Origin of the sequence: Sulfurospirillum diekertiae, assembly GCF_011769985.2 — a bacterium.
GTDB classification, from domain to species: domain Bacteria; phylum Campylobacterota; class Campylobacteria; order Campylobacterales; family Sulfurospirillaceae; genus Sulfurospirillum; species Sulfurospirillum diekertiae.
The window spans coordinates 1,380,878-1,496,220 of sequence record NZ_CP039734.2; the positions used below are offsets into that span (position 1 = coordinate 1,380,878).

Consider the following 115,343-nt stretch of genomic DNA (forward strand, 5'->3'; position numbering starts at 1 on the left):
CAATCAAATGGTCGGAGTGACAGGACTCGAACCTGCGACCTCTACCACCCCAAGGTAGCGCGCTAGCCAGGCTGCGCTACACCCCGACACATTTAAGAATTTTGATTTTAACCAAGATAACCAAAAAGTTTTATTATAATAATAGATCTATACAAAACGGATATACAACCGTTTTTATAAAAAATCAACAATGGCACTTCATGAAAGAAATTCTTTTAACGACCTTTAATGCGCGCTATACACATACATCTATTGCTCAACGCTATCTTTTTGCTAACCTTGAAGAGCTTCAAGAAAAAGCGAAAATTTTAGAGTTTGTCATCAACTCACAAGTCGCCGATGCCGCAGAAGAAATCCTTAGTTATAACCCAAAAATTGTAGGCATTGGTGCGTATATTTGGAACGCTTTGGAAGTACAAGAGCTTATAAGTATCCTCAAAAAAGTAGCACCTCATATTTTCATCGTTTTAGGAGGTCCTGAAGCGAGCCATTTCCCCCATCGTGTTGATTTTAGTGGGGCAGATTACATTATTCAAGGAGAGGGTGACATCGCTTTTTATGAGCTGTGTCAAACGCTTCTTGAGGGTCATAAACCAAATGAGCACGTCATCAAAGCGCCGATGGTTCATTTGAATGCCATAAAACTGCCATATGACTACTACACAGATCACGACATCAAAAACCGTTACTGCTACGTTGAGGCAAGTCGTGGATGCCCGTTTACCTGTGAATTTTGTCTTTCATCTGCTGATAAAAAAGTGCGAGATATCGAAATAGAACGTTTCATTGGCGAACTTGAAAAGCTCTGGCAACGGGGCGTGCGAAATTTTAAATTTATTGACCGTACATTTAATCTTAGCATTGAAAATGCAACAAAGCTTTTGGACTTTTTTCTTGCTAAAACAGAAGCGTATTTTGTCCATTTTGAAGTAATACCTGACCATTTTCCAAGCTCTCTTCGAGAAAAAATAGCACAGTTTCCTCCTGCAGCGTTGCAACTCGAAGTGGGTATTCAAACGCTTGATCCTGAAATCTCTAAAAATATTCATAGACGCCTCAACATTGCTAAAATCGAAGACAACCTTGCCTTTTTACAACAGCAAACGCATGCGCATTTGCATGTGGACCTCATTATCGGTTTACCAGGAGAAAGTTTAGAAGGTTTTGGTCGCAATTTAGACAAGCTTTATTCACTGACACAGTGTGAGATTCAAATCGGCATCCTCAAAAAACTCTCAGGTACAACTATTTCGCGTCACGACGAGATCTACGGTATGAAGTATTGCGATAAGCCACCCTATGATATTTTGCAAAACAACCTTATCCCTTTTAAAGAGATGCAAAAGATGAAGCGTTTTGCTCGCTTTTGGGATATGGTCTATAACAGTGGTAATTTTAAGAAGAGTGCAATACACTTATGGCATGATGGCAAAGTGTATGATGGCTTTTATGCTTTTAGTGAATGGCTTTATACGCAAACAAAGTCTACATGGCAGATTTCATTGGATCGTCTAGCGGAGCTTATTTTTCGCTACCTTTGTGAAGAGCTAGGACATGAACGTGAGTTTATTAAAGGAATGTTGATAGAAGACATTATGACCATACGTGGACGTAAAATGCCTTCTTTTTTACGCGAAAATTACGTTCAAGAGGAAGTGCATAAAGAGGGTACTTCAAAACTTAATAAACGCCAGTTAAAACATGCCACAGTATAATGGCAATTTTTTTAAGGAGAAATAATGAAAATTGATAAGAGTTGGTGGACGGATATTATAAGTGTCAGTTTGATTGGAGTTTCATTTTTGATACCAGCGCCTTATGCGCATTGGTCACTCTTAACAGGACTTTTTGCCTTTTCAGGCGCAGTAACCAATCAAATAGCGATTCATATGTTATTTGAAAAAGTACCTTTTTTATATGGAAGTGGCGTTATACAGTTGCAATTTGAAGCCTTTAAAGCTTCGATCAAAAATTTGATGATGGATCAGTTTTTTACTAAAGAACAGTTGGATGCTTTTTTTGCAAAAGAGGAAAAAACGCTTGATTTAAGCCCAGTGATTGCAGAAGTGGACTTTTCTCCTGCCTTTGATGCACTGACTAAAACGGTGATGGAGTCCTCATTTGGCGGCATGTTGGGTATGTTTGGAGGTGCTGGCGCATTAGAAGGACTTCGAGCGCCTTTTAGTGAGAAACTCAAAGATTCTATCATTGAAATTAGCGAAAGTAATGTATTTCAACAAAAAATAGCACAAACTATACAAAATTCATCACTTACAGATGATATGCTCATTACCATTGAGCAGATGATTGATGCAAGGCTCAATGAATTGACTCCGCAGATGGTGAAAGAGATCGTTCAAAATTTCATCAAAGACCATCTAGGTTGGTTAGTGGTTTGGGGTGGATTTTTTGGTGCGTTGATTGGTCTGCTTTCAACATTGGTTATTTAAGTATTGCTATGCAGATTTACAAAGTTTAAAATACATATAATTATATATAAAATAATACAAATAAAGGGGTCTTATGGAGTGTTCTTATTTTGGGAAATGCGGTAGTTGTACACTTTATACGTTGGACTATAACGCGCAGTGTGCGCATAAACAAGCACATATGCGTATGTTATTTGAACCTTTACATGTAAAAGCATTTGACTTCTTTGATTCTCCTTCTGAACACTACCGTGGGCGCTCTGAATTTCGTATCTGGAAAGAGGGTAATACTCTTCGCTATGCCATGGGAACTATGGATAAAAAAAGCACTGTTTGCATTGATGCGTGTCCGAAAGTGGAAACAAAAATTTATACTTTGATGCCTGAACTCTTGAAAAAAATTGAAAACTCCGCGATGCTTCGTGAAAGACTTTTCGCTATAGAGTTTCTTGCTTCCTCTAAACATCTTTTGGTGACGCTCATCTACCATAAACCTTTACAAGATGAGTGGGACGAGGAAGCCAAAATGCTGGAAAATATGTTTGGAATTTTTATCATTGGGCGCAGTCGTGGTATTAAACGTGTGCTGAGTCAAGATTTTGTGGAAGATCATCTTGAAATCGCAGGAAGAAGCTATTGTTATCACATCATTGAAGGTGGTTTTTCTCAACCTAATCGTTTGATGAATCAAAAAATGATTGGCTGGGTATTAGGTCATCTTGAAAACTGTGAGGATTTGTTGGAACTCTATTGTGGTTATGGTAACTTCACGATTCCAATGGCTCAAAAATTTCGTAAAGTTTTAGCAACCGAGATTTCTAAAACGTCCATCAAATCTGCACTCATAAACTGTGAACTCAACGATGTTCATAACATTGCTTTCTTACGCATGAGTGCAGAAGAGCTGACATCTGCACTGAAAAAAGAGCGCGAATACAACCGCTTAGCGGGTATCAACCTTGAAGACTACAGCTTTAGTCATGTCTTTGTTGATCCACCCCGTTCTGGTATGGATGAAGCCAGCCTAGCGTTTATCTCTCAATTTGAGAACATCATTTACATTTCGTGCAATCCAGAAACGCTTAAGCGTGATTTGGAAGTTTTAACGTCTCAGTACGCCATTCTCCATTTTGCCCTGTTCGATCAATTTCCAAACACTGAGCATTTGGAGTCTGGCGTCATTTTAAAACGACTTTAGCCTTTTACATGTAAAAGGTTAAATCTTAAAGAGCGCAAGTTTAGAAGCAAGTGTATTAGAAAGATTCAGAAGCTCATCTGATGAAGTGTTAAGGTTTTCAACATCACTACTGTTTTGTAAAGATGATTCATAAATCTGACCAATATTTTTAATGATCGTTGCTGTATTTTGAGAAAGACGTTGAGAAACGTCCGAAGCAATTTGTGAAGCATCAGACGCCTCTTTGATGATCGTTTCCGTGTCGCTAATCTTAAGCTCAACCTCTTCAGAATTAATCGCCATTTGCTCAATAAACTTATAATTCTCACTCATCTGACCACTGGCATCCATAATGTTTTGCACAATCACATTAATCGTTGCATTAATTTCCGTCAGACTTCGTTGCGTACGTTCTGCCAGATTTCTAACTTCATCGGCAACAACGGCAAATCCACGACCATGTTCACCTGCTCGTGCCGCTTCAATAGCAGCATTAAGGGCTAGAAGATTGGTCTGATCGGCAATGTCAGCGATCACAGTGAGTACACTTTTAACTTGATTGGCATCCTGACTGAGTTGTTGAAGCCGATCTGACGTGTGCGATTCAACTTCAGAAGCTTGCTGAATATTGGCGACTAAATTTTTAATCTCTTGTGTTGTTGTATAGAGTGTTTGAGACGCATTAAAGATATTTTCACTAGTTTGCGTTGCGTTGAGTGTATTTTGTTCCAAGGTTATTTTCATAGCATCACCCAAATCTTTCGTCTGTTTGACAAAATCACGCTCTGCCACCATTCGTTTATCCACTTCATGCGAAATGGCTGAAAATTGATTTGCCATAGTTGCACTTTCTGTAGACGTTTTTGTTGAAGCAACAATGGTACTATGAATCTTTTCAATAAAGTGATTGATATTTTCAGATAAATCTGCTATCTCATCTTTAGAATTAATTTGAATACGTTTGGTAAGATCGCCACTTCCTTTGGCAAGATCAAGTGTAATGATGGAGAGTGCATCAATAGAATTGGTCATACTGACAACCATAACACGGGTAAAAATGAAGAAAAACACCATTCCACCAACAGATCCAGCAATTAAAATCAATCGCTCTGTCCCTGTAATTAAAAATGAGACTAATATAATATTTGCCATAAAACCACATAAGGTTCCAATTGCTAAAAACCAGCCCTTCGTTTTAATCTTAATCTGATTCAAAAACATTAACTCTCCTTCTAAATATAAACCAATTGATTATAACAAATTCATACAATTAAAGCCATGGATAATCGCGCCAAAAGATTGTGTGTGCTATACTCACGACTTAAATTTTTTTAAAGGAGCAATAATGGAATGCGACATTTCAAATATTAGCATGCCTGGTGATGCAGGCATTAAAGACATTTTTTCGATGTGTAAGAGTATTGCCATTATTGGTTTATCTCCAGATCCAACCAAAGATAGCCATAAAGTAGCACGCTACTTACAAGAACGTGGGTTTAAAATTTATCCGATCTATCCTAAAGAAGAGATGATTTTAGGTGAAAAAGTTTACCGAACTCTTTTAGATATTCCTGAGAGTGTGGATATGGTAGACATGTTCCGCAAGCCTGAAATTGCGGATGGTTTGATCGAAGAAGTTTTAAAAAAAGGTGATGTAAAAGTCTTTTGGTTACAACTGGGCATCGTCAACAATCAAGCGTGTACAAAAGCACATGAAAATGGCTTGATTGCAGTACAAAATCGATGTACCAAAGTAGAATATGAAAGGTTAATGAAATAAAATGATAGCTCTTAGTGAAATAGTCAAAGCAAAACGACAACTTAACAATGTTATTACCCAAACGCCGTGTTCTTTAGCGCCTCATTTAAGTGAGGAAGTAGGAGCGCAAGTCTATCTTAAAAAAGAGAATCTCCAAATTACAGGGGCTTATAAACTCAGAGGTGCTTACAATAAAATAGCCTCTTTAACCAAAGAAGAGCGCAAAAAAGGTGTTATTGCGGCAAGTGCAGGCAATCATGCGCAAGGTGTTGCCTACTCTGCGCGTAGCTTTGGCATTAAAGCAACCATTGTTATGCCTGAAGCGACTCCTCTTTTAAAAGTCACGGGAACTAAAGATTTGGGTGCAGAAGTGATACTCAGTGGTGATAATTACGATGAAGCGTACGCATATGCGCTAACATATGCCAATGAGCATAGCTTAACGTTTATTCATCCTTTTGAAGATGACAAAGTCATAGCAGGTCAAGGCACTGTTGCATTAGAAATGATGGATGAAGTGAATGACCTTGACATTATTGTTATTCCAATAGGCGGAGGAGGACTCATCAGCGGCATGGCTTCGGCTATCAAGCAAATTGATCCTAAAATCAAAGTCATTGGCGTCAATGCTTCGGGCGCTCCTGCGATGTTTGAGTCCTACTGTGCTAAAAAAGCGATTAATTCTAAAAGTGTACGTACCATTGCTGATGGTATCGCAGTACGGGATGTGAGTGAATCCAATTTAGCCCATATTTTAGAGTGTGTGGATGAAGTAGTCACGGTGGATGACGAAGAGATAGCTGCAGCCATTTTATTCTTGCTTGAACGCCAAAAATTAGTCGTTGAAGGCGGAGGTGCTGCGAGTGTCGCCGCCATTATGCATCAAAAATTCGCCTACACGAAAGATATGAAAATAGGCGCGGTTTTAAGTGGTGGAAATATTGATGTACAGATGCTTTCAATCATCATTGAAAAAGGTCTCATCAAATCACACCGCAAAATGAAATTGGTGATTACGCTGATTGATAAACCGGGCTCACTGATGCGCCTGACAGACCTATTTAAAAATGCCAATGCCAATATTATCCAGATTGATTATGACCGATTCTCAACAACACTGTCGTATGGTGATGCACAAATAACCATTATGCTAGAAACTAAAGGACTTGAGCATCAAAAGATGATTCGTACGCTTTTAGAAGAGGCTGGGTATCTCTTTAAGGAAGAGGTTTAAAAGAAGAGAGTGAGGCTATAAAACCTCACTCTTTAGTTCAGTTGTTCGTACGCTTTTAAAAGTCTTTCTCTGAGTTGATCAGAAAGAGCTTCTCCTTCTACACAATACTCTTTGAGAAAATCATCTAAATGACTTAAAAGATCAAAAAGGTCAGCTTCGATCTCTTTTGAGCTCTTTTTCTTGGCCATCATGGTTTCAAAAAAGACCAATTTACGAATAAAATTAGAGAGCAATTCAAGTGCTTCTTCTTCTTTTTTTCCCTCTATCAGTTTAAAGGGACGTTCAATGGGTGATTTGGAACTATCAAGGCTCTGTTTAATTTCACGCACATGTTCTTGAATAATAGCTGAAAATTTTGCATAACGATCATAGGCACTCTCATCCGCAAAAGAATCAAATTTATTGGTTAACTTGCCTATCTGTTTTATCAAAATAAACGCCACCATCGCAACAACCATCACAACAGGAATTAATTGCTCCATCATTTCTTATCCTTACATGTAAAACAAAATCAATGTGATAAGATTTGCTCCAAAAAGAGTTTAAGACGATCGGACTCAGGATTTTGGAAAAACTCTTCAGGTGTGTTCTCTTCAACGATTTGACCGGCATCCATAAAAATGATTCTATCAGCCACTTTTTTTGCAAAGCCCATTTCATGAGTAACACACACCATTGTTTTATCTTCACGTGCTAATTCTATCATAACATCCAAAACTTCAGCAACCATTTCAGGGTCAAGGGCAGAAGTTGGCTCATCAAAGAGCATTATCTTAGGGTTTTTACACAAACTACGTGCTATTGCCACACGTTGTTGTTGTCCTCCTGAGAGTTGATTGGGGAATTTATGGGCTTGGTTAGCAATGCCAACACGCTCTAGGTATTTCATTGCCATGGCTTCTGCTTCTTTACGTGGCATTTTTCTAACCCAAAGAGGTGCTAATGTCAGGTTGTCTAAAATCGTTAAATGAGGGAAGAGGTTGAAGTGTTGAAATACCATAGCCACTTCTTCACGAATCGCTTTGATCTTTTTAACATCGTTAACAAGCTCAATGCCATCAACCAAAATACTACCTTCTTGGAATTGTTCAAGGTAATTAATACAACGAATGAGGGTTGATTTACCTGACCCTGAAGGTCCACAGACAACGATGATTTCACCTTTATTGATGGTAAGGTTAATATCTTTTAAAACGTGAAAATCCCCGTACCATTTGTTTAAGTTTTTAATTTCTATGATTTCTTTTCTATCTTTCATCTTCTATCCTATCTCAAATTGGTATTAAATCGTTTTTCAAGCTTTTGGCTAAAGTTAGACATTGAGTAACAAAAGAACCAAAAGATAAAGGTAACAAACACATAGCCTTCAGTCTCATAACCCAACCAATACGAATCAGCAGCACTTAAACGTACCATGGCGAGGAGATCAAAGAGTCCAATAATAAGTACCAACGTTGTATCTTGGAAAAGAGCAATGGAAACGCCTACAAGGTTAGGAATAGCTACTTTGAGGGCTTGAGGCAATATGACTAAAAACATTTTTTGCCAATAAGAAAGGCCTATCGCATCAGCAGCTTCATACTGTCCTTTCGGAATAGATTGAAGTCCACCGCGGATATTTTCAGCGATATAAGCTGATTCAAACAATGCGATACCAATGAGCGCACGTAGAAGTTTGTCAAAAGAGATACCTTCAGGAAAAAAGAGTGGCAAAATAATCGATGACATAAAGAGAATTGTGATCAGTGGCACACCACGAATAAACTCAATGTAAGTCACACTGATACTTTTTATAATCGGCAAATGAGATGCTCGACCTAGAGCCAAAATAACACCAATGGGGAATGCTGCGACAATACCTACCGCGGCAACCACAATGGTCAGCATTAGTCCACCCCATTTATCGGTTGGGACAACTTGCATGCCAAAAAAGCCACCGTGGACCAAGAAAAAACCGATGATAAAATAGACATGTGCCAACACAATTTTTGCTACTGAGTTTTTAAGGTACTTAAAAGATGCAAGCAAGACGAAAAAAAGTATATAAATACTATTGACTCTCCATCTAAGTTCTGAAGGGTAGAAGCCATACATAAACATATCGATCTTCATGCGTATAAAGACCCAACATGCACCGCCACTGACACAATCTTCACGTGTCGTCCCAGCAAAGTTTGCATTGACGTACGCCCATTTAATAAAAGGAGGAATGATCCAAAAAAGAATCATCACACCTAAAAGCGTCAAGGCGACATTCATTGGTGAAGAGAAAAGGTTTTCTCGAATCCAAAAGGTAGCTCCTTTGGTATTGATAGGAGCTTTACGTTCTTGTTTTTTTTCATAAATTGCCATATTAACGCTCCTGAATCTTCATTTTGTGGTTAAACCAGTTGAGTATTGCTGAGACAATTAAACTGATGATGAGATAAACGAGCATGGTCATCGAAATGATCTCAATCGCTTGCCCCACCTGATTCAGAGATGTGCCTGCAAAAACAGTCACAATTTCAGGATAACCAACGGCTGTTGCCAAAGAGGAGTTCTTAATAAGGTTAAGATACTGATTGATAATTGGAGGAATTGCAATACGGATCGCTTGGGGAAGAATAACCAATTTTAAAGATTGGTATGGACTAAAACCCATCGAAGCTGCTGCTTCTTTTTGACCATGTCCTACGGCCTCAATACCTGAACGAACTGCCTCAGCAATAAATGTTGCCGTATAGATCGTTAATGCAAATGTGAGTGCCAAAAACTCAGGTGAGAGTGTTTTGCCACCTTTGAAGTTAAAGCCTACGAGTTCTGGAAAATTAAAATTAAGATGAGTTCCACCAATAAAATATGCAAGGATAGGGAAAACAATAAACATTCCTATTGCAAAAGGGTAGACCATAAAATCTTGCCCTGTTAGAACTTTACGTTTATTTGCCCATGCGTTAAGTGCAAAAGAGGCACAAAGTGCCAGAAAAAGACTTGCAAGCATGACAAAAAAGGTAGTATTGTACTCAGGTTGGGGGAAATAGAGACCTCTGTTATTAATAAAAATTGTATCAAAAAAGTTGAAACTCTGTTTAGGATTTGGCATAGAGCGAAGAACAACGTTATACCAAAAGAGTATTTGAAGAAGAAGAGGTATATTTCTAAAAAAATCGACATACGATTTTGCAAGTTTTGCAATCAACCAGTTGCGCGATAGTCTCAATATGCCTATAATGAGTCCTACAATGGTTGCACAAAGGATACCAACAAAAGCTATGATAAGTGTATTTAAAAGTCCTACAACAAAAACACGTCCATGGGTACTCTCTTCTGAGTACGCAATAGGAGATTGATCGATACCAAATCCAGCTGTGCCATTCAAAAAGCCAAAGCCTGTTTGAATGCCTCTTTGTTCTATATTGGCGACAGTGTTGGTGCCAATATACCACAAAAAAGCAACCAAGCCAATAACGGTTAATAATTGGAAAAGAATTCCTCGAATCTTTTGATTTCTCAAAAGTGCTAGCATACGTGTCCTTTATACGTTAAGATTAAGGGCAGAATGATCTGCCCTCAGTGTTTTACTGTTTTTTAATCTACTATCTAAAAGGAGGAGCGTATTGTAAGCCGCCTTGATTCCAAAGAGCGTTATAACCTCTTTTAATTTTCAGTGGAGAGCCTTCGCCTACAGTACTTTCAAATGACTCACCGTAGTTACCGACTTGCTTGACGATGTTATAAGCAAAATCTTTTTTAAGACCTAAATTCTCACCCATTTGACCTTCAACACCTAAAAGACGTTTAATGTCTGGATTGTCAGATTTAAGCATTGCATCAACATTTTTGCTCGTTACGCCAGATTCTTCTGCAGTAACCATCGCATAAAATGACCATCTCACGATATCAAACCATTTACCATCACCTTTACGAACAACAGGTCCTAAAGGCTCTTTAGAGATAACTTCAGGAAGTACGATTGAATCTTCAGGTTTTAAAAGTTTGATTCTCAAGCCGTAAAGTTGTGATTGATCAGAAGTTAAAACGTCACATCTACCACTTTCATACGCTTTAACAACTTGATCATTAGTGTCATAAGATACGATTTTATATTTTAATTTATGACTTCTAAAGTAGTCAGCAACATTTAGCTCTGTTGTGGTTCCTGTTTGAAGGCAGATAGAAGCGCCATCAAGCTCTTTAGCACTTTTGACACCCAATTTTTTAGTGACCATAAAGCCTTGACCATCATAGTAGTTAACACCAGCAAAGTTTAAACCCAAAGAAGTATCTCTGGTTTCTGTCCATGTTGTGTTACGTGAAAGCATATCGATCTCGCCTGATTGAAGAGCTGTCAAACGCTCTTTAGCATTAAGAGCAATGTATTTAACTTTTTTAGCATCGCCAAAAACGGCAGCTGCAACAGCACGACAAACGTCAACATCAATACCTTTATAGATACCATCACTTCCTACTTCAGAAAAGCCTGGTAATCCACCATCAACACCACACTTAACAAAACCTTGTTTTTGTACTTCGCCGAGAGTATCCGCACTAAGTGTTGTTGTGCCAAAGCCCAACACAGTAATTGTTGCTAAAGAGATTTTAGCGAGTTTAGATCGTAACATCATTATCTTCCTTTCAAAGTTGATGCAAGAATTCTAACACTAAATTTTATTTTTTGGCGAAAAAACTGCCTATTTATTAATCAGTTACAGGAGGTGAGTAGAATCTACATTCTTTAAAGAAATATTTTATTTTTGCATATTTTATAAGATAAAACCACCTTATACCCTCATAGATTTATGCGTGTTATCTAAACCATTCAATTCTCTTTAAAGCCAATCACATTATAATAAGTAAAAATTCAATTAAGGGTCTTTTATGAGTTCTTGGACACGCGCATCATGGAGAGAAAAACCAATTAAGCAACAACCAACGTATACCAACCAAGAGTTGTAAAAATATTGAACAAGAACTCTGAGCAAATATCCTCCCCTTGTTTTTGCAGGTGAGGTTAGACAGCTCAAAGCCTCATTAGCTGATGTTGTCGCTGGAAAAGCTTTTTTACTTCAAGGTGGAGATTGTGCAGAAAGTTTTAGCGAATTTAACGCAGTTAATATTCGTGATATGTTTAAAGTCATGCTTCAAATGGCGGTTGTTTTAACCTTTGCTGGTGGCTGTCCCATCGTTAAAGTAGGGCGATTAGCGGGTCAATTTGCCAAGCCTAGATCATCTGATTATGAAGAGATGAATGGTGTAAAGCTTCCAAGTTACCGTGGTGACATCATCAATGACATTGAATTTACCGAAGATGCAAGAATCCCAAATCCAAAAAGAATGCTCAAAGCCTACAACCAATCAGCGGCAACGATGAACCTTTTACGTGCCTTTTCACGCGGTGGTTTGGCGGATCTTCACCAAGTCCATAAATGGACGTTAGGCTTTGTATCAGCCAGTCCTTTGGGCAAACGTTACCAACATCTTTGTGATCGCATTTCTGAGACATTAGCCTTTATGGAAGCGTGCGGTATCACCTCTGCTAATACACCAAATATCAACGAAACAGTCGTTTATACTTCCCATGAAGCATTGCTTCTCAACTACGAAGAAGCATTGACACGTCAAGATAGCTTGACGGGTGATTGGTATGATTGTTCAGCTCATATGCTTTGGATAGGCGATCGCACCCGTGATGTCAATGATGCGCATGTAGAATTTCTCACAGGGGTTAAAAACCCTATTGGCATCAAAGCAGGTCCTAGTATGACCGCTGAGGGCTTAATGAAGCTTATCCATAAACTAAACCCTGAAAATGAGCCAGGACGTCTTAATATCATCGTTCGTATGGGTGCAGACAAGATTGAAAAAGAGTTCCCAAAATTAGTTCAAGCAGTAAAAGTAGCAGGAGCACATGTGCTTTGGAGCATCGATCCAATGCACGGTAATACCATCAAAGCATCCAATAATTACAAAACGCGCTCGTTCGATGAAGTGTTGCGCGAAGTTAAAGGCTTCTTTAAAGTCCACGAAGAAGAGGGTACTTTCCCTGGTGGCGTTCACTTAGAAATGACAGGACAAGATGTGACCGAGTGTATCGGTGGAGCCCAAGATATCACCGAAGAGAACCTTGCATGCCGCTATCAAACACAGTGCGACCCACGCCTCAACGCCAACCAAGCCTTAGAGCTTGCATTTCTGATCGCAGACTCCCTTAAAGACGCTCGTCAACGATTTTTAGCACAATAAAACTGCTTTACATGTAAAGGTGAAAATCTTTACATGTAAAATAAAATATCTCACTTTAATTTTATTTTTTGCGATAAGGGAAAAACATGATTTATGAAATGAGAACCTATACTGTGAAAGTTGGAAAACAGCACGCATATATGAAACATTTTGAAGAAGTGGGTCTACCAATTATCAGTAAATATGCAAAACTTGTAGGATATTGGTACAGTGACATTGGAGAGCTCAATCAGGTTGTTCATATTTGGGAATATCCAGATCTCAATACGAGAGAAGAGAGAAGGAGGGCACTTTATCATGATAAAGAATGGCTTGAAAATTTTGTTCCTCTTGGGTTACCTATGCTTGAAAAACAAGAGTCAAAAATAATGTATGCCTCAAATTTTTCACCTATTCAATAGCCCTATTCTTGACTGAGTTTTGAGCTCAGTCATCTTTTTGTTATCTTCCACTCAGCCAATCACTCTTCGAAAACGGATACTGTTTTTTAAACTCTACTTCATCAAAATCAAAACGGTAATTTTCCATATACGTTTTTACTAACTGGTACGCATCGTTGATTGCTTGAAATTTTGCGGTATCGCCATTTGGGGCGTCTGGATGAAATTCTTTGGAGAGGGAAAGGTAAAGTTTGTGAAGGGTCTTTTTATCGGTTTTGGAGACAACGCCCAAGGTTGTGAGTGCTTTTTCAAAATCACTGTACTCTAAACCTTGGAACATCGCTTCTCCTTTTAAAGCTTCTTAGCGCTTCGTTTGCGCTCTTTTTTCTTGTGAAGCCAAATGTAAATAGCAGCAAAGATAACGATGAAAATAATCAAAGCAATCGATATAGTGTGTAAATGCTCATTGAGGAGCGCTTCATTTTGACCGAAAAAATAGCCTAAAAATGTCAAAATACTAACCCAAATACCCGCTCCAAAGCCTGTGTAAAAACAAAAAAGTCCTAAATGCATACGTGCCAATCCCGCAGGAAGCGAGATGTAGTGGCGAATCACAGGAATCAGCCTTGCGGTAAACGTTGAAAATGAACCGTGCGTTTTAAAGAATACTTCCACTTTTTCCAATGTTTCTGGCTTGATAAAAACGTAATGTCCATACTTCAAAATCAACTTTCGACCTAACTTGACTGCCAAATAATAGTTCAAAAGTGCACCTGAAATACTTCCGAGCGTGCCAAGGGCAATAACAATGGCTAAATTCATCTCACCTTTAGCACACAAATACCCAGCGGGTATCATCACTACTTCACTAGGGAGTGGGAAAATACTACTTTCAATCAACATCATGATAAAAATACCAAGGTATCCTAAAACTCCAACGGTTTGAACAATCCAATCAATAATAGCGTGCATAAAACTCCTATTTTTTTTCTTTTAACTCAATCATACGATCACTGCACCACGATGCCAAATCTTTATCGTGCGTGATAAGCAAAATGCCTATTCGATCTAAAAACTGCATCAACAGTTGCATGACATGTAATCCTGTAATGTTATCGAGTGCTGAAGTGGGCTCATCGGCTAAAATGAGGGAAGGCTTCATCAACAGTGCTCTTAAAATAGAGCATCTTTGCAGCTGCCCACCGCTGAGTTGATGCGGTTTTTGAGCCAATACCTCCGTGTCAAGATCAAGTGCATCGCATAACTGATGCAAATCGTGTAAAGGAGCAACATCACTGATCTGATTGACAATGGTATAGGTCGGATGAAACGATGTGTAAGGGTCTTGAAAAATCTGCGAAAGTTTCATCACATGAATCGTGCCACTGTTGGCTTTCAGATTTCCTGCAATGAGTTCAAAAAGTGTACTTTTCCCACTGCCACTTGCCCCCAAAATGGCAACGACTTCTCCAACCTTTACATGTAAAGAAAAATTGTCATATAAAAGCTTGGAATTTGGGTAGGCAAAGCTTAGATTTTCAATGCGTAAAACCTCTTGGCTCATGCGCGAATTTGCCCTTTACCATAAACTTTGAATTTGTAAGTGGTCAGGTCATTAATGCCCATAGGTCCACGTGCATGAAGTTTGTTGGTACTGATGCCCACTTCTGCGCCAAAACCAAACTCACCACCATCTGTAAAACGGGTGGAAGCATTGGCATAAACCGTTGCCGCGTCAACTTCATTTAAAAAGCGTTCAACGGTAGTATAATTTTCACTCAAAATGGCTTCAGAATGCGAAGAGCCAAACTCCGCAATATGGGCTATTGCTTCATCTACGCTTTCAACGATCTTGATATTGAGAGCATTACAAAGGTGTTCGGTATGGTAATCTTCCTCACTGGCAAGCTTTACATGTAAAAGATTTTGAGTCTTATCACATCCTTTTATCTCCGCTCCAGTCAGGTCAAGCGCCTCTTTCATACGGGGTAAAAAACTTTCCGCCACAGATTCATGAACTAAAAGTGTTTCCAGTGAATTACACGCACTTGGGCGTTGGCATTTGGCGTTTAAAACAATTTCGATGGCTTGGTCTAAATTCGCTTCTTTATCCACATAGGTATGACAGACACCTTTGTCATGTTTTACCACAGGAACGGTTGCATTTTCACTCACAAAACGAATCAACGCCTCACCACCGCGAGGGATGATAAGATCAACATATTTGTCCATTTTGATCAGCTTAGCAACGCCTTCACGACTGGAATCGGGCAAAAGCGAAATAATCTCTATAGGGAGGTTGAATTTTTCGAGCACTTCTTGTAAAATGGAAGCAATAACTGCATTGCTGTAAAATGCCTCTTTACCACCTTTTAGCACACATGCATTGCCACTTTTAAAGCAAAGGGCGGCGGTATCGCTGGTCACATTGGGACGACTTTCATAAATGATACCTACCACACCAATAGGAATGCTGACTTTTTCAATTCTGAGTCCACTAGGAACAACCCAACCTTCTAAAATACGCCCTACAGGCTCTTTGAGCGCTGCAATTTCGCGAATGGCATTTGCCATATCTGCTATGCGTTGCGTGTTGAGTAAGAGTCGATCAACAAGTGCTGAACTTAAATTGTTTTTCTTGGCTTCTTCTAAATCTTTTTTATTTTCGGTTATGATAAGCGCACTGTGTCTCTCTAAAGCCTCTGCCATATGTGCTAAAACATCCATTTTTGTTTTAGGATCAAGGGTGGCGATAATTCGACTGGCAGATTTGGCATGTTCTAGAAAAGTTTGCACGTTGATAGTTCCTTACAATGGCATTTGATGGGATTTTACACTTTTTATATTTAATGTGTCATAAGTAAGTTCGGGATATAATAGTTAGCATCAGTAGATAATCATACAAGGACACAAGAATGCAACAAATTTACGATTTAGTCATTATTGGTGGTGGACCTGGCGGTATTGGTGCAGCGGTTGAAGCAAAGGTGCTTGGACTGAAACATATTATGATGATTGAAAAGGGTGATAACCATTCACAAACGATCCGCAAATTTTACAAAGATAATAAACGTGTTGATAAAAACTACAAAGGTCAGGAGATCGAACTTAAAGGCTCTATTGATTTCCGTGATGGCACCAAAGAGAGCACACTGAACTACTTTGACTCACTTTTAGATACGGGCGAGATTGACTCAGCATTTAACAGCGAAGTTGAGAGCATCATCAAAGAAAATAACGAATTTCGTATCGTAACAACCAAAGCGGGATACAGAGCCAAAAATGTTATCGTCGCTATTGGCACGATGGGAAAACCCAATAAACCCGATTACACACTACCTCTCTCACTCAAAGAACGCATCAATTTCAACTTAGACAAATGTTCACAAAATGAAAAACTATTGATTGTGGGTGGTGGAAACTCTGCCATAGAGTATGCGATAGAGCTTTCCAAAACCAATAACGTTACTGTTAATTATCGTCGTGACACCTTTAGTAGGCTCAACGACATCAATCTTAAGATGATTCAAGAGTTCAATGGACAAGAGAAACTTCGTCTTCGCCTTGGTATGGATATTGTATCGGTAGAAAATGAAAATGGTCTTGTCAAAGTTAACTTTACCGATGGCTATTATACGATTTACGATCGTGTAGTGTATGCAATTGGCGGAACAACACCGGTTGATTTTCTACGAAAATGTGGGATTTCACTTGATAGCGAAGGAAAACCCGAGTTTGATGAAAATTATGAAACCAAAACCAAAGGGCTTTATTTAGCAGGTGACATCGCGGTTAAAAGTGGTGGAAGTATCGCTATTGCGCTTAACCATGCGTATTCTATTGTGTCACATATTTTAAATTCAAAATAATTAAGGCTTTTGATTAATGGCAAAAATTGCTCTCTCTTCTTCGCAGATTTTAAATATAGCACTTGGTGCAATTATCGTAGTTGGAAGTTTAGCTTCTGTAAAATATGGTAATTTTGGTGGAGTCTCTTTTGACGAGCTCGGTGAAAAATACATCAGTAAAAGCGATGTTAAATTTAGTGATCTACCGCAAGATATGCAAAAGCATTATATAGACAAAGACGCGACGATTGAGCAGGGCAAAGATGGCAATCTCTATGAAGATGTATACTTTGACGAACAAGGTAAACCCATTCCTGATTCTGAGTTAACACCTCAGGACTTTAAGCGTATGGTCAATAAATTGCAAAAAACACTCCTCTTTATTCAGCACGATAACCTTTTAATGGCCAATGAAAAAAATGAGCTTTCTAAAAAGCTCGAAGAGCAAGACAACGAACTTGAAGAGCAACGCAATCAATTAACCAATAAAAATACCGAACGCCTTAATGAAGCAGAGCAGCAACACTATCGCAACATCAGTGATTTGACGATGAAAATCAATGAGTTGCAAAAGGAAAATGTTGTCATCGCTCAAAAAGCAAACATTGAAGCCAATACCTTAAGAGGTCAAATAGAAGAACTTAAAGCTAAGGCTGTCGATGATGAAGATAAAAAACGTATTGCCATTCAAAAAGCACGCGAAGAAGAGCAAGCAAAACTAACGGATTACAAAGAAAAAATCAAATTTTTGAACGACCAGATTGCGCTTTTAAACGAGCAAATCAATACAAACAACGAAACAGCTAAAAATGCTTTTACACGTAAGCAAGATGAGATCAACAAACTTAAAGAAGAGATCGTACAAGCGGCAAAAGAGAAAAATGAACTCTTAAATAAACAAACACAATCCTTGCTCCTTTCAGACCAAAAGCATAAAGAAGAGATCGGTAAATACAACGCTACCATAGAACAACTCAAAGCGGATACTGAAAAATTGATTGCTAAAAATCGCCAAGATATGGCGCTTCAAGATGACGATCATCTCAAGAAAATGGCACTTGAAGAGGAAAAAATCAAAGGCCTGAATAATGAGATTGCCAGTTCTAAAAAACATATTGATGCACTCATCCTTGAAAACGAGAAGGATTTTAATAAATTTAAAACCTATCTTGAAGATGAGAAAAAACTCAATAAAGAGCTCTCCGCAGCCAATAAAAAACTTGAAGAAAATGCACAAAACAGTGAAAAAAATCTTAACGCATCCATTTTGAAACTTAATGAGGAAATTGCCAAAAGAGAGTCTAAGATCAAAGAGTTAGGCGATAAAATAGTAACAATGAACACAGAAAAGCTTAACGTTGAAGAAGAGGTCAAAAAACGAGTCGATGAAAACGACAAGATTCACAATAAAAACTATAAAGTATTTAATGAAAAAATTGCCAGTTTCGATAATGTTAAAAAAGAGTTAATGGCAAAATTTGACAAACAGTTAAGTGATTACAAAGCAACCGTACAAGAAAACAGTGATCGTATGCAATTTCATACCGATGAACTCACCGCGTCCCATAATGATTTAAAACTCAAATACGACGAAAAAGAGAAAGAGCTACAGGCTCTTAAAAACACAACTCATTGCCTATAAAACAGAGACACAAAAAGGCAAAGAGAGCGATGACGGAAAGATCAAAGAACTTCGCACGGCTTTAGATGAACTCAAAGCAAGTAGCAAGGCTCAAGAAAACGACTACATCGCTAAAATACAGTTACTTCAAACAGATATTAAAGAAAAAGAGACAGCGATTGTTTCCAACCGAAAAGATGAAGTTCTTAAAACTTCTGCTTTAGAAAAAGAGATTAAAAGTAAAGCACAGGAACTCCAAAAAATTCAGACAGAGAATGCACGCAATGAAGGAATGGTTCAAACATTTACATGTAAAGCTCAAAGATGCTGAAGATAACGCAACGAAGGCAACCAACAAAAAAGTCGAAGAGCTTAAAGCGCAACTTGCAACGATTGAAAAAAATCGTGTGAGTGAAGATTCAAAAATGGTTGGACTTAAAGACGAACTTCGCCGTAAAGAGATTGAGTATTTAGATGCGCTCAAAGAGAAAGATAAAGAGATTAAAGCTAAAGAAGCAACAATTCTTGCAACCAAAGAGGGAATGAAAAAAATCGAAGGCCTCAAAGCCTCAACAGATGAAAATCTAACGAAATTTAAAGAAGAGTCTAAACAAAAAGAGCTTCAACATTTAGAAGCCACCAAAGCACTTCAAAACGAGATCAAAGCTAAAGAGTCACAATTAGCAGCTTCCTCTAAAGAAGAAACCCTTAAAAGCATTGCTTTGGACAAAGAACTCAAAGCCAAAGAGGCACAACTCTTAGCCTCTAAAGATGAGATGAAAAAACTAGAAGCGCAAAGAGTTGCAACAGAAGACAAACTCGCAAAACTCAAAGAAGAGTCAAAACAACAACAGCTTCAAAACTTAGAAGCAACCAAAGCATTGCAAGCAGATCTCAAAGCCAAAGAGAGCCAAATTGCCTCATTCAATAAAGAAGAGACACTTAAAAGTATTGCTTTAGAAAAAGAGCTCAAAGCCAAAGAAGCCACGATTGTTGCCAATAAAGAAAACTACAAAAAAACAGAAACACTTAAAGCTTCACTGGAAGAGAATATAACGAAACTCAAGGAAGAGTTCAAGCAAAAAGAGCTTCAATATTTAGAGGCAGCGAAAGCACTCCAAGCCGATATCAAAGCCAAAGAGACACAATTAGGAGCTAGTAAAAAAGATGAAACCCTTAAAATCATCGCACTCGAAAAAGAGCTCAAACAAAAAGAGGGTGTTTTAGCGCAACAACAAGATGACTTTACAAAACGTATTGCCTCTAATGAGCAGACGATCAAAACGCTCAATGAAAAGATTAAATTGTTAGAAACAGCAACGCCGAAGACAGCGGTAGCTACAAAAACTTCTGCACCTACCTCTTCCAAGGGACATAAACCTATTATGGTTGACAAAGTAACTTGTACCGATATGGGAACAGGTGTCAATGCTATCTCAGAAACGTGTAAAAAAGAGGTGCAGACGTTCCTTGCCAAGTATGACAGTTCCTATTTCTTTGAAGTTGCGCCGATTGTTGATAATGGTGGTTTCGCCTCACTCAAACTGATTAAAAATAAAAAAGTGGGTGTTGAAGACACTGAAATTGATCGTATTAGTGGACTTGCCAACATTGGACTTGGAAAAGCCAGAGCAAAAGCGGGTGGAGAGCTTGTTGAAACTTATGTTGGGGAAGGGGCAAAAATTAGCTATGCACTGTCTAACATAGAGCAAGACAAAGCACGAGGCTTCCAGATAAGGGTGTATCAATAACGATGACCTTATTTCAGCCAGAACAGGGGTATCGCTACAACAGTGATACCCTTTTGCTTTATGATTTTATCGCCTCGTTCACACCAAAAGGTGAATTACTGGATGTTGGTTGCGGTTGCGGTATTTTGGGGCTTTTACTCAAACGAGATTTTCCAGCTTTACATGTAAATCTTTTAGACATTCAAGCTCAAAATTGTGAAATTTCCAAAGCCAATGCACACGCGAATAACATAGAGATCGCCAGCTTTACATGTAAAGATTTTTTAGAGGCGAAATTCGAGCATAAATTTGATATGATTGTATCTAATCCACCTTTTTACCATAAAGGCGGTGTTAAAAGTGAAAACGATGCACTCTGTCTTAGTCGTCACAGTAGTGCGCTTCCATTTACTGCATTTGCCACTAAAGTTACCAAAAGCCTTTCCAATCGTGGTTATTTTTTCTTCTGCTATGATGCCAAACAACTGGATAGTTTGATGGCAACACTGCTTGCCAATGGATTGAATGTGGAAGATATTTGTTTTGTACACCCAAAAGAAGAGAAAGAAGCTTCTTTGGTACTAATTCGTGCACGTAAAAACTCAAAAACATTGTGTAAAATTCATCCACCACTTTTTATCTATAGTGGTGAAACATTTAGTCCTCATGTACAAACTATTTTTGATCGATCTCAAACAAAGAGTGTACCATGGAAAGCATGATGAAACATGAAGGCTATCCATACGCTTTTGATCCCAAAGCGTGTCAAAGTTGCTCTGGTAAATGCTGTATTGGAGAAAGTGGATACATTTGGGTTACGCAAGAGGAGATACGTGCTATTGCTTTGAAACTTTCTTTATCAAAAGAGGAATTTATCAATAACTATTTACTAAAAATTCGCTATCGTTTCACGATTAAAGAAATCGCATACGAAGGCGGCTATGGTTGCGTCTTTTTTGATATGGAAAAAAAGATGTGTCGTATCTATGACGTACGTCCACAACAGTGTCGTACATTCCCATTTTGGGAATATTTTAAAGAAAATATTGACGAGGTAGTCACAGAATGTCCCGGTATTATTCGTTTATAATCGTCCTTTTTTTATTGGCTGGTTGCGCCACCAAAGAGGTTGTTGTTACCAAAGAGACAACAAAAAAAGTTTTTGAAGAAGAAGACAACCTTATTTTACAAGCATTAGATTATCAACAAAATGGCGATTATGTCAATGCACGCAAAATTTATCATACACTTTATGAACAGAGCCAAAAGAAAGTTTATCTTACGGAAGATGCAGGTCTTGCCTTTGTCTTAGGTGATCCTGATGCACGTGATCTTATTATGCAAGGGATTCAAAAATATCCTGAGGAAAAAAACTTTAACCGTCTGCTTGTAGGACAGCTTGTTAAAGAGAAACGCTATGAAGAAGCTGAAAAAGAGATTCTTAAACTCATTGAGTACGATAAAACAGTACAACATCTCAGTATCGCTGGCAATCTTTATTTGCAAATGAAAGAGTATGACTTAGCCCTTAAATATTTTGAAAGTGCCTACAAACAAGAGCAGTCAGAAGATCTTTTACTCAATATTGTTGAACTTCTGTACCGTTTTTTGGGGCGTAAAGATGACGCAGTCGCTTATTTGGAAACGTATGCAAATGTAGAAGGCTGCGGAGAACATACATGTTTTAAACTGATTGAGATTTATGGACGTGATCGCAATGTTCAAGGACTTATTGCTACGTATAAAAAACTGTATAAAGAACAACCAACAGATGAGATCGCCAAAAAAATCGTTGAATTAATGCTGTACACGAAAGATATCAAAGGGGCAACGCACTTCTTGGAAAAAACAGGTTTAAACCAAGACATGTTGATTCAAATTTATGCAACACAGAAAAAATTTACAGAAGCCTACGCTCTTGCTGAAAAGCTTTACGAAGAGAGCAAGAACCTTGATTATCTCGGTAAAATGGCTATTTATGAATATGAGCTCAATAAGACAAAACTGACACCTGAAATATTGCAATCCATATCCAAAAAATTTGAAGAAGTCACAGGATTGCTCAAAGATTCCGTGTATATGAATTACTATGGTTATCTATTAATTGACCATGATATTGATGTACCAAAAGGGATTCGTTTAGTACAAGATGCCCTTGCATTAGAGCCAAACTCACCTTATTATTTGGATTCTCTTGCTTGGGGGCTCTTTAAGCAAGGTAAATGCGAAGAAGCGTATGCCATCATGAAATACTTTGGTGACAATGTCATCGAAGAAGAGGTGAATGCCCATATTGAAGCCATTAAAAAATGTTTGAAAGAGAAAAAGCCACAATGATTTTAGATGAAATCATCAAACGAACCCGTGAAGATTTAGAAAAAAAGAAAAAAGAGTATACGATGGATTGGTTAGGCAGAAGTCTTGCCTTTAACCCTTTTATGCCTCGTGATGTAAAGCCTTATCTGAAATCTACGCCAGAAAATCCTTACCGCATTATTGCGGAAGTCAAAAAAGCAAGTCCAAGCAAAGGTATTATCAAAGCTGATTTCGATCCTCTTACCATTGCTAAGGCGTATGAACTCGGTGGGGCTGATGCTATCTCCGTTTTGACAGAACCTCACTATTTTCAAGGTAATTTAGAGTATTTAACCCAGATTCGACGTTATGTACCAACGCCTCTTTTACGCAAAGACTTTATTGTTGATGAATACCAAATATTAGAAGCCCTTGTTTACGGTGCTGACTTTATATTATTGATTGCAAAAGCACTGACAAAAGCTGAATTAAAGCATCTTTTAGAGTACGCATTACGACTTGGACTTGAAGTTTTAGTCGAAATCCATGATAAAGAAGATCTTATAAAAGCCATCTTTGCAGGAGCCAATATTATTGGTATCAATCACCGTAACCTTGAGACTTTCGAGATGGATATGAGTTTAACCGAAAAACTCATGCCACTGATTCCACAAGGTAAAATCATTGTTGCGGAGAGTGGATTAAACGACAAAGAGATCATTAAACATTTAAGTAAGATGGGTGCAGATGCCTTTTTGATTGGCGAATATTTTATGCGTGAGCTTGACATTCAAGCCTCTCTTGAAGCGATTAAAAAGGTCGATTGATGAACTATCTGTATGCTCCATGGCGTGATACTTATTTTAGTGATAAGCCCGAAGGATGTGTCTTTTGCAATATTAGTGCACATTCCGAAAAAGATGAAGAGTATCATGTACTCTATCGCGATAAACTCTGTTTCATTGTTATGAATCGTTACCCTTACTCACCAGGGCACTTTATGGTTATTCCCCATCAGCATACAGACGCCATTGAAGAGCTTGAGCCAGAAGTATGGTTACACATCTCTTTGATCGTGCAGCGTTGTGTACAGATGCTTAAACAGGGTCTTGGAGCACACGGTGTCAACTTAGGTATGAATCTTGGTAAAAGCGGTGGAGCAGGTATTGCTGAGCATATACATTACCATGTTATACCACGTTGGATGGGTGATACTAATTTTATAACGACAATTGCAGACACAAGAGTTTATGGAACTGATTTTGAAAAAATTTACCAACATCTTAAAGGGCTTATTCCTGAGTATATTGCATGTTAAATGATGTCGAGATTGATGCCTTTATTACCCAAAAATCCTCTTTTGATCTTTTGATTGATGCACGTAGTCCCAAAGAATTTAATGAATCACACATTCCAAATGCTCAAAATTTCTATGCGTTAAATGATGCTGAGCATCAAGAAGTGGGTACCATCTATAAACAAGTTTCTCGTAATGATGCAAAAATACTAGGAGCTCGTTATATTTGCCAAAATGTTGCACTCCACCTTCAAGAGATTTCCAAACATTACAAAATTGGTGCAAGAATTGGTATCTATTGTGCAAGAGGAGGGCTAAGATCTAGCTCTATTGCCATTATTCTCTCTCATATTGGCTACCAAGTGTATAGACTAACGGGCGGCTATAAAAACTACCGCCTGCACGTACTCACCTATCTTGAAACGATTCCGCACCACCATTTTATTTTACTTGGGGGCAATACAGGTTGCGGGAAAAGTGAGCTTTTACAAATTCTACAACCGTCCATTGATCTTGAAATGCTTGCCAATCATTTAGGTTCGAGCTTTGGTAGTATTAAAGGAGCTCAACCAAGTCAAAAAGCCTTTGAAAATATTTTATGCGAAATTTTATGTAAAATTAGTCCAAATACCTATATATTCATTGAAGCAGAGAGTAAGCGTATGGGAAAATGTACCATCCCCGCCCTGTTACATGAACGTATGCAACAAGGTTTTCGTGTCGAAATTACTGCCCCTCTTGAACAACGCGTTGAACGAATTCTCAAAGATTATGTGAGCATCACAACCGATTTTTTTAATCAAGCCATGCAAATGATTTCACCTTATATTAAGAAGAGTGTGAAAGAAGCCGCCCAAATAGCATATGAGAGCAATCATCTCGCAGAGGTAGCAAAGATACTTTTAGTAGAGTATTATGATGTAGTCTATAAAAAACCTCGTAAGGTTGATCTGGTCATAGATAATGCCGATCAAAGCCAGAGTATTCAAGCACTTCAAGCTTTACATGTAAAGCTTAGTAACGTCTAGAAATGATGCATATGATAGTGTGAGTGCTGAAAGTCTTTGTGTTTATGGGCATGAAGATGCAGTAAATTTCCCTCAATCAGTATCTTTTTATCTTTCATTAGCGCTTCAATTTCGCCATTATAAATCAATTGATGTTTATCGTTTAAAACGAGTGCTCTATCACCAAGTTCATAGGCTAAAGAGATATTATGGGTTGAAATAAGGGTTGTGATATTCATTTCTGAGAGCATATCAACAAACCATCCTGTTGTTTTTGGATCCATATTGGCAGTGGGTTCATCTAAAAGTAAAAACTGTGGCTCAAGAACCAAAATAGCGCATAACATAACTTTTTGCTTTTCACCACCACTCAGTTTAAGAGGAGAGCTTTGAAGATGGTGCGTTAAATGAAATTTTTCAGCTATCGCATGGACACGTTCGTCGACATTTTCCACATCAAACTCTCTAAGCCCAAAAGCAATCTCATCATACACTGTTGGATTAAACATCATTGTTTCTGGATTTTGGAATAAAATCCCTATCTCTTTACGAAAGGTTTTACCAACGCTTTTTTTTGTTATCAATTGATCTTTATAAAAATAGTTTCCCTTGCCAAAATAAAGTCCTGCAAGAATGCGAAGCAGCGTGCTTTTGCCACTTCCATTATTTCCTAGTAAAACAACTTTTTCACCCGCTTTAACTTCAAATGAGAGTTTATCTAAAACACATTGTGTTTCATACTGATACGCTAAATTGTCAACTTTTATCAAAAAATCCCCTTGCTTTAAGCGCCAAACTTTTTTCTTCACTATCATACAATGCCTTGGTAAAAAAATAACCAAAGACAGAGGTAATAAACTCTTTTTGAGCACGTTCACTCATTTTTTTAATCAATCTACTTTTAAGGGCTAACATGAAATTTTCATAACTCTTCTGGTAGCTGTAAATTTGTGAAAGTGAAATGCTCAAGAGAAAACTCAATGTTTTTGAAAAGGAGAGGGCAAGTGCGATATTGACATAATGGGAAAAAAGCATTGTCGTCAGGGTTAAGTCAAAAACACGTAAGTTAAACAGTAGTAAATAGTCCAACCAAGGTTTTTGCTGAACAAGGGCAATTATCAAATATCCAAGGGTAATGGCTATGTTAAAAAAAACAATCGCTTTAAAAGATTTTTTGAGCATTTTAAGCCACTGAGAACGAGCCAATAGTAACAAGATAAAAGCAAAAAAGAGTAATAGATAAGAAGAATGGCTAGCTAGAATAACAGCTAGCCCTAAAAGATAGAGTCCAAAAAGAGTTCTATCGCGCAAATTTTTTCCCGAGAAAATAGAAAATTCCAAAAATCAAAGCAACTCCCAACATCCCTGAAAGATAGTAAGCGATGACATCGTTTAACCCATCTATCGTATAATCAGGTGCTAGTGCTCTTAAGTGAAAAGCATTTTCAATCCCTCTGGGGATAAAACCTAAAACCTCTTGATAGTATTCATTGTCCCACTCAGCCCACGCAGGATTTTCACTCAATAATCCAAGAGGTATCAGTATAAATAAGATAAGTATGGGATAAAGTATCTTTTTCATGCATTCGCTCCTTTATAAATACGGTTTTTGACAATGTACCGATAGGCAATCGCTGTAAAGATACCTTCCACCACACCAAAAAAGAGTACATGAGAACCCACAACGGCAGGAAAGGTCAAAGCAAAATCAAAAGGAAAATAGAGGGGCTGACCATCGGCGCTTGCGATTAAGGGTTGGACACCAAGGAAAAGCGACAGAATAATTGATGCACAAACAATACCAACCCAACCACTTAAGAAAGAAGCAAAGGCTTTCTGTTTAAAAATATTAAAAATATAATAAGAAGAGAAAGAGGCAGCAAAAGCCATTACAAGGGCATTTGCCCCAAATGTTGTAATACCTCCATCACCAAAGACGAGTGCTTGAATCAATAAAACAAGACTGATACAGACAGATGCAACCCATGGACCGAATAAAATCGCAATGAGTGACGCACCTACAGCATGTCCACTGGTTCCGCCCGGAATAGGGATGTTAAACATCATAATAATAAAACTGAGTGCACTCAAAGAGGCTATGAGGGGAAGTGTTGTTTCATTCAGTTCTTCTTTGAGTTTTTTAAATGCGATAACCCACAGTGGAAATGCAGCAGCATACGTTGCGATACATGTGATAGGAGAGAGATAGCCATCTGGAATATGCATAATACGTGACCTCCAAAGATGTAATATTAAGATAATAATTAGGCAATATTTAAATATTACTTAATTAAATCTAGTATTATTATTACATCTTTAGTCTTAGTATTACTTGAATTAAAATGTCAATAATGTTTTTCCAGTGGCAAGTTTAACGGCCTCTTTGACGGCATTAATATAACTAAGCGTAGAAGGATTTTCATTTTTATAAGCGATGTCAAAAGCCGTTCCATGGTCTACAGATGTGCGAACAATACCTGCATTAAGGCTTACATTAATACTCTCATCAAAGTAAAGTGCTTTAAGAGGAATCAACCCTTGATCGTGGTACATACAGACAAAATAACGAAATTTTGCACGATTGACTTTTGAAAATGCCATATCAGGGACGAAAGGTCCTACAAAGACTTCACGTTCCAAAAAGTTATTTGCTTTTTCAATCGCTCGCTTAATCTCTTCATCTTCATCGCCAATCACACCGTGATCACCTGCATGAGGGTTAAGTCCTAAAACGGCGATACGATCTTCGCCAATCTCTTCATACACTTTCAGCAAAAAAGGTTTGATTTTTTTTGCTTTAATTTCATGCGGAACATCGCGCAGTGGAATGTGATGAGTGTAAAGTATGGTAAACATCTCTTCGCAACCTAACATCATAATGGCTTCACACCCCAAAAGATCGCTCAGTGCATCGGTGTGTCCCTTATACTCAAGACCTGCTAAGGCCCATGACTCTTTGTTAATAGGAAGCGTGACGATACCGCTAACTTCATTGCTTTTAGCCAGTGCAACAGCGGTAATAAACGAATCGTATGAGCTTTCACCCGCTTCAGCGCTACAAACACCCGCTTCAATCTCAAAAACCTTGCCACAATCACGTATTTCAAAGTCACTAGGGACATCTAAATCTAAAAGTGCCGCGCCCCAACCAAGCATATTTTCGTTGATACAATAAATTGGATCGCAGAGCTTTTGCACCTCTTGATGTGCGCGCAGAGCAATCTCTAAACCAATACCATTTAAATCTCCAATGCTAATCGCTATTTTTTTCATCGTATTAATCCTAACAACTCTTTAACGGCAGTCTCAAACCCTACAAAAATGGAACGTGCGATAATACTCTGCCCAATATTAAGCTCGCAAATCTCTTTGATATCTAAAATACGCTTAACATTTTGGTAGTTTAGTCCATGCCCTGCAGCTACCTTAAGCCCTAATTGCTGTGCTTGTTTTGCAGATTTTTCAAGCTCATGGGTTGCTTCAAGGAGCTTTACATGTAAAGATTCACGATCCAGTTCAAGCTCTTTGATACTGTGTCTTGAACGTGATAGATTAGAGTAGAGCATCGCATAAATATTGGCATACAATCCCGTATGTAACTCAATCCACTCAGCGTTGATCTCTTTTGAAGCTTCGATCATAGCACTATTGGGATCAATAAATAACGAAAGTTCAATATGCTCTTTTTTAAGTCTTTTTGCGATCTCTGTAATGATCTCTTTGTTTTTAACAACATCCAGTCCACCTTCTGTTGTCACTTCTTCACGCTTTTCTGGAACAAGCGTAGCTCGATGCGGATGTAATTGAAGCACTTTGTCAATAATTTCGGCATTAATAGAACACTCTAAATTGATAGGAAGTTGAGACGTTTCAATAATTTTTTTAGCATCATCGTCATTAATATGACGTCTATCTTCTCGCAAATGGATGGTAATCTGATCAGCTCCAGCACGTTTAACCAAAGAAACTGCATCAAGTGGATCAGGATCGTTAATCTTTCGTGCCTCTCTAAGCACTGCAATATGATCGATATTTACGCCTAGAAGCATTATGACATCCTTCGTTTTTAGGAATTATTATAGCCAAAATATGATTTCGAAAAAGTTTCATCATTATCTAGGTATATGGATACGTCTATTTTCCAATATCCCATATTCAAAATCTTCATGACAAGCAAAACAATTTGAAGCATTTTTTACATGTAAAGATTGATAGACTTTTTTATCAATATTTTTGTGTGCTTCTCGCCAATAGGGAACTTTACTCATGGAAATAGGACGCATCTCGCCCAGTGATTCTAAGGTTTTAAAAGCAAGTTTATGAGACGAGCTCTCTGCACTATGGCTTAAAAGATACGCTTTAATATTCATTTGCTCGCTTTGAGTAATGTTATTTTCTCTAATCTGTTCACCAAAGTGGTTTTCAAGACCATCCATAAGACGAATCCATGAGTCATGTGGTAACATAAATGGTGGATAGATCTTATGACATTTACTGCATTTTTCATAAAAAGTGCTATTTTCAGCTTTAAAATCTCGCCGCTCAAATAAGCTCTTTGTTAAAAAAGTATCCTGAGGTCGCGCAACAAAAAAGAGCGTCATCATAGATAAAATAATTGCTGAATAGGCAAAAAGATGTCGTACTATCGAAACAGCTGCATCTTGACCTTCCGCTTTTTTATACCCTGTAATCATTGCAAAAAGCATATGTGTCTTATGGTAAAACTGTTCAATTAAAACACCTACAATATGAATCATTGCCCAAGTAAAAAGGAGATAAGAAAGTATTTCATGAAACAATAGCAATGCCGAAGAAAAGCGAAAATAATGCGCATTTAAACGTGAAAAAAGACCGCTTGCTTCTTGTGTCCCTTGCAGTAAAAGTCCACTCAAAACAATCCAACTCCCCAAACCTAAAACAATCAGTGTAAACCAACTTGATGCGGCATTATGTCCTGCATGAATTTTTCGCCATCTGTTTTGCACTTTTTCAATAAAATAGCTTTGAAGCTCACTGTATTTTAATTTGAACGTTTTAAACGTTGCATAATTAGGACCAAAAAATCCCCAAATAATTCTAAAAAGCAACATGATTCCAAAAATAAAACCAAAAGCAAGATGCCATTCAAACAGAGTGCGATCGAAAGATGTCACAAAAGCAAGGAGAAAAGAAGTAGCAATAATCCAATGAATAATACGTGTACACAACGGCCAAACAAAAACTTCATCAGATCTTTTATTCATAAGTAACTTTCAGATGTTTTTGGTGTGTTGTACACCAAAAACATCATATTCAAATTTTATTTAGCAACATAGAACGCATTGTGAAGGTAGTTTGCCATCATTTTAATATCGTAGTCGTAGCCTTTTTCAGCCAGCTTCTTCATATTATGTTCCATAATATCATGCTCACTTGCTGTGGACTGTCCAAGACCACCATTTTTAATATCAAAAAGTGACATTTCAAGTTCTTGAATACTTTGCTTGGTCAGCGCAGGTGCTTTCTTCTCAGCGATACCTTCGCCTTTTGGACCATGACAATGTACGCAAGTCTCAGCATAAACTTGTGCTGGAGTATATTTATAAGTAGCAACATCCGATTTTGGTTTATCACCACACCCGCTTAAAACAACTAAGGCAACTGCTGCTAGAGAAAGTGCTAAATTCATTTTTTTCATAAGTTTTTCCTTTTTATGTATCATCAACAAAATTAGGCTCTGCCAGAGAGCATGCCATAAACTGTCATAGGTTTAAGTGCATAGACTTTAAGCAACCACCAAATCCAGCGCTCTTGTGTTGGATCAAGAGGGAAAGAAGGTGTAGGTTTTGCTGTCCAATTAAACTCAGCAAGCATAACCGTTCCAATACTCGTAATCAAAGGACAAACCGTATAACCATCGTAGGCAGCAGGAAGTTTTTCTTGTTTTTCCATAACAGCAATGAGGTTCTCTGCAACAACAGGATATTGTTTACGCGCACTACCACCTGTTTTTCCCATAGGAACAGCAGCAATATCACCAAGGGCAAAAACGTTTTTATAGGTTACATGTTGAAGGGTTTCTTTCACAACAGGAACCCAGCCTTTGCTTGAACCAATAGGCGATTTACCAACAATATCTGATGCTTTTTGTGGAGGAGTAATATGAATAAAATCGTAGTTTTTATCAACTTTTTTACTCATAGAAACCATGGTATATTCTTTAAGGTCTTCGTCATACTCACCTTTTTCAAGCCATTTTTTCTCAAATGTCGCTACTTTTTTCTCTGTATCAATCGCTACTAAATTGGTTTTAAATTCCCATTTAAAGTCTCTTGCTTTAAATTGCTCTAAAATAGCAGCGCTATATTCAGGCACACCAAACATTTTATCACCTGATGGGCAGAAGGTTAATTCTACTTTATCGCGAACACCTGCTTTTTTGAGTAAATCATGTGTGATGTACATAATTTTCTTAGGAGCTCCACCACATTTAATAGCAGTATCAGGATCGGTAAAAATTGCTTGGAGTTTTTCGGATCCCTTATGCGCTTTTGCTTTAGCAATCAGTTCTTCAATACCTTTTTGTGTATCAACAGCACCATCCGCAAAATAGATAGAGTAAACACCATCTTTTCCTACTTTATTACGAACAACGTCATTATTGGCACCAGAAGAAGTAATTTCGCCTTCTAGCCCTTTTATAGCACCAAAATTAAGCATTAATCCTGTTGCGACAACAAGATAATCGTAGCTAATTTCCGTACCATCGGCTGTTTTTACTTTATTATTTTGTGGATCAAACGTTACGACAGAGTCTTTGATCCATTTCACACCTTTAGGAATAAAATTTTCAGTTTCATAGGTAATGTCACTTTTTTTCCACACACCAGCAGCGATCAGTGTTTGCCCAGGCTGATACGAAACTGATTTTGGGTTTGGCTCAATAATTGTAATATCAGGATTAGAGAGTCTATGTGTCAATTTTGCAGCCGTTGCGACACCTGCAAGGCCACCACCCACAATGACTATCTTACCAGTAGCATTGGAATTAGAAGCATGTGCTTCTGTTGCCGTTGCAGCGCCCGCTAAGACACTCGCAGCAATTGGCGATGCTGCTAAAAGTTTCATCGCATTACGGCGAGACATCCCACCTTCATGCTTCTCAATCTCAATGAGTATTTCCTCAATGATTTTGTCTGATTTCATAGTTTGCCCATCCTTTTTGTTTGTATGTTCTCCCCATTCTACTTCCAACATTCTGAGGCTTCCCTTGGTTAAAAAAATTATACCTCATTATTTTAGTTATTTATAATATTCTAAAATTGTCGTTATAATGTTATATTATGCAACCTATTATTAAGTTTTGTTTACATAAAATCATCTATTTATTATTATTGCGAAGGTCTTTATTGAAAAAAGAATTTTTTATATTTATCCTGATTTTTATTGTCTTGTCATTGGGAATGCATATGAATCAATGGCTGACACACCCTATAGAGCATCTAATGCATCTGAGTACACAAAAGATGCCATATCATCCACTTTTGTATACGACGATTGTTTATCTCTTTTTAGGTCTTGTACGCCTTATTATCAGCGCTTTTATGAAGCTCTTTCGAAAAAAATAGGCTGAAGATGATTGGCTGTGATTTAGGTTCCAATACCTTGCGAATTGTACAAATGGATTGTCAAACAAAAGAGCGTATTCATGTTTATGAAAAAATTGTGCGCACAGGTAAAGATTTACATGTAACGGGATTGATTTGTGAATCTTCCAAACAAAATATCTTGAATGCCCTATATGAAGCCTCTCATATCTTTGATTTTAAAAATGAACGCTGTTTCTGTGTAACCACTGAAGCGATGCGCATTGCTTCGAATGCTGGGGAAATTTTAAAAGAAATCGAAACAATTTTTGGCCTTACTTTTCAGATTATAACAGGTGAAAAAGAAGCATATCTCACATCACTTGCTGTTGAAAATGCCCTCAAGCGCGAAGGGTTTAAACATCAAACCTATGCCTTATTTGACCTTGGTGGAGGTTCAACAGAATTTACCTTTTGCAAAGATGGTACAAAACAGTCACAAAGCTTTCCTTTTGGAATTATCAATGTAGCGGAGAGATATTCACTTGATCGTGAATTACATGTAACGCGTATCGTTAATTCCATTGATGATTTTATGACTCAACACGATCCAATTTCTTCCAATTTTTTACAATTAGTAACAACAGCAGGAACACCAACAACGGTTGCCGCATTTTTAAAAGGCTTGGATTATGCTCATTATGATGCGACTATTGTGAATGGAACCGTTTTACATGTAAAGGATTTTGATGAAGCATATGAGCGTTTATCTTTGATGAATGAAGAAGATGCAGAGCGTTATACAGGCACGAATCGTAGGGATTTAGTCATTGTTGGTATCTTAATTGTCAAAGCAATTATGAAAAAACTTGGCTTTGAAAGTTGCATCGTAATTGATGATGGACTCAGAGAAGGTGTCGCACTTGAGCAGTGTTACAATTTGAACAAATCATAACATATGCCCCAAAAATGAGCCTTCTTTAATCTTTATTTGCTATAATAACCCACTTTTTTTACAAGAAGTATCATCAAAAATATGAAAGGAGAGGTCATGGAGTTAAGCGGTTCCCAAATGGTCATAGAAGCACTACGTAAGGAGAATGTCAGCGTCGTCTTTGGCTATCCTGGTGGTGCTATCATGAATGTTTATGATGAAGTTTACAAACAAAACTATTTTAAACATATTTTAACACGACACGAACAAGCAGCTTTACATGCAGCAGATGGTTATGCACGCGCAACGGGTGATGTAGGCGTTGCCTTTGTTACCAGTGGTCCTGGTTTTACCAATGCTGTCACAGGTCTTGCAACAGCCTATATGGATTCTATCCCTATGGTTGTGATTAGCGGTCAAGTTCCTATTAGTATGATTGGAACCGATGCGTTTCAAGAGATTGATGCGGTAGGTATTAGTCGTCCTTGTGTCAAACATAACTACTTAGTTAAAGATGTCAAAGATTTGCCACGTATTTTAAAAGAGGCATTTTACATTGCACGAAGTGGTCGTCCTGGTCCTGTTCATGTCGATATTCCCAAAGATGTCACAGCACAAATTGGCCATTTCGCCTATCCAAGTGAAATTAAAATGCAAACCTATAAGCCAACCTACAAAGGCAATCCAAGACAGATTAAAAAAGCGATTGAAGCTATTGCTTTAGCAAAACGTCCTGTTCTTTATATTGGCGGTGGTGCGATTAACTCAAATGCAAGTGATGAAGTACGTGAATTTGCAAAAATCTGCGGCATTCCTGCGGTTGAGACGTTGATGGCGCGCGGCGTTATGGGCGATGAAAACCCATTACTACTTGGAATGCTTGGAATGCACGGCTGCTATAGCGCCAATATGGCCATGAGCGAAGCAGACCTCATGATTGCTTTTGGACCACGTTTTGATGACAGGGTTACAGGAAAACTGAGCGAATTTGCAAAACATGCTAAAATCATTCATGTTGATATCGATCCAAGTAGTATTGGAAAAATTGTTCCAATTGATTATCCCATCGTAGGTGATCTTAAAAATGTTGTAGAGGCGATGATTCCTTTAGCCAAAGAACAAATTGATGAAAACAAATATAAACCTTGGCGTGATTTGTTAAAGCGTTATGGTGAAATCCATCCATTGAAATATGAAGATTCAAATGAGATTCTTAAACCACAATGGGCGATAGAGCGCGTTGGTGAGATACTTGGTGATAAAGCCATTATCTGTACGGATGTTGGGCAGCACCAAATGTGGGCAGCACAGTTTTATCCTTTCTCTTATCCTCGTCAATGGATTACGAGTGGTGGACTCGGAACGATGGGTTATGGTCTTCCAGCAGCCATTGGTGCCAAAGTGGCGGTGCCTTCAAAAACTGTTATCAATTTTACGGGTGATGGTTCTATTTTGATGAATATTCAAGAGTTGATGACTGCCGTTGAAAATAAAGTAGCTGTGGTTAATATCATCTTAAATAATCAGTTCTTGGGAATGGTTCGTCAATGGCAAACATTCTTTTACAATAAACGCTACTCTTCAACCGATCTTTCAGTACAGCCTGACTTTGTCAAACTGGTTGAGAGCTTTGGAGGACGCGGTTTTAGAGTTAAAACCAAAGATGAGTTTGATAAAGCCCTTAAAGAGGCTGTTGAAAGTAACACTGTCTGTATGATTGACGTTCAAGTTGATCGCTTTGAGAACGTTTTACCAATGGTTCCAGCAGGTGGAACGCTTTACAATATGATGCTTGAGTATAAGGAGTAAGCGATGGAACATATCAGAAGAGTTTTATCGGTTATCGTTTTAAATGAAGACGGTGTTTTGTCACGTATATCAGGTCTTTTTGCAGGACGTGGTTACAATATTGACTCACTTACAGTTGCGCCAATACCTAAAACAAATCTATCACGGTTGACGATTGTGACCTCAGGCAGTGCTCCTGTTTTGGAGCAAATTGTAAAGCAATTGCATAAATTGATACCTACGTACAAAGTCATAGAATCAGGTCAGTTTGTTGAAAAAGAGATGGCGCTGGTCAAGATTCCTCTCAATGAAGACTTTAATGGGCTTGATGCCATGCTTAAAGCGTATAATGGAACGATTGCGAGTAGTGGTGAGGATTTTATCGTTGTCATGGTTGCAGATGATTATGATCGTATCGATAATTTTTTAAAAGCGGTTAAAAAATACAACCCAACAGACATCGTAAGAAGCGGCTCTGTCGCAATGGATATTTAATGAAACTTAGCCTTCTTGCTCAAGCAATTTCGCTTGAATTTTCAGGTATAGATAAGGAAGTTACCTCTTTTGCAACACTCAAGGAGGCAACTTCCTCTCAAATTACTTTCTTTGACAATCCAAAACTTTTAACTGACTTGCAAAATACAAAAGCAGGCGTTGTGATTCTTTCCTCAGCGTATCAAGCATATCTACCCAAAACATCTCAAGCGCTTATCAGTGACAATCCCCATTTAAGTATGGCGTATGCAAGTATATATTTTGCTAAAAAAGCCTTTGATACCTCTTCACCTGCCCATATTTCAGAAAAATGTTTCATTAGTCCAAATGTGGTTATTGGTAGCAATAGTGTGGTTGAGGAAGACACAGAGATTATGCCGAACGTCACCATTGGTGCCAATGTTAAAATTGGTAAAAACGTTAAAATTTTCCCTAATGTTGTTGTGTATGATGATTCAATCATCCAAGATAACTGTATTATTCAAGCAGGGGCGATTATAGGAAGCGATGGTTTTGGCTATGCTCATACAAAAATGGGTGAGCATATTAAAATCTATCATAGTGGCAATGTTATCCTTGAAGAAGATGTTGAAGTGGGATCAAATACAACAATTGATCGTGCTGTTTTTGGATCAACGATTATTCAAAAAGGAACAAAAATAGATAATCTGGTTCAGATTGGACATAATTGTGAAATAGGGCAAGCCTGTATTTTAGTGGCTCAAACAGGTATTTCAGGCTCGACAAAATTGGGACGTAATGTCATTATGGGTGGACAAAGTGCCACAGCTGGACATTTGGAGATTGGTGATTTTGCAACCATCGCAGCACGTGGTGGTGTTTCAAAGTCGATTGAAGGCGGTAAAATTTACGGCGGTTTTCCACTCACATTACAAAATGAGTGGTTGAAAACGCAAGCAAAACTCGCAAAATTTTTTAAAAAGAATTAAAAGGATTACGTCATGGGCGGAAAAAACACGATACTTACTAAATTTCCCTTAGCAGGAACAAAAAATGGAATGATTTCAGTCTCACATTTGGAAGAGCCATATGGAAATGGATCATTCCCTGTTGTAAGTATTGGTATTGCACTGAAAAAAAGTGGGGAAGAACCTGATTGGAAAGCACATATTCCTTATGAGAATCTTGATGAACTTATTAGTGCTCTTCAAGATGCAAAAGCACGTTTTGGAACAGAGACAAAATAATATTTAAGAGTTTTACATGTAAAGCTTTTACATGTAAAACTCATTCTCTCCTAAAGTGTATCAATATACTCTTCGATAGCCACAGCAACGCGTTTTGAAAAGGCAACTGCTTCAACAACCGTTCTAGCTCCTGTGACCACATCACCTGAAGCAAAAACGCCTTCCATAGTAGTCCGCCCACACTCATCCGTCACAACCAAACCTTTACCATCGACTTCAATCTGTTTCGCAGTTTGAACAATGTTATCTTTAGGATTTTGACTAATAGCCACTAAAATAGAATCTGCTTCAAGTAAACCTTCTTCGCCACTTGCATCCGTGCTACTGTAAATAACACCTTTTTCACTAATTTCAATAGGCTGTTTGTAAAGCTCAAACTTAACACCATCAATTTTGGCACATTCAACTTCATGGTGCGATGCGGGAATATCTTCCATACCTTTACGGTACATAATGATCACTTCACGAGCACCGTGTCTGACCGCCGTTCTAGCAACATCCATAGCAACATTTCCCGCACCTAAAACCACAACGGTTTCTCCTAAACGATATACCGAAGGATTTTTGAGATAGTCAATAGCAAAATGGACATGACCTAAACTTTCACCTTTAATACCAAGTTTTTTAGGAGACCAAACCCCTGTACCAATAAAAACAGCTTTAAATTCATCTCTAAAAAGATCACCAATGGTAATGTTTTTACCCACCGTTATATTAGGGCGAATTGTAACATCCAATTGGCGTAATTTCGTTTCAATCGTGTCTAAGATATCTTTATTGAGCCTAAAATCAGGAATACCGTAGCGTAATACTCCACCAATTTTATCGTGAGCATCGTACATTGTAATTTCATAGCCTTTAGCACCTAAAATAACGGCTAAAGAGATTCCCGCAGGACCACTTCCAATAATCGCCACTTTTTTACCATTTTTTACAGGTTTTTCAAACTGAAGATCGTTTATGTAAAGATCAGAAATATAATTTTCAATACTTCCAACACTGACTGCCGTTCCTTTTTTATTGAGAATACAGTGACCTTCACAATGTTTTTCATGTGGACAAACCATAGAACAGATAACAGAAAGAGGATTATTGTCAAAAAGCATTTTTCCTGCTTTTTTAATTTCTCCTGCTAAAAAAAGACGAATCATTTCTGGAATGGGTGTGCCAACAGGACATCCCGTACGACACGATGGTTTTTTACAGCCCAAGCATGTTTTCGCAAGTGTGATGACATATTTATTCATGTCTAACCTTTATAAGAGTGTGTATGTAAAAATAATGTCGGAATTGTACCAAAACCATATTAATATTGAAGAATATTTTTGAAAGAAGAGGGCACTTTTTAAAAAGTGCCCTTCAATAAGAGTTATTTGTAGTTTTCAACAAACGCTTTAATACGTCCTATACCATCTTGAATCGTGGTATCGTCGGTTGCAAAAGAGAGTCTAAAATAACCATCTGATCCAAAACCAAGACCTGGAACCACGGCAACACCTTTTTCTTCTAAGAGTTTTGCACAAAACTTCATTGAATCATTTTCAACAGCTTTGGTATTGACATAAAGGTAAAAAGCACCTTCTGGTTTCATGACTGAAATACCTTTAATATTGTTCAGTAAATCATATGCCATATTTCTACGCCTCTCAAAAGCTGCACGCATATTTTCAATATCATCATCTACAAGGCCATTAAGCGCTGGAATGGCTGCTTTTTGCGTAATAGAATTGATATTAGAGGTACTTTGACCTTGAAGATCAACAATCGCATCTACAATCTCTTTAATAGGGCAGGCTAAATAGCCAAATCGCCATCCTGTCATCGAGACAGATTTACTCAAACCGTTGACAGTAATAGTTCGGTTGAACATATCTTCACTAATCGATGCAACAGAGGTGAATTTCAAATGATCAAATAAAATTTTCTCATACATCTCATCCGAAACCACTAAAACATTGGTTCCCTTAAGAACTTCAGCTAAACCTTCAAGTTCGACTTTTGAATAAACAGCTCCCGTTGGATTGGATGGCGTATTGAACAAAAGCACTTTTGTTTTAGGTGTAATGGCAGATTTCAGTTGTGCTGGTGTTATTTTAAAGCCAGTTGCTTCATCTGTCTCTATAAACACAGGTGTACCACCAGAGTATTTCACAATTTCAGGATAGGTTACCCAATAAGGTGAAGGAATAATCACTTCATCACCCTCATTAAGAATCGCCTGAAAAATGTTAAACAATGAGTGTTTTGCACCAACGTTGACTACAATTTGAGAAGGCTTGTAATCGAGGTTATTTTCACGCTTAAGTTTGCCAGCAATTGCTTTAAGCACTTCGGGCGTACCTGCTACTGCAGTATATTTTGAAAAACCATTTTGAATGGCTTCAATCGCGGCATCTTTGACACGTTGTGGTATGTCAAAATCTGGTTCACCAGCCGAAAAGCTAAGAATATCTCTTCCTTGAGCTTTAAGATCTCTTGCTAAAGCCGTAATAGCCAAAGTTAAAGAGGGTGATAAGACTTGGATTCTTTTTGATAGCATGAAACATTCCTCTATAAAAATATCGTGCAGATTATAGCGAAAATTCAACCGTTTTCTGAAGTTTTCTTTTAATTTTTTAAATAAATTTATCCTAACCAAGGAGCTTCACGGTAAACGATTTTAAAGAGAGGATTTTTCAAGGTATTTTCAAGAATGTAAGCAAATTCTAAAATACCACGGTACCCCACATAATTTTTTTCTTTTGCCTTCTCTATATTGAGAAAGGGGATTTTTGTTTGAACTGCGGCATAGACATTATCACTGTTTGTAATCAAAAGATCAATCTTCTCTTCTTCAATAATATCCATTTGCTCATTTTCTGGCTCATACATAAACATTCCTTTGCCAAGTAGAAGACGAATCGCTTGTTCTTTATCATCCTCTGTTATATTTTCAATAGACGTTGCGACCACATGCATATCTAGCTCTCGTAAAAGAGGAATATACGCCCACGATAGCGTTCCTTGAAGATTAATAAGAACTTTTTTTGCATACAAGCTATCTTTGAAAAGCTCTAATTGCTCTGCCAATTTTTTTTCTTCAAAAGCAATGACCTTTTGTGTATTGCGACTCAATTTTCCATCATTAAAAACTTCAGCAATCGTACGTAAAGCATCGGATGTGGCATATTTTCCAAAAAAAGAAACCTGAACCCAAGGAATGTCCCATATTTCTTCCATTTTTCGTGCCATGGTTGCGAGTGGTTTGGCAGAAATTACAATATTGAGTTTGGCTTTATGTGCGGACAAGATAGGTTCAATAGAATTGCCCCTGCCAAAGGTAGCAAGAACCCGTAAACCTATACTCTCAATCAAATCACAATAAATTTTCATCTCTTCAGAACTGGCATCACAGCTGATTAAATTTACATCATACGCTGTTTCTTTTGCAAGCTCTTTAAGCCCTATAAGATGTTCGCAAAGTGTCATACTTGCAATGCGCGCCCCAAAATTACTCGCACCCAAAAAACCAGCGGCTAAGATGGGGACAATAAGAATACCATGTTCTTGCTGCTTCTGTTGTGCAATGGCATCTACATCTTCACCAATGAGCGAAGTAACACACGTTATATAGATAAAAACAACTTTGGGTTGGCAAAGAGTGACAATGTGATCCAGTTGTAGCTTCAGTTTTGAAGCGCCACCAAAGATAATATCATTGAGGTCTAGGTTACTGCAAAAATAGTTTGAATGTTGTGGTTGGGAAGATTTTTCAATGGATGTGGTTGTAAAGCACGTCGAAGATGAATAGATCAGATGCGCACAATCTTCATATGAACTTAAAAACTTAAAGGCTCCCTCTAAAGCACAATCACTAATCGATGATCCAGGATGAAGTCTTTCACAAATATTTTTTTTCTCTTTATCGCCGCTATGCGAACATGAAGACTCATTATAAAGCTCCTTAATTGAAAAAAAACGTGACATCAGATTTCCTTTAATCGTTCATTACTCCAGATATTCTTGCATGCAAATTTCATATTTTTGAATTTTATAGCCTATTTGGCGATTGGTTATGCCCAATTTCTTGGCTGCTTTTATTTTAATGCCTCTTGATTCTCGTAACACTCTTATAATGGCTTGTCGCTCCAAATCTTCCAAATCTGCCTTAGTTTCAACTTCTTTAGTAGGAATTTTTGTCTTTGCTGGAAGTACGGAAAAAATTACTTGAGCGTTTACATGTAAAGAGGGAGCAAGAAGAACAATACGTTCCATACTGTTTTCCAACTCTCTAATATTACCAGGCCATGTGTACTCTTTGAGCATCATTTGGGCATCAGGCAACAAGGTACGCTCTTTGCCATGACGTCTGCAAAAACGCTCCAAAAAATAGCATGCAAGCAAGATGATATCATCACCTCGATCACGCAAAGGAGGGGAGTGAATGGGAATGACATTGAGCCTGTAGAAAAGGTCTTCTCTAAAGCTTCCTTGGCGTACCATCTCTTTAATATCACGATTTGTGGCCGCCACAATGCGCACGTCAACTTTAATCGTCTTTGTTCCACCAAGTCTTTCAAACTCTTGCTCTTGCAGGACTCTCAGCAGTTTTGCTTGGAGACTTAGACTTAGATCGCCAACCTCATCCAAAAAAAGTGTTCCTTCATGTGCCAGTTCAAAACGACCTTTACGCATCTCTTTGGCATCCGTAAAGGCGCCTCGTTCATGCCCAAAAAGTTCTGTCTCCAAAAGATTTTCAGGAATGGCAGCACAATTGAGTTTGATATAAGGCTTCTCTTTACGATGACTGTAATTATGAATGGCTTTTGCGATAAGCTCTTTGCCCGTTCCCGTCTCACCGCTGATAAAAATCGTTGAATTGGTACACGCTACTTTGCCAATAATCTCTAAAACATCTTGAATTACAGGACTGTAACCTATGATTTCGTTCTGCTTTAATATCTCCTCTTTGTAGTAGAGTTTTTCTTCTTTAAGACGCTTTTTTTCATCATTGATTGTTTGGTAGATTTGTTGTGATTGCGCCATGAGCGAAGCGGTAATGGTTAAGATTGTCACCATCTCTTCAATATTGCAAAGCGACTTTTGAGTTAAACTCACACCTAAAACACCAAAAAGTTTATTTTGAGAAAGGGCTGGTATGGCAAGATAAGAAATCTCACTCTTTTTTAAACTGCAGCTTTTATTGAGAAAGAGAATATTTTGATGGATATTTTCAATCACAACAGGCTCTAAAAATTGTGCACATAATCCCGTTGCACCTTCGCCCACTTTATAGGTAGCTAAGACTTCTTGCCGTTTACTTAGCCCTGCCGAACTTAACACTTCAAGTTCATTACTTTCATCATTAAGCGCATAATAAATACTTTTATCCATATAAAAATGCCTCTTAAGAAGGCTGAGCGTCTTTTCAAATGCTATTTCTATGCCAAGTTCACTCCCTTTTAAAGCGAGTGCAATTTCATATAAAACTCTGAGCTCTTGATAGCGTGGGCAATCTTGGATAGGGCTGATGCAAATCGTATCCACTGTGTATCTCCTCAGATGGGATGAATGTCACCTAAACGTAGTATAGTTATTTATACTACGTTATTTTACTGCTATGTTCTAGTCTCATTCATTCAAAAATGCCTCTTTATTAAACAATTCACTCTCTTGCGCTATATTTTCTTTAGCGGTCAATGTTGTTGGTTCAATTTTAAAAACAGAAACAGCTTTTCCATCATGTGTGGAACGATACTTTTCGATCAAACTTCCTGATAATTGATGTTTGTAGTAATTGGGTGTGTATTTGTCAAGTAATTTTTGAAGAACTAAGGCTGATTCTTCAGCGTCCATTACTTTTTCTGCCTTACCAAAAATGACAACACTACGGTATGCTGTATCTGCATGACACGGAACGGGGTCAACTACGGTACCGTATTCATGAAAAAGAGTAAAACAAACAGAAGGCCTTTGAAGTAATAGACTCTCTTTTTTTCCACTTCCCATACCATGAAAATAGATAGCCCCTTTATGCCAAACATAATTGACAGGTATGGCATAAGGAAAATTCTCTTCATCAACCATCGCCACAATGCCTACGCGTGTCTCTTGCAAAAAGGATTCAATCATCGCTTCATCGGTACAGATTCTCTTGTTATAACGAATTGTGTGCATATTTTTTCCTCATTCATAATGAAGGGATTTTAGCTTTACATGTAAAGAAAAAATCCCTCTTTTTTTCTACCAAACGTTGAGTAACCACTCTTTGTTACGTTTATATTCCATATCACGAAAAAGCGTGTTGGCGATCTCTTCGGCAAGCCAAATCGCCCCTGCATACCCCACAACAGGATGACGGTAAAGACCCGCACGATCAAAGGTAGGAAAGCCCACACGTACCATGGGGACATTATTGTCAATGGAGGTAAATCTCCCTTTGGAGTGCCCCATAATGAGATCTAGCTGTAAGCCTTTGTTTTTGATACGATCTTCAAGTTCCCAAAGATCCGCATTGGTAATAATCTCCATATCAAAGTCCACTTTGGATTGAAGATTTTTAATGCGCGCATCTTTTTTGTACCCTGAGTTGTCATCGCCCAAAAGGAGCAACACAGGTTTCATCTCCATATCGATACAAAATTCCGCCAAACCAATGACAAGATCAGCATTGCCGTAAATCGCCACACGTTTATCGGCTAAGAACATATGCGCAAGATCGGTAATGGCATCTATGGCAATACCCCGCTCTTTGACCAACGCCTCAGGGATGGGCTTGCCCGTCATCTCTTTGAGGCGTTGCAAAAAGGTATCGGTATTGCGAATCCCAATAGGCGTAGGTCCGATGATCGCAGGTACTTGGAAATTTTTCTCCAAGTATTTTGCCGCTTTGCCCCCTTCATAACGATTGAGTGCAATCGTGCCAATCGCATCGGCAGTGCCTATCATATCTTCCACCGTCGTATCACCATGAGAGACTTCGCATTGCCCGCTTGGCATTAAAGGAGAGTCAAAACTCTCGATCTCAAACAGAACCGTCGCATCAATCCCCATCATTTTCAAAAGATGTTTAAGGGCTGTTACATCGCCCGGATTCACCCAGCCCGTGATCAGATTGATCTTGCCATTGGGTGTATCCGTTTTCTTTGCAAACGCTTTGAGCATCGACTCAACGGCAACATCATACCCACTGACCATACTGCCTTTAAAGCTGGGCGTATGCACGGGAACGAGATGTACTTCACGCCCTTCGTATTTGTCTTTTAAAAGTCCGTTATTGAGCTTAGTGATGACACCTTCAATATCATCGCCTATGATCTCTGTCGAACAGGTTGTAATAATCGGGATGACTTTAATATCAGGGTAACGCATCAAAAGGACATCGACGGCGGTTTCAACCCTTCCCGTTGCTCCAAAAACGGCACTGTCTTCATGCAACGAAGAAGAGGCGATGTCAAAGTTATCTTTAAAATGTTGCGCAAACAGCATCCGCACAAACATAACGCACCCTTGTCCACCATGAACGATGGCAATACAATCTTTGATGCCAATACTGACGTATTGTGCGCCACACGGCTGACATGTAAAGATCGGGTTAATAATACCCGTACGCTCTTTTGCTCTGAGTTCACATGACATGGTTTATCCTTTGTTAGTATCGAGCAACTGTCAGCTCTTTGTTGAGCGAACCGCTAATCGTGACGTAGTCAATACGTTCTTTAAGCTTTTCTATCAGCACCTTGATACTCTCTTTATCCATTTCCGCAAACCACGCAAAGCGCGCTCTAAAGGCTTCGGCTAAGGAGAGGGCATCGACCCAGTAGCAACGATCTTCGGGCGTCTCTTTTGCCACTTCTTCATCACACAGAAGTTGCTTTGCTTTGCTTAAAACCCCTTCGTTTTGTCTCTCTCTATCCCAAGACCTAGAGTGAAACTGCCAAAGGCAATGTTTCATAATATAATCTTCCATCTGAGCAATCCGAACGCTTTGTGTCGACTGCATTTGCATATTCACTTTTTCATCGCTCATTGTTTTCTCCTTTAAACTGCTGCTGACTCGTGATTACGAGACAATTCAGGATCGTATACTTTGCCTCTTAGTCGTGTCACACAATCAAAATCGCCCGTATACGGTCTTTCGCCCTCAACATTGGCCTCTTCTGGAGTCAGTTTGACATCAGAGATCATTTTACGGGTCATAAAACCTTTATCGATGGCAATCGGATCTTTACTAATATCAATCCCTGAGAGTTGATGAATCGGAGAGAACGCTGCATTGTAAATATCGCGTGCAAAACGTACCCAACCCTCATACCCTTTGTAGGGTCCATTATGATAGGCATGCGCATTGAGGTATTGAACACGGCGTTTTTTTGCCACTTCTCCTGGGCGCATACCCGTAAAGATGACATCAGGTTTGAGTGTTTCCATCGCTTCGATACCCTCTAATTCATTGGGATCATCAATCGCGAGCGTGCCGGGTTGGGCTCGTGCCACACCTTTTTCCATATCGCCTTGGTGACCAAATTTGGTATACAACGAGACGACTTCAACGCCCATCTCTTCATGAATGACGTTTGCCCAGTGCCAGAGTTTTGATCCTCCTGGCCACAAACAGACTTTCACACCCGTTAGACGTTTTTTGTACCAGTCAAGTTCAGGTTTCCATCTGGCAGTCTCTTCATCAATGATCGCTTGTGCGCGATCTTCCAGTCCAAAAAAGCGTGCCACTTTCATCAATGAATCGGAAAGTGGTTCAAATCCAAATCCATCGATGTCAAGTCGTGGAATGCCATACTTCACACGAAGTTCATTACAGATGTATTCAGCCGAGCGTGCACATTCAAGGACATTGAGATGTGCTCCGTGCATGCTACGTAAATCATCGTATGATCCATTGCCTGTAAAACTTGAAAGCACTTGAATACCCATACGTTTGAAGTAATCGCACATCACTTCACAATCGCCTTGAATGTTATAATCCCCAACATAGTTGATGACATAGTCACTCGTAATTTTGGGTTCAACCGTTCCAACTTTTTCATTGATCCACGCGATGTTGATTTTATGATGGCCTCCTGATTGACTAGGACCAGCAAAGCCTGGAGAGTTACAAACAAAGATATCTTTATCAGGCATTTCTTTAAGAACGTCTCTGGTGATCGCTTCCATATCATCCCCAATCAATGCCGATGCGCAGGTTTGATACACGGTCATTCGGTTGATTTCAGGATGCGCTTTAAAGGCTTCAATGATGTTCTTTTTAAGCAAATCGCCGCCGCCAAACACCACATGGGACTCTTTCATGTCGGTCGCATAGGTGTATTTGAGTTGAAAATTGTCATTGTCACTGATGTAACGTTTGGTATGCCATGTGTCATACGTACATCCAACAGGGCCATGACTCATATGAATCGCATCTTTCATTGGAGTTCCAATAACATGTTTGGCTCCACAATACGCACAACCTCGCTCTGAAATGGTTCCAGGGATGGTGAGAAGATGTCCTTCTGGAAGACAAGAAGTAAGATCCTCGCCTTCACCTTTCACAACCGCATGTGATTTTCTCTCTGGAATGCAGGTACTGCATTCAAATTCATGATGTGGCATAGCGGGTTTCTCCTTTTTAATATAGTCAATCATCCCAGCACTTATTGCATGGAGTATTCCTGAGTTAAAAAGTGAAGAAAAGTGGCTATTAAAGGGCTTTAAAAAGATATGAAAGAAAAATAATTGAGGGCATATATACAAAATTGTAAAACAATAGGTTTACAAAATAGTGAAAATGTAAAGCTTACATTTAAAGAAGTTTAGAGTGTAAAAAGTTAAAAGAAAGGAAGTAAAAAGAGTAAACAAACGTAAACATTTACTCTTTAACGGATTCCAAATAGCATTTATAAATGGCTTCGAGTTCGTCGTCTTTGATTTTAAGATCTTTGTTGGTGGTTAGCACAGCTTCTTCCAAAATCTTAATACGCTTGAACATATAGATAAAAAGCTCTTTGTTAATATCAGGGATTTTATTGTGTGCCATTGGGTTTTTATCGCGTCCTTTGTCTATGATACGCGCAGGAACACCTACAGCAGTGGAGTCGTTGGGAATACTTTTTACCACAACTGAATTGGAACCAATGCGGCAATTTTCACCGATGATAATATCACCCAAGATTTTAGCACCCGAACCAATAACCGTATGATTGCCAATAGTAGGATGGCGTTTCACACCGCGATCTAAGCTAACACCACCCAGCGTGACCCCTTGATAAATCAAAACATCATCTCCCACAATCGCTGTCTCACCGATGACCACCCCAAAGGCATGATCTAAAAAGACACGACGACCAATCGTGCTAGCAGGGTGAATGTCAATGTTGGTAATAATCTGTGAAATGCCCATAATAGCGCGAGCAAGGGTACGAAACCCTTTTACATGTAAAGCATGTGCGATGCGGTAATTTGCCAAAGCCCATACGCCTGGATAGTTGAAAAAAAGCTCTATTTTAGAGTTTATGGCTGGGTCATGCAGAATCGGTTGGGAAAAATCTTCTTTAATTTTTTCCCACAAGGAGACAGAGTTCATTGCACATTATCCTCATTATTAATCGTTTTAAGATAGCCGTTGTCATTTAAGAAGAGATAAATCTCACCTAAGATGTGTTTTTTCTCTTTTTCACTGATATTATCTGAAGCTTCAATACGATCATTGAGATTTTCTTGAACCTCTTTGATATCATAATCAAGATCTTCTAAAATATCACTAATACTTTGGGATTCAAGCATATTCTCAATTTTATAGCCATCATCGTCAATGACAATAGTAGCTTCTGTTGGATGAGTAAAAAGGTTGTGTTTCATACCCAATACTTCCTGATAAGCCCCTACTAAGAAAAAGCCTAAGAAATAGTCACGATTTTTAATGTCTACATCATGCAAGAAGAGGGGTGTTTCGGTATTAAACCCAATTTCGCCATCGCTATCGCAGGTAATATCCCATAAAGAGGCGGAACGCGTTGGGACTTCATCCAAACGATCCAAAGGCATGACAGGAAACGTCTGACCAATCCCCCAAAAATCTGGCAAGCTCTGGAAGAGTGAGAAGTTCACCAAATAGCGCTCTTGAACACGGTCTTGAATGTCTAGAATCTCACTGAGTTTTTTATCTGCAACCAAACCAACGGCTTTTTTGATGATCAGATTGACCAAAATTTCGGTGTTGGAACGATCTTGCAGATCAATATAACCCAAATCAAACAAAGTCAGTAAGGACTCCATATGATCAATACTATCATGTAAAAATTCCAGGGCATTTTTACGGTTCATCGTTCCTAAAAGATCATACAACTCTTGAACAAGAGGAGGGTTAACCTCTTTGGGTCTAAGTTTCATATCGGTATATTCTTGCGAGAAAAGCTCCAAAACAGGGGCAACCAATACTGCATGATGCGCGGCTACAAAACGACCTGATTCGATGAAAATATCGGGTTCATGAACCCCTTTTTGTGTCGCAATATCTTTGAGTAAGTACACAACGTCGTTGGCATACTCGCTTAAGGTATAGTTTTTATGAAGCGTTGTTTTATGTTGTGAATACTCAACGGCTAAACCGCCACCAAGATTAATCGCACGAAGATGCGTTGCACCCATGCGACAGAGTTCTGCATAAATATTCCCCGCTTCTCGAAGGGCTTTTTTCAACGGTGCAATGTCGGTGATTTGAGAACCAATATGAAAGTGAATCATTGTAAATTTATCTAGTAAATTGGCATCACGAATCATGTTAACCGCTTCAAGAAGCTCTGTAGAAGTCAAACCAAACTTGGAATTAATACCGCCACTCTTCGCCCAAATACCAATACCTGAGCTATGAAGGCGAATACGAAGACCAATATTGGGCACGCACCCAAAACGATCTTTGGCAATGGAAATAATGCTCTCAAGCTCATTAAGTCCTTCAATCGTTAGCGTAATGTCATGCCCCATTTCCTCAGCAATAAAGCCTAAAGAGATCATCTCATTGTCTTTGAAGCCATTGACCGTAATAGGCGAATCTGGATTGTTGTACGCCATCGCTAAAATAAGCTCCGCTTTACTGCCAGCTTCGAGCCCATAGTGATATTTTTCTCCTAGAGAGACAAGGTTCTTCACAAAATTAGGAAACTGATTGACCTTAAGAGGATAAACCGCACTAAATTTTCCCTCATAGTTAAACTCTTTTTTCGCATCAGAAAAACTTTTGTAAATCATACGGATCTGCTTTTGAATCAGATGAGGAAATCTTAAAAGAATAGGACCACGGATACCATCTTTGCGTATCTCTTGAATAATCTCTATTAACGAAGGCTCACAGCCTGTGTTAACTTTTACTTTACCATCTTCGATAAAAAAGTTATCGTTTCCCCATGTTTTAATGCCGTAGTCCAATGTCTTGCTCCTTAAAAATGCGCAATATTAATAATTTTTTCTTCTTTACTCACAAGATCTTTGATCCAAACACTCTGCTTTGAAAGCTCATCCTCTCCGATACATACGCAAAATTTTACAAAGTTTTTGTCAGCGATTTTAAGATGATTTTTGAGCGATTTTGCATCATAATCGGTGAGGACTTTTTCTGTTTTCCGTTTGCGATCCACCAATTCAAAAACAACATCTAATGCTTCATCACACAAGGCACCGATATAGTATCCCTCACGTTCGATTTCTGGCATTTTTACCAGTTCCATTAAACGCTCAATACCCATTGCAAAACCAACCGCAGGTGTTGATTTTCCATCTAAAAATTCCACCAGACGATCATAACGTCCACCACCAGCGATAGCACTTTGTGCACCAATTTCAGAGCTTACAAATTCAAAGGCTGTTTTGGAGTAATAATCAAGTCCACGAACCAGCTTTGGATTGACCAAATAAGACACGCCAAATTGATCTAAGATACGTTTCAATGTTGTAAAATCATCTTTACATGTAACGCATAAATTCTCGGTAATTAATGGAGCATCTGCAAGCAATGTTTTACAGTGTTCGTTTTTACAATCCAGTACACGAATAGGATTGGTAAGCTTTCTTCTTTCACAATCTTCGCATAACCCTTCACGAGTCTCTAAAAATTTGACCAGTGTTGTGCGATACTGTGGCATACAAGCAGGGCATCCCAAGGAGTTTATTTCCAAGGTAAAACCAATTCCAAGCGCTTCAAACATCGCTTTTAGCATCAAAATAATCGTTGCATCTTCTCTCACATCACCTTCACCAAAACTCTCCGCCCCAAACTGATGAAATTGTCGTAGTCGTCCTTTTTGAGGTCTCTCATACCGAAACATTGGACCGTGATAGAAAAAGCGTCTGTTACCACCTGCTTTATCAAACTTTTGTTGAATAAAGGCTCTTACAATACCTGCAGTGCCTTCAGGGCGCAAACAGACATCGTTTTCACCTTTGTCAATAAACTGATACATCTCTTTACCAACAATGTCGCTGCTCTCACCTACGCTGCGTTTAAAAAGCGCTGTTTCTTCTAAAATCGGCGTTTCCATAAACGAAAAACCATAATTTTGCGCAATACGAGTGCATGTCGCAATAATATATTGATAAATTTCACTTTGTGGGGATAGGGTATCTTTCATTCCACGTAATGCATTAATCATTTAAAAATTCCTCGATTTGTTTATAAATTGTTTCTATTTCGTGCGAAGCATCCACTTCTAAAACCTGAATTGGTAAGGTTTTAACAACGCGACGCATTATATCTTGAATCTGTAACAAATAGCTTACACCACGTTCTTCAATGGCATCATGTACTTTAGCACTTAGCCTTGTTTTTATCAGTGTTTCATTTGTTAAGAAAAGTACCATTTTTTCAGGATAATTCTCTTCAAGAGCCAAACGGTTCATTTGGAGTAAAAACTCACCATCAACCTCACAATGGTTGGCACAAGCATAGGCAATTCCTGATAAAAAACCACGATCACTAATCACTAAACGCTCATTGCGTACGGGTTTAACAACCGTATCATAATGCAATGCTCGATCAGCTAAAAACAAAAAAAGTTCTGCGTTAAAAGAGCCTTTCAGTGCGCCGCCCAACAACATTTCTCGAAGTTTAATTCCCGTAGGTGTTCCACCGGGTTCTTTGGTGGCTAAAACATTATGATTTCTTTGAGCGAACAATGCCACTTGGGTACTTTTCCCCGTCGTATCAATACCTTCAAAAATCACATACATGTAAATCTACTTTGCAAATAAGGTAAGACCATTGGTGGAACTAAATGAGAAACATCGCCACCATGTTTTACAATGGATCGAACGACTGACGAGCTAATAAATGCATTTTTAAGGCTTGGCATCAAATAAACCGTCTCAATTTCACTCCACAATGAAGCATTCGCATAGCCCATTTGGAGTTCAAATTCAAAATCACTCACCGCTCTAAGTCCACGTATCATAACGCGAATATTTTTTTCTTTGGAAAAGCTCACCAACAGATTATCAAAAGGTTCAACTTCAACACCATCCATATCTTTAATGGCAGCTTGCACCATTTCAACGCGTGTATTTATGTCAAAGACAGGGTGTTTCTCTTCAGAGAGTGCTACCGCAACTAAGACTTTGTCAAAAAGCTTTTGAGCACGCTTAATGACATCCATATGACCATTAGTGATGGGATCAAACGTCCCTGGATAGATGGCTACTCTCATGCTCCCTCCCAACGTTGAAAAAGATTATGTTCAATTCCTAAAAGATCAAACCATTTGCCAATGAGAAAATGCTCCATCTCTTCAAGACTAGAAGCCTTGGCATAATAACCAAGCACAGGAGGTGCAATATGGATGCCAAGCATGGAAAGTTTAAGCATATTTTCTAACGCAATTGCCGAAAAAGGCATCTCACGAGGAGCGAGCAGAAGAGGGCGTTTCTCTTTAATCATCACTGATGCCGTACGAGTAAGGAGATTGTCTGCAATACCATAAGTGATCTTAGCAAGCGTATTCATACTACATGGAATAATCGCCATAGCGTCACATTTAAAAGAGCCAGAAGCCGTCACAGCTCCAATATTCTCATCATCAAGTAAAACAGTATTGGCTTCTTTAGCAAAAACTATTTTGGCATGCTCAGAGATAATAACATACTTTTCAATGTCAGAAGGAAGTGCTTTCAGAAAAGAGAGACCAAGTTCAACACCACTGGCACCACTGATGCCTACAATGATGCGCTTCATTCGAGGATTACCGCTTCTTTAGATGATAGAATTTTTGCATTCAAAATTTTGCCTTGTTCTGTTTTAATCTTAACAACATCCCCAATATCAGCATCTTCTACAAGCGTTGCTGGAACTTCTATCACTAAGCCACCTTCTTTTAGGAGGGCTCTTATACTATCTTTTTTTGAGAGAGTTTTTCTCACATCAAAATGATAATCTGCTATAACCTGTCCCTCTTTAATGCTGGTTTTTGTCATCGCATTTTGTGGTATTTCATTTAGAACAGCTCTTGAAGGAATGCCTTCTAAACTCATCCAAATGCTCTCGTAGTCATCGTTTGTGAGGATTTTACCGTTAAGCAAATTACGTTTTGCTTTAAATACAAGCATCTTAGCGTTCATTTCATAAGAAAAATAGAGTTTTTTTTCTCTGTTTCCTACTTTAAAAATTGCGACAAATGAACCACTGTTTTTTTTGAGTGTATTTTCAGGAATGTGCACATCAACCAATTGATAACGTTTAAAGTCCGCAGGGAGTGAAGATTTGGTTGAAATACGCGGTTTTTCATCAATAAGAACCGAGGGAGAAGCTTCTTGAAATTTTTTCAAAAAAGCATCCTCAATTGCGTCTGCCTTGCCCATTAATGTACAATTATGTTTAAAAATAACAACGCCATCACTGCTATCAATCACAGTCACATTGCGATCTGTTAGAGCGGAAACAAGTACATTAGAGTTAATTGAATACTGCATGCGATCTTTTGGAATTTGGACTAAAACAGTATCATCTTTGCCTTGATAGCCAAAAAATGAAGCTTTAAGTTCATCCTGTTCAATACAATAAGTTTTATCAATATAAATTGGTTCTGATGAAAAAAGTGAAGATAAAAAAAGAAGTGAAAATAGAATGGAGCGGGAAACGAGGTTCGAACTCGCGACCCCGACCTTGGCAAGGTCGTGCTCTACCACTGAGCTATTCCCGCAAAACGGACGGAATTCTACCAAAAAAAACCCTTTATGTCAATCTATTTGGACTACAATTGTAGCACAAATAGATTTTAAAGGGCTTAGAGAGCAATTTTATACCTTAAAAATAGTAATCTCTTTCTCTAGTTCTGCTGTTGAGAGATTGAGGTTAGTTGAGACACTCATTAAATTATCAGCAATCTTTTTATTCTCATGGGCAAGACCTGTTGCTGCTTCCACTCCTTGCGTGAGATTATCAATCTCCTTACTGATACTGAGTGCCTTTTCATAGGCTACATTGGTAATCTCTAAACTTTTTGAAGTCTTCTCTTTTGTTTCATTTGCCATTGATGAAATTTTAATGGCATCTTCATTGAGATTAACCACTTTTTGGCTATTTTCTTTGATATTTTCACTGGCACTTGATACACTTTGAACCACAACACTGATGGTAACATCAATTTCGGAAAGTGATTTTTGGGTACGCTCTGCAAGCTTTCTCACTTCATCTGCAACGACAGCAAAACCACGTCCATGCTCACCTGCACGGGCTGCTTCTATGGCAGCATTCAGTGCCAAAAGGTTCGTTTGATCTGCAATATCTTTGATCATATCCAGTACAGAACGAATCTGGGTTGTCTGCTCTGCCAAATCATGCATCTGAGAGGAGATATGTTGTTCATCTTGACTAACACTATTAATGCTTTCAACAATTTGATCAAGCGTTTTAATCATTTCATCGAGCATGACATAATCTTCCTTCATATACGTTGCTGATGTCTCTGAAATATCTCGTGATTCTTGTAATTCACGATTAATTTTAGAGGTAAGTTTTTTAACATTTTCCACAATACGATCTTGATCTTCAGCAAGATCATTAATTTTTTGAGAAGAATTTTGTACATTTTTATTGATTTCAGAGTTGGTTGTCATCGTTAGTTTAGCTTTAATCAAGGCCTGTTGAAGCGTTGAAAGGAGGGTATTAAGATGTTCGCTGATATGCCCAATTTCATCATGGTTAAGGACTTCTAAAGGACGGTTAAGTGCCAAATCCTGTGTGATGTCAGAGAGATGGTCTCCAATACGTCCAATACGTTTGACAATATAACGGCTAATAGATAGAAGAAGGCTAGAAGTAATGGCTAAAACCGCTAGTGAAATAGCAATGACTAAATAAAGATTTTGTTTGAGTTTTGTGCTTATTTCTACACTAATATCTTTCACTCTTTGATTGGTAAATTTTGAGATATTATCAAAACGTTGTGATATATATTTGCAATCTGCCTCAATCTCAACTGCCATATCGCCTATATCTTCACGATTATCTTTGACATACAATGCATAGATACGTTGATATTGTGGTGCAATTTTTTGACTATAACGGTCATACGCTTCATTAAGGTTTTGCTTTAAAGTAGGATCAGAATAAAAATCACTTTTGAGCGCTTTATCAAAAAACTCTTTCATATTTTTTTCAATCATCGGAATATGATCTTTTGCCTGACCAGTAGGTAGAAATTCACTTGTGACATGAATCAGGTCATTTAAAACCATTTCAAAAGTGCTACGTGCCGCGGTAATTTCACTATCGGGCACTACATTTTTTTCATAAATCGTTTCTAATGAGTTTTTACCAATCACACTAGAGTTAATGCTCACATAAGCGAGAATAATCAAACCAAGAACGGTAACAAACGAAATAAAAAGAAGCTTTGTAGAGATTCTAATTTCAGTAAACATCACATACCTTTATTTGGAACATTTCCTTATTTTCATAGCTGCATAATAGCCAAAAAATATTTAAAAGGTCAAGTTTTTTAAACTATTTTTATAAATAAAAAATATTAAAACTAAAGAATCAGAATAACAAAAGTTTAATCTCTTCTCCCGATTCTACATGCGTTGTTGTCTCATCACTGATCCAAAGCGCATTACTGTTTACAAGGGGTTTAACCATGCCTGAACCGTATCTATTGCCATCAAATGCATAAAAAGCTCCCAAATTGTATGTGCCCAAAACAAGGTTTATACGACCTGATTTAACTTTAAAAGGCTCACTGTTTTGTGCATAAATCACTTCAAAATTAAACTTTTTTTGACCTTGAAATTTTTTGAGTACAGGAATGAGAAACAAAAACGCATTGACATAAGCAGCTAAAGGATTTCCTGGCATAGAAGCCACAATTGTCTCTCCCATCTTGCCCATCATCGTCGGTTTTCCTGGTTTGATGTTAATACCATGAAATGAAGCTTTAAAACCATTTATGAGCAGTGCCCGTTCCACAAAATCCGCTTCGCCCATACTGACACCCCCACTGGTCACCAAAACATCATACTGTTTCATTTGTGCAAAATAGGCGGTTGCAGCTTCTAAATTATCGGGAATAACGCCACAATACTGCGCAGCGAAGCCATGCTCGCGCAAAAGAGCCATTAAAGAGAGCGCATTGATATCGTAAATTTCATCTTCGCTTGCAATTTCCCAAGGAGATTTGAGCTCATCACCTGTTGAAAAAACAGCGATAGCAAGCTTTTTATAGACTTCAACCATACTGATACCCTGCGAGGCAAGCAAAGCGATATCCCGTGAACTTAAACACGTTCCTTCACTGAGTAAAAGAGCACCAACGCGTTCTTCTTCTCCTTTGAAACGAAGGGCATTGCCTTTTTTCACATTTGGAGAGAGAATGATTTTATGCTCATCGTATAAAAGACAATCTTCAAAAGGAATAATAGTATCGGCATCATCAGGGACTTTGGCACCTGTCATGATTTTATAGCACTCATTCTCGCCTAAACTTGGTTCAACCACATTGCCCGCTAAAATCGTTGTTTTAATCAAGAGTTCACTTAGCCCTTCTTGGTGTTTAAAGGCAAACCCATCCAAGGCTGCGTTGTTATAAGAAGGGAGATTTTTTTTACATATAATATCTTTGGCAAGTGTTCGCCCAAGAGCTTCAAAGACACTAACCCATACACAATAAGGTTTAGTCGATACGAGATCTTGACTTAGCGCGACTGCCTCATCAAAACTAACCACTTGCCCTTTATTCATTGATTACTCCTCAAGTCTTTCAATATGCGCACCTAAGTGTGAGAATTTACCTTCAAGATCTTCATAACCACGATCAAGGTGATAAATTCGGTGAATTTTGGTTGTTCCCTCTGCCACGAGTGCCGCTAAAATAAGCGCTGAACTTGCTCGAAGATCGGTTGCCATAACATCAGCAGCATTTAGTTTAGCTTTTCCCTCAACGGTGGCACTATGACCTTTAAGTTTAATATTTGCCCCCATACGTGAAAGTTCACTCACGTGCATAAAACGATTTTCAAATAAGCGCTCATCAATGATACTGGTGCCTTTTGCTTGCGTGCATAGCGCCATGAATTGCGCTTGAAGATCCGTTGGAAAACCTGGATATTCAGTTGTTTCGATGTCAGAAGGTAGAATTTTTTCACAAGGATGAATGGTGAGGGTATCGTCTTTTTCATCGACCTTAAAACCCATTTGTTGAAGCTTCAAAATAACTGCATCTAAATGTCTAGGATTAACTTTTTTCAACGTGATTTTTGAATTCGTAATAGCACCTGCGCACAAATAGGTACCAGCTTCTATACGATCCGGAATCACACGAAAATCTTGAATATCTAAGAGCTTTCCACCACTGCCTTGGATGATCAATTTTGAAGTTCCAATACCTTCAATACTCACACCAGACTCAGCTAAAACTTCACACAATTGCACCACTTCTGGTTCTTTTGCAACATTGACCAGTGTCGTTACACCATGTGCAAGTGCTGCTGCCATGATGATATTTTCACTACCTGTCACTGTCACTTTATCAAAACTGATTGTTGTCCCTTTAAGCCCTTTAGGTGCTTTGGCCAAAACATATCCTTGTTTAATTTCAATGACGGCTCCCATTTTTTCCAATGCTTTTAAGTGCAGATCGATCGGGCGCTGACCAATAGCGCATCCACCTGGAAGAGAAACCTCACAGTGTCCAAAACGCGCTAAGAGTGGTCCTAGTGTTAAGATAGAAGCACGCATTTTTCGAACAATATCATAATTGGCACAGGCTGAATTTACCGTTGAAGCATCTACTTCAACAACATTTTTTTCTTTACATGTAAACGTCGCGCCTAAATTTGTAAGCAGTTGCAACAGTGTTTTCACATCGGCGACTTGAGGCATATTTGAAATTGTGATGGGTCGTTTTGAGAGGAGTGTTAACGCTAAAAGGGGAAGTGCGGCATTTTTTGCCCCAGAAATTGAGACAGAACCACTTAGTTTTTGTTTCCCTTTGATCGCCAAATAATACATCATTCATTGTTTCCTTTTAAAAGATTCAGTTATTGTAGTTAAAAAATGATTAAAATTCCTATGAATTTGGGTAGAATTTGAATTACTATGATTGTGAGGAATTCAGATGCTTTTAGAACAGTTTTTGCATGAAACACGCTATCAATCTATTGCTCATCTCTATTTTGATGAAGTAAAATTAACCATTTTAGATCGCGCTAAAAAAGAACATACCTCTTTTCAATCGTTTGATCTTACCAAAGATATCAAATCTGCCCCTCTTGCAGACATACTTTTCATTGAAATAGGCGATGGCAATAAAGACAAACTCAAACTCCTTGTCAGCCTTTTTGCCAAACGTAAACCAATTATTGCTTATCTTTTTGCCGATGATGTGGAAAATAGACTCTTACTCAAATTTGCATTGCATTTTGGAATTACGGACGTTTTACCGCTTAAAAATGAAGAAAATCTCCTCTTCTCGATCTTTTCTAAAAGTCCCAATAAACTCGATGATAAACTTTTCACGTTTCAAAAAATTGAACTTGAAAAGAAGATAGAACATTTTTTTCCTTTTTTAGTGTTCCAAGGTGAAACCCTGACGTATGCGAATGCCAAAGCAAAAATGCTTTATGAAACCAATGACCTGATGGCACTTCAAACGAAAATCAACCGTGATGAGGAGTTATGTGAAGCGCTGAAGGAAGATGGAGATGCACAAGGGAGCATTGTTATTGAAACAGCTTCCGCTGAAAAAGAGATCTATCTTTGTGTCATCAAATCTTTTCCGCAAAGTAGTGAAAAAATTGTCACCCTCATTAATTACGAACCTGAAAGTGAACCTAAAAACTGCTCATCTATTATGAATCGCTTTGATTTTGTCGATAAACTCAAAGATCGTCTTGCACAGCAAAGTGTCACGCAAACGCCTATTTCTCTTATTTTTATTAATATTTCCAATCTTGATAAGCTCAGTAAAACGTTTACCAGTACAACACTCTATGAGGCATTCAAAAATTTGATGCTTCAACTCTTCAAGCTCAAAGAGGAGGGGCAAGACCTCATCCAATGGAGCCCCAATCTTTATATTTTGATGGGTGAAAAAGAGACCTTTGAACACGCTTGCGATCAAACACGGTATATTCAGCAAGAGCTCATCTCGGCAACGGCCAATGAAAAGATAACACCTATTATTCTCTCCTCAGCCTTTCAGATAGAGATGGATGATCTTAACGAAGTCATTGATTACATTGAAAAGATCAATACCAAAAATCTCTTGTCACATGATATTGAAAAAATAAAATATTATGAGCTTGATTACCTTGATAATGTTATTGAAGAACAAGAACAAATTTCTTATTTAATGCACAACTGTGTTAATAATAAAATTCCTATCAAACTGCTCAATATCTACAAAGGTTTGTGTATTAACACCAATTCAGCCATCATAAAAATAGCCCAAGACAGCTACCAAATGAGCTGCGAAAACCTTCAAGGCTACGCGATGCAACTCGAAGGAGAAACCGTCCTTCAAGCACCTAATTTCCCAAAAGACATCAAAGCCGAAATCTCTTTGGTTGATATTAAACGCTCACTTGTCATCATTAAAAACCTCAAGTTTCTAGCCTCAAGTGCCAATAACAGGCAACATACGCGGGTACAAACCAGTGTACGAACACCTGTTCTTATCAAATACGCCCATCGTTCTTCCGCACAAGGCGAGATTATCGACATCTCAGTCAATTCTATTGCGATGAAAGTCACCAAATCTTTCCGTGAAGAAGAGATGATGAACCAATACGTACGACTCAATTTCTCACTTCCATGCGAAGAGGGTGAAAATGGATACGTCATCATGGATATTGAAGCAAAAGTAACTTATATAGGGCACACCGATAAATATACAAAAATTGTTGTAGCTCTCGAAAATTTACCAAAACCATATGATGACTATTTGCTTCGCTACATGTACTCTCGCCAAAAAGAGCTCATTTCAGAAATCAGAAGAGCAACCAAAGCGTATAACTAAATCTTTACATGTAAAGATTTTTAAAGTGTGAAAAGTTTACATGTAAAAGTCATCTGTTTAACCTTTTTGACTCACAAATTAATAAAAATTATGAAATTTTTAATTTTTAATATATAATCAATTGAGCTATAAAAACATCAGATTAAGGGATAGTATGAAAAAAATATTACTATTAATAGGATTACTCACGAGTATGTATGCAATGCCACCTTGCGAATATGAGACCGAACAAGTATGTATGTATTTGTACAAAAGTCCTATGAGTGCAGAAGTAAACGTTATTAATATGACACAAAAAAGAGTTGTTGTTCAAGCAGAAGCAAGGCTAGATAAAGTCTATCGAAAAATAGATAATCTTGTGCTAGAGCCCAATCAAACAATGACTCTTATCAAGACACGATATAACAATTCGTCAACAAAGCCAAGTTACATTTCTAGAAAATTTGCATTCAAATACATCAATTAAAAATAGTTTTGTATTAAAGAGGCGACTTCAAGACTTTCTATTATTTAAGTTACATGTAAAGCCTCAAACTCTCAATTAGAGATGATTAATAATACTTGCATTATACGCCGCTCCAAAGCCATTGTCGATGTTCACAACACTCACACCACTGGCACAGCTGTTGAGCATGGAAAGAAGCGCTGCAACACCTCCAAAACTCGCACCATAACCAACACTTGTTGGTACAGCGATGACAGGTTTATCGACCAGACCTCCGATAACACTTGCAAGTGCACCCTCCATTCCTGCGATAACGATGACCACTTTGGCATTTTGAATGACATCTAAGTGTGCAAACAAACGGTGAATCCCCGCAACGCCAACATCGACAACCTTTTTAACATGATTGCCTAAAATACGCGCTGTTTCATACGCCTCTTCGACCACATAAAGATCTGACGTTCCTGCGGCTATAATGGCGATGTAACTCTCTGGTGGCGTCATGATTTCTCGCTCGATGGTAATCGTTCTCCCCATCACATTGTACTTTGCTTCGGGGGCAATGCCAAGAACAACTTCATAGGCTTTTTCATTGGCACGGGTGATAAGAATGTTATTTTCTCTATCAAGAAGTTTTTGGGTAATTTGAGCAATCTGTTCAGGTTTTTTACTCTCACCATAGATGACTTCCGGATACCCCAAACGAATGCCACGATGATGATCTATCTTTGCAAAATCCAACTCTTCAAACGGTTCTGCTTTGATCTTTTTGAGTGCATCATGAATGCTAATATCACCATTTTTAACCGCTTCTAAAAGCTTTTCTATTCCTTGTCCACACATATCATACCTTTTCCAAAATACTTAATGACTCTGCAACAGAACCATGTCGATAGCCTTCCAGATCTAACGTTACATGTAAAAATCCAAGCGATTTAAGATGCTCCGTTACCTCGTTTAAATGGCTATCATTCAAAAGGCGAATAGCCTCATTTTGAGGCATTTCAATACGTGCTAAACCCTCTTCATAACGAACGCGCATTTGGGGATACCCTTGCGCGATCATATACGCTTCTGCCTCACTTACCATCATGAGAGCTCCTTCTGCAATAGGCTTATCATACGCAAACCGAGTCAATAAACACGCATAAGAAGGCTTATCCCATGTACTCAGTCCAAGTTCTTGAGAAAGAGCGCGAATCTCTTTTTTACTCAATCCTGCATCTAAAAGAGGTGTTTTAATACCAAGTTCTCCAAGAGCAACACGTCCGGGGCGATACTCCAAAATATCATCCACGTTACTACCCTCAGCGATGGCACTAAAATTGTGTTCCGTTGCAAAAGAACCTAAAGAAGAGAATAGGGCGTGCTTACAAAGATAACATCTGTTTTCAGGATTGTGGCGAATGGCATCAATCCAAGGCTTTTTCATCACCAAATGTGAAACACCAATCTCCTGAGCAACTCGCCTAGCATCATTAATTTCCCATGTGGCAATATACGGAGTCGAAACGGTGATAGCCAAAGCGTTAGATCCTAAAACATCGTATGCAGTTTTAAGTAAAAAGCTACTATCAACACCTCCAGAAAACGCCACAATAAGACGTTCATAGGAAGCAATAATCTCTTTTAAATGTTCATATTTTTGAGTCATCTTTTTTATCTTTCATTGCCATAGTTACACTCTCATAAATCTTTAAAATTGGTACATTATGTTTGAGAGCTGCTTGTTTGCACTCTTCGTATTCCGCTTTATATTTGAGCATTTTCCCCTGTAAAAAAACACATTTCACACTAATTTCACCGAAGGGTGTACCAACACGTTTCATCTCACGCTCTAACATAATTTTGTGAACAAGTGAGCGTCTCAGTCCAATGGAAGAAGTCTCAGCAAAAATAATTTCCATCGCTTTTGCCTCTTTTTGTTGACTAACCAAAACGCTTAACTTCACACCCAAACGATTTTTTTTAGTTGTAATAGCGGTTGTATAGACATCTTTAGCACCCGCTTCAAAAAGTTTTTCTTGTACGTATGCAAGTATTTCAGGGCTCATATCATCAATATTGGTTTCTAGTACCACCTCTTCAAGAAGAGCCGCTTCCTCTTCTTCACCCAAGAAAACACGCAATACATTGGGAATTGAAAAATCTTTATGGCCAATGCCATAGCCGATTTTTTCAATTAGCAAAGAGGGCATCTTCTCATAAACATCCACATTGGCTTTAATGATTGCTGCACCCGTAGGTGTCGTTGTTTCAAATGTCACGCGACCTAACGTTACAGGCACATTTTGTAAAATCTCAAGCGTTGCAGGAGCAGGCACAGGAAGCATGCCATGTGTGCATTGCACAAACCCGCCACCAAGCTCAATTTTTGAAGCCATAATCTTCTTTACATGTAAAGCTTCCAAACAGATCGCAGCGCCTACAATATCGACGATAGAATCAACTGCCCCCACTTCATGAAAGCCTACCTCTTGTGGCTCTTTACCATGGATTTTTCCCTCAGCCATTGCCACCATCCAAAACATTTTAAGACTTCGTTCTTTGATGCTTGGAGAAAGGGTACTGTTGTTAATGATCGCTTCAATGCTTTTAAATGTTCGATGTTCATGATGATGTGCATGTATATGCCATTGAGGTGTGAGTTTGACGGTTACTTTTGTTCCACCAATGCCCATTTTACTAGCTTTTTGAATCACGAGTTCAAAGGCAGAGTCCAAAGAGAGTTTTGAGAGTTCTTGTCTAAGATAGGCTTCTTCCACACCCACATCAAGAAGTGCGCCAAGATTCATATCGCCACTGATACCACTCAAACAGTCATAGTACAAAACTCTCATCATCAATCCTTATTTCTATTCTTGACGTAGGTTGCAAAGCAAAGCTCTAAAACCTACGTTAACACTAGGTAATCTTGCGTAGAAAGCCCATGTGCCTTTAGCCCTCTTTATTATTTAACAATTTTGGAACGGTAATCGAACCAAAAGGAAGCACGATAATGCTGGCATTTTCACCTTTTTCTTTAATGGCATCAGCGAGAGCTACATGTAAATCATGGTATGGCTTTAAGTGTACCGCTTTCATCTCTTCATCACTGAGTTCACTCACCGCCCAACTTTGTGCCCAAAGGTTAATCTCCGCCATTTTAGCCGCTTTGTGGTAACCCAGTTTATAGCCACATTTGATTTTATCCAACACCGCTTGAGCTGAATGTGCGGAACTCATGAGTTTAAAAAATCCTTCTTCGCCAATACCAGTACGGCATTTTGCTACCATGATGAGTATACCTTTGTCTTTAAGCGCCAATTTCCCATTGTCAAGTGCTTTTTGAGACTGATAAAGGTCAATGTCCATAGGATACGGAGCAACAGAGATAACAATATCCGCTTTTTGGGGGATATTTACACAAAAAACTTCATCTGCTTTATCAATACCAGCATAGAAGGAATCACTCAAATCACCCGCAGTAACCGCGCAGATGTCGTGGTCGCTATCTAAAACGGTCATAATGGCAAAGACATCAATATGTTGAAGTACGCTCATCGCATCCATCATATCTTCATGTACAGGGTTACCTTTTAAAGAAAGGGCTTGCGCGTTGGGATGAAGCGCTAAAAGATGGTTTTGCTGGATCGTATCGTATGCTGCAACACCGGGTAAAAACGCTTTTCGTCCACCTGTGTAGCCTGCAAAATAATGTGGTTCAACCGAACCAATGGCACACACTTTTTTAGCTTCCGCTACGATTTTATTGAGATACATCTCTGTCCCATTAGTCGATTTGCCAAGGTAAACCATTGCATCATTGTGCGAATCATGGCTCCAAAGGCGATTTTTTGCTTTGAGATCTTCGTATATCTCTTTACCTAAGATAAAATGCCACTCTTCCTCTGTGGGTGCTCTATGACACCCCGTTGCAACAATAAAATAAATATCTTTATCTTTAATTTTGGGATAGATGCGCGCAAGCACTTTTCGCGTTGGAGTAGGGCGCGTACCATCATTGACAATAAAAACGATACGTTCATTGGTATCACTAAAATGATCAAAACTCTCCTTCCCAAGAGGATTGGCTAAGGCATCATCAATCGCTTTATTGTAATCAATTTTGGGAACACCATTTGGATTATATACACCTACCAACTGTTTATCGTTAATATCCAACTCAAATTTTTCGTCCTTTCCATAGCCCACACTAACTTTCATACATTATCCTTTATCACCGTTTATATATTTTGAAACTCTTCGTATTAAGTCAACTACACACATTATCTAACCAACAAAACAATATAATCTTTAATGTGTGATATTTTATCACCGTTAAAACAAAAAAAAGAAAAATTTATCAAAAAAACTCTGAGACAAAAATTCTAAATAGATTTTGATAAAATTTTAATAGTAAAAGAACACAAGAGAGCCTAGCGGCTCTCATTTTCATAATGAAGGTCTATGAGAACACTTCGTATTGTGCACGACCCATTTTGTAAAGATCTGCACCAAAGGTATCATTAATAACCGTTAAAGGAAAATCAACGACTTCAAGTCTTCTGATGGCTTCAGGGCCAAGTTCTGGATAGGCAATCACTTCGGCTTTTTTAATTTGACGTGCGAGAAGTGCACCCGCACCACCCGTTGCACCAAAATAAATGGCTTTTGATTTAACACATGCATCTAAAACTTCTTGGCTACGTTTACCTTTACCAATCATACCTTTAAGACCTTGCTCATTGATAAGTTTTGGTGAGTATGAGTCCATTCTGTATGACGTTGTAGGACCTGCACTACCGATTGGATCGCCTGGTTTTGGAGGAGTTGGTCCAACAAAATAAATTACTGCACCTTTCATATCGAAAGGAAGTGCTTGTCCTGCATCTAAAAGATCAACTAATTTTTTGTGTGCTGCATCACGTGCTGTATAGACAACACCTGTTAAATAAACAATATCGCCCGCTTTAAGTTGTACTACATCTGCTTCACTAAGTGGTGCTGTTAAATGATAAGTTTTGCTCATAATTTTCTCCTTATAGCTTGATATGCATGTGACGTGAACTGTGGCATTGAACGTTAACGCTCACTGGCAAGCTCGCAATATGGCATGGGTTTTTCTCAATATGAACGCCAAGAACTGTATTTGTCCCACCCATTCCCATAGCACCAATACCTAAGTTATTAAGAAGAACCATTAACTCTTCTTCCATTGACTCCAAAACTGGATCTGGATTTTTGCTTCCAAGTTCTCTAAAGAGAGCATGTTTTGAAGAGATAACCGCTTTTTCAAAGGTTCCACCAATACCAACACCGACAGTTAATGGAGGACAAGGATTTGGACCTGCATCTGAAATGACTTGTTTAACGTATTCAACAATACCTTTTCTTCCTTTTGCAGGAGCAAATACGGTTGCGCGAGAAACGTTTTCAGAACCGCCACCTTTTGCAGCATATTCAATGTCTAATACATCCCCTTCAACAAGGTCAAAGTGAATCACCGCTGGAAGGTTGTAACCGATTTCATCTTTTAAGTTTGCACGGGTGTCCCAATGACAGGTAGACGCTCTTAAGTAACCCTCTTTATAGCCTTGTTCTGTTCCCTCGTTGATCGCTTTTTTCAAACTACCACCAACAACCTTAACATCTTCACCGACTTTGACAAAAAAGACGGCTAAGCCCGTATCTTGGCAAAGAGGTCTTGCTTCATTGGCTGCGATGTCCGCATTGTCCAAAATTTGTTTAAGAACTTGTTTACATACTTCACTTTTTTCAGTTTTGTATGCATCTTCCAACGCTTTGTAAGCATCTTTTGGCAAGTTGGTTGCACTATAAAGGATCATATCCTTTACACTTTTGACGATCTCTTCGTACTTAATTTCTCTCATTTTTCATCTCCGAAAAAGTTAGTTTTTGTCACACACATAGTACTAAGCGTAGAGGTGCAATGTTCAATTTTACATTTAAAAGGAGGGCACCTCTACAGATCTTTACATGTAAAGATCTGTAAAAGTGTACATCCCACAAAGGGGATGTACCTTATAACATTATACAAAAATGAATACGCCTAGAAGTAAAACGGCAAGATAAATCACAGCAAAGAGTGCACCCAATGCCCACCAACGTGCTTGTGAAATATAACCAGCACCGTACCAAATTGGAGATGGACCTGTACCATATGGAGTGATAATACCCATAATACCTAGACTTCCTGCGAAAAGAATCAAAAATGCTGGTAATTGCTCAGGAGCAATAAATTTAACAGCGATCAATGCAAAGACAGGAACCAACGCTGAAACATGTGCTGTAACGCTTGCAAAGAAATAGTGTAGCAAGAAGAATACAACAAGCATAGAAATCATCAATGTCATTGGAGGAAGACCTGTTAGAGAAGATTCTGCTAAGGTACCAATCCATTTAAGGATGCCTACTTTGGCTAAACCACCGGCAAGTGCAACAAGAGTGGAGAACCATACTAAAACGTTCCAAGCACCTTTGTTACCAATAATATCATCCCAAGAGATTACGTTACAAAGAACCATTAAACCAACAATAGAGATCGCTGCGGTTGTAGCATCAATATGCAATTCTTTACCGAAAATCCAAAGAACGAGTGCTAGCACAGCAAACAACAACATCATAATCTCTTTAAATGAGATAGCTCCCATTTTTTTAAGTTCATTAGCAGCCCAAATTGGTGCTTCTGGAGATTTTTTTTGTGTTGGAGGATATACGATGTATGCCAACAATGGAGTTAATAAGAAAAGAGGTAACATCAATGGAATCATGATTTTTGCCCATGCTCCCCATTCAATGGTCACTTTTGCACTTTTAGCAATAAGGTCAATCGCTAAAAGATTTGGAGCAAGTGCTGTCAAGAACATAGAGCTTGTCACACATGTTGCAGCCATTGCTACCCAAGTAATATATGCACCAAGTTTTCTTGGCTCATTTTCGGGAGTAGAGTTAAAGATTTGTGGGATGTTGATCGCGATAGGGAAAATCGTACCACCACTTCTTGCGGTATTTGATGGCATAAATGGAGCAAGAAGGAGGTCAGCAAATGCCACAGCATAGCCAAGACCGAGTGAACTTTTACCCATAAATTTAACCATGATAAGAGAAATTCTTTTACCAAGACCTGTTCTTTGATAACCTGCAGCGAACATAAATGCGGCAAAGATCAACCAAATAATAGAGTTGGAAAAGCCAGAAAGTGCCCACTTAATACCCTCAGCAGGTTTGGGATCAATAATGCCCAGTAAGGCAACTAAACACACACCAATCCAACCAACAAGTGCAGCAGGGACTGGTTCAAGAACAAGACCTACAACAACTCCTAGAAAAATTGCTAAAAAGTGCCATGCATTAACACTCAATCCCTCAGGAGCAGGGATAAACCACACAACTAACACTACCAATACTGGGATCAGCATGGATATTGCTTTTTTCGACATCGCGAAACCTCCATCAATAAATTTTACTCAACATCTCATAATTAAGACTGATGTAATTATATGGCGATAAAAGAGATATAAATGAGACTTTTTTGATAGAATTACAAAAAAACAAGGCATTAAACTTATGAAATACTTAAAAATTCTAATCATATTGTTTTTTTACAGCTCTTTTTTATATAGTGATGAAATTTTATTAATACATTCCTATAATAAAGGACTCAAATGGAGTGATGGAATTTCACGTGGTATTGAAGATATTATGCTTAAACATCCACAATATGAACTTACTACTGAGTATATGGATAGTAAAAAGATCGAATCAGAAAACTATTTTGATGAATTACTGGATCTTTATCGAAAGAAATTTCGTAATCGTCAATATAATGCCATCATCGTTGCCGATAACTACGCCTATGATTTTGTTTTAAAATACCACCGTGAACTTTTTCCAAACACCCCCGTTATTTTTTGTGGTGTGGAGAACTTTAACCCTAAAGAATTAGATACGTATCTCAAAAAATATGTAACGGGGGTTATTGAATACAAAGATATACGTACAAACCTAGAACTGATCTATCAACTCTTCCCTGCGACAAAGATGGTCTATATTATCAGTGATGATGCTTATTCTTCTCTCGCCATTAAAGAACAGATTATTGATGAATCCAATAATTTTCAAGATAAATTCCGTGTGGTCTTTGACAACAAAATTGATTTTAATAAAATTGACGAAAAAATTGACAAACTTCCTAAACATAGTGTCATTCTTTTTACCAGCTTTTACCGTGATATGTATGGGGTTTATATACCTTATCATAGACTCAGATCCTTTTTCCAACGCTCAAAATTTCCTGTTTTTGCACTGAATCATATTCACTTAGGAGAAGGTATCATTGGTGGGTACATGATCAACCCTTATGATCAAGGAGCATTGGCTGCGAAAAAAGCATTTGAGCTTATTAATGGCAAAAAGATTGCTTCAGTTCCTATTGAAACACCTTCGAGCAGTTATTTTTTTGATAATAATATTTTACGTAAATACGGTATACCCCTTAGCGATGTTCCAAGTCCTGCTGAAGTCATTAATGGTGTTGAAAGTTTTTATGAAAAACACCGTAGGTTTGTTGAAAATGCTTTTGCACTTATGCCATTACTCCTTTTACTCACCACTATTTTGGTTTTAAATATTATTAAACGTATCTCATTGGAAAAAGAGCTCTTACGTCAAGGAAAATTGGATTATGTACTTTTAAATAACATCCAAAGTGCCATTTTTTGGAAAGCGAATGATGGTAAGATTTTGGGATGTAATGATCTTCTCTGTGAAATCCTTGAGCGTGATAAAATTGATATCATTGGTAAAAATGTTCAAGAAATCATGCCTGGTTTTTGCGATAAAATTCAAGAGGTTCCCCTTGATTGTCCCACTAGTGCTGAGATTGTTATGAAAATGCCATTTAAAGACAAAATTATTTTTTCGGTTCGAAGGACATACTATACCGATGAAAACAACCAAGAAGCAGGCGTTGTCACCATTTTAACCGATGTCACAGAAAAAAGACGTATTGAAACAGAGCGAAAACGCCATGAACAGTTTGTTATCCAGCGTTCAAAACAATCCGAAGTGGGTGAAATGATCGCCAGTATTGCCCATCAGTGGAAAACGCCTCTAGTCGAAATCTCCGCTATTGCGCAAGAACTCATTTATAAACGCCGTAAAAAAGTTCTTGGGGAAGAAGATACTCAGAAAGTTGTCGATGACATTATGACGCAAGTAAAATATATGTCCAATACGATTGATGATTTTAGACAATTCATTAAGCCTTCATCCACGCAGACAGCCTTTGATGTACGTGAAGCCATCGATACCCTTTTAAGTGTTGTCAATCATAATGTAAAGTACAATTACATTACGATCAATATTGTCCAACCCTCCAAAGAGCCACTCTTAGCTTTTGGTTATCCTAATGAATTTAAACAATGTGTTTTAAACATCATTAATAATGCAAAAGATAGTATTGTGAAAAAGAGAGAGAGTAAGAATACAGATGGTATCATTGAAATTGAGTTAAGCAATGATGACACGCATATCTATCTCTCCATCAGCGATGATGGTTGTGGTATTGAAAAAAGTAAACTTGAATCTATTTTTGACCCTTTTATGAGTACCAAAGAGCATGGAGATGGATTCGGGCTTTACATGGCACGTTTGATTATTGAAGATAAAATGGGTGGAAAAATTATTGCTAAACAAAAAGAGAATGGTGCACAAATCTGCATTACCATTAAAAAAGCCAAGGGAGCTGCATGAAAATATTGATACTTGAAGATAATGAACGACTCGGTAACCTTATGGTTGAAGCACTTGAGCAGAAAAAGTACCGTATTGACCTTTTTAAAGATGGGAAAATAGCGTTAAAGGCCATTGATAATGGCTATGATTGTTTTATTTTAGATATCAATGTCCCTGGTATTGATGGTCTGAGCCTGCTAAAAGAGATCCGTGTTATGGATGCTTCTACACCCGCTATTATCATCAGTGCCAATGTTGAGTTGGATACAATTCAAGAGGCTTACAGTAAAGGGTGCGATGAATATCTCAAAAAACCTTTTTACATGTACGAATTAGAAACTAAAATCGAAAAACTTTGCAAACCAAAAATTTGTCTCGTTTCACTTCCTGAAGGTTTTAGCTACTCTATGGAGCAAGAAATTCTTCTTTATGGAGAAGGAGAAGAGGTGAAGCTTGCCAAAAAAGAGATTTTACTGCTCAATCTTTTTACTAAAAATCTCAATAAAAACATCTCTTTCGAACGCATTGAACAGTATGTTTGGGGCGGAGAACTTACAACGACCGAAAATATAAGGGCACTCGTCAAGCGCCTTCGCAAAAAACTCCCTGAAGATACTATAGAAAATCAAGGTGGTATAGGGTATCGCCTACATTATGAACATTAAATCTTTCTTTGCTACACGTGAGCAACTTCTCTATCTTTTAGCGGCTGCTGTTCCTATTGCTTTTACGACATGGAATGCTCTTTTAAATAACTTTGTGGTTGAAATGGCTAGGTTTGATGGTGAAAAAATTGGTTTACTGCAAAGTATTCGTGAAGTTCCTGGGCTCCTAGCCTTTAGCATTGTCTTTGTTTTGATAATTTTTCGTCAACAAACAGCGGCTTACCTCTCTTTATTACTCTTAGGACTCGGAACACTTTTGACAGGTTTTTTCCCTTCAGTCATCGGACTTTACGTTACAACATTGATTATGTCTGTGGGATTTCACTATCTTGAAACATTACATAGTTCTCTTTCACTGCAATGGATTAGTAAAGATCAAGCGCCTTCTTTTCTTGGTAAAATCTCAGCCCTTCGATCTTTTATAGCACTCTTTACGTTGGCAATACTTTATGTTATGATGAAAATCTTTGATATAGGCTATATCGCTGTTTATGTGCTCAGCGGTGGAATCACTATGCTTTTAGCCATCGTAACATGGATCGGGTTTGAACATTTTAAAGACGATATTGTCCAAGAAACCAAGCTGTTTCTACGCAAAAAATATTGGCTTTTTTATGTACTCACTTTTCTTGCCGGAGCACGCCGTCAGATTGTGGTTGTTTTTGCAGGATTTCTTTTAGTAGAGAAGTTTCATTTTACTGTTGAAAATATGCTTTTACTTCTCATTGTCAATACGATTTTAAATATGGTCTGCGCACCTTACGCAGGAAAACTCATAGAACGCTTTGGTGAAACGCTTTCCTTAAAATTAGAATATATTTCAATTGTTCTCATTTTTATCCTTTATGGTTTGGTACAATCACAAACGATGGCAGTATCGCTTTATATCTTAGATAATCTCTTTTATACTATTGCTATTGCCTTAAAAACGTATTTTCAAAAAATAGCCGACCCTAAAGATATTGCTGTCACATCAGGGGTTGCTTCGGCTATTAACCATATTGCGGCCGTTTTTCTGCCTTTTACCTTAGGAATTGTTTGGATTTATTCTATCAGTGCTGTCTTTTTTATAGGAGCAGCCATTGCGATGATTGCATTTTTATTAACATTTTTACTACCTAAAAAGGAGCGTGTGTGAGTTTACATGTAAAGGAAGATTTTTTACAATTTGATGACTATCAACCCGATAAGAACACCTACAATGAAACCACTTTTTTTGAAGCAGAAGGAAGTGAAAAATTTGATAAAACTTCAGCACCCCAAATGCTCATGATGATGAACCGCGTTGCAGATGATTTACGATTGGATGACTATTCGATGAAAAAACTTGAAATTGTCCTACGAGAAGAACTTCCTTTCTTTGCGGTTAACCGAAGACTCGTCTTAAATTGGATCAATGAGAATTTTTTATTTTAATCTCATCCTTTGTCGTCTATAATAGAGCATACGAAAAAGAGGACATATGAAAAAAATCTATTTAATCAGACATGCCAAGTCAAGCTGGAAAGATGAAACCATAGATGATTTTGAAAGACCCCTTAATAGTAGGGGAAAACGCGATGTTGCGTTTATGGGAAAGCGTCTTAAACTGTTTGATGTGAAGCCTGACATTATCTATACAAGCCCTGCGAAAAGAGCTGAAAAAACAGCTAAAGAGCTTGTGAAAGAGATGAATTACGATAAAAAGAAAATAAAACTTATCGATACTCTTTTTGAGAGTTCATATGAGCAGTATATGGAGCTTATCCATGCTACAGACGATCACTATAGTTCGATATTTATTATTGCACACAACCCAACCATCACCGAAGTGGGTGAGCGTTTAAGTGGTGCTATTTTAAGTAATATTCCTACCTGTGCCATCGTTTGTATTAGTTTTGAGGTGGAGAGCTTTAAAGAAATTACCGAAGAGAGCGGACACATTCTCTTTTTTGATTATCCCAAAAAGCACCTCAAAGATTAAACTTTTTTACCAAAATATAAAATAACTCCCGCCATTAACATGGCACAACATCCCAATAAAAATGCAACAATTGTTGATCCATTAGCGATGCCATCTAGGGGCAATCCATGTGTATTCATACCAAAATAACCAACAATGAGATTTAAGGGAAGAAAAATTCCAGAGAAAATTGTCAAAAGGTAGATGGTTTTGTTCATGCGTTCATTATTGCGACTGGTGTAAAAATTATAAAGGTTATTTAACTTGTCGATTGCCAGTAAAGAGGAGCGATTGGTACGACTTAAATGTTCGTGAATATCTTTAAAATGAATGGATAAAAAATTTTCTTCTTTGAGATAGCTTTCAATAAAACTCTCCAAAACTTCAACACTCAGTGTTAGAAGGCGGTTAATTCGACTGAGATCTTTTTTTGTGTTAAGCCAATAGCGCATAAATGAACTCAACTGAGCATTGTCATATAACTGCTCTTCCATCCAATCAATACTTTCATGCAAAGAAGTTAACATTTTCATTGCAATATTTGTTTTTTCATTCAGTAATTCATAGACTTTTTCCATCGTTTTAAAATCTATAAATTCTTGCACGTTTTTATCGTACCAATAGCATGAAGTTCCATCGAACACAAAAGCATACGAGTCAATTTTAAGCTCTTTGTCGCGTGAGGTGGGTAGCGCTAAGATTAAAATATCATAGTTGGATTCTTCCACAAACATGGAAGGATGAGTTGCATTTTTAATATCTAAAAGGTGGAAACGATCGATCTGGTCGTATAAATGTATCATTGTACGTCATCCATAGTATTAGCTGCAATTTTTAAACGCTCTTTATCGAAATGGGTATAAATGCGGGAAGTATTCAAATCAGAGTGTCCGAGTGCTTCTTGCACCAAAATCAGGTCTCTATTTTTTTGATAAAGCAGTGTTGCAAAGGTATGGCGCAACATGTGCGCACCGTTTTTTTCTTTTCTAATCCCCGCCGTCATGAGGATTTTATCCATGATATAACTGACATACGCTTGCGTCAAAGGTTTACCCGTACGGCTTTGAAACAAAAGGGGATTTTCAGAACTTCGGTAACTCATCCATTCGCTCAAATCATGCTCAATCTGTTCCACTTTAATCATCGCCGTGCGAGGTTTATTGCCTTTACCTCGAATCTGAAAGATGTAATAATCCTCATCTTTTACCATATCTTTTAGTTTTAAGTCCAAAGCCTCACTGACACGCATACCTGTAAAAATAATCATCTTAATCAAAAGTCTATTTTTTGCCTGAACATAGGGTTTAAACTCCGTCTCCTCGATCGCTTTGAAAAAGCGTGAGAGCTCTTCTTTATACATGTGAGCCGGAAGTTTCTCACCTTTTTTACCACCAAGACCGCCCCAGTTCTTAAGCTCAATGCGAAATTGATGTGAATTACCTTTAGCGTCTTCGTTCTGTTTGTCAATAAATTTAAAGAGTGAAACAACCGCCATACGGTAATTTTTCTTTGTGGCATCGGAGAGTGAGCCTGTTTGAGAGGCAAGAAATTCACTCAAAAGTTCTTCATCAATCTCTTTAAGAGACGTCAACCCCATAGGTACAATGTAATAGTAAAATTTCTCCAGCGGATTGATAAAAAGATTGATGCCAATTAGCCCAATATTACGTGCCTCTTTAGCAAGATTTTTTAGCTCATCCATCGTTGTACTACCATGATTGAGCGCGCCAATAATGGCGGAGAGCTTGGCATTTTCTTCGACATGGCGGTTGGAAAGAGAGGTCAGTTTCGACTTAATAAACCGATCAAGCCAAAAGAGCAAACTTAACTCAAAACGCTCTTTCGCATCCACCGTGTAGCGCATTTTATTTGGCTCGTTTCGCGTAAAATTCTGCTTTAAAAGCAGCAAAGCGTCCTTCAAGGATCGCTTGACGCATCTGTTTCATTAAAGTCAAGTAGTAATGAAGATTGTGAATAGACGCAAGTCTAAAGTAGGTCAGCTCTTTTGAGCGGAAAAGATGGTGCAAATAACCTCTCGAGTAATGTTTACATGTAAAGCAGTCACACTCAGGATCAAGCGGTGCTTCATCTCTTTGAAACTTAGCATTTTTGATGCTGATTTTTCCAAATGAGGTGAAGAGTGAACCGTTACGCGCGTTACGCGTTGGCATGACACAATCAAACATATCCACCCCTCGCTCCACGTTTTCCACCAAATCCTCAGGCGTTCCAACTCCCATTAAATAACGTGGCTTATCCGTTGGCATCAGAGGCGTGACGTATTCAACAATGTCATACATCTCCGCATTGCTTTCACCCACGCTGAGCCCTCCAATAGCAAAACCATCAAAGGGTAGGGCACACAGCTCATTCGCGCTGATACGACGAAATTCCTTATCGGTTCCACCTTGAATGATCGCAAAAATGTTTTGATGAAGTCCTATACCCTCAGATTGTTTTTGTTTATGGTAGATAATCGCACGTTGAGCCCAATCGGTTGTGCGCTTAATGGACAGAGCAACACGCTCTTTGGTTGCAGGAAGGGCAACAAGATCATCTAGGATCATCATAATGTCAGAATTAAAGTTGTACTGAATATCAAGCACCTTCTCAGGCGTAAAGTAGTGCGATGAGCCATCAATATGGCTTTTAAACATAATACCATTGACATCGGCTTTGGAAATATCACTTAAACTAAAGGCTTGAAATCCACCACTATCGGTTAGAAAACTGTTTGGAAATTTGGTAAAGCCATGAAGCCCACCAAAATGTTTAATCACTTCATCATTGGGACGCAAATAAAGATGGTACGTATTACCTAAGATTATCTTAGCTCCAAGCATTTCACTCATATCAACAGCGTCTAAGCTTTTGACACTGCCTACGGTTCCAACAGGCATAAATACGGGGGTTTGTATGGTACTGTGTGCTGTTTTTATCGTACATGCGCGAGCACGTCCATCGGTTTTATCTATCTGAAATTCCATTTTAGTTACAATATCCTCTTTAGTTTATAGGGAGTCTTTTACAATGAAAAAAATTTTGATCATCGCTGATGGCATTCTAGCAAAACAATTTTTAGAAAAGGTTATGGAAACCGAAGCTGGAGAAAATAACTACACTATCGTGACCTATAAAGAAGAGACTATACCTAAAAAACGCCCTGAAAATTTTAAATTTTTCGAATTTGATCCTACAAGTTACGAAAAGCTTGCGATCATTCTCAATGAGCAGTTTTTTCAAATCATGATTATTATGTCCAATGAACTGGATGTTAAAGCCACCTACACCAACATTAGACGCGTGGACAGTAAAGTGCGCATCGTCATCATGGACAGATGGGATTTAAAAATTGAAGATAAACGTCTTTTGATGCTCAACTCCCGTGAAATTCTCGCTTCTCGTTTCACCGACCATCTTCCAAACACGCCGATTGTCGCTCAAAATATTGGACTTGGCATTGGTGAAATCATGGAAGTTTCTGTGCCTGTGGGAAGCTCTTACGCCTACCGACATCTCGCTTCTATTGAGCAGAGTAAATGGAAAATTGCAGCCATCTACCGCTCAAATACACTTATTTTACCGCGTCCTGCATTGATGCTTCTTCCGAATGATCTTTTGCTGATGATTGGTGATCCTAAAGTGTTGCAAAGTGTCTTTAAAAGTATCAAACGAGAATTGGGACAATTCCCTTCACCCTTTGGAAGCAGTATTTACTGTATCATTGACATGCTAAGGATGGATGATACAGAGATTGATACACTCATCAATGATGCCTTGTTATTGCACTCCAAACTTAATAGCAACAAATTACATGTAAAGATCATCAACCCGACGTACTCCAAGACACTCGAAAAGATCAAAGGCTACAGCAATCACCATATACACGTTATGATTGACTATTTTGAGACCAGCCCACGTAAAGTCTTGCGTGAAGATACAGAAAAAATGGACATCGGTTTGATTGTCGTAATGAACAACTTTTTCCAAAAAAACAAACGTACACTCTATAAAACAAAATTGCCGATTTTTAAGATGGGTAAACGTGGCTTTGGTGGTCTAAACCAAGGGGTAGTTCTAAGCAATGACGCCCATGAAATTGAGCAAGAATCTTCGGTGATTTTTGATGTGGCAACCCAACTCTCACTTGAACTCAAACTCTACAGCTATAACCCTGATCATGAAAATGCAAAAAATAGCTTGATTGAGCATTTTGACAACCTTTCAAAGATCTTTGGGCGTGAAGTGGATGTGGTGCAAAGTGATAAAAATCCATTGGTAAAACTTCGCAATAAAAACAATATTTTGCAATTTATACCTTTTAGTTCCAAAATTTTGGAAGCTAATTTTTTCTCTATTTTCTCTACAGATATGGAAAAACTTCACTTTAAACTTGCCAATAATTATCAGCTATTTATCCCAATCAATGCATAATTAAGTGCTTTTTGAGTATGATAAATAAAAAAAGATGGATAGATAATGCAAGTCAATGTTGTCTTAAATAAAACCACTTCAAAAGATTATAGCGTCACAATAGACTCTTTAAAAGAGCTTATTTTTGATACAAAAGTTTTAATCGTAACCAATACCACGGTAGCAGCTCTTCACCTTGAAGCACTCCAAAAAAAACTTTTTGCCAAAGAACTTTATACGGTTATTTTACCCGATGGCGAAATGTATAAAAACTTTGAGAGTCTCAATCTTATTTTAGACGCATGTTTTGAACATCGCTTAGATCGTCAATCTCTTTTAATTGCCTTTGGAGGAGGGGTTATTGGCGATATGACAGGCTTTGCTGCTTCAATTTATCAACGTGGTATTAGCTTTATTCAAATTCCTACGACACTTTTAGCGCAGGTCGATGCGAGTGTGGGTGGTAAAACAGGTATCAACAACCGTTATGGCAAAAACCTCATTGGCTCTTTCTGGCAACCATGCGCCGTTTATTGTGATAGTGCGTTTCTTAAAACTTTGCCAAAGCGTGAATTTGCCGCAGGCGTTGCTGAAATTATCAAAATGGCAGTCACGTTTGATAAAGATTTTTTTGAGTGGCTTGAAACACACGATCTTCACAATGAAACTCATCTTACAACGGCCATTCATAAAAGCATCGCTATCAAAGCCGATGTTGTTTCACAAGACGAAACAGAAAGAGGCATACGCGCCATTTTAAACTATGGACATACGTTTGCGCATGTAATCGAAAACCAAACTCAATACAGCACCTATTTACACGGTGAAGCTGTTGCCATTGGTATTGTGATGGCAAACGCTTTAGCACAAAAACTGGGGCTGTTAAGCAAAGAAGAGGGCAACCGCATCAAAGCTCTCTTAGAGCATTACGCGTTACCAACACATTACGACATCAGTGATCCAGAAGCTTTTTACGATGCTTTTTTCTTAGATAAAAAAAGTGCTCATGACAAAATAACATTTATTTTAGCCAATGGAATTGGTGGCAATGATATGCGTAACAACATTACCAAAGAGGTTGTTTTAGAAGCATTAAAGGACGTCAATGTGTAAAAAAATTCTTTGGCTGATTTTCTTTACATGTAATCTTCTTTTAGCAGAAACAAACAGCACTTTAAAACTTGAAGACGCCATGAAAACGGAAGTTCTCCATCAAAAAGTGGCTGCCATTGATGAAACCATCCAAAACAATCTCTGGTATAAGCGTTATGGCAATTACCTAAGTTATCAAAAATTGATCGAAGAGTTATCGACAGTCGATGCCGAACTTAAAAAAGTAAAAACGGCCAAAGACAAAGTTTCTGTTGAAAAACGTGAGAGATTGACCAGTAAGCAAGAGTCGCTTGAAAAACAGATCGAACTTTTGCAAGAGTTTAAAAACTCTCCTTTTAGCAAAATAATTGAGTCAACTGATTTGGAAACGTACCCAAAAATCACGAATCCGCTTGCTATTATTTCAGCACTTTCGTACATCAAAAAGATCAAACAAGATAGTATGGATTATAAGGCACAAATTGATCGTTTAGACTTACTGGTTACAAAACTCAAAGAAAAACTGGCTCTAATCGAAGAAATTTACCAAATTGAGCCTATGATTACCAATGAAGACATGATCTATGACGCACAAAAAGAGCTCAATGCCTTTATCGTTGCACAAGAGATTGCGAGTACCAGTTACTCTTTACATGTAAAGAAAGTGGAAGAGGCAACGATTCGTATCACGCAAGACATTACGTTACAAATGAAGCGTGCCTTCAACATCGGTATATTCATTGTTGTTGTCATTGTTTTTACGCTTTTACTCAAATTTTTTGCTAAACGTTATATCAAAGACAATGAACGTTTTTATACTGCCAATAAAATTATCAATTTTGCCAACGTCACACTGATTATTCTTATTTTACTTTTTTCCTACATCGAAAATGTCTCCTACCTTGTAACTGTTTTAGGTTTTGCCTCTGCGGGTATTGCGATTGCGATGAAAGACTGGTTTATGAGCATCTTAGGATGGATGGTCATCATTTTTGGGGGCAGTTTCCACGTTGGAGATCGTATCAAAGTTAAAAAAGATGGTCTGCCTTATGTTGGCGATATTATCGATATTTCACTCCTGCGTATGACGGTACTTGAAGACATTACCTTAACATCGTATATGGAAAACACGCGCTCAGGAAGAATTTTCTTTGTGCCTAACAATCTCATTTTCTCTGCGGTTATTTCAAACTATACACATGGTACAATGCGCACTGTTTGGGATGGCATTAACATCTACATCACCTTTGGTTCAAACCATAAAAAAGCGGTTCATATAGCACGAGAAATTACCAAAAAATATTCAAAAGGTTACACAGACATTGCACGCAAACAGCTCAATTTACTCCGCAATCAGTACAGCCTTAAAAACACAAACGTTGAACCTCGCATATTTTCATTCGTTGAGCCACAAGGATTTTGTATCAACTGCTGGTATATGACAAACTCGTATGCAGCACTCTCACTTCGTGGAACGATTGGCTGTGAAATTATTGATGCTTTTATGCAAGAAGATGACATTACGATTGCTTACCAAACACATAATATCAATATTGGGAAGCAAGAGCGACCCTCATTTCCACCCGATGAACTAAAGAGTCCTGATGAAAAAAGTCTTTTTTAAAACGTTCGGATGTCGCACCAACATCTATGACACCCAAGTGATGATGGAAAACCTTACTGATTTTGAAGTGACCGAAGTCGAGCAAGAAGCCCAGATCATTGTTGTCAACTCCTGCACGGTCACCAATGGTGCGGACACAGGCGTGCGAAGTTACATCAACCACGTCACCAAAGAGGGTAAAAAAGTCATTTTAGCAGGCTGTGGAGCGATCAGCAAAGGCGAGAGTCTTTTTAGCCAAAACAAAGTTTTTGGAGTCATGGGTCACTCAGAAAAAGGGCAGATCAATACGCTTCTCAAACAAGAGATACCGTTTTATCAAATCGGTGATCTCACCTCTTTAGATGAGACAATTGTTCACGAATACACGGGCAAAACCAAAGCGTTTATCAAAATTCAAGAAGGGTGCAATTTTAGGTGTTCCTACTGCATCATTCCTTACGTCAGAGGCAATGCGAGAAGCCAAGATGAAAGTAAAATCATTGAACAAGTGCAAAAACTAGCTCTCAATGGCTATGGTGAATTTGTACTGACAGGCACAAATATCGGCAGTTACGGCAAAGACAAAGGTAGTTCTCTGGGAAAACTCGTTCAACGTTTAGGCGCTATCAGGGGAGTTAGACGCATTCGTTTGGGGAGTATTGAACCTGTGCAGATCGATGAGAGTTTTAGAGAAATTCTAGGCGAACCGTGGTTGGAGCGACATTTACATGTAGCGCTTCAACACACCTCTGAGCGTATGCTAGAGCTTATGCGAAGACGCAACAATGTCAAACGCGACTTGGAACTTTTCCAAGAGCTCAGTGAGCGTGGCTTTGCGCTAGGAACGGATTACATCACAGGACATCCGGGCGAGAGTGAAGAGATTTGGCATGAAGCGTTCACGACTTTAGAACAATTTCCCCTCACACATCTACACGCTTTTACTTACTCAAAACGTGATGGCACGCCTTCAAGTACGATGAAACCCGAAGTCAAAGGTGATGTTGCCAAAGAGCGACTTAAGAGTATAGAAGCCCTTGTAGAGTCGAAAAACATTACTTTTAGGCAAAAAAATAGTGCAATACCTTTAAACGTCTTAGTCGAAGAGTATAAAGATGACCACTACGTCGGATACGACCAATTTTTCAATAAAGTCATCATTCAAAGTAATCGTGACATTCTAAAAGAGTGGGTGACTATTGAAAACTATGCCATCAAACAGGAGGCTAATTATGCGCATTTTTAAATCCCAAAAACTGATGCTTGCCATCATGGCACTGAGCATATTTGCTGTGCTACTCGCATTTGGGTATTTACGTATAACGCCTAAAATCATTGATCTACCCACCTATCATGCACTATTAGAAAGTGGTGGGATCAAAAAAGCCAAAGTCGAAGACAACGAAGTATGGCTATACGGTCTTAACGATCAATTTGTCATCATCAAAGATGGTATTGACATTGGAGAACTTCTTAAAAAAGTACCCATTGAAGTCCAAAAATCCAATCCTTTTTTTGAAGACCTTGTTATTTTAGGTATGCTCGGAAGTCTTCTATTTGCACTGTTTTTTTATGCACGTAAAAAGAGGGCTGAAGATATTAAAAAAGAGCAAGAAACCAACCAAAAAGCCTATGCAAGCTACGATCCATTTATGAGTAGCATCATCAGACCTGTCAGGGCACACGTCAGCTTTAAAGATGTCGCAGGAATTCAAGATGTCAAGGAAGAGCTTGAAGAGATCGTGGATTTTCTCAAAAATCCCGCACGCTACAAACGTTATGGCATTACCCTTCCCAAAGGTGTGCTTTTAGTTGGTCCTCCGGGCGTGGGTAAAACGATGATCGCCAAAGCCGTTGCAGGCGAGGCGAGTGTGCCTTTCTTCTACCAAAGCGGTGCGACCTTTGTACAAATCTACGTAGGAATGGGTGCAAAGAGGGTTAAAGAGCTCTTTTCTCAAGCGAAGGCTCATGCACCATCTATCATCTTTATCGATGAAATTGATGCCGTGGGGCGCGCGCGTGGTGGTATGCGAAACGATGAGCGCGAATCAACACTCAACCAACTTCTTACAGAAATGGACGGCTTTGAAGACAGCAGTGGCGTCATCGTCATTGCCGCGACCAATAAAATTGACATTATCGACGAGGCACTGCTTCGCTCAGGTCGTTTTGACAGACGTATTTTCATCTCTCTTCCTGATAAAAACGATCGTTTAGAGATCATCAAAGCGTATATGCGCAACAAACCAACCGAAATCAATTTGGAAGAACTCGCCAATATGAGTGTCGGCTTTAGTGGCGCAGCACTGGCAACGTTTGTCAATGAAGCCGCCATTAACGCGCTTCGCCGAGGCTCTACCATCTTAGAACTCAGCGACTTTGTAGCCGTACGTCAAAAAGTGTTGATGGGTAAGAAAAAAGTGCTCAGCTTCTCCGATGAAGAGAAGAAAATCCAAGCGCTCTACCAAGCCGCAAAAGCACTGTGTGCTTACTGGTTTGAAATCGATTTTGACAAAATCAGCATTGTCAATGATCGCCTTAAAGATATGGATAGAGAGATCGAATCTAAAACACAAATGCTCTCTCGGATCAAAGTCTATCTTGCAGGCATGGTTGCAACAAAACTCGCGTACAATGAAAAATTTACCAACGCCACAGAAGATCTCAGTCGTGCGACCGCGATTGCCAAAGAGATGGTTGAAGTGTATGGCATGGGTGAAAAACTCATTCCCTATGAGAACGACGTCTTACTTATTTTGGAAAATTCGCAAACAGAACTTGAGCACTTTTTAGAAGGTATGAATACCATTCTCACCAAAATTTCAGATGAGCTTTACAGTGTAGAGAGCATCTCCAAAGTGCGTTTAAAAGCCATTATCGATGAAGTTCTTTAGTGGTTTTTGCCTTGCAAACGAGCAAGAACTCTTTTCACCGTACCTAAACCAAAGCGATTTCACCGTCGCTGGGTTTAGTTACGGAGCGATTAAAGCGTTTGAATACGCCTTTACATGTAAAGAGCGTATCGACACCCTCCAACTCTTCTCACCTGCCTTTTTCGGGAATAAAGACGCTAAATTCAAAAAACTTCAAACCCTTTCCTTTTCTAAAAACAGCGATCTTTATACACAAAATTTTATGCAAAATTGTGTGTATCCATCCACGTTTGACATCCAACCTTTTTTGAAACAAGGAAGTTTGGAAGAGTTAAACGAGCTTTTACACTACACGTGGGATGAGGAGCGTTTACGCGCTTTGAAAGAACGAGGCGTGAATATCGAAGTCTATGTGGGCGAGTGTGACACTATCATCAATTCAATAAGCGTAAAAGATTTTTTTGTCCCATACGCAAGCGTTTACTACCTCAAACGCGTCGGGCACATTTTAAAATGATGCAACCTTTAGATGAAGCCGCCGTTTTCACACGCTTAGACAAACCATCTCCTCGTGCCTTTTTTCTTCTATTTTACACCACCCAATGCAGTCAATGCAAAATCGCCCACGCACGAATAGAACGTGTCATACAAAATGGAACTTTTGAAGTGGACTTTTTTACATGTAATCTTGATGATGCCCCCAAAGTGAGTGAGCATTTTGGCATTCGCTCTGTACCCGTGTGTATGACTTACAATAAAAAAGGCGAGCAACAAAGGGTCGAATACGCCCTCAAATCCGAAGCGGTTTATGAGAGTATGGTACTGGGAGTGAATACGCAAAAAGGTGATCCAAAGTCGCGATTGTTGGGGTTTTGATGCTTTTACATGTAAAGAAAGTTAAAAATTAATCCATCCTGTTTTTAATATGTTTTAACCTAACTGTGTTATACTCAGTTCACATAATACCTTTATAAGGAAGCGATATGATAGAAATCTTAAAATATGGAGAGCAAGGAATAACAAGATGGATCGACAATCTTATCAAAGAGATAACTGAAAATCCCAAAGAGTTTATTTCTATTGCGAGAGTTCATGATGGAGATAAAAATTACTCTTTTATTGCGCTATTCAAGAATAAATGCACTATTGGAAAATATACAGCATTGATACATGAGTGGGGTACTAATGATGGTATGAGTGGCGAAGGAGGGAGAGGCTTTATTCGAATGAATGACTTTTTATCAGATAATAATATCGAAGCTATTGATTTAGAACTAGATGCGAAAGATGCAAAACAGATAGGTTATATGTCAAAAGGCTCAATTCAAGACTGGGAAAAGAGAAAAGAAATTTGGAAACGATATGTTGATAAACTAAGTTACCAGTTACTCTAAAGAAGGATAAAAGAGAAGGCTACTTTTGATGCTTTGATGCAGTGCAAATATAAAAAGTAGCCTCTTATCACTCAAACCAAACCCCCGAAATCAACTCATACGATTTTATCCTATCCTCTGGGTTGTGTATCATGGAGTTTATCATCACTTCATTCGCACCCGTTCGCGATATAAGGCTTTCTAGTCTTTCTTTGACAAAGTCGGGCGTTCCCCAGATGGACTCTCTGGTTTTATGGCGTATGCTCTTTTCTTCCCACGGTTGCCATAAATGACTCATATCGTGTGTGGGTTTACTTAATGGAGCATTATCGCCACGTTGGAGATGCAAGAACTTTTGAAGTTCGCTGGTCGCTAGGTATTGGGCTTGCTCTGTTGTTTCGGCACAGATGACATTGATGCAGATGATGATATACGGCTCTTGTAACGCTGAGGAGGGCTTAAAATTGGCACGATAGAGTCTTATGGCATCTTCCATGTCATCGGGCGCAAAGTGGGAGGCAAACGCAAATGGAAGTCCTTTTTCTGCCGCTAATTGCGCGCTAAACGTACTTGAGCCAAGCAACCAGATGGGAATGTCGAGTCCATAGCCCGGAACGGCTTTGATGCCTTTAGTACCCGCACGATTGGATAAAAAGTATTGCAACTGTTCCAGCATACTAGGAAAGTCTGAGCCGTCATTAGTGGTGTCTCGTCTGAGGGCTAGCATGGTTTGCCTATCCGTTCCCGGAGCTCTTCCTAAACCCAAATCAATTCTTTTAGGATACAAAGACTCTAAGGTTCCAAATTGCTCAGCGATGACGAGTGGTGCATGGTTGGGGAGCATAATTCCCCCTGAACCTATTCTAATCGTGTGCGTTTGTGAGCCAATATAACTTAAAATAACCGATGTTGCGGCACTGGCAATTCCGCTAAAATTGTGATGTTCTGCTACCCAATAACGCGTATAACCAAACGCTTCAACCTCTTGGGCTAGTTTTGTGCTGTTTTCTATGGCTTGCGCTATGGTGAAGCCTTCGCCTACGGGAATTAAATCTAAAACCGATAGTGGTATTTTTGGACTATTCATGTTTTTCTCCATTTAAGCAGCGTGTATAAACATTTCTCTCACTATAGTCAAATAAAATTATAATAACATTACCTAAAAATCTAACGTTGAAAATTTCAGCTATTTCGATCTTAGAGGAGGGCAACTTTAGATGGCTATTTCAGGCTATTGTTTATATAATGTTTAGTTAAAAATGATCGAAAACACGAAGGAATCCTCTTCATGAATAAAACACCAAACGATTCAAAAGAACTGTTTGCCCTCAATAAACCTAAAGGGTATCTGGTTACATGCTCGGATGATCTTGGGCGCAAAACCGTTTATGATCTTTTGCCTGAGTGGGCGTTTAGCGAGGGTTGGATGCCCATCGGACGGCTTGATCTGGAATCGAAGGGGCTTTTACTCTTTACGACCAACAACAAAATCAACCATGCATTGACCACACCTCAAAACTGCATCAAGGTCTATGAGATTTGGGTCAGAGGTCATGTGAGCGACGAGCATATCGCAGAGGCGTTAAAAGGGGTACAAAGCCCACATGGACTGCTCAAAGCGCTCGAAGTCGAAAAAGTGGGCACTGGTGGCGCTAAAACAAAACTTAGGGTCAAAATTGACGAGGGGAAAAATAGGCATATCCGAAGGCTTTTTGGAGCGCTGAAAGATTCAAAATTTGGCACACCTTTAAAAGTTTTAGAGCTAAAACGTGTCAGCATTGGGAGTTTCAACCTCGACATCAAAAGCGCTGAGTGGCGTTTTCTCTCCGTTGAAGAGGAAAAAATGCTTATTACAAACCTTTACATGTAACCTTTTTTAGAATTAAAATACAATGGAAGTTTAAAATGAAAAAAATAGTATTGCTACTGCTGATAAGCCTCGAGATATTTGCTGGCTCACCCATGTGCGACTCGGGAAATGTAACGAAACTCTTAAGCGATGACATGACAGGGAATCGTCATCAACGGTTTATCGTCAAATTGTCATCAGGAAAAACGCTACTCGTTGCTCACAATATTGATATAGCGCCGAAAGTATCTTCGCTTACCGAAGGTAGTTTTATAAAATTTTGTGGCGAATATGAAAGTAATGCCAAAGGTGGCGTAGTGCATTGGACACATCACGATCCACACAATCGTCATGTGAATGGTTGGATAGAATACAACGGACACAAATATGAGTAGTCAAAACTAAACGCTTAACGTTTTACATGTAAAGATTGAACGACTCAAAAATCTTTACATGTAAAGATAAAAATAGCTTTCTCCACCCACCCTTATTTTCCAAAATCACACTCAATATTTTATTTTAATACAGCATAAAAGGATTAAAATACAGCTATGTCAAAAGATAGAAAGGATTTTTCATGAATGACAACATTGCGATGTACTTTGCGAAGCTTTTAGCCGAGGTAGGCATCAAACGCATATGGGGAATTACAGGTGATTCGCTCAATGGATTAAGTGATAGTTTGCAAAAATTAGGAAAAATTGAGTGGGTTGGAACACGCCATGAAGAAACGGCGGCGTTTGCAGCAGGGGCTGACGCAAAAATCAGTGGAAAACTTGCCGTTTGCGCAGGTTCATCGGGACCTGGAAATCTGCATCTGATTAACGGTCTGTTTGATTGCCACCGAAAAGGGGTTCCTGTTTTGGCGATTGCTTCGCACATTCCTTCGAGTGAAATTGGGAGTAATTATTTTCAAGAGACACATCCCGAAAATTTATTTAAAGAGTGCAGTGTTTATTGTGAGTTGGTCACCAATCCTGATCAGATGCCGCATATTTTAGAGACTGCCATCAGACAAGCCATCTTGAAAAAAGGGGTGAGCGTCATCGTTATACCGGGCGATCTTTTACTCAAACCGATGCCCAAAGATGCTAAGTATCTGTGGAGCGAACCGCATTTACCCAAGGTATTGCCATGCATGGATGACATTGATCTGCTTGCGAAAATTTTAAATGAAAACAAAAACATAACGTTTCTGTGTGGAGCAGGGTGCAGTAATGCGCACGATGACGTGGTTGAACTTGCAAAACTCCTTCATGCGCCCGTTGTTCATGCGCTTGGAGGCAAAGAGTCGATGGAGGGAAACAACCCAAACAGTGTTGGCATGACAGGGCTCATCGGCTATGAATCGGGTTACTACGCAATGGAAAACTCCGATGTCTTGCTCATCTTAGGCTCAGCGTTTCCGTACAAAGCGTTTTACCCTCAAAAGGCTAAAATCGTGCAAATCGACATCAAACCTGAAGCGCTCGGAAGACACACCCAAATCAGTTTAGGCATCGTGGGCGATGTCAAATCCAGTCTAGAACTCTTAACGCCTAAGATCAAACAAAAAGAGAACGATACCTTCTTAAAAAGTGCCCTCAAACACTACCAATCAACGGTCGAGACCTTTGACAAACTCGCCAGTGGCACCAGCAAAGAGGGCTTGATTCACCCACAATACTTAACCAAATTGATCGATAAATACGCCAGCGAGGACGCGATCTTTACGTGCGATGTGGGCACACCCACCGTCTGGGCGGCGCGCTATGTGAACATGAATGGAAAGCGAAAACTCATCGGCTCGTTTAATCACGGTTCGATGGCCAGTGCCCTTCCACAAGCCATCGGCGCAAAAGTAAGTGCTCCTGATAAAGAAGTCATTGCTCTATGTGGTGATGGCGGTTTTGCAATGCTCATGGGCGATCTGCTCACACTGGTTCAGCACACCATCAAAGCCAAAATCGTGATTTATAACAATAGCTCCTTAGGCTTTGTCGCCATCGAGATGAAAGCGGGCGGCTATTTGTCAGACAATACCGAATTAACCAACCCCGACTTTTCAGCCATTGCCAAAGCCGTTGGCATCAAAAGTTTCAGGGTTGAAAAACCTGAGGAGTTAGAAAAAAGTGTCATCGAGTTCCTTGCCTTTGATGGAGCGGCACTGTTAGATGTCACCACCGCCAAACAAGAGCTAACCATGCCACCCAAAATCTCTTTTGAAAATGCAAAAGGGTTCAGCATTTACATGTTAAGAGCCATCATTAACGGCAAAGGCGATGAATTGGTCGAAGTGGCAAGAGAGAATTTAATACGCTAAAAAGGGTACAAGGTGGCAGGCTCTTTTTATCCAAAGGAGCTCACCACCGTTTTTTAATTTTTGTTCAAAAGTATTGACATGTTTTTAGTGATAATGCTCATCGAACACTTTCAATTTGCATTAATCTAAGTAAAGATAAAATTTCGCTCGAAAAGTTTTTAGATAACTCATTGCTCACTCTATAACTTAACATTATCTTGGGGTGTCGCCAAGCGGTAAGGCTCTGGTTTCTGGTACCAGCATTCAGGGGTTCGAATCCCTTCACCCCATCCATCTCTTTACTCTAAAATAAAATCACTCAAAACCTTTTACATGTAAAGCCATTCTCCGCTTGCTAAAATCAAAAGTTTAGCCCTGATTCTCTTTATGCAAATTCAGACTGCGTACTATATAATAACAGACACAACTATAATCAGTGAAGGAGGGCACAATGGAACTGTTAGAAAATGTCAGTAAGGACATACGAAAACTACTTGGGGAATTAGACATTATCTTAAAAAATGTAGATATGAACAAGGTAGCAACAAAAACAAATTCGCAAAATAGAACCATCAGACAAATTGTAGGTCACCTGTGCGATTCAGCATCCAACAACACCCACAGAATCATCCATTTGCAGTATCAAAAAAGCCCCTTAATCTTCCCCGATTATGCCAATCTTGGCGTAAATGACATCTGGATAAAAATTCAAAACTACAACAACTACGAGTGGGATGATTTAATTCATTTACTCAAATACACAACCATGCATGTCGCACATGTCATCCAAAATGTTGACCGCTCAAAATTGCAACATCAATGGATAAGCGCTTTAAATGAGCACATTACATTAGAAGAGATGATTGTTGATTATCCTCGCCATTTTAAACTCCATTATGATGAGATCGTCGACCTTATTGCTCAATAGATAATAAAGCAGCTTCTTCTTATCTGATTATTTCATGAACAAAATGGTTCAGGATTTTAAATGTGGAGTCATTCTATTGAACGATTAATTTTTTGTTGCGATAATTCGTATAGAATAAGCAGAGAAAATCGTACCGTACTTTAGGAGTTTAACATGACACTCTCCAATAAAATCAGAATTGACATCATCTCTGACGTCGTTTGTCCTTGGTGTATCATCGGTTATAAACGTTTAGAGCACGCCATGAAAGAACTCGGTGTGGAAGATAAGTTTGAACTTGTGTGGAATCCCTTTGAGCTCAATCCAACGATGTCGCTTGATGGCGAAGATGCCGTTTCCTATTTGGCGCATAAATACACGATGAGCGTAGAACAAGTGAAATCTACTCAAGCAACTATCACAAAAAATGGAGCGGAACTAGGGTTTACGTTTAATTACTATGATGGAATGAAGACGGTCAATACGCGCAATGCTCACATCTTGCTCGATGTTGCAAAAGAATTTGGAAAGCAAACGGAACTTAAAATGCGACTCTTTAGCGCTCATTTTACAGAGAAAAAAGATATATCAAACCGCCATACGTTAGGAGAGCTTGTACAAAGCATTGGATTAGACAAAGATCTCTTTTTGGCAAAACTGGATGATGAAAGTGCGAGAATGAAAGTGCAAGAGGCAGAAGAGTATTGGCATAAACAAAACATATCTGCAGTTCCCACAATGATCTTCAATAACGAACTGATCATGAACGGCGCCTATCCTATTGAAACGTATCAAAAAGTTTTAACAGAATTACTGGAAAAGAGGCTTAAAAAGAGTTACATGTAAACGTTTAACTCTTTACATGTAAACCCAACCACACCTTTGGACTCACGCCATACCACTTCTTAAATGCCCGTAAAAAGGGACTTGGTTCGACGTAGCCTAGGTAGGAAGCAATCGTGGGAGTCGTCAGACCTTTTTGCAGATAATGCGTTGCTAATTTTTGGCGTACTTCACCCAAGAGTGTCACAAAACTTACCCCTTCTTCTTTGAGCTTTTTTTGAAGGGTTCGTGGGTGCATGCCCACTTTGTGAGCCACACTTTCCAAGGAAACATCTAACTCACCCGTAGCAATGAGTATACAGCCTAAAACCTGTTCTTTAAGGCTTCCATGAACACTCATGCCCAAGCTTTGTTCTGCCTCTTTTTCAAAGACACTAAGCAGATACGGATTGTCATAGCTTGTTTGCATTGCCAGTTGCGTTTTGTCGAAGAAGAGGGCGTTTTCAACCTCATCGAAGTAGATATGCTCTCCAAAAACATCTTTGTACGCGTTTACATGTAAAGGTTTGGCGTGCCTAAACGTTGTGCGTTTGGGGAAGATGGATTGGGGAATGATTTTGTTGATGAGATGCAGAAGCGCACTTAAGTGAATCTCGGCGCTGTACTTTTCAAGGTGCTCAACTTCGCCATCTTTGTGAATGAGCAGGGTGAGTTTGCACTCGGTTGCATCAAAGATGGGCTTCAGTGTCTTGCCTATTAAAAGATAATACCGACACAGCTTGATGATGGCATCTTCTACCGTGCTGGAATGCAACATCAAGTAGCCCAAAACCCCTAGATTGTTCGGTGTCACAGATGCTGCAAATTTGAATAAAAGCGCTGTATCACCCAAAAGCGCAATGGCTTCATCAATGAGCTCGCTGATATAATGCGCGGGGATTTTTGCCCCTTTTTGCAGAACCTTCTCCATGCTGATGTCCCGTTTTGCCATAAAGGGTTGGGCATCAAACCGATGGTTTTTTTCTAAATAAGAGAGAATAAATAAAAAGGCTTCGGCGGGTGCTTCTTTTGAAGGAGTAAGTCGCAAAATGTCATACCTTGAGTCGTAAAATGTCATAAAAAAATCGTGTTTGAATTATATACTAGCGCTTATTAAGACTCATTGAGGAGCCACATCATGAATACCTACAGTGTCGTACTTGCCTTTCATATTCTCTCCATTGCCACATGGATGATCATGCTCGTTTACCTGCCCAAACTCTTTGTATATCATATCGCTACACCACAGCATGCACAAGCGACTATTGCACTGCAAGAGAGCAGTCTTTATAAAGCAGGAACGGTGGCTATGCTCTTTTCGATCAAATTTGGGCTTATCTTGCTTTACCTCAATCCTTATCTGCTAAAAAGTGGAGGGTGGTTACATGTAAAGTTGTTTCTTGTCGTACTGATGGTGGTGTATCACTTTACATGTAAAAAATTTATACGCCAATTTGCGAGCGAGGGTGTTTCTCAAAACCTACGATTTTTCAGACTCTTTCGCGTGATTCCTGAGATCACGACTTCTATCATTATTCTTCTTACGATTATCAAGCCATTTTAACTTTTGGCTTGAAAGTCTATTGACAATCTGAGCCTAAAAATGTACTATTTCACAAAATGAATGACCGTCAGTCATTTAAAAAGGTGCGAAATGGCTCGAATTATCGATAAAGAAGAAAAACGGTGTGACATTGCAGGTGCATCTATCAAATTGTTTGCCAATAAAGGTATTGCGCAGACCAGCATGGATGAGATCGCTAAGAGTGCAGGGGTTGCAAAAGGGACGATCTATCTCTATTTTAAAAATAAAGAGGAGATTATTTTTGCCATTTGGGACATGTTAGCCGCGCGTCACCATGAGGCATTTCAAGCACGCATTACAGAAACGATGAGTGCCAAAGAGAAAATCTTGGAGCTTTTCAATTTTAGTGAATGCCAAGAAGATCACGATAAAGAAGAGCTTCTCACCCTTTATCAGAACTTCCTTAGCACAATGCTCATCGACAAAACAGGGCTTTATACCTCTTATTTTGCAATGATTTCCCAAAGAGATTATGACATTATCACGGCATCTATTGAACAAGGCATTGCAAAAGGTGAACTTGAAGTACACGATGTCGACAAACTCACCAACACGATTATTGTTTTTATGGAAGGTGTCATCATTCAATCCAAAATGAACAATCTCAATTTTGAACAAACCCAATCACGCCTAACCCAATACATCATCTTTTTACTGGATCAATATATGAGGAAAGCATCATGAAAAAGTTAAGCCTTTTATGCCTCTTTCCACTGTTTGCTTTCGCAGGAAACTTACCACAACTCTTAAATCTTGCCGAACAAAACAAACACGTGGAAGCGTCACGCTACAGCTTAGAGGCGGCGAAAGAACAAGAGTACGCAACCAAAAGTGGCTATATGCCAACCTTAAGTCTTTCCGGCAATCAGTCGTTCAATAAAAATGAGTCGATGTTAATGATGGCACCTGAGAAGAGCCGTACCGGTTCGGCAACGCTTTCCTTGACACTCTACGATGGTGGAAAACGAGAAGCGCTGTTTGACCAACAACAAGCCCTTGTCAAAGCGGCAACATTCTCACTTGCTTCTGTTCAAAACAATGTTTCGCTTAACGTCATCTACTACTATTACAACTACATCAGCACACTGGCCAGCAAAGAATCAACCCTGCAAAAGATGGAACAGTTAGAAGCGGAACGTTACCGACTTGAAAAGTACCTCTCCGTAGGCTCAGCAACCGCAGATGAACTCCAAAAAATCATCTCAACCATCGAGCAAACCAAGGTCGATCTTTTAACTTTAGAGAATACCCTCAACAACATCTCCAACACCCTTGAATACCTCACAGGACAAGAGGTCAGTGTCGAGTCTGGCTCTTCGGTTCTATTTCAAGAAGAAAAAGCAAATGACACAAAACGTTTTGACATCTTAGCGCTGGAAGAGAGTGTTCAAAGTGCACGTGCGGAAGCCGAAATGGCCAAAGCACCGTATCTTCCAACGATTAAGATCGAAGATAACTACTCACGTTTTAAATACGACTTTTCGAATGCCGCGCCTGAATCAACGATGAACAACCAAAACACCGTTCAACTGACGATGCAGTGGAAAATTTTTGACTTTGGTTCAACCTCAGCCAGCTACCAAGCGGCACAAAAAATGTATCTTGCTAAAAACAGCGAACTGACGTACGAAAAAGACAAAGCCAAAGCAAGTTTTAAAAGCGCTCAAAACAGTTATAAAACAGCACTCGCAAAGATAGAAGCCGCCAAAGCAAGGCTTAGCGCGTCTGAGACAACGTATGAATACGTCAAAAAGAAATTTCAACAAGGCATCGTCAACAATGTCACCTATCTTGACGCCCTTAGCGATAAATTTAATGCCCGCTCACAGCTTCAAACAGCCTTGAATGAAGTGGAATACCAAAAAGCCGTCCTACTCTACGAAATGGGTAAAGAGATAAAAGGAGCCATCCAATGAAAAAATTTTTAATCACGACCTTATTGATGTTTCAAGCCCTCATCGCAGGGGAAGTTTACGCCACGTTTGACGTTGTCAGCGAAAAAAGCTCCGAACTGGGACTTTCCATTTCAGGCGTTGTTGGATCTTTACATGTAAACGTTGGCGACCGTGTCAAAAAAGGCGATTTACTCCTTGCACTCAGCAATGCGCAAGAAAAAAATGAGTACGAAATTGCGCGTAAAAATGCTGAACATTCGGTAAAAACCTATGAGCGTTACGCCAAAATATCCGATGTCATCGACAAAGAGAAGATGGAAAACTACCTCTACGATAGAGACATTCAACTCTTAAACGCTCAAAACAGAGAGATTATCTTTAAAAAAACAGAACTTCGCGCACCCTATGATTTGGTTGTGAGCAAGAAAAGTACGGAACTTGGCAACATTGTTCTAGGTTCACAAACCAAACTCCTAACGGTTGAAAGTACCCATGATGTCAAACTGGTGCTCAAAATGGATGAAAAATACTGGAGCAAAGTGAAAGTAGGGCAAAAATTTACCTATAAAGTCGATGGTAGCGATAAAAAGTACGAAGGGGTGATCAGTAAAATCTATCCGACCATTCTTTCCAGTACCCGTGAAATGCAAGCCGAAGTCAAAGCCGTCGATCTCATGCCGGGCCTTTTTGGCAATGGCACGATCAGTGTGGAATAAACCATGTATAAATTAGCCATTAACCGTCCCATCACCACCCTTATGGGCGTTTTAACGTTTATCGTCTTTGGTTTGATGTCCTATAACACCATGCCGATCAACCTCTACCCAAACATTGACTTTCCCGTCGTGACGATTCAAACAAACTACAATGGCGCTGATCCTTCCACCGTCGAGACCAAAGTCACCGATAAGATTGAAGAAGCTGTTTCGGGGGTTGATGGCATCGACAAACTGATGTCAACCAGTTATGAGGGCATGAGTTCTGTGGTGATTCAGTTCAAACTGACGAAAAATATCGATGTCGCGACCAATGACGTCCGCGATAAAATCGGCGCCCTAAACCTACCAACCGAAGTCGATAAACCCGTGGTGAAAAAGCTTGGAGCTTCAGGTGGTGTCATCAAGCTGTTTGTCGCCAGTGACGGTCAAAACGACATTGCGTTGATGCGCCTTGCCGATGAAAAGCTCAAACCAAAACTCCAAAGGGTAAAAGGAGTGGGCGAAGTTAACATCATCGGGTACCAAGACCGTGAAATTCGCATCTTTCTTGATCCCTTTTTGCTCAATAAGTACAACCTAAGCGCTTCTGATCTCAGTGGTATCATCTCCAAGCAAAACATCAAACAGGGTGCGGGAAAGATGATCAATCAAAACCAAGAGATCATCATCAAAGCCGAAGGAGATGCGGCGAACATTCAAGAGGTTGAAGATCTTTTAATCAAACCGGGTGTGCGCCTTAAAGATGTGGCAACGGTGGTTGATGGGCTGAGTGATCCTAAAAGCTTTTCATCCTACAACGGACAAAGAGGCGTCACGCTTGAAGTGAAAAAAATTGCGGGTGAGAATGTTTTGAACATCATTCAAGGGGTTAAAAAAGTCATGCCAGACATGCAACTCCTTGCCGGTAAAAACAACGAAATCAAAATCTTGCAAGACCAGTCTGAAAAAATCATGGTCAACATCGACAATGTCCGCTTTGACCTGATTTTTGGTGCGTTTTTATCCATCATCATCGTGTTTGCCTTTTTACGCAATGTCACCGCGACGATTGTCTCAGCGCTAGCTATTCCAACGTCGGTTATTGGTACGTTTGCGATAATGAATGCGCTTGGGTACGACCTTAACCGCCTCACACTCATTGGTCTGACCCTTGCTATTGGTATTTTCATCGATGACGCGATTGTGGTTATCGAAAATATTATGAAAAAGATGGAAGAGGGCATGAGACCCTTTAAAGCCTCATTTGAAGGAATTAAAGAAGTGGCATTCTCCATTTTGGCGATCTCTTCGGTTCTCTTAGCCGTCTTTGTTCCCGTTGCCTTCATGGACGGTATCGTAGGTATGTTCTTTAACTCCTTTGCGATGACAGTAGCTTCAGGTATTGTCATTTCGTACCTTGTGGCGGTTATGTTTGTTCCATCCATTGGAGCGCGTCTTCTCAGTGCCAAAGAGAGTAAGTTCTACTACGCAACCGAGCCCATTTTAAAAGCGGTTGATAGAGCGTATGTGAGCATTTTAAAGCCGCTGATTCGCTTTAAAACCATCACGGTCTTGGTGACTTTTGCCCTTTTGTTTGCCTCGTTGACCCTTAAAGTTGGTATGGATTTCCTTCCGATGCAAGACAACAGTGAATTTCAAGTCACCATCAAAGGACCTGTGGGCATCAATCTTGAAACCATGAAACAAAAGGTCATCCCCGTGGATGAGATGCTTAAGGGTGATCCATCGATTACTTATTCCATCATTTCAATCGGCTATGATTCTGCCAAAAGTCTTCATAAAGCACGTATTTACGTTAAGTTAAAACCCGTCAAAGAGCGAACGGTTTCCCAACTTACCTTGATTCAACAGTACCGTGAAAAGATAAAAGGGATGGAAGGGTTGACTGTTTCTGTTGAAAAAGTGGATGATTTTGACACGGGTGATACAACAGCACCTTTGCAAGTGGTTATCACGGGGGATCAATTTGATACTTTAGATCAAACGTCTATGAAACTCATGGAGTTCTTAAAAGCAACGCCTGGTCTTGTGGATGTGGATAGAGACTATGAGAGTGGTAAACCTGAGATGAAAATCACCATTCTTCGTGAAAATGCGCAAAGAGTAGGGGTGAGTGTTAAAGAGATCGCCGCCGTTTTAGGCTCTGCGTACTCCAGTGATAGTGCTATCTCCTACTACGAAGACAATGGTAAGCAATTTGACATTACGATTCGTTATAGAGATGATTTTAGAGCCTCTTTGGAAGATATGAAAAAACTGCAAGTCCGAAATGCCAATGGCGATTTTGTCGCACTGGAAGGTTTGATTGCTTTTGAAAACAATTTAGGAACAGCGTCCATCAACCGTTTTGATCGTGAGCGAAAAATCTTAGTGACGGCTAACATCGTTGGCACATCCCTTGATAAAGTGGTCGTCCAAGTCAATGACAAAATGAAAGAAATTTTACCAGAAGGGTATCATTACCGTTTTACAGGTGACGTTGAAAATATGAACGACACCGCCAAAGCCTTTGGTGCAGCGGTTCTTTTGGCGGTTATTTTGATCTACTTGATTTTGGCCGCGCTTTATGAGTCACTGATTCAGCCTTTTATCATCATGATTTCGATGCCGCTTTCGCTAACGGGTATCATGGTGGCGCTTTATTTAAGCGGGTATACGTTCAGTCTGTTTGTTATGATCGGTATTATCTTGCTCTTAGGAATGGTTGGAAAGAACGCCATTTTGGTCGTTGACTTTGCCAACCGTGCAGTCAAAGAGGGCAAAGAAATTGATGCTGCACTCCTTGAAGCAGGTGAGAAGCGTTTAAGACCTATCTTAATGACCACCTTTGCGATGATAGGCGCAATGATGCCTCTTGCCTTTGGCAGTGGAGCAGGGCACGAAGCGAATGCTCCAATGGCACTTGCGATCATTGGCGGACTTTTAAGCTCGACTGTTTTAACGTTGCTGGTTGTTCCTGCCATTTATAAATTTATGTACCCCATGGATCGATGGCTCCGTAAATGGTATGAAAAAGGTACAATTTAATCTTTACATGTAAAAAGGCTGTAATACCCATACAGCCTTTTTATTTCCTTCAACGCTCCACACATTTCTCAAAATCGGCACACTATTTGCTTTTTAGTTACTCGGATTAAGGTTCTCCTCTATGGAGCTGATATAAGAGCACCGCTCTTCAAAACGTGATGACGCTTGATGCTTTCACGTTAAAGTCCGTTTTTCGGATAGGTAAATGCTTTAAGGACACGTGTGATGAAAAAAATGGTATGTCTCATTTCAGTAGCAGCAGTGCTTGGAATGAATGCTTACGCAAGAGATTATGTTGAAGATGTTCATGGTGGCATCTCCCATGCAAGTATCGATGGAGAGCACAAGGCTGCTTACGATATCGGTTATGGCATTACAAAAACATTAGACAATAAAGTGCTTTTTGGTGTTGCTTTTAATGGCGAATATGCCAATCTAAGTGATGGCTCAATGTATGGCGCTGGTACAGATTTTAAACTCGGTTACAATGTCTGGGAAAAACTGAACGCTTATGGTATCGTTGGTGCAAAACTTCAGTCTGTTGATGGTAACGCTGGCTATGGTTTAGGTTACGGGTTAGGGGTTGATTATCCTATTACAAGGGCTATTTCTGCGGCAGTGGAGTATAAAAGCTATAACATGAATGCAAGCAATATTCCTGATTATGACTACAAAACATTAGGGCTTAATCTCAAATACGCGTTCTAAAATACTTTGCAGGGAAACAATCCCTGCACATTGTTACTTATTTCTTTTTCGATCTTTTTTAGCTTGTTTGGCTTTAGCTTTGGCTTGCGCTTTACGAGCATCACTCATTTTTGCTTTATCAGAGTTCACCTCACCCACATTTGTTTGTTTTCCAATATAGGGAACCGTATGTTTTTGCTGTGTTGAAAGTGCTGCTAGTTTATAACCTTTTTCCATTTTAACGCTATTGTTAAGTAATCCGCCCATGTTATGTCCTTCTTGCGATATTAAATGTCATTGGAGAAAAATCGTTGAGAGTTTTGTAACGATATGTAGAGTTATTATACTTTATCCTTGCTTCAACCCATGTAAAAATCTTTACATGTAAAGATAATTTGCTTTTCTTTCAGACTAATTGATTAAAATAGCGCGTAATGTTTTTACATGTAAAAGGAAAAATATGGTAGAGCAAAACCTCATAACCGCCCAACAATACGCTATCAAGCATAAAATGAGTACCTTAGTAACACTACCATTCAAAATGAGGCAACAACTAAGCCAGACAAAAATGAAACAATAGACTATGAGGTCGAATTTCATAAACTTTTGAGCAAATACATCGAACTACAAGAAAAATACACCCGACTGATTGAGGAAAAAAGCCATGCGACGAAATGAATTTGAAATCACCGATAAAGAGATAATTCATACTTTACTGAGTGAATGTGAATACGGAACCCTCTCACTGATTGACAATAATGTTCCATACGGAATACCGCTTAATTTTGTTTGGTGGGAAGAGGGTATAGCATTTCATGGAGCAAAAGAGGGTAAAAAGATAGAACTGATTGCGCAAAATCCCAATGCTTCATTGAGTATTGTGAAACCCTATTCGTTACTTCCATCATACTTTAGTGAAACAACTTCGGCATGTCCAGCATCGCAGCTTTATGCGAGCATCATCATGCAAGGAGTCATCACGATCATTGAAAGTAATGAACACAAAGCCAGTGCACTAAACGCTTTAATGGAAAAGCTCCAACCTGAAAAAAGGTATGAAACCATTACTGCTGAAAATCCTATGTACAAAAAGCGCATTGAAGAGATCATGATCTTAAAACTTATACCAAAGAGTATTTCATGTAAATTAAAAATGGGACAAAACCTTCCTCCTGAGCGAAAGAAACTTTTGTTAAAACACTTGGAAGAGCGTGGCACACCCCTAGATCTTTTAAGTGCAAATGCCATACGTCAGTTAAGTTAAAAGCTTTACATGTAAAGAAAGAGGGCATTTTACAATGCCCTTAGAATGGAGTCGTTTAGTGATTTAAAATATCGAGTGTTTTTTCATAAACACCCAGTTTGCTAAGCTCATTATTGAGCTCTTCAGTCAATTTGGATTGAGACTTTAATTCACCAGAGATGAGCTGACTCTTCTCGGCCAAATTTTCCATATCTGAAGAGAGAGCATTGCTTTTGGAAGAAACGGCTAAAAGCCCACTGCTCACATTACCCATTGTTTTGCTAATACTCTCTACCGCCTGAATGATCGTACTTACCGATACATTGGTCTCTGAGAGGCTTTTTTGGGTACGTTCTGCCAATTTGCGCACTTCATCTGCGACAACAGCAAAACCGCGTCCATGTTCTCCTGCCCGTGCCGCTTCTATGGCTGCATTAAGGGCTAAAAGATTGGTCTGGTCTGCAATGTCTGCAATAACACTTAAAACAACACGAATATCGCGGACATTATTCGTAAGATTATCGACCTCAATAGAAAGACTTGCATTGTCCGAGCTTCCTTGCTCCATACTAGAGGAGAAGAGGTTAAATTCACCTTTGACCTGCCCCAGTTGTGATTCTATCGCATCAATGGCCGTTACAGCATCTTGCAATGTACTACCAATGGTTCGAAGTAATGGCATGCTTTGTTTCATCTGCTCAAGCATTGCTTTGTTAAGGTTATTGATGATCGTTTGGCGATTGATTTTTCGTAGTAAAAAATAACTTTTAAATCCTGCGTATTTTTGAACAAAATTATCAATGTAGTCATCTTCAAAATTACCTCCATCAACCTGATAGAAAAAGATTGCGGTTAATGTTTGGTTGATATTGACGCCAAGGAGCTCACCAAAGGTCGAAAAACCTACAACAGGAATCTCTTTAAAGGTATCCAGTCGATTGAGCACCTCGGCATTACAGAGACGTCTTAGAATACAATCATTAAAGATTGCACCAATTGCCTTAGGCTTATTGCGGCTAAAATCAGCAAAATCATGGCTTGTTGTCTGCACAAAGTCAGTTTTTTCTAGTAAAACAAGCTCTTCACCCGCTTCAATATCACAATAAAAATGAATCGTATCGTTTGCAATATCAATAGAAGCAATGGAGCGAATATAAATCTCTCCATCAATGGCAATACCAAAAGTATAATTTGCAAGTTTAAAGTTGAGTTCACTGGCAGAGCAATGAAAATGGCTGGTTAACGCTTCTATCACACTGACATTTACATTGGTTTTACGATCCAAAAATGCTGTGACCGTGCGAGTGATAGGGTTGGCTGCCAAAACAGTAAATACCGTGGCCGTTGGTCTAAAATTTTGACTTTTAAAGACACCAAAACGGTATTTTGGAGCAAGCTTTATAAACGTAATAACCGCATGATGGCGAAGTGTACGAGTTCCATCATAAATATAAGTGTTTTGAAAATCTAATTTACCACCAGCACTACCTCCTATCAGCAAACAGGGGAATTTCCCTATATGATAGACCGCTTCCATAAAAAAGCTCTCACTTGCGCTCAATCCGTCAATAAGTGTATATCCAAGGGTATCATCTGAGCGCATTTTAAAAGGAACACGCACTTTTTTAACCTCTTCAGCAATCAAAGCGGAACGTTCAGCCGCTGTTTTTTTACTGGTTGCCATATCTTCGCTTTTGAGCGGAATTGAAGCCACATAAATATCGCTCACCATATCAGGAGAAAAGAGCATCAAAACAATATTATCGCCTTCGCCAGCATTGGCAGAAGAATAAAGGGAAGGAAGGGGATTAGAGCGATCCAAACTGCATAATTCACCTGCAGTCGTTGAAAGAATTAATGTTGTATCGTTAGGAAGCAGCTGTTTAATTTTTGAAGAGATAGCACTAAAATCAAGAGCAGGGGAAACAAACCCTAAAACAATTTTTGGATTAAAAGGAAGCTTTTCAAGAGCGGTTGTCATCGTTTTTTCTTGAAGCGTTAAAGTTAAAATAGCTTGATTGGGTAGTCCACTTGACGATGAACTGCTAGATTGATGCGATGATTCGGTTGATGAGCGAAAGAAACTTAACATGAGATACTTTCCTTAAAATAAATTTTTTGTTATTTCTAATTATTAATTAAATACTTGCTTAATTGGCATCATTCATTCATCAAAGTGCTATACCAGTAAAGCCAAAAAAACACTTGACAAAAAACCAATTTCTGCATCTTTGTTCATGCTAACGCACAAAAAATAAAGGTGTACTTAAAAAGCCTTTGAATGAAGCCTCCTTGTATGGGAGCCGAAAATATGGTAACTTCTTTTATTTATTAATTATTGAAAACTTAAATTTTCATAGTTAATTATCAAATTCTAACGTAACAAATATTACATTAAGTTCGTAGCATGAAAATAGCTTCTATGGAGTTAAAAAATAAAAACTCCCCTTATATAAGAGGTTTTGAGCTTTTGTTGATACATGGAGATAAAACAATCTTGAGAGATTTTGAAACAATAACTATACTATTATGGACAACAGCAGAAATATTCTCGCATCACAAAAGTAAGCAATATTTCTGCCGTTGTTTTTTTAACTTAGATGCCTAATGATTGTCTTTTAAAGTACTCTTTACCCACTTTACACAATGGACATGCATTGGGTGCTTTTTTACCTCTATGAATATGTCCACATACTTCACATACCCAAATTTCTTCTTCAGCATCCGCAAAGAAGCCATCTTCTTTCATCGCATCTTGAAGAGCTTTGTATTCACGCTCATGTTCAACTTCGACTTTACCAATGGCATTAAAAAGACGTGCAAGCTCTTTATGACCCTCATCTTCTGCTATTTTTGCAAAGCCTGGGTACATGGTTGTATGCTCATAGTTTTCACCCGCCATCGCAGCATCAAGATTTTTGAGTGTGATCTCAGTTTCAGCGCCGTCAACAAGCTTGTGATAGGCTTTAAATTCAGCTCTTGCATGCCATTTTTCATTTTCTGCCGCTTCTCTAAAGTGACGAGAAACTGCATGCCAGCCCTCTTCTAATGCAATGTCTGCAAATAGGTCATATTTATTACGCGCTTGTGACTCTCCCGCAAATGCTTTCATCAGATTAACTGCTGTTAGGTCTTTTGTAATACATTCCATCTCTTGACCACAGCAGGTAAGTTTACCACCACCTACATTTTGAACTTCAACTTCGTTACCACATTTACTACATTTATATGTCTCATACTGTTTCATTCATACTCCTTTATATTTGTGCTGAAATTCTAATACACACTTACTTAAATTGTAATTAATTGTAATTAATAATTTTTATTATCTATAAAATCCCTTTTTTGGTAAAAAAATCTTCGATAACTTTAGGTGCAAACGCTTTATCGTACATGTAAAGCTCCTGCCATGTTTTTCCTTCTAAAAAACTCTTTGTCTCAATCTGATATTTTTGCTTCATCACGGATACAAACTCTAAAACAGCACTAAATAAAAGTGCGTACTGTGCAGCGGTAAATTTTTTGAGAAGATCAAACAATCGGTAATAATTGACCATCTTTTTACTCGACTCTTCACTCATGCGAAGCGACCAAATACGCCCTGCAAAATCATGTTGGTACTCAACACCACTGCGAATTTCCAGAGAAAACTCTCTAAGTCCTTTTAAAAATGTCTCTTTGGGTAAAAAATTTGCGGTATTGTGAAAGAAAAGATAGATACTAAAAAGGAAAAGATCCTCAACACAGGGTGCGTAGTTTTTGATTTCGTCGTACGTCTCTTTTTCAACGCTTAACTGCATTCGAAGATACGCTAGATGTTTGACGCGCCAGTTATCTTTTTGCTCCGCCCTCTTCTGCCACTCGATCAATGTAGGTCTCGGTATATCGTAACGCTCAACTAAAGGCTTGTAAGATGTCTGCATCGCTTACTCCCAAGTCAGAATAAACTATTCTATTACATTTTTTAAAATATTTCAATATATAAGGTTTTGAAGAAGATTAAAAGGAGAAATGTATACCATTTGTTCACATTAAAAACAGATGGTATACATCAAAATAAGATTAGATATGAAAGTGTTTTAGAAACGCTGGGTTATTTTCAACCAAACCAAGCTCTATAAGGTGTTGTATCGTACGTTGGTCACAGTCAGTGTCTTTTGGCCACTCTCTCGTGTAGCCATCCAGATCATTTTTAGTCGTTGCATCAATGCCGATAAACTCCTCTTCGATAAAAATATCGCGGAGCGCATCAATGTTATTGACCACGCGCCAGATGAGCATATAGGCATTATCCACACTATTGCCCTCTTTATCCACTACGATCAAAAGTTTCATATACTCACTTAAAGGCTTAAGTGCTTCATACACCTCTTTACCTGCCCTCTTTTTGTCAATGGTCATGACGGTAATCGGTGTTTTTGTTTCTGTTTTATACTGTTTAAGGGCACTGACTTCTGGAACCAAGGTTGTCACTTTAAACAGAAGGTCTCGATCACTTAAAATGGTTTTAGAAGGTGCATCGATCACACCACCGGTACAATCCACCCCCAGTTTTCCGCCAAATAAGGCATTGGGAGAGGCATGATCAAGCGCGTCGCACACACCTTCACTGATGAGTAAACGTTTGGCATTGATGCGATTGAGAATGTAATCACTCAATTTGTCATAATCATGAAGTTCAGGAGCATTTTCATCCACAAAAATTGCATGTTTGACAAAGCTCATCTGCCCAACACCCCAAAACGCGTGCATAAACTGTTTGGCATGTCCTGGGTAAAGTACATTCATCTTGGCTAAAATAAAGTTATGAAACACACCGTTTTCAGGCATATTATAATCAATCAAATCGGGTGCAGTCGTTTTTAACAGTGGTAAAAAAATACGCTCTGTCGCCCAGCCCATGTATTTATCTTCAAGTGGCGGTTTGCCCACAACAGTGGCTTGATAGACTGGTTTTTCTTTACATGTAATGCACGTCACGTCCATCACGGGATACGGCTCTTTAAGGGTGTAATAGCCCGTATGATCGCCAAAAGGTCCTTCGATCTCCATTTGGCTAGGATCAACCCACCCCTCGATAACAATATCTACATCTTCAGGCACGTAAATGGGATTGGTCAAGGATTTTACCAAGCGTGCGTTTTTATCTTTGATAAAACCATAGAGTAGGAGTTCAAACATCCCAATCGGCATTGGCGCTTGTCCGCACCAAATGTAGAGAGGATCACCACCAATTCCAACGCTCACAGGCATTTTTTTACCCGCTTTTTGGTACTCATGGAAAAAATGCGCACTATCTTTGTGAATTTGCCAGTGCATACCCAAACGGTTTTTATCGTACACTTGCAAACGGTACATGCCTAGATTTTGTTTGGTGCCATCCAAACTTTGTGTATAGACTTGCCCCATTGTGATAAACGGGCCGCCATCTTCACTCCATGTGGTTAAAATCGGAAAATCATACAGATTTGGCGCATCATACACCTTCGTTTGACAAATACCTTTTCCTTTTAGACGCTTTGGAAGCGCATTTTTAAGATTGAACAGTGTGCCAAGCATGCCCATCTTGTCCATAAACGATGTAGGCGGTTTCATGTGCATCAATGCTTCGATCTGCTTTGCCACAACATTGGGATTTTTACCAAAAATAAGCTCGGTTGCTTTGGTGGAACCAAATACATTCATTAAAACGGGAATATCAAATGATTTTCCAAGTCTCTTACTGACAGGATTGGTAAATAAAAGCGCTTTGGAGTCCTCTTTTTTAACCTCAATATAGGCTAAATGCGGGATTTCTAAGTCAATATCAAGCTCGTCATCGATAACACGTAAAAGATCGTTTTGGCGTAAAAGCTCAATGATTCTCTGCATTATTCACCTTTAAAAAATTTCATTCAATGCAATGTGCTCGGCACGTTCCAAAAGCGCTTTAGCCCCACGATCAAGCACTTTTTGCGCTAAAGCTTTACCGACAGTTGCATACTCTGCGCGTGTTGTTGTAATCTCTTCTTTAAGCATTTCCGAACCATCAGGAAGGCCAATAATCGCTTTTACATGTAAAGCATCGCCACGTAGTTCTGCATTCACACCAATAGGCACTTGACAGCCACCTTCAAGGATCGTCACAAAGTCGCGCTCAACGCGGGTTTCGATGATGGCATCTTCGTCGTTAAGTACCGAAACCAAACGTTCCACTTCGGCATCACAGACAATTTCAATACCAAGCGCCGCTTGACCCGAAGCAGGGATCATCACCTCTTTTGAAATCGGTGCAAAGTGTGTGACTTCACTGGCAAGCCCCAAACGGTTTATACCAGCACTTGCCAAGATAATCGCATCAAATTCGCCCTCTTTGAGCTTGCGAATCCGTGTATTGACATTACCTCGTAGATTTTTAATCACAAAATCAGGACGAAGTTTTAACAGTTGCATTCGACGTCTTAAACTCGTTGTTCCAACCACAGCACCTTGAGGCAATTCCTCTAATGAAGCATATTTTTCAGAAAGCATAGCATCACGGACATCTTCACGTTTGGTAATGACACCCAGTTTAAGCCCTTGTGGAAACTCCATCGGAACATCTTTCAGACTATGAACGGCAATGTGCGCTTCACCCCTCAGCATCGCCTCTTCAAGCTCTTTCGTGAAAAGTCCTTTGCCTCCTATTTTTGCTAAAGCAACATCTAAAATTTTATCGCCTTTGGTCATCATAATAGAGAGTTCGACCTCAAGCCCAGGGTGCGCTTTTTCAAGTTCCGCTTTGACATGTTCGGATTGCCAAAGGGCAAGTTTACTTCCACGGGTTGCAATAATTAGTTTTTTCATTTAGACTCTTTTATAAATTTTCTATAACTTCGTTTTGTATCATCTTTTTTGCCATCAAGGTAAATGGTTGGAGTGCCATTAACCATCAAAGCATTGGCTAATTCTTGATCGCTATTGAGTTGTTTTAGAATATGGGGTTGATTAATTTGCTCAATCGTAAAATTTTTATTTAACGCTTTGTTGAAAATATCTAAAATTGCTTTTTCATCCGTCTCTTTAATATCAAAAAATTCTTTATAGACTTTTTTGACAATTTCATGATCACCCTTCTCTTCTGCAAAGATCATTGCTTTGACGAGTGTTGGAGATGCTGGATGGATATTCAGTGGAAAATGATAATAAAAAAGTGCAAATGTTTCAGGATATTTCTGTACATCGGCAAGAACTTCTGGGACAAAATCCATACAGAAAGGACACGATGGATCACTAAATACAACGATTTTATGAGGTGCATTAAGATTGCCTTCTAAAAGATGCTCTTTATTGTAAGCAGAGGCATCCATATCAAGCGAATAACTCCCCTTGACGCTTCGACCGTTGTTCAGATTTGTAAAATCCTTACTCAAGATTTTTCCATTGGTAAAGACCATATCATTGACGGAGAGTTTTTTACCCTCTTGCTTGACTAAATTAAGATCAATACGCACAAAATAGACCATCCAGTCAGGCATCTCTTTCATCGCTTCTTTTTTGAGAATAACAACTTTATCAAACGTATAATTTTCATTCGGAACAATGGCTTTTTGTAAAAATGTCGTGACTTTTGTGTCAAGATCAGCATTTGCATCTGCGGCAAAAAGTGAAAGACTACTTAAGGTGATTAGTGTCGTCAATAATTTCAACATCAATGATCTCATCTTTTTTTCCTTCCGTAAAATATTCAGTAGAACTGTTCTCATCTTTTACATGTAAAAATTTTGAAGCAATCAGTGTCACAATAGAGCTAAATTGCAACAAAAGTCCTACAATGTCGCCTAAAAAACCTGGCAAAATTAGCAAAATTGCACCTACAATGGTCCAAAGATTCAGTCGTTGAAAAGATTCAATGCTAATCTCTCCTTGCATCAGGGCATTAAGATTTTGCATCAGTGTAATACGCATATTTGCAAGTAAAATAAACCCGAGTACAGCAGATACGACAAGCTCAATAAACGTTGCAAATGCGCCTATAGCAGAAGCAATATTGACACTTACCATGACCTCTAAGAAGAGATAGATTAAAAAATATTTCACGCTAAAAGTTCCTTAAGTTTAAAAAGAGCTTCCTCTTTTTTAACAACGGTTTTTTCCAATGTCTTACGCTCAACAATTTCAACAAAACCCTCTTCAAGCTCTTTACCAACAATCAGTGCATACGGAAGACCAATGAGTTCATAATCTTTCATTTTAAAACCAAAACGTTCATTTCGATCATCTAAAAGAACACTGTAACGCTCTTTTTTCAAGGCATTATACAGTTCTTCTGCATAGTTATTTTGTGCTTCATCTTTGACATTGGAAACAATAATATCGAGCAGATAAGGCGCCGTTTGTTTATTCCAAATACACCCTTTTTCATCATGGCTTGCTTCAATCATCACCGCGACCAAACGACTCACCCCGATACCGTAGCATCCCATATAAAACGGTTGTGCTTTACCATTTTTATCTAAGAATGTCGCACCCATCGCTTTAGCATATTTTTGTCCCAGTTGGAAAATGTGCCCTACTTCAATGCCTTTGGTAACGCCTAGTTCACCGCCACAACAAGCGCATTTGTCACCCGCTTTGACACTCGCAAGATCTTTGTAGCGATCTTCGTTGAAATTAAACATGGAGACACCTACCATGTGAAAGTCTGTTTCATTGGCACCACAGATAATATTTTTAGCCTCTTTAAGTTCTAAATCTATGTAAAATTTTACACATTCTAGTCCGACAGGTCCAATAAAACCTGCTTTGAGCCCTGCACGTTCAACCTCTTCTAAAGAAGCGTCTAAAAGATCAAGTGCACCACAGGCATTTTGGGCTTTGGTCTCTTGAAGCTCATCATTGCCTCTAACAAAGAAAACAATCACCTCTTCTTTATCCACATAGACCGCTTTTTTTACTACCGCTTTAATGCTGTAAAACGGATCGACTTTAAAGAAATTACAGACATCTTCAATGGTTTTCATATCAGGCGTTTTAAATTTGGAAAGATTCGCTTCAGGAGCTTCAGATGGGGCAAGTCTAGGAGCACGTTTTGCCGCTTCGATATTGGCAGCATAGGAGCATTTTTGACAGACAACAATGTCATCTTCGCCATTTTGCGCCAGTACCATAAACTCTTTACTACCACTTCCCCCAATAGCACCACTATCAGCATCTACCGCTCTAAAATCAAGTCCTAAACGCGTAAAGATTTTGGTGTAGGTCTTCTCCATCACATCAAACTCTTTTTTCATACACGCTTCATCTTCATGGAAACTATAACCATCTTTCATCGTAAACTCACGACCTCGTAGAAGTCCAAAACGAGGACGTGCTTCATCACGGAATTTGGTGGTAATTTGGTACAAATGCAATGGTAATTGTTTATAGCTATTGATGCGGTTGCGAACAATATCCACCACTACCTCTTCATGGGTTGGTCCTAAAACAAATTCATTTTCTTTTCGATCTTTAAAGCGACACAACTCTTTGCCAAAAACATCATAACGTCCACTTTGTTTCCACAGTTCTGCAGGAGTGACCACATCCATTTGGATCTCTTGCGCACCCGTTTCATCCATCTCTTCTTTAACAACATTTTTAATTTTATCAAAAACGATTTTTCCCATCGGCAAAAAGTTATACAATCCGCTACCTACTTGAGAGATAAAACCGCCACGCACCAAAAATTGATGGCTTGGAAGTGTTGCATCTTTAGGCGCATCTTTGGTTGTTGGTGCATATAATTTTGAAAACTTCATTACTTAACTCCCATTTGGTATTCACATTTATACATATTCATTCGTTTGGTTTGATCTTCATTAATGTTAAAAATATATTGAACCGCTTGTACAATCGTATCGGCTTCAGGTTTTTCCGCGACTTCTTTGAGGTTTTTAGTGGGTGAGTGTAAAAAAGAGTTAAATGCATGATGCAAGAGTTTTTCTACCTGCTCTTGCAACTCTTCAGGAATATACCCTTTTTTAACTGCTTTTTCTAACTCTTGCAAGGAGCACTCTTTGGCGTGATCGCGAATCTCTTTGATGATAGGGTCGACACACATACTTTGCAACCATTTAAAAAAGTCCATCGTAGCTCGACCCACAATAGAATAAGCAATTTTGGCTTGCTCTTCACGAAGAGACATGTTTTGATTTACAATCTCTTCCAAATCATCAACCGCAAAAATATGGAGATCCTTATGCTCACTCACGTCAATATCACGAGGTACCGCTATATCAAACCAATACCGTGAGAACTCACGCTCTTCAACCATATCATCGGTAATAACACTATGAGGCGCTCCCGTAGCTGTAAAAACGAGGCGGTAACGATTAATAAATTCTGTCAATTTTGAGTAAGGTGCAATCGTTGCCAATTCACCTAATTCTGTGGCTAAAGCTTGGGCATGTTCCAAATTACGGTTGATAATAATAATGTTAACGCCACTGGAAATTAAATGTTTTGCTGCTAATTGACTCATCTCACCAGCCCCCACAACCAAAGCGGTTAAGCCTCCAATATTGCCTAGTAAATCTTTGGCTTTACTCACCGCAACACTTGAAACCGAAACAGGACTTTTTGAAATATCGGTTCGACTACGTACTTCAGCGGCACAGCGAAAAGCATGGTGCATCGCACGTCCTAGTTTTTGTGCGCAGTAGTTATTTTCAAAAGCAAATTTAAATGCTTCTTTAAGCTGACCCGCAATTTGAGTCTCACCAATGACTAAACTATCAAGAGAAGAACAAACGGTAAAGAGATGATGGATCGCACCATTATCCTCATAAACATCTGCCCTATCCTCTAATTCTTCACGCGGAATGCTCGAAACGCGACTGACAAGATCAAACATATCGTTCAGTGCTGATTCACACTCTGACACACTCGCAATCACTTCAACACGATTACATGTAGAGAGTAAGATCACTTCGTTCACTGCGGCACAACTTGTCAATGTTCCCATAAACGTACGGCATTTTTCTTCTGAATTAAAAGCCAATTTCTCACGAATACTAATATCTGTGTTCTTATGTGTAAAACTCATAGTGAGGTAATGCATTAAAAATTCCTCTCAATCATCTCTTTAATAATAGTGTTCAAACCCACATCTTCTTCTTTTTCAATGACCTCTAACGCTTCCAAGCCTAACTTCCGTGCATACGAAATGGAGTCTTCCAATGCTTTTGTTTCATTCATTTTTGTTTTAATCCACACTTTTTGTGTTTCATCGAGTTCTTGCTGGAACAAAGAGAGCAGTTTTGTCTGATCAGAGGAAGAGAGTTTACGGTACATGTAAAGATAAGGCAAGGTTGTTTTTCCCTCTTTAAAATCATTTAATGAAGGTTTTCCAAGCGTTTCACTGCTTTGAGTAATATCTAAAATATCATCGATTATCTGAAAAGCAAGCCCTAAATTTTTGCCATACAGAGCATAAATAGTAGCATCTTTGCCAGCAAGTAATGCCGCAGCTTTAGCGGAAGCTTCGATTAGGGAAGCTGTTTTTTTATAAATCATATCAAAATAACGCTCTTCACTGTCATTAAAAGCATGGGAAAGTTCAACATCTAATAGTTCACCAACAGAAAGAAGTGCAACAGCGTGAGAAACACTATAAGCCACATCATTAGGCATAAATGTCAATTCGCTAAAGCCTTTTGAGTAGAGTATATCGCCTAGCATTATGGCTGTTTTATTGCCAAAAAGCGCATTAATGGAGTCTTCCCCTCGTCTCGTGAAAGCATCATCAATGACATCATCATGTAACAAGCTTGCCGCATGAATAAGCTCAACAATAGCAGCGAGCTTAAGAGAGTTATCTGTAACTCCAGCAATCTTTAAAATGAGTTTTGCGCGTAAACGTTTACCTTTCGGAACTCTATGAAAGAGTTCAACACTGCGTGCGTCGCCTAAAGAAGCGACCATTTCTACCATCAAATTTTCAACTTTTCCTAACACCTGTGCGATCCTACGGTTTCTTTTTGGGTTTAAATTCAACTTCTATACGTTGTAAATTATCTTCTATAAATATATCTAAAATTGCCTCTTTATTTCTTTGATCGAAGTCATTAAAAACAATCTTCAGATACGTTTGGGCAAGCATTTTGTTGTCACCATCAGGTAACAATGGAATAATCACTGTCTCTAGAGGATGTTTCTTCTGCATTATATATTGCATGGGATAGCCTCTATAGTTGACTAATACTGTCAACATATTATTCGTATACAGTGTCCAACGTAAGCGTAAAATGTACTCATTGTTGGGATTATCTGCTGTAGGTTTTTTTGTAACCTCTTTATGGTTAATTAAAACCAACCCTATTTCATCTTTTTTAAGAATAAATTGATGGGTGTATTCGTAATTAATCCCTGCTGAGAGAGCATATGTGCACGCTACTACCCAACAAACAAATCCTAGCCCTATTTTACTCATTTTGAGTTAATATTTCTCCCATTGTGCTAATAAAAAGATCATTATTGTGCTCAACAACAGAATCTGTCTCATCCATTAACACCGTAGAAATCAATCCTTCAAGAGCATCGATTCCAAACTGTTTTTCAAGTAAAATCTCCATGGCACTGTAACGATCTACGATTTGTAGAAGCTTCATTTTGACTAAATCTTGGTTAGCATGAAAGAGAATATCAAAAAATTTACTTTTGGGGCTTCCCATAAAAAAGTCATCTTCATCTTCGTACAACATCAAATTCTCCTGTGCTTTTAAAAAGATACGATTATAGCACACTAAAACTTGTCTCATCTAAAATAGCTACTTTCATAGATCATTTTAACAATGAATATTGACTAACAAAGTGTTAGTCATTGTCGTATTTTCTCCATTAAATATCCTCATTAAACACACCATAAAATAGATATTTACATATAATTATATGTAAAATAATCTGTTAAATTTGTACTGTTAGTATATACAATATAAATAGAAATTTACGTATTATTTGTTACATTTACATCTTTACATGTAAAACATATAAACACTCTTTATTGGTATATGCCCTACCGTTTTCTTGATATGCCAATCTCTACTTTTTTAATCATTAGTTGCTTGATAGAGTTACTTGACATTTAAAAATATTTAGTCTATACTTTCATCAACACAACATCAAAAGGATGAAAGATGAATCAAGAAACCCTCGCCTTACATTACGGATATGATAAGCAACACTTTGGAACAATGTCAGTACCAATCTATCAAACCACTGCCTATGACTTTGGAAGTGCAGAGACTGCTGCCAATCGTTTTGCCCTTCGCGAACTGGGACCTATTTACACACGTCTAAACAATCCAACAACAGACGTCCTTGAAAATAGAATTGCCGCTGTTGAAAATGGTGAAGCAGCGATTGCAACTGCAACGGGACAAGCGGCTATCTTTTTCGCTATTGCAAACTTGGCAGAAGCTGGAGATAACATCATTGTTGCTAAAAAAATCTATGGTGGGGCAACGACATTACTCACACACACGATTAAACGTTTTGGTATCCAAGCAAAACTCTTTGAGAGCGATGATGCCAATGATTTGGAAGCATTGATTGATGACAAAACTAAAGCAATCTTTTTTGAATCACTGTCAAATCCACAAATTGCAATTCCAAACATTGAAAAAATCGTTGCTGTAGCTCAAAAATACAACATTATTACCGTATGTGATAACACCGTTGCAACACCAATTCTCTTCCAACCACTCAATCATGGCATAGATGTCAGTGTTCACAGTGCAAGTAAATACATCTGCGGTCAGGGCAGTGCAATGGGCGGATTGGTTGTTGAAGCCAAAGGACTTAATGCTAAACTTATCGGTAATCCACGCTATCCACAATTCAATGAACCCGATGAAAGTTACCATGGCTTAGTTTATGCAACATTACCATTCCCTATTTTTTCACTTAGGATTCGCCTCTCACTCATCCGTGATATTGGAGCAACTATTGCGCCATTTAACTCTTGGTTATTGATTCAAGGGTTAGAGACGTTATCACTACGTGTGAAAGAGCATTCACGGAATGCTTATAAAGTAGCTAGTTTTTTAAAAGCGCACCCTAAAGTAAAAAAAGTCTCTTACCCTGCTTTAGAGAGTGACCCTTTACACAGTAGAGCGAAACAGTATTTTAAAGAGGGCCAAACATCTGGACTGTTAAGTTTTGAAGTTGATGATTTTGAATTTGCAAAACACATTCTTAATTCCACAAAAATATTTTCCGTTGTTGTGAATATTGGTGATTCAAAATCGATCATTACCCATCCTGCAAGTACAACCCATCAACAACTTTCTGTTGAAGAATTAGAGCTTACGGGTGTTAAAGCTGGACTTATTCGACTCAGCATTGGACTTGAAAATGCAGATGATCTTATTGAAGATCTTAAAATTGCTTTAGGTTAAGGAAGCAATATGTCATTACTCTCAACCAAAGGAATGTATGGTTTAAGTGCCATGTACCAACTCTTTTTATCAAAGAGTGTGAAACCTTTGCAAATTAAAGAGATCTCTGCACGTGCTGAGATTCCACAAAACTACTTGGAGCAACTTTTGATTCTATTGCGTCAAGCAGGTTTAGTCAGTAGTGTTAGAGGTGCCTATGGCGGTTATCTTCTAGCCAAGAATGCTCAAGATATTTTGATTAAAGATATTTTGATCGCCCTTGAGGGAAATCTTGTCGTTACAGAAGGAGAAGTAAAAGACCCTGTACTTCGCATTTTCTATGAAGAAAGCAATGCCAAGATACAAGAGATTTTTAATTTACCGCTTTCTGAGTTTGACGTTTATGCACAACGTCTTAACAATCAATTAAATTATAACATCTAAGGAGATTATTATGTATGCACACAATGTAACTGAACTAATTGGCAACACTCCTCTTGTCAAACTAACCCGTGCCTCAGAAGCTTCCAATGCTTTGGTACTAGGAAAATGTGAATTTCTAAACCCTTCACATTCGGTGAAAGATCGTATCGGATTCAATATGATTAAAACAGCACTTGATAAAGGATTAATTGATCTCAATTCAATTATCATCGAGCCAACAAGTGGTAACACGGGTATTGGACTTGCGACCGTATGTGCAAGTTTAGGGCTTAAACTGATACTTACAATGCCTAGTTCCATGAGTTTAGAAAGACGTAAACTTCTAGCAGCATTAGGTGCAGAACTTGTACTAACAGAACCTGCATTAGGAATGAAAGGTGCTGTCGAGAAAGCAACTGAACTCTCAAAAGAGATACCAAATTCATTTGTGCCACAACAATTTTCCAATGAATCAAACCCAGCCATTCACTATGCGACCACCGCTGAGGAGATTTGGAAAGATACCGATGGTAAAGTCGATATTTTTATAGCGGCTGTTGGTACCGGTGGAACCATTACGGGTACAGGGAAAAGACTAAAAGAGCTAAATCCTAATATCCAAATTATTGCAGTTGAACCAGAAACATCTCCTGTTCTTTCAGGTGGAAACCCAGGACCGCACAAAATCCAAGGAATTGGTGCTGGATTTATTCCTTCAGTCCTTGATACAAAATTGTATAATGAAGTGGTTAAAGTCAGCTATGAAAATGCTATTGAGACTTCTCGCAATCTTGCAAAACAAGAAGGCTTATTGGTAGGTATTTCAGCAGGTGCAAACGTTTATGTTTCATCCCAAATAGCACTTAAACCTGAGAATAAAGGTAAAACAATTGTTACTATTTTATGTGACACTGGCGAGCGTTACTTAAGTGCAGGATTATATGAGTATAAAGAGTCGTAAAACGACTCTTTATTTTATTTCTTCCTCTTTTATTCATTTTTATGGTACTATTTTCTCAACATAAAAGGGGTACAGGTACGTTATGAAACGAATCCCACGCATTCTTCTTAAAAAGCCTATTTTACTTGGTTCAATAACATTTGTTGTGAATCTTGTCATTAGTATGTCACCTGTTCTATACCTTCATGGGAAACATGTAGAACACTACAAAAGTATCCCTTCTTTCAATACGCAACTCCTTATCGAAGAGCAGGACATTGTTTACAGTGCCCTGCTCTATTCCTTTATTTTTGCATTTATTATTTCCATTCTTATCACACTTCTAGCCTTTTTTTTAAAAAAATCTTACCTTGAAGTTGAAAACTTATCACATTTTGATGGTCTAACAGGACTGTATAATCGTCTGATGTTTATGAATGTCTTTCAAAAAGAAATACAAAAAGTAAAACGTAACCGTGATTATCTTTTTTTAGTCATCTTGGATATAGATGATTTTAAGCCTATTAATGACACTTATGGACATCTTATAGGGGATGAGGCAATTAAAATAACGGCTAGTACGTTACAGCAACTTCTTCGTGCCTCTGAATCCATTGCACGTTTTGGTGGAGATGAATTCATTATCTCCATTGTTGATCAAGACAAAAACGCTGCTTCAACGATTGTCAATCGTATTTTAAATGAATTTAACAACAAAACAATTCCCGTTTCTCGTAATCACGATCATCAAGAACTTCAAATCAATCTCAGTATTGGATACACACTTTATAGAAGTGATGATGATTTTAAAACAATGCTACAACGTGCCGATCAAGCCCTGTATATCTCTAAAGAGGCCGGTAAAAACACCGCGACATTCCTAGCTTAAACCAAGTCTTACTCCTATTTTTGTATAATCTAACAAAAATTTATAAGGTATAGATGACTATGAGTGAAAAAAGCACCGTTTATAACCCAAAAG

115 protein-coding genes, 3 tRNA genes and 2 pseudogenes (1 of these 120 cut by a window edge) are annotated in these 115,343 nt (G+C 38.7%); 55 read left to right on the plus strand and 65 right to left on the minus strand.

Translation table 11 applies throughout. From position 1 onward, the window contains the following. Positions 1-8: 8 nt before the first annotated feature. A tRNA-Pro gene (locus FA584_RS07110) sits at positions 9-86 on the minus strand. Between the two features lie 114 nt (positions 87-200). On the opposite strand from FA584_RS07110, the gene FA584_RS07115 reads away from it, so the two are divergent. From FA584_RS07115 to trmA, 3 genes are all read left to right on the plus strand, one after another. Continuing rightward, positions 201-1,715 carry a B12-binding domain-containing radical SAM protein gene (locus tag FA584_RS07115; RefSeq protein WP_167748992.1) on the plus strand — a complete coding sequence of 505 codons (1,515 nt, stop codon included), beginning with the start codon at positions 201-203 and terminating at the stop codon, positions 1,713-1,715. A 24-nt stretch (positions 1,716-1,739) separates the two neighbouring features. Next, entirely contained in the window at positions 1,740-2,450 is a 711-nt protein-coding gene (locus FA584_RS07120; protein ID WP_167748993.1) for a DUF445 domain-containing protein, read from the plus strand. 73 nt (positions 2,451-2,523) lie between these two features. Then, a complete protein-coding gene (trmA, locus tag FA584_RS07125; RefSeq protein WP_167748994.1) occupies positions 2,524-3,627 on the plus strand; it encodes a tRNA (uridine(54)-C5)-methyltransferase TrmA in 1,104 nt (367 codons plus the stop codon). Between the two features lie 18 nt (positions 3,628-3,645). Here the strand turns inward: trmA and FA584_RS07130 are convergent, their stop codons facing one another. Beyond that, positions 3,646-4,827 carry a methyl-accepting chemotaxis protein gene (locus FA584_RS07130; RefSeq protein WP_167748995.1) on the minus strand — a complete coding sequence of 394 codons (1,182 nt, stop codon included), beginning with the start codon at positions 4,825-4,827 and terminating at the stop codon, positions 3,646-3,648. Positions 4,828-4,951: 124 nt separating this feature from the next. Here FA584_RS07130 and FA584_RS07135 point away from each other — a divergent pair, with 124 nt between their 5' ends. Both FA584_RS07135 and ilvA read left to right on the plus strand, forming a co-directional pair. After that, entirely contained in the window at positions 4,952-5,386 is a 435-nt protein-coding gene (locus FA584_RS07135) for a CoA-binding protein (RefSeq protein WP_096046664.1), read from the plus strand. Between the two features lies 1 nt (position 5,387). Further along, positions 5,388-6,599 carry a threonine ammonia-lyase gene (ilvA, locus tag FA584_RS07140; RefSeq protein ID WP_087438670.1) on the plus strand — a complete coding sequence of 404 codons (1,212 nt, stop codon included), beginning with the start codon at positions 5,388-5,390 and terminating at the stop codon, positions 6,597-6,599. Between the two features lie 32 nt (positions 6,600-6,631). On the opposite strand, the gene FA584_RS07145 is transcribed toward ilvA, so the two are convergent. The 5 genes from FA584_RS07145 to FA584_RS07165 all read right to left on the minus strand — a co-directional run bounded on the left by FA584_RS07145 (position 6,632) and on the right by FA584_RS07165 (position 11,206). Continuing rightward, the gene (locus tag FA584_RS07145; RefSeq protein WP_228448554.1) at positions 6,632-7,084 is read right to left on the minus strand and encodes a hypothetical protein; all 453 of its coding nucleotides are present in this window, start codon (positions 7,082-7,084) and stop codon (positions 6,632-6,634) included. 26 nt (positions 7,085-7,110) lie between these two features. Further along, positions 7,111-7,857, minus strand: coding sequence for an amino acid ABC transporter ATP-binding protein (locus tag FA584_RS07150; protein ID WP_087438671.1), 747 nt, complete (start codon positions 7,855-7,857; stop codon positions 7,111-7,113). An 8-nt stretch (positions 7,858-7,865) separates the two neighbouring features. Further along, positions 7,866-8,951 (minus strand): amino acid ABC transporter permease, encoded by a 1,086-nt coding sequence (locus tag FA584_RS07155; protein ID WP_096046665.1) that lies wholly within the window; start codon positions 8,949-8,951, stop codon positions 7,866-7,868. 1 nt (position 8,952) lies between these two features. Then, entirely contained in the window at positions 8,953-10,107 is a 1,155-nt protein-coding gene (locus tag FA584_RS07160; RefSeq protein ID WP_096046666.1) for an amino acid ABC transporter permease, read from the minus strand. Positions 10,108-10,177: 70 nt separating this feature from the next. Beyond that, complete coding sequence (locus FA584_RS07165; protein ID WP_191342034.1) at positions 10,178-11,206, minus strand: amino acid ABC transporter substrate-binding protein; 1,029 nt, start codon at positions 11,204-11,206, stop codon at positions 10,178-10,180. Between the two features lie 253 nt (positions 11,207-11,459). On the opposite strand from FA584_RS07165, the pseudogene FA584_RS07170 reads away from it, so the two are divergent. Together FA584_RS07170 and FA584_RS07175 are read left to right on the plus strand one after the other, a co-directional pair. Beyond that, positions 11,460-12,824, plus strand: a pseudogene (locus FA584_RS07170) (class II 3-deoxy-7-phosphoheptulonate synthase). Between the two features lie 86 nt (positions 12,825-12,910). Then, positions 12,911-13,225: an NIPSNAP family protein gene (locus FA584_RS07175; RefSeq protein ID WP_167748996.1), complete on the plus strand. Its 315-nt coding sequence runs from the start codon at positions 12,911-12,913 to the stop codon at positions 13,223-13,225. A gap of 40 nt (positions 13,226-13,265) precedes the next feature. Here the strand turns inward: FA584_RS07175 and FA584_RS07180 are convergent, their stop codons facing one another. Genes FA584_RS07180 through FA584_RS07195 form a run of 4 tightly spaced genes read right to left on the minus strand, consistent with a single transcriptional unit; the run spans position 13,266 to position 16,000 of the window. Continuing rightward, positions 13,266-13,544 carry a DnaJ domain-containing protein gene (locus FA584_RS07180; protein WP_167748997.1) on the minus strand — a complete coding sequence of 93 codons (279 nt, stop codon included), beginning with the start codon at positions 13,542-13,544 and terminating at the stop codon, positions 13,266-13,268. An 11-nt stretch (positions 13,545-13,555) separates the two neighbouring features. Beyond that, positions 13,556-14,176, minus strand: coding sequence for a DedA family protein (locus FA584_RS07185; RefSeq protein ID WP_167748998.1), 621 nt, complete (start codon positions 14,174-14,176; stop codon positions 13,556-13,558). 7 nt (positions 14,177-14,183) lie between these two features. Next, the gene (locus FA584_RS07190) at positions 14,184-14,768 is read right to left on the minus strand and encodes an ATP-binding cassette domain-containing protein (RefSeq protein WP_167748999.1); all 585 of its coding nucleotides are present in this window, start codon (positions 14,766-14,768) and stop codon (positions 14,184-14,186) included. Then, a complete protein-coding gene (locus FA584_RS07195) occupies positions 14,765-16,000 on the minus strand; it encodes a glutamate-5-semialdehyde dehydrogenase (RefSeq protein WP_167749000.1) in 1,236 nt (411 codons plus the stop codon). Before FA584_RS07195 ends, FA584_RS07190 begins: the two co-directional genes overlap by 4 nt. A gap of 119 nt (positions 16,001-16,119) precedes the next feature. On the opposite strand from FA584_RS07195, the gene FA584_RS07200 reads away from it, so the two are divergent. The 9 genes from FA584_RS07200 (at position 16,120) to mnmH (ending at position 25,023) form a co-directional block, all read left to right on the plus strand. Beyond that, positions 16,120-17,073: an NAD(P)-binding domain-containing protein gene (locus FA584_RS07200; RefSeq protein ID WP_167749001.1), complete on the plus strand. Its 954-nt coding sequence runs from the start codon at positions 16,120-16,122 to the stop codon at positions 17,071-17,073. A gap of 16 nt (positions 17,074-17,089) precedes the next feature. Next, positions 17,090-18,694, plus strand: a complete 1,605-nt coding sequence (locus FA584_RS07205) for a coiled-coil domain-containing protein (RefSeq protein WP_167749002.1) — start codon at positions 17,090-17,092, stop codon at positions 18,692-18,694. A 263-nt stretch (positions 18,695-18,957) separates the two neighbouring features. Then, positions 18,958-20,424 (plus strand): coiled-coil domain-containing protein, encoded by a 1,467-nt coding sequence (locus FA584_RS07210; RefSeq protein ID WP_167749003.1) that lies wholly within the window; start codon positions 18,958-18,960, stop codon positions 20,422-20,424. 2 nt (positions 20,425-20,426) lie between these two features. After that, positions 20,427-21,125, plus strand: a complete 699-nt coding sequence (locus tag FA584_RS07215) for a tRNA1(Val) (adenine(37)-N6)-methyltransferase (protein ID WP_096046674.1) — start codon at positions 20,427-20,429, stop codon at positions 21,123-21,125. Further along, the gene (locus FA584_RS07220; protein ID WP_096046675.1) at positions 21,113-21,493 is read left to right on the plus strand and encodes a YkgJ family cysteine cluster protein; all 381 of its coding nucleotides are present in this window, start codon (positions 21,113-21,115) and stop codon (positions 21,491-21,493) included. The genes FA584_RS07215 and FA584_RS07220 overlap by 13 nt, the downstream gene beginning before the upstream one ends. Further along, the gene (locus FA584_RS07225) at positions 21,469-22,740 is read left to right on the plus strand and encodes a tetratricopeptide repeat protein (protein ID WP_167749004.1); all 1,272 of its coding nucleotides are present in this window, start codon (positions 21,469-21,471) and stop codon (positions 22,738-22,740) included. Before FA584_RS07220 ends, FA584_RS07225 begins: the two co-directional genes overlap by 25 nt. Further along, entirely contained in the window at positions 22,737-23,525 is a 789-nt protein-coding gene (gene trpC, locus FA584_RS07230; RefSeq protein ID WP_167750602.1) for an indole-3-glycerol phosphate synthase TrpC, read from the plus strand. The genes FA584_RS07225 and trpC overlap by 4 nt, the downstream gene beginning before the upstream one ends. After that, the gene (locus FA584_RS07235; protein ID WP_167749005.1) at positions 23,525-24,016 is read left to right on the plus strand and encodes an HIT family protein; all 492 of its coding nucleotides are present in this window, start codon (positions 23,525-23,527) and stop codon (positions 24,014-24,016) included. The genes trpC and FA584_RS07235 overlap by 1 nt, the downstream gene beginning before the upstream one ends. Continuing rightward, positions 24,010-25,023, plus strand: coding sequence for a tRNA 2-selenouridine(34) synthase MnmH (gene mnmH, locus FA584_RS07240; RefSeq protein WP_167749006.1), 1,014 nt, complete (start codon positions 24,010-24,012; stop codon positions 25,021-25,023). Before FA584_RS07235 ends, mnmH begins: the two co-directional genes overlap by 7 nt. Here the strand turns inward: mnmH and FA584_RS07245 are convergent. The 9 genes from FA584_RS07245 to FA584_RS07285 form a co-directional block, all read right to left on the minus strand. After that, positions 25,020-25,772, minus strand: a complete 753-nt coding sequence (locus FA584_RS07245) for an energy-coupling factor ABC transporter ATP-binding protein (RefSeq protein ID WP_167749007.1) — start codon at positions 25,770-25,772, stop codon at positions 25,020-25,022. The genes mnmH and FA584_RS07245 overlap by 4 nt on opposite strands. Beyond that, on the minus strand, positions 25,759-26,313 hold the full coding sequence (locus FA584_RS07250; RefSeq protein WP_167749008.1) for a hypothetical protein: 555 nt from the start codon (positions 26,311-26,313) through the stop codon (positions 25,759-25,761). Before FA584_RS07250 ends, FA584_RS07245 begins: the two co-directional genes overlap by 14 nt. Further along, positions 26,303-26,584 carry a PDGLE domain-containing protein gene (locus tag FA584_RS07255; RefSeq protein ID WP_167749009.1) on the minus strand — a complete coding sequence of 94 codons (282 nt, stop codon included), beginning with the start codon at positions 26,582-26,584 and terminating at the stop codon, positions 26,303-26,305. The genes FA584_RS07250 and FA584_RS07255 overlap by 11 nt, the downstream gene beginning before the upstream one ends. Further along, entirely contained in the window at positions 26,581-27,228 is a 648-nt protein-coding gene (gene cbiM / locus FA584_RS07260) for a cobalt transporter CbiM (RefSeq protein WP_167749010.1), read from the minus strand. The genes FA584_RS07255 and cbiM overlap by 4 nt, the downstream gene beginning before the upstream one ends. Positions 27,229-27,339: 111 nt before the next feature. Next, positions 27,340-28,275: a 4-hydroxythreonine-4-phosphate dehydrogenase gene (gene pdxA / locus FA584_RS07265; RefSeq protein WP_087438691.1), complete on the minus strand. Its 936-nt coding sequence runs from the start codon at positions 28,273-28,275 to the stop codon at positions 27,340-27,342. Next, entirely contained in the window at positions 28,272-29,051 is a 780-nt protein-coding gene (locus FA584_RS07270; RefSeq protein WP_167749011.1) for a pyridoxine 5'-phosphate synthase, read from the minus strand. The genes pdxA and FA584_RS07270 overlap by 4 nt, the downstream gene beginning before the upstream one ends. 63 nt (positions 29,052-29,114) lie before the next feature. Beyond that, complete coding sequence (locus tag FA584_RS07275; protein WP_167749012.1) at positions 29,115-30,245, minus strand: cytochrome b/b6 domain-containing protein; 1,131 nt, start codon at positions 30,243-30,245, stop codon at positions 29,115-29,117. A gap of 56 nt (positions 30,246-30,301) precedes the next feature. Beyond that, the gene (locus tag FA584_RS07280) at positions 30,302-30,679 is read right to left on the minus strand and encodes a c-type cytochrome (RefSeq protein ID WP_161492017.1); all 378 of its coding nucleotides are present in this window, start codon (positions 30,677-30,679) and stop codon (positions 30,302-30,304) included. A gap of 32 nt (positions 30,680-30,711) precedes the next feature. Beyond that, positions 30,712-32,187, minus strand: a complete 1,476-nt coding sequence (locus FA584_RS07285; RefSeq protein ID WP_167749013.1) for an NAD(P)/FAD-dependent oxidoreductase — start codon at positions 32,185-32,187, stop codon at positions 30,712-30,714. Between the two features lie 263 nt (positions 32,188-32,450). Here FA584_RS07285 and FA584_RS07290 point away from each other — a divergent pair, with 263 nt between their 5' ends. From FA584_RS07290 to FA584_RS07315, 6 genes are all read left to right on the plus strand, one after another. Continuing rightward, entirely contained in the window at positions 32,451-32,609 is a 159-nt protein-coding gene (locus FA584_RS07290; protein WP_191342036.1) for a hypothetical protein, read from the plus strand. 7 nt (positions 32,610-32,616) lie between these two features. Beyond that, complete coding sequence (locus FA584_RS07295) at positions 32,617-33,522, plus strand: Ppx/GppA phosphatase family protein (RefSeq protein ID WP_167749014.1); 906 nt, start codon at positions 32,617-32,619, stop codon at positions 33,520-33,522. A 96-nt stretch (positions 33,523-33,618) separates the two neighbouring features. Next, complete coding sequence (locus FA584_RS07300; protein WP_087438697.1) at positions 33,619-35,310, plus strand: acetolactate synthase large subunit; 1,692 nt, start codon at positions 33,619-33,621, stop codon at positions 35,308-35,310. Positions 35,311-35,322: 12 nt separating this feature from the next. After that, on the plus strand, positions 35,323-35,784 hold the full coding sequence (gene ilvN, locus FA584_RS07305) for an acetolactate synthase small subunit (protein WP_087439863.1): 462 nt from the start codon (positions 35,323-35,325) through the stop codon (positions 35,782-35,784). Beyond that, entirely contained in the window at positions 35,784-36,734 is a 951-nt protein-coding gene (gene lpxD / locus FA584_RS07310) for a UDP-3-O-(3-hydroxymyristoyl)glucosamine N-acyltransferase (RefSeq protein WP_167749015.1), read from the plus strand. The genes ilvN and lpxD overlap by 1 nt, the downstream gene beginning before the upstream one ends. Positions 36,735-36,746: 12 nt before the next feature. Beyond that, positions 36,747-36,992, plus strand: coding sequence for a hypothetical protein (locus FA584_RS07315; protein ID WP_087438699.1), 246 nt, complete (start codon positions 36,747-36,749; stop codon positions 36,990-36,992). A 50-nt stretch (positions 36,993-37,042) separates the two neighbouring features. On the opposite strand, the gene FA584_RS07320 is transcribed toward FA584_RS07315, so the two are convergent. The 19 genes from FA584_RS07320 to murA form a co-directional block, all read right to left on the minus strand. After that, positions 37,043-38,239: an NAD(P)-dependent oxidoreductase gene (locus FA584_RS07320; RefSeq protein ID WP_167749016.1), complete on the minus strand. Its 1,197-nt coding sequence runs from the start codon at positions 38,237-38,239 to the stop codon at positions 37,043-37,045. Between the two features lie 122 nt (positions 38,240-38,361). Beyond that, positions 38,362-39,531, minus strand: a complete 1,170-nt coding sequence (locus FA584_RS07325) for a pyridoxal phosphate-dependent aminotransferase (RefSeq protein WP_087438701.1) — start codon at positions 39,529-39,531, stop codon at positions 38,362-38,364. 86 nt (positions 39,532-39,617) lie between these two features. Beyond that, positions 39,618-40,958, minus strand: coding sequence for a nitrogenase component 1 (locus tag FA584_RS07330; RefSeq protein WP_167749017.1), 1,341 nt, complete (start codon positions 40,956-40,958; stop codon positions 39,618-39,620). Positions 40,959-40,979: 21 nt separating this feature from the next. Continuing rightward, positions 40,980-42,518, minus strand: coding sequence for a sigma-54-dependent Fis family transcriptional regulator (locus FA584_RS07335; RefSeq protein ID WP_087438703.1), 1,539 nt, complete (start codon positions 42,516-42,518; stop codon positions 40,980-40,982). Positions 42,519-42,602: 84 nt separating this feature from the next. Beyond that, positions 42,603-43,148: a pyridoxamine 5'-phosphate oxidase family protein gene (locus tag FA584_RS07340; RefSeq protein WP_087438704.1), complete on the minus strand. Its 546-nt coding sequence runs from the start codon at positions 43,146-43,148 to the stop codon at positions 42,603-42,605. A gap of 66 nt (positions 43,149-43,214) precedes the next feature. Then, entirely contained in the window at positions 43,215-44,609 is a 1,395-nt protein-coding gene (gene anfK, locus FA584_RS07345) for a Fe-only nitrogenase subunit beta (protein WP_087438705.1), read from the minus strand. A 13-nt stretch (positions 44,610-44,622) separates the two neighbouring features. Then, on the minus strand, positions 44,623-45,000 hold the full coding sequence (gene anfG, locus FA584_RS07350) for a Fe-only nitrogenase subunit delta (RefSeq protein ID WP_202819546.1): 378 nt from the start codon (positions 44,998-45,000) through the stop codon (positions 44,623-44,625). An 11-nt stretch (positions 45,001-45,011) separates the two neighbouring features. Further along, positions 45,012-46,580 (minus strand): nitrogenase iron-iron protein, alpha chain, encoded by a 1,569-nt coding sequence (anfD, locus tag FA584_RS07355; protein WP_087438706.1) that lies wholly within the window; start codon positions 46,578-46,580, stop codon positions 45,012-45,014. Between the two features lie 256 nt (positions 46,581-46,836). After that, a complete protein-coding gene (cysE, locus tag FA584_RS07360) occupies positions 46,837-47,550 on the minus strand; it encodes a serine O-acetyltransferase (RefSeq protein ID WP_087438707.1) in 714 nt (237 codons plus the stop codon). Further along, positions 47,547-49,391 (minus strand): biosynthetic arginine decarboxylase, encoded by a 1,845-nt coding sequence (speA, locus tag FA584_RS07365; RefSeq protein WP_087438708.1) that lies wholly within the window; start codon positions 49,389-49,391, stop codon positions 47,547-47,549. The genes cysE and speA overlap by 4 nt, the downstream gene beginning before the upstream one ends. Positions 49,392-49,402: 11 nt before the next feature. Next, positions 49,403-50,611: a histidine--tRNA ligase gene (hisS, locus tag FA584_RS07370; RefSeq protein WP_167749018.1), complete on the minus strand. Its 1,209-nt coding sequence runs from the start codon at positions 50,609-50,611 to the stop codon at positions 49,403-49,405. Then, a complete protein-coding gene (gene tmk / locus FA584_RS07375; protein ID WP_087438710.1) occupies positions 50,604-51,188 on the minus strand; it encodes a dTMP kinase in 585 nt (194 codons plus the stop codon). Before tmk ends, hisS begins: the two co-directional genes overlap by 8 nt. Continuing rightward, entirely contained in the window at positions 51,179-51,661 is a 483-nt protein-coding gene (coaD, locus tag FA584_RS07380; RefSeq protein ID WP_087438711.1) for a pantetheine-phosphate adenylyltransferase, read from the minus strand. The genes tmk and coaD overlap by 10 nt, the downstream gene beginning before the upstream one ends. Then, positions 51,658-52,185 carry a UbiX family flavin prenyltransferase gene (locus tag FA584_RS07385; RefSeq protein WP_087438712.1) on the minus strand — a complete coding sequence of 176 codons (528 nt, stop codon included), beginning with the start codon at positions 52,183-52,185 and terminating at the stop codon, positions 51,658-51,660. The genes coaD and FA584_RS07385 overlap by 4 nt, the downstream gene beginning before the upstream one ends. Next, positions 52,182-52,919 carry a flagellar basal body P-ring formation chaperone FlgA gene (gene flgA, locus FA584_RS07390; protein ID WP_167749019.1) on the minus strand — a complete coding sequence of 246 codons (738 nt, stop codon included), beginning with the start codon at positions 52,917-52,919 and terminating at the stop codon, positions 52,182-52,184. The genes FA584_RS07385 and flgA overlap by 4 nt, the downstream gene beginning before the upstream one ends. Positions 52,920-53,074: 155 nt before the next feature. After that, a tRNA-Gly gene (locus tag FA584_RS07395) sits at positions 53,075-53,149 on the minus strand. Positions 53,150-53,246: 97 nt separating this feature from the next. Beyond that, positions 53,247-54,872 carry a methyl-accepting chemotaxis protein gene (locus tag FA584_RS07400; protein WP_088437376.1) on the minus strand — a complete coding sequence of 542 codons (1,626 nt, stop codon included), beginning with the start codon at positions 54,870-54,872 and terminating at the stop codon, positions 53,247-53,249. A gap of 118 nt (positions 54,873-54,990) precedes the next feature. Then, a complete protein-coding gene (locus FA584_RS07405; protein WP_167749020.1) occupies positions 54,991-56,187 on the minus strand; it encodes a molybdopterin molybdotransferase MoeA in 1,197 nt (398 codons plus the stop codon). A 3-nt stretch (positions 56,188-56,190) separates the two neighbouring features. After that, positions 56,191-57,459 (minus strand): UDP-N-acetylglucosamine 1-carboxyvinyltransferase, encoded by a 1,269-nt coding sequence (gene murA / locus FA584_RS07410; RefSeq protein WP_087438716.1) that lies wholly within the window; start codon positions 57,457-57,459, stop codon positions 56,191-56,193. A gap of 103 nt (positions 57,460-57,562) precedes the next feature. On the opposite strand from murA, the gene FA584_RS07415 reads away from it, so the two are divergent. Further along, entirely contained in the window at positions 57,563-59,464 is a 1,902-nt protein-coding gene (locus tag FA584_RS07415) for a pilus assembly protein PilZ (RefSeq protein ID WP_167749021.1), read from the plus strand. 154 nt (positions 59,465-59,618) lie between these two features. After that, positions 59,619-59,930: a hypothetical protein gene (locus FA584_RS07420; protein WP_088437377.1), complete on the plus strand. Its 312-nt coding sequence runs from the start codon at positions 59,619-59,621 to the stop codon at positions 59,928-59,930. Between the two features lie 75 nt (positions 59,931-60,005). Here FA584_RS07420 and larB read toward each other — a convergent pair whose 3' ends face one another. The 7 genes from larB to FA584_RS07455 form a co-directional block, all read right to left on the minus strand. Further along, the gene (gene larB, locus FA584_RS07425; RefSeq protein ID WP_167749022.1) at positions 60,006-60,752 is read right to left on the minus strand and encodes a nickel pincer cofactor biosynthesis protein LarB; all 747 of its coding nucleotides are present in this window, start codon (positions 60,750-60,752) and stop codon (positions 60,006-60,008) included. A 1-nt stretch (position 60,753) separates the two neighbouring features. Continuing rightward, the gene (larE, locus tag FA584_RS07430; protein WP_167749023.1) at positions 60,754-61,563 is read right to left on the minus strand and encodes an ATP-dependent sacrificial sulfur transferase LarE; all 810 of its coding nucleotides are present in this window, start codon (positions 61,561-61,563) and stop codon (positions 60,754-60,756) included. After that, positions 61,547-62,749 (minus strand): nickel pincer cofactor biosynthesis protein LarC, encoded by a 1,203-nt coding sequence (gene larC, locus FA584_RS07435; protein ID WP_167749024.1) that lies wholly within the window; start codon positions 62,747-62,749, stop codon positions 61,547-61,549. Before larC ends, larE begins: the two co-directional genes overlap by 17 nt. 97 nt (positions 62,750-62,846) lie before the next feature. Continuing rightward, positions 62,847-64,115, minus strand: a complete 1,269-nt coding sequence (locus FA584_RS07440) for a lactate racemase domain-containing protein (protein ID WP_167749025.1) — start codon at positions 64,113-64,115, stop codon at positions 62,847-62,849. Between the two features lie 241 nt (positions 64,116-64,356). Next, positions 64,357-64,920: a Fe-S-containing hydro-lyase gene (locus FA584_RS07445; RefSeq protein WP_087438722.1), complete on the minus strand. Its 564-nt coding sequence runs from the start codon at positions 64,918-64,920 to the stop codon at positions 64,357-64,359. 10 nt (positions 64,921-64,930) lie between these two features. Continuing rightward, complete coding sequence (locus tag FA584_RS07450) at positions 64,931-65,782, minus strand: fumarate hydratase (RefSeq protein ID WP_087438723.1); 852 nt, start codon at positions 65,780-65,782, stop codon at positions 64,931-64,933. Between the two features lie 159 nt (positions 65,783-65,941). Next, a complete protein-coding gene (locus FA584_RS07455; protein WP_087438724.1) occupies positions 65,942-67,351 on the minus strand; it encodes a DASS family sodium-coupled anion symporter in 1,410 nt (469 codons plus the stop codon). A 127-nt stretch (positions 67,352-67,478) separates the two neighbouring features. Between FA584_RS07455 and FA584_RS07460 the strand changes: the two genes are divergently transcribed. Genes FA584_RS07460 through FA584_RS07480 form a run of 5 tightly spaced genes read left to right on the plus strand, consistent with a single transcriptional unit; the run spans position 67,479 to position 72,275 of the window. Beyond that, the gene (locus FA584_RS07460) at positions 67,479-69,665 is read left to right on the plus strand and encodes a sensor histidine kinase (RefSeq protein ID WP_167749026.1); all 2,187 of its coding nucleotides are present in this window, start codon (positions 67,479-67,481) and stop codon (positions 69,663-69,665) included. Further along, positions 69,662-70,312: a response regulator transcription factor gene (locus tag FA584_RS07465; protein ID WP_167749027.1), complete on the plus strand. Its 651-nt coding sequence runs from the start codon at positions 69,662-69,664 to the stop codon at positions 70,310-70,312. The genes FA584_RS07460 and FA584_RS07465 overlap by 4 nt, the downstream gene beginning before the upstream one ends. Then, complete coding sequence (locus tag FA584_RS07470) at positions 70,302-71,450, plus strand: MFS transporter (RefSeq protein WP_167749028.1); 1,149 nt, start codon at positions 70,302-70,304, stop codon at positions 71,448-71,450. The genes FA584_RS07465 and FA584_RS07470 overlap by 11 nt, the downstream gene beginning before the upstream one ends. Beyond that, positions 71,447-71,728, plus strand: a complete 282-nt coding sequence (locus tag FA584_RS07475) for a hypothetical protein (protein WP_087438726.1) — start codon at positions 71,447-71,449, stop codon at positions 71,726-71,728. The genes FA584_RS07470 and FA584_RS07475 overlap by 4 nt, the downstream gene beginning before the upstream one ends. Positions 71,729-71,774: 46 nt before the next feature. Continuing rightward, entirely contained in the window at positions 71,775-72,275 is a 501-nt protein-coding gene (locus FA584_RS07480) for a SixA phosphatase family protein (protein WP_167749029.1), read from the plus strand. Here the strand turns inward: FA584_RS07480 and FA584_RS07485 are convergent. From FA584_RS07485 to tgt, 3 genes are read right to left on the minus strand one after another with little or no spacing between them, the layout of a single operon-like run. Next, the gene (locus FA584_RS07485) at positions 72,272-73,057 is read right to left on the minus strand and encodes a CorA family divalent cation transporter (protein WP_167749030.1); all 786 of its coding nucleotides are present in this window, start codon (positions 73,055-73,057) and stop codon (positions 72,272-72,274) included. The two genes, FA584_RS07480 and FA584_RS07485, sit on opposite strands and share 4 nt — an antisense overlap. After that, positions 73,054-74,118 carry a tyrosine-type recombinase/integrase gene (locus tag FA584_RS07490; RefSeq protein WP_167749031.1) on the minus strand — a complete coding sequence of 355 codons (1,065 nt, stop codon included), beginning with the start codon at positions 74,116-74,118 and terminating at the stop codon, positions 73,054-73,056. Before FA584_RS07490 ends, FA584_RS07485 begins: the two co-directional genes overlap by 4 nt. 1 nt (position 74,119) lies before the next feature. Continuing rightward, the gene (gene tgt / locus FA584_RS07495) at positions 74,120-75,241 is read right to left on the minus strand and encodes a tRNA guanosine(34) transglycosylase Tgt (protein ID WP_167749032.1); all 1,122 of its coding nucleotides are present in this window, start codon (positions 75,239-75,241) and stop codon (positions 74,120-74,122) included. A 43-nt stretch (positions 75,242-75,284) separates the two neighbouring features. Between tgt and FA584_RS07500 the strand changes: the two genes are divergently transcribed. From FA584_RS07500 to FA584_RS07535, 8 genes are all read left to right on the plus strand, one after another. Continuing rightward, positions 75,285-76,688 (plus strand): COG3400 family protein, encoded by a 1,404-nt coding sequence (locus FA584_RS07500; RefSeq protein ID WP_167749033.1) that lies wholly within the window; start codon positions 75,285-75,287, stop codon positions 76,686-76,688. A gap of 45 nt (positions 76,689-76,733) precedes the next feature. Beyond that, entirely contained in the window at positions 76,734-77,780 is a 1,047-nt protein-coding gene (aroB, locus tag FA584_RS07505; protein WP_167749034.1) for a 3-dehydroquinate synthase, read from the plus strand. Further along, positions 77,773-79,383 carry a mechanosensitive ion channel domain-containing protein gene (locus tag FA584_RS07510; RefSeq protein ID WP_167749035.1) on the plus strand — a complete coding sequence of 537 codons (1,611 nt, stop codon included), beginning with the start codon at positions 77,773-77,775 and terminating at the stop codon, positions 79,381-79,383. The genes aroB and FA584_RS07510 overlap by 8 nt, the downstream gene beginning before the upstream one ends. Beyond that, positions 79,364-80,608 carry a tRNA (N(6)-L-threonylcarbamoyladenosine(37)-C(2))-methylthiotransferase MtaB gene (gene mtaB, locus FA584_RS07515; RefSeq protein WP_167749036.1) on the plus strand — a complete coding sequence of 415 codons (1,245 nt, stop codon included), beginning with the start codon at positions 79,364-79,366 and terminating at the stop codon, positions 80,606-80,608. The genes FA584_RS07510 and mtaB overlap by 20 nt, the downstream gene beginning before the upstream one ends. Beyond that, positions 80,595-82,256, plus strand: coding sequence for an AAA family ATPase (locus FA584_RS07520; protein ID WP_167749037.1), 1,662 nt, complete (start codon positions 80,595-80,597; stop codon positions 82,254-82,256). Before mtaB ends, FA584_RS07520 begins: the two co-directional genes overlap by 14 nt. Then, positions 82,243-82,752, plus strand: coding sequence for a pimelyl-ACP methyl ester esterase BioV (bioV, locus tag FA584_RS07525; protein ID WP_167749038.1), 510 nt, complete (start codon positions 82,243-82,245; stop codon positions 82,750-82,752). Before FA584_RS07520 ends, bioV begins: the two co-directional genes overlap by 14 nt. Next, entirely contained in the window at positions 82,749-83,111 is a 363-nt protein-coding gene (locus tag FA584_RS07530) for a thioredoxin family protein (protein ID WP_167749039.1), read from the plus strand. Before bioV ends, FA584_RS07530 begins: the two co-directional genes overlap by 4 nt. A 107-nt stretch (positions 83,112-83,218) precedes the next feature. Beyond that, positions 83,219-83,629, plus strand: coding sequence for a hypothetical protein (locus FA584_RS07535; RefSeq protein WP_167749040.1), 411 nt, complete (start codon positions 83,219-83,221; stop codon positions 83,627-83,629). 67 nt (positions 83,630-83,696) lie between these two features. Here FA584_RS07535 and FA584_RS07540 read toward each other — a convergent pair whose 3' ends face one another. Then, entirely contained in the window at positions 83,697-84,695 is a 999-nt protein-coding gene (locus tag FA584_RS07540; protein ID WP_167749041.1) for an LLM class flavin-dependent oxidoreductase, read from the minus strand. Positions 84,696-84,896: 201 nt separating this feature from the next. On the opposite strand from FA584_RS07540, the gene FA584_RS07545 reads away from it, so the two are divergent. From FA584_RS07545 to FA584_RS07570, 6 genes are all read left to right on the plus strand, one after another. After that, positions 84,897-85,478 (plus strand): pseudouridine synthase, encoded by a 582-nt coding sequence (locus tag FA584_RS07545; protein ID WP_167749042.1) that lies wholly within the window; start codon positions 84,897-84,899, stop codon positions 85,476-85,478. A 92-nt stretch (positions 85,479-85,570) separates the two neighbouring features. Further along, positions 85,571-85,852, plus strand: coding sequence for a DUF3465 domain-containing protein (locus FA584_RS07550; protein WP_228447948.1), 282 nt, complete (start codon positions 85,571-85,573; stop codon positions 85,850-85,852). Between the two features lie 182 nt (positions 85,853-86,034). Next, positions 86,035-87,759: a ubiquinone-dependent pyruvate dehydrogenase gene (poxB, locus tag FA584_RS07555; RefSeq protein ID WP_167749044.1), complete on the plus strand. Its 1,725-nt coding sequence runs from the start codon at positions 86,035-86,037 to the stop codon at positions 87,757-87,759. A 198-nt stretch (positions 87,760-87,957) separates the two neighbouring features. Continuing rightward, positions 87,958-88,032 (plus strand) — tRNA-Gln (locus FA584_RS07560). Between the two features lie 157 nt (positions 88,033-88,189). Continuing rightward, the gene (locus FA584_RS07565; protein WP_167749045.1) at positions 88,190-88,666 is read left to right on the plus strand and encodes a DinB family protein; all 477 of its coding nucleotides are present in this window, start codon (positions 88,190-88,192) and stop codon (positions 88,664-88,666) included. A 153-nt stretch (positions 88,667-88,819) separates the two neighbouring features. Next, entirely contained in the window at positions 88,820-89,491 is a 672-nt protein-coding gene (locus FA584_RS07570; RefSeq protein WP_167749046.1) for a DsbA family oxidoreductase, read from the plus strand. Between the two features lie 4 nt (positions 89,492-89,495). On the opposite strand, the gene FA584_RS07575 is transcribed toward FA584_RS07570, so the two are convergent. Beyond that, positions 89,496-90,515 carry an AraC family transcriptional regulator gene (locus tag FA584_RS07575; RefSeq protein ID WP_167749047.1) on the minus strand — a complete coding sequence of 340 codons (1,020 nt, stop codon included), beginning with the start codon at positions 90,513-90,515 and terminating at the stop codon, positions 89,496-89,498. A 90-nt stretch (positions 90,516-90,605) separates the two neighbouring features. Here FA584_RS07575 and FA584_RS07580 point away from each other — a divergent pair, with 90 nt between their 5' ends. From FA584_RS07580 to FA584_RS07605, 6 genes are all read left to right on the plus strand, one after another. Further along, positions 90,606-91,031 (plus strand): CopD family protein, encoded by a 426-nt coding sequence (locus tag FA584_RS07580; protein WP_167749048.1) that lies wholly within the window; start codon positions 90,606-90,608, stop codon positions 91,029-91,031. Positions 91,032-91,121: 90 nt separating this feature from the next. After that, a complete protein-coding gene (locus FA584_RS07585; protein ID WP_167749049.1) occupies positions 91,122-91,736 on the plus strand; it encodes a TetR/AcrR family transcriptional regulator in 615 nt (204 codons plus the stop codon). Next, positions 91,733-92,968, plus strand: a complete 1,236-nt coding sequence (locus FA584_RS07590; RefSeq protein ID WP_167749050.1) for a TolC family protein — start codon at positions 91,733-91,735, stop codon at positions 92,966-92,968. The genes FA584_RS07585 and FA584_RS07590 overlap by 4 nt, the downstream gene beginning before the upstream one ends. Beyond that, positions 92,965-93,663 carry an efflux RND transporter periplasmic adaptor subunit gene (locus FA584_RS07595; protein WP_167749051.1) on the plus strand — a complete coding sequence of 233 codons (699 nt, stop codon included), beginning with the start codon at positions 92,965-92,967 and terminating at the stop codon, positions 93,661-93,663. Before FA584_RS07590 ends, FA584_RS07595 begins: the two co-directional genes overlap by 4 nt. A 3-nt stretch (positions 93,664-93,666) precedes the next feature. After that, positions 93,667-96,693: an efflux RND transporter permease subunit gene (locus tag FA584_RS07600; RefSeq protein ID WP_167749052.1), complete on the plus strand. Its 3,027-nt coding sequence runs from the start codon at positions 93,667-93,669 to the stop codon at positions 96,691-96,693. Between the two features lie 225 nt (positions 96,694-96,918). After that, positions 96,919-97,401, plus strand: a complete 483-nt coding sequence (locus FA584_RS07605; protein ID WP_087438747.1) for an outer membrane beta-barrel protein — start codon at positions 96,919-96,921, stop codon at positions 97,399-97,401. Between the two features lie 33 nt (positions 97,402-97,434). Here FA584_RS07605 and FA584_RS07610 read toward each other — a convergent pair whose 3' ends face one another. Further along, positions 97,435-97,647: a hypothetical protein gene (locus tag FA584_RS07610; RefSeq protein WP_087438748.1), complete on the minus strand. Its 213-nt coding sequence runs from the start codon at positions 97,645-97,647 to the stop codon at positions 97,435-97,437. A gap of 397 nt (positions 97,648-98,044) precedes the next feature. Between FA584_RS07610 and FA584_RS07615 the strand changes: the two genes are divergently transcribed. Continuing rightward, positions 98,045-98,644, plus strand: a complete 600-nt coding sequence (locus tag FA584_RS07615; RefSeq protein ID WP_087438750.1) for a pyridoxamine 5'-phosphate oxidase family protein — start codon at positions 98,045-98,047, stop codon at positions 98,642-98,644. Positions 98,645-98,699: 55 nt separating this feature from the next. Here the strand turns inward: FA584_RS07615 and FA584_RS14885 are convergent, their stop codons facing one another. From FA584_RS14885 to FA584_RS07675, 13 genes and pseudogenes are all read right to left on the minus strand, one after another. Then, positions 98,700-99,329, minus strand: coding sequence for a methyl-accepting chemotaxis protein (locus FA584_RS14885; protein WP_369805714.1), 630 nt, complete (start codon positions 99,327-99,329; stop codon positions 98,700-98,702). Positions 99,330-99,563: 234 nt separating this feature from the next. Beyond that, a pseudogene (locus FA584_RS14890) lies at positions 99,564-100,715 on the minus strand (FIST signal transduction protein); the annotation flags it as partial. Positions 100,716-101,219: 504 nt separating this feature from the next. Continuing rightward, a complete protein-coding gene (locus FA584_RS07625; RefSeq protein ID WP_096046744.1) occupies positions 101,220-101,870 on the minus strand; it encodes a ferritin family protein in 651 nt (216 codons plus the stop codon). 82 nt (positions 101,871-101,952) lie between these two features. Beyond that, complete coding sequence (locus tag FA584_RS07630; RefSeq protein ID WP_096046745.1) at positions 101,953-102,546, minus strand: hypothetical protein; 594 nt, start codon at positions 102,544-102,546, stop codon at positions 101,953-101,955. Between the two features lie 139 nt (positions 102,547-102,685). Then, positions 102,686-104,494 carry a menaquinone biosynthesis decarboxylase gene (locus tag FA584_RS07635; RefSeq protein WP_167749054.1) on the minus strand — a complete coding sequence of 603 codons (1,809 nt, stop codon included), beginning with the start codon at positions 104,492-104,494 and terminating at the stop codon, positions 102,686-102,688. 9 nt (positions 104,495-104,503) lie between these two features. Next, positions 104,504-105,448 carry a hydroxymethylbilane synthase gene (hemC, locus tag FA584_RS07640; protein WP_167749055.1) on the minus strand — a complete coding sequence of 315 codons (945 nt, stop codon included), beginning with the start codon at positions 105,446-105,448 and terminating at the stop codon, positions 104,504-104,506. Then, positions 105,445-106,305: a DsbA family protein gene (locus FA584_RS07645; protein ID WP_167749056.1), complete on the minus strand. Its 861-nt coding sequence runs from the start codon at positions 106,303-106,305 to the stop codon at positions 105,445-105,447. Before FA584_RS07645 ends, hemC begins: the two co-directional genes overlap by 4 nt. Then, entirely contained in the window at positions 106,256-106,681 is a 426-nt protein-coding gene (locus tag FA584_RS07650) for an FxsA family protein (RefSeq protein ID WP_167749057.1), read from the minus strand. Before FA584_RS07650 ends, FA584_RS07645 begins: the two co-directional genes overlap by 50 nt. Then, complete coding sequence (locus tag FA584_RS07655) at positions 106,678-108,381, minus strand: proline--tRNA ligase (protein ID WP_167749058.1); 1,704 nt, start codon at positions 108,379-108,381, stop codon at positions 106,678-106,680. The genes FA584_RS07650 and FA584_RS07655 overlap by 4 nt, the downstream gene beginning before the upstream one ends. Beyond that, the gene (hemA, locus tag FA584_RS07660; RefSeq protein WP_167749059.1) at positions 108,381-109,682 is read right to left on the minus strand and encodes a glutamyl-tRNA reductase; all 1,302 of its coding nucleotides are present in this window, start codon (positions 109,680-109,682) and stop codon (positions 108,381-108,383) included. Before hemA ends, FA584_RS07655 begins: the two co-directional genes overlap by 1 nt. After that, entirely contained in the window at positions 109,682-110,578 is an 897-nt protein-coding gene (locus FA584_RS07665) for a polyprenyl synthetase family protein (RefSeq protein WP_167749060.1), read from the minus strand. The genes hemA and FA584_RS07665 overlap by 1 nt, the downstream gene beginning before the upstream one ends. Before the next feature lie 10 nt (positions 110,579-110,588). Next, complete coding sequence (locus FA584_RS07670; RefSeq protein WP_096046753.1) at positions 110,589-111,053, minus strand: hypothetical protein; 465 nt, start codon at positions 111,051-111,053, stop codon at positions 110,589-110,591. After that, the gene (locus FA584_RS07675; protein ID WP_228447949.1) at positions 111,046-111,381 is read right to left on the minus strand and encodes a DUF2018 family protein; all 336 of its coding nucleotides are present in this window, start codon (positions 111,379-111,381) and stop codon (positions 111,046-111,048) included. Before FA584_RS07675 ends, FA584_RS07670 begins: the two co-directional genes overlap by 8 nt. Before the next feature lie 375 nt (positions 111,382-111,756). Between FA584_RS07675 and FA584_RS07680 the strand changes: the two genes are divergently transcribed. The 5 genes from FA584_RS07680 to FA584_RS07700 all read left to right on the plus strand — a co-directional run. Continuing rightward, positions 111,757-113,019, plus strand: a complete 1,263-nt coding sequence (locus FA584_RS07680; protein ID WP_096046755.1) for an O-acetylhomoserine aminocarboxypropyltransferase/cysteine synthase family protein — start codon at positions 111,757-111,759, stop codon at positions 113,017-113,019. A gap of 9 nt (positions 113,020-113,028) precedes the next feature. Then, the gene (locus FA584_RS07685; protein ID WP_096046756.1) at positions 113,029-113,442 is read left to right on the plus strand and encodes an RrF2 family transcriptional regulator; all 414 of its coding nucleotides are present in this window, start codon (positions 113,029-113,031) and stop codon (positions 113,440-113,442) included. Positions 113,443-113,452: 10 nt separating this feature from the next. Beyond that, positions 113,453-114,382 carry a cysteine synthase A gene (gene cysK / locus FA584_RS07690; RefSeq protein ID WP_096046757.1) on the plus strand — a complete coding sequence of 310 codons (930 nt, stop codon included), beginning with the start codon at positions 113,453-113,455 and terminating at the stop codon, positions 114,380-114,382. Positions 114,383-114,464: 82 nt separating this feature from the next. Further along, positions 114,465-115,250: a GGDEF domain-containing protein gene (locus FA584_RS07695; protein ID WP_167749061.1), complete on the plus strand. Its 786-nt coding sequence runs from the start codon at positions 114,465-114,467 to the stop codon at positions 115,248-115,250. A gap of 59 nt (positions 115,251-115,309) precedes the next feature. Continuing rightward, positions 115,310-115,343 carry the 5' end (the start) of a valine--tRNA ligase gene (locus FA584_RS07700; RefSeq protein ID WP_167749062.1) on the plus strand. Its footprint extends 2,597 nt past the window's final position, so 34 of the gene's 2,631 nt are visible here — the first part of the coding sequence; the start codon lies at positions 115,310-115,312; its stop codon lies off the right edge, out of view.

What these genes read in the sequence shown, in the direction of transcription:
- FA584_RS07535 (WP_167749040.1), top strand. Translation starts at nt 83,219, where the DNA reads ATGATAGAAATCTTAAAATATGGAGAGCAAGGAATAACAAGATGGATC.
- FA584_RS07685 (WP_096046756.1), top strand. Translation starts at nt 113,029, where the DNA reads ATGTCATTACTCTCAACCAAAGGAATGTATGGTTTAAGTGCCATGTAC.
- FA584_RS07210 (WP_167749003.1), top strand. Translation starts at nt 18,958, where the DNA reads ATGAAGGAATGGTTCAAACATTTACATGTAAAGCTCAAAGATGCTGAA.
- FA584_RS07415 (WP_167749021.1), top strand. Translation starts at nt 57,563, where the DNA reads ATGCTTTTAGAACAGTTTTTGCATGAAACACGCTATCAATCTATTGCT.
- FA584_RS07175 (WP_167748996.1), top strand. Translation starts at nt 12,911, where the DNA reads ATGATTTATGAAATGAGAACCTATACTGTGAAAGTTGGAAAACAGCAC.
- hisS (WP_167749018.1), bottom strand. Translation starts at nt 50,611, where the DNA reads ATGATTAATGCATTACGTGGAATGAAAGATACCCTATCCCCACAAAGT.
- FA584_RS07190 (WP_167748999.1), bottom strand. Translation starts at nt 14,768, where the DNA reads ATGAGCCAAGAGGTTTTACGCATTGAAAATCTAAGCTTTGCCTACCCA.
- FA584_RS07630 (WP_096046745.1), bottom strand. Translation starts at nt 102,546, where the DNA reads ATGCAGACATCTTACAAGCCTTTAGTTGAGCGTTACGATATACCGAGA.
- hemA (WP_167749059.1), bottom strand. Translation starts at nt 109,682, where the DNA reads ATGCATTACCTCACTATGAGTTTTACACATAAGAACACAGATATTAGT.
- FA584_RS07565 (WP_167749045.1), top strand. Translation starts at nt 88,190, where the DNA reads ATGGAACTGTTAGAAAATGTCAGTAAGGACATACGAAAACTACTTGGG.
- FA584_RS07675 (WP_228447949.1), bottom strand. Translation starts at nt 111,381, where the DNA reads ATGAGACAAGTTTTAGTGTGCTATAATCGTATCTTTTTAAAAGCACAG.
- murA (WP_087438716.1), bottom strand. Translation starts at nt 57,459, where the DNA reads ATGATGTATTATTTGGCGATCAAAGGGAAACAAAAACTAAGTGGTTCT.
- FA584_RS07275 (WP_167749012.1), bottom strand. Translation starts at nt 30,245, where the DNA reads ATGAATAAAAGATCTGATGAAGTTTTTGTTTGGCCGTTGTGTACACGT.
- FA584_RS07490 (WP_167749031.1), bottom strand. Translation starts at nt 74,118, where the DNA reads ATGCGCTACACGGTGGATGCGAAAGAGCGTTTTGAGTTAAGTTTGCTC.
- FA584_RS07445 (WP_087438722.1), bottom strand. Translation starts at nt 64,920, where the DNA reads ATGAGCAAAACTTATCATTTAACAGCACCACTTAGTGAAGCAGATGTA.
- FA584_RS07295 (WP_167749014.1), top strand. Translation starts at nt 32,617, where the DNA reads ATGATTGGCTGTGATTTAGGTTCCAATACCTTGCGAATTGTACAAATG.
- FA584_RS07330 (WP_167749017.1), bottom strand. Translation starts at nt 40,958, where the DNA reads ATGTCACGTTTTTTTTCAATTAAGGAGCTTTATAATGAGTCTTCATGT.
- cysE (WP_087438707.1), bottom strand. Translation starts at nt 47,550, where the DNA reads ATGAACTCTGTCTCCTTGTGGGAAAAAATTAAAGAAGATTTTTCCCAA.
- FA584_RS07255 (WP_167749009.1), bottom strand. Translation starts at nt 26,584, where the DNA reads ATGAAAAAGATACTTTATCCCATACTTATCTTATTTATACTGATACCT.
- FA584_RS07580 (WP_167749048.1), top strand. Translation starts at nt 90,606, where the DNA reads ATGAATACCTACAGTGTCGTACTTGCCTTTCATATTCTCTCCATTGCC.
- FA584_RS07585 (WP_167749049.1), top strand. Translation starts at nt 91,122, where the DNA reads ATGGCTCGAATTATCGATAAAGAAGAAAAACGGTGTGACATTGCAGGT.
- FA584_RS07510 (WP_167749035.1), top strand. Translation starts at nt 77,773, where the DNA reads ATGTGTAAAAAAATTCTTTGGCTGATTTTCTTTACATGTAATCTTCTT.
- FA584_RS07220 (WP_096046675.1), top strand. Translation starts at nt 21,113, where the DNA reads ATGGAAAGCATGATGAAACATGAAGGCTATCCATACGCTTTTGATCCC.
- mtaB (WP_167749036.1), top strand. Translation starts at nt 79,364, where the DNA reads ATGAAAAAAGTCTTTTTTAAAACGTTCGGATGTCGCACCAACATCTAT.
- lpxD (WP_167749015.1), top strand. Translation starts at nt 35,784, where the DNA reads ATGAAACTTAGCCTTCTTGCTCAAGCAATTTCGCTTGAATTTTCAGGT.
- FA584_RS07135 (WP_096046664.1), top strand. Translation starts at nt 4,952, where the DNA reads ATGGAATGCGACATTTCAAATATTAGCATGCCTGGTGATGCAGGCATT.
- FA584_RS07480 (WP_167749029.1), top strand. Translation starts at nt 71,775, where the DNA reads ATGAAAAAAATCTATTTAATCAGACATGCCAAGTCAAGCTGGAAAGAT.
- FA584_RS07605 (WP_087438747.1), top strand. Translation starts at nt 96,919, where the DNA reads ATGAAAAAAATGGTATGTCTCATTTCAGTAGCAGCAGTGCTTGGAATG.
- FA584_RS07655 (WP_167749058.1), bottom strand. Translation starts at nt 108,381, where the DNA reads ATGAAGTTTTCAAAATTATATGCACCAACAACCAAAGATGCGCCTAAA.
- mnmH (WP_167749006.1), top strand. Translation starts at nt 24,010, where the DNA reads ATGTTAAATGATGTCGAGATTGATGCCTTTATTACCCAAAAATCCTCT.
- FA584_RS07285 (WP_167749013.1), bottom strand. Translation starts at nt 32,187, where the DNA reads ATGAAATCAGACAAAATCATTGAGGAAATACTCATTGAGATTGAGAAG.
- FA584_RS07150 (WP_087438671.1), bottom strand. Translation starts at nt 7,857, where the DNA reads ATGAAAGATAGAAAAGAAATCATAGAAATTAAAAACTTAAACAAATGG.
- FA584_RS07440 (WP_167749025.1), bottom strand. Translation starts at nt 64,115, where the DNA reads ATGAAAGTTAGTGTGGGCTATGGAAAGGACGAAAAATTTGAGTTGGAT.
- FA584_RS07455 (WP_087438724.1), bottom strand. Translation starts at nt 67,351, where the DNA reads ATGTCGAAAAAAGCAATATCCATGCTGATCCCAGTATTGGTAGTGTTA.
- FA584_RS07270 (WP_167749011.1), bottom strand. Translation starts at nt 29,051, where the DNA reads ATGCTTCTAGGCGTAAATATCGATCATATTGCAGTGCTTAGAGAGGCA.
- FA584_RS07145 (WP_228448554.1), bottom strand. Translation starts at nt 7,084, where the DNA reads ATGATGGAGCAATTAATTCCTGTTGTGATGGTTGTTGCGATGGTGGCG.
- anfK (WP_087438705.1), bottom strand. Translation starts at nt 44,609, where the DNA reads ATGTCATGTGAACTCAGAGCAAAAGAGCGTACGGGTATTATTAACCCG.
- FA584_RS07130 (WP_167748995.1), bottom strand. Translation starts at nt 4,827, where the DNA reads ATGTTTTTGAATCAGATTAAGATTAAAACGAAGGGCTGGTTTTTAGCA.
- FA584_RS07645 (WP_167749056.1), bottom strand. Translation starts at nt 106,305, where the DNA reads ATGAGATCATTGATGTTGAAATTATTGACGACACTAATCACCTTAAGT.
- tgt (WP_167749032.1), bottom strand. Translation starts at nt 75,241, where the DNA reads ATGGAATTTCAGATAGATAAAACCGATGGACGTGCTCGCGCATGTACG.
- FA584_RS07385 (WP_087438712.1), bottom strand. Translation starts at nt 52,185, where the DNA reads ATGAAGCGCATCATTGTAGGCATCAGTGGTGCCAGTGGTGTTGAACTT.
- poxB (WP_167749044.1), top strand. Translation starts at nt 86,035, where the DNA reads ATGAATGACAACATTGCGATGTACTTTGCGAAGCTTTTAGCCGAGGTA.
- FA584_RS07460 (WP_167749026.1), top strand. Translation starts at nt 67,479, where the DNA reads ATGAAATACTTAAAAATTCTAATCATATTGTTTTTTTACAGCTCTTTT.
- FA584_RS07180 (WP_167748997.1), bottom strand. Translation starts at nt 13,544, where the DNA reads ATGTTCCAAGGTTTAGAGTACAGTGATTTTGAAAAAGCACTCACAACC.
- FA584_RS07320 (WP_167749016.1), bottom strand. Translation starts at nt 38,239, where the DNA reads ATGAATAAATATGTCATCACACTTGCGAAAACATGCTTGGGCTGTAAA.
- FA584_RS07595 (WP_167749051.1), top strand. Translation starts at nt 92,965, where the DNA reads ATGAAAAAATTTTTAATCACGACCTTATTGATGTTTCAAGCCCTCATC.
- larB (WP_167749022.1), bottom strand. Translation starts at nt 60,752, where the DNA reads ATGTGTGGACAAGGAATAGAAAAGCTTTTAGAAGCGGTTAAAAATGGT.
- FA584_RS07530 (WP_167749039.1), top strand. Translation starts at nt 82,749, where the DNA reads ATGATGCAACCTTTAGATGAAGCCGCCGTTTTCACACGCTTAGACAAA.
- larC (WP_167749024.1), bottom strand. Translation starts at nt 62,749, where the DNA reads ATGAGAGTTTTGTACTATGACTGTTTGAGTGGTATCAGTGGCGATATG.
- FA584_RS07325 (WP_087438701.1), bottom strand. Translation starts at nt 39,531, where the DNA reads ATGCTATCAAAAAGAATCCAAGTCTTATCACCCTCTTTAACTTTGGCT.
- FA584_RS07160 (WP_096046666.1), bottom strand. Translation starts at nt 10,107, where the DNA reads ATGCTAGCACTTTTGAGAAATCAAAAGATTCGAGGAATTCTTTTCCAA.
- FA584_RS07115 (WP_167748992.1), top strand. Translation starts at nt 201, where the DNA reads ATGAAAGAAATTCTTTTAACGACCTTTAATGCGCGCTATACACATACA.
- FA584_RS07120 (WP_167748993.1), top strand. Translation starts at nt 1,740, where the DNA reads ATGAAAATTGATAAGAGTTGGTGGACGGATATTATAAGTGTCAGTTTG.
- FA584_RS07290 (WP_191342036.1), top strand. Translation starts at nt 32,451, where the DNA reads ATGAATCAATGGCTGACACACCCTATAGAGCATCTAATGCATCTGAGT.
- FA584_RS07695 (WP_167749061.1), top strand. Translation starts at nt 114,465, where the DNA reads ATGAAACGAATCCCACGCATTCTTCTTAAAAAGCCTATTTTACTTGGT.
- coaD (WP_087438711.1), bottom strand. Translation starts at nt 51,661, where the DNA reads ATGAGAGTAGCCATCTATCCAGGGACGTTTGATCCCATCACTAATGGT.
- flgA (WP_167749019.1), bottom strand. Translation starts at nt 52,919, where the DNA reads ATGCAGTATTCAATTAACTCTAATGTACTTGTTTCCGCTCTAACAGAT.
- FA584_RS07300 (WP_087438697.1), top strand. Translation starts at nt 33,619, where the DNA reads ATGGAGTTAAGCGGTTCCCAAATGGTCATAGAAGCACTACGTAAGGAG.
- cbiM (WP_167749010.1), bottom strand. Translation starts at nt 27,228, where the DNA reads ATGCATATTCCAGATGGCTATCTCTCTCCTATCACATGTATCGCAACG.
- FA584_RS07205 (WP_167749002.1), top strand. Translation starts at nt 17,090, where the DNA reads ATGGCAAAAATTGCTCTCTCTTCTTCGCAGATTTTAAATATAGCACTT.
- tmk (WP_087438710.1), bottom strand. Translation starts at nt 51,188, where the DNA reads ATGTATGTGATTTTTGAAGGTATTGATACGACGGGGAAAAGTACCCAA.
- FA584_RS07185 (WP_167748998.1), bottom strand. Translation starts at nt 14,176, where the DNA reads ATGCACGCTATTATTGATTGGATTGTTCAAACCGTTGGAGTTTTAGGA.
- FA584_RS07680 (WP_096046755.1), top strand. Translation starts at nt 111,757, where the DNA reads ATGAATCAAGAAACCCTCGCCTTACATTACGGATATGATAAGCAACAC.
- FA584_RS07235 (WP_167749005.1), top strand. Translation starts at nt 23,525, where the DNA reads ATGAACTATCTGTATGCTCCATGGCGTGATACTTATTTTAGTGATAAG.
- FA584_RS07550 (WP_228447948.1), top strand. Translation starts at nt 85,571, where the DNA reads ATGTGCGACTCGGGAAATGTAACGAAACTCTTAAGCGATGACATGACA.
- FA584_RS07450 (WP_087438723.1), bottom strand. Translation starts at nt 65,782, where the DNA reads ATGAGAGAAATTAAGTACGAAGAGATCGTCAAAAGTGTAAAGGATATG.
- FA584_RS07280 (WP_161492017.1), bottom strand. Translation starts at nt 30,679, where the DNA reads ATGAAAAAAATGAATTTAGCACTTTCTCTAGCAGCAGTTGCCTTAGTT.
- trpC (WP_167750602.1), top strand. Translation starts at nt 22,737, where the DNA reads ATGATTTTAGATGAAATCATCAAACGAACCCGTGAAGATTTAGAAAAA.
- FA584_RS07545 (WP_167749042.1), top strand. Translation starts at nt 84,897, where the DNA reads ATGAATAAAACACCAAACGATTCAAAAGAACTGTTTGCCCTCAATAAA.
- FA584_RS07155 (WP_096046665.1), bottom strand. Translation starts at nt 8,951, where the DNA reads ATGGCAATTTATGAAAAAAAACAAGAACGTAAAGCTCCTATCAATACC.
- FA584_RS07465 (WP_167749027.1), top strand. Translation starts at nt 69,662, where the DNA reads ATGAAAATATTGATACTTGAAGATAATGAACGACTCGGTAACCTTATG.
- bioV (WP_167749038.1), top strand. Translation starts at nt 82,243, where the DNA reads ATGAAGTTCTTTAGTGGTTTTTGCCTTGCAAACGAGCAAGAACTCTTT.
- FA584_RS07600 (WP_167749052.1), top strand. Translation starts at nt 93,667, where the DNA reads ATGTATAAATTAGCCATTAACCGTCCCATCACCACCCTTATGGGCGTT.
- hemC (WP_167749055.1), bottom strand. Translation starts at nt 105,448, where the DNA reads ATGAAAAAACTAATTATTGCAACCCGTGGAAGTAAACTTGCCCTTTGG.
- FA584_RS07500 (WP_167749033.1), top strand. Translation starts at nt 75,285, where the DNA reads ATGAAAAAAATTTTGATCATCGCTGATGGCATTCTAGCAAAACAATTT.
- FA584_RS07225 (WP_167749004.1), top strand. Translation starts at nt 21,469, where the DNA reads ATGTCCCGGTATTATTCGTTTATAATCGTCCTTTTTTTATTGGCTGGT.
- pdxA (WP_087438691.1), bottom strand. Translation starts at nt 28,275, where the DNA reads ATGAAAAAAATAGCGATTAGCATTGGAGATTTAAATGGTATTGGTTTA.
- FA584_RS07485 (WP_167749030.1), bottom strand. Translation starts at nt 73,057, where the DNA reads ATGATACATTTATACGACCAGATCGATCGTTTCCACCTTTTAGATATT.
- anfD (WP_087438706.1), bottom strand. Translation starts at nt 46,580, where the DNA reads ATGCCACATCATGAATTTGAATGCAGTACCTGCATTCCAGAGAGAAAA.
- FA584_RS07570 (WP_167749046.1), top strand. Translation starts at nt 88,820, where the DNA reads ATGACACTCTCCAATAAAATCAGAATTGACATCATCTCTGACGTCGTT.
- FA584_RS07635 (WP_167749054.1), bottom strand. Translation starts at nt 104,494, where the DNA reads ATGCAGAGAATCATTGAGCTTTTACGCCAAAACGATCTTTTACGTGTT.
- FA584_RS07200 (WP_167749001.1), top strand. Translation starts at nt 16,120, where the DNA reads ATGCAACAAATTTACGATTTAGTCATTATTGGTGGTGGACCTGGCGGT.
- FA584_RS07420 (WP_088437377.1), top strand. Translation starts at nt 59,619, where the DNA reads ATGAAAAAAATATTACTATTAATAGGATTACTCACGAGTATGTATGCA.
- FA584_RS07315 (WP_087438699.1), top strand. Translation starts at nt 36,747, where the DNA reads ATGGGCGGAAAAAACACGATACTTACTAAATTTCCCTTAGCAGGAACA.
- FA584_RS07670 (WP_096046753.1), bottom strand. Translation starts at nt 111,053, where the DNA reads ATGAGTAAAATAGGGCTAGGATTTGTTTGTTGGGTAGTAGCGTGCACA.
- FA584_RS07215 (WP_096046674.1), top strand. Translation starts at nt 20,427, where the DNA reads ATGACCTTATTTCAGCCAGAACAGGGGTATCGCTACAACAGTGATACC.
- FA584_RS07540 (WP_167749041.1), bottom strand. Translation starts at nt 84,695, where the DNA reads ATGAATAGTCCAAAAATACCACTATCGGTTTTAGATTTAATTCCCGTA.
- FA584_RS07470 (WP_167749028.1), top strand. Translation starts at nt 70,302, where the DNA reads ATGAACATTAAATCTTTCTTTGCTACACGTGAGCAACTTCTCTATCTT.
- FA584_RS07400 (WP_088437376.1), bottom strand. Translation starts at nt 54,872, where the DNA reads ATGTTTACTGAAATTAGAATCTCTACAAAGCTTCTTTTTATTTCGTTT.
- FA584_RS14885 (WP_369805714.1), bottom strand. Translation starts at nt 99,329, where the DNA reads ATGCTTGAGCAGATGAAACAAAGCATGCCATTACTTCGAACCATTGGT.
- ilvA (WP_087438670.1), top strand. Translation starts at nt 5,388, where the DNA reads ATGATAGCTCTTAGTGAAATAGTCAAAGCAAAACGACAACTTAACAAT.
- FA584_RS07590 (WP_167749050.1), top strand. Translation starts at nt 91,733, where the DNA reads ATGAAAAAGTTAAGCCTTTTATGCCTCTTTCCACTGTTTGCTTTCGCA.
- FA584_RS07405 (WP_167749020.1), bottom strand. Translation starts at nt 56,187, where the DNA reads ATGAATAAAGGGCAAGTGGTTAGTTTTGATGAGGCAGTCGCGCTAAGT.
- FA584_RS07615 (WP_087438750.1), top strand. Translation starts at nt 98,045, where the DNA reads ATGCGACGAAATGAATTTGAAATCACCGATAAAGAGATAATTCATACT.
- cysK (WP_096046757.1), top strand. Translation starts at nt 113,453, where the DNA reads ATGTATGCACACAATGTAACTGAACTAATTGGCAACACTCCTCTTGTC.
- FA584_RS07625 (WP_096046744.1), bottom strand. Translation starts at nt 101,870, where the DNA reads ATGAAACAGTATGAGACATATAAATGTAGTAAATGTGGTAACGAAGTT.
- larE (WP_167749023.1), bottom strand. Translation starts at nt 61,563, where the DNA reads ATGACTCAAAAATATGAACATTTAAAAGAGATTATTGCTTCCTATGAA.
- FA584_RS07520 (WP_167749037.1), top strand. Translation starts at nt 80,595, where the DNA reads ATGCGCATTTTTAAATCCCAAAAACTGATGCTTGCCATCATGGCACTG.
- FA584_RS07340 (WP_087438704.1), bottom strand. Translation starts at nt 43,148, where the DNA reads ATGCACACAATTCGTTATAACAAGAGAATCTGTACCGATGAAGCGATG.
- anfG (WP_202819546.1), bottom strand. Translation starts at nt 45,000, where the DNA reads ATGAGCGATGAAAAAGTGAATATGCAAATGCAGTCGACACAAAGCGTT.
- FA584_RS07610 (WP_087438748.1), bottom strand. Translation starts at nt 97,647, where the DNA reads ATGGGCGGATTACTTAACAATAGCGTTAAAATGGAAAAAGGTTATAAA.
- FA584_RS07165 (WP_191342034.1), bottom strand. Translation starts at nt 11,206, where the DNA reads ATGATGTTACGATCTAAACTCGCTAAAATCTCTTTAGCAACAATTACT.
- aroB (WP_167749034.1), top strand. Translation starts at nt 76,734, where the DNA reads ATGCAAGTCAATGTTGTCTTAAATAAAACCACTTCAAAAGATTATAGC.
- trmA (WP_167748994.1), top strand. Translation starts at nt 2,524, where the DNA reads ATGGAGTGTTCTTATTTTGGGAAATGCGGTAGTTGTACACTTTATACG.